At 34.7% G+C, this 106,070-nt stretch carries 90 protein-coding genes (1 of these 90 only partly in view); 44 read left to right on the top strand and 46 right to left on the bottom strand.

Going from position 1 to position 106,070, the window contains the following annotated elements; genetic code table 11:
- From BLP44_RS22910 to BLP44_RS03930, 3 genes are all read right to left on the bottom strand, one after another.
- Positions 1–1,700 (bottom strand): glycine-rich domain-containing protein (locus BLP44_RS22910; RefSeq protein ID WP_091129533.1); only part of this gene is annotated, 1,700 nt, incomplete at its 3' end.
- Positions 1,701–2,082: 382 nt separating this feature from the next.
- Complete coding sequence (locus BLP44_RS03935; protein ID WP_091129530.1) at positions 2,083–5,937, bottom strand: T9SS sorting signal type C domain-containing protein; 3,855 nt, start codon at positions 5,935–5,937, stop codon at positions 2,083–2,085.
- A 151-nt stretch (positions 5,938–6,088) separates the two neighbouring features.
- Positions 6,089–10,864, bottom strand: a complete 4,776-nt coding sequence (locus BLP44_RS03930; RefSeq protein ID WP_139159167.1) for a T9SS sorting signal type C domain-containing protein — start codon at positions 10,862–10,864, stop codon at positions 6,089–6,091.
- Positions 10,865–11,143: 279 nt separating this feature from the next.
- On the opposite strand from BLP44_RS03930, the gene BLP44_RS03925 reads away from it, so the two are divergent.
- Together BLP44_RS03925 and BLP44_RS03920 are read left to right on the top strand one after the other, a co-directional pair.
- Positions 11,144–11,626 carry a regulatory protein RecX gene (locus BLP44_RS03925; protein ID WP_236940434.1) on the top strand — a complete coding sequence of 161 codons (483 nt, stop codon included), beginning with the start codon at positions 11,144–11,146 and terminating at the stop codon, positions 11,624–11,626.
- A 407-nt stretch (positions 11,627–12,033) separates the two neighbouring features.
- Positions 12,034–16,302, top strand: a complete 4,269-nt coding sequence (locus tag BLP44_RS03920; protein ID WP_091129524.1) for an Ig-like domain-containing protein — start codon at positions 12,034–12,036, stop codon at positions 16,300–16,302.
- A 73-nt stretch (positions 16,303–16,375) separates the two neighbouring features.
- Here BLP44_RS03920 and BLP44_RS03915 read toward each other — a convergent pair whose 3' ends face one another.
- The 10 genes from BLP44_RS03915 to BLP44_RS03870 form a co-directional block, all read right to left on the bottom strand.
- Positions 16,376–17,512: an aminotransferase class I/II-fold pyridoxal phosphate-dependent enzyme gene (locus tag BLP44_RS03915; protein ID WP_091129520.1), complete on the bottom strand. Its 1,137-nt coding sequence runs from the start codon at positions 17,510–17,512 to the stop codon at positions 16,376–16,378.
- A 74-nt stretch (positions 17,513–17,586) separates the two neighbouring features.
- A complete protein-coding gene (locus BLP44_RS03910; protein WP_091129516.1) occupies positions 17,587–18,225 on the bottom strand; it encodes an NAD(P)-dependent oxidoreductase in 639 nt (212 codons plus the stop codon).
- A 186-nt stretch (positions 18,226–18,411) separates the two neighbouring features.
- Positions 18,412–18,681, bottom strand: coding sequence for a hypothetical protein (locus BLP44_RS03905; RefSeq protein WP_091129511.1), 270 nt, complete (start codon positions 18,679–18,681; stop codon positions 18,412–18,414).
- Between the two features lie 184 nt (positions 18,682–18,865).
- Positions 18,866–19,147, bottom strand: a complete 282-nt coding sequence (locus BLP44_RS03900) for a FoF1 ATP synthase subunit delta/epsilon (protein ID WP_008465464.1) — start codon at positions 19,145–19,147, stop codon at positions 18,866–18,868.
- 82 nt (positions 19,148–19,229) lie between these two features.
- On the bottom strand, positions 19,230–20,741 hold the full coding sequence (gene atpD, locus BLP44_RS03895; RefSeq protein WP_008465465.1) for a F0F1 ATP synthase subunit beta: 1,512 nt from the start codon (positions 20,739–20,741) through the stop codon (positions 19,230–19,232).
- 238 nt (positions 20,742–20,979) lie between these two features.
- Positions 20,980–22,551: an SGNH/GDSL hydrolase family protein gene (locus BLP44_RS03890; RefSeq protein ID WP_091129508.1), complete on the bottom strand. Its 1,572-nt coding sequence runs from the start codon at positions 22,549–22,551 to the stop codon at positions 20,980–20,982.
- A gap of 85 nt (positions 22,552–22,636) precedes the next feature.
- Entirely contained in the window at positions 22,637–25,426 is a 2,790-nt protein-coding gene (locus BLP44_RS03885; RefSeq protein ID WP_066033299.1) for a TonB-dependent receptor, read from the bottom strand.
- A gap of 311 nt (positions 25,427–25,737) precedes the next feature.
- Positions 25,738–27,588 (bottom strand): glutamine--fructose-6-phosphate transaminase (isomerizing), encoded by a 1,851-nt coding sequence (glmS, locus tag BLP44_RS03880; protein WP_066033298.1) that lies wholly within the window; start codon positions 27,586–27,588, stop codon positions 25,738–25,740.
- 9 nt (positions 27,589–27,597) lie between these two features.
- Positions 27,598–29,229, bottom strand: coding sequence for a BamH family beta-barrel-assembly machinery protein (locus BLP44_RS03875; protein WP_091129504.1), 1,632 nt, complete (start codon positions 29,227–29,229; stop codon positions 27,598–27,600).
- A gap of 21 nt (positions 29,230–29,250) precedes the next feature.
- Entirely contained in the window at positions 29,251–30,057 is an 807-nt protein-coding gene (locus BLP44_RS03870; protein ID WP_008465476.1) for a glycogen/starch synthase, read from the bottom strand.
- Between the two features lie 77 nt (positions 30,058–30,134).
- On the opposite strand from BLP44_RS03870, the gene panC reads away from it, so the two are divergent.
- The 5 genes from panC (at position 30,135) to BLP44_RS03845 (ending at position 36,084) form a co-directional block, all read left to right on the top strand.
- Positions 30,135–31,013, top strand: coding sequence for a pantoate--beta-alanine ligase (gene panC / locus BLP44_RS03865; protein ID WP_066033296.1), 879 nt, complete (start codon positions 30,135–30,137; stop codon positions 31,011–31,013).
- A 14-nt stretch (positions 31,014–31,027) separates the two neighbouring features.
- Positions 31,028–31,378, top strand: coding sequence for an aspartate 1-decarboxylase (gene panD / locus BLP44_RS03860; RefSeq protein WP_008465481.1), 351 nt, complete (start codon positions 31,028–31,030; stop codon positions 31,376–31,378).
- Positions 31,379–31,583: 205 nt separating this feature from the next.
- Positions 31,584–32,738, top strand: a complete 1,155-nt coding sequence (locus tag BLP44_RS03855) for an alpha/beta hydrolase (protein ID WP_091129805.1) — start codon at positions 31,584–31,586, stop codon at positions 32,736–32,738.
- Positions 32,738–34,099, top strand: a complete 1,362-nt coding sequence (gene radA, locus BLP44_RS03850) for a DNA repair protein RadA (protein WP_091129500.1) — start codon at positions 32,738–32,740, stop codon at positions 34,097–34,099. Before BLP44_RS03855 ends, radA begins: the two co-directional genes overlap by 1 nt.
- Positions 34,100–34,119: 20 nt before the next feature.
- Positions 34,120–36,084, top strand: a complete 1,965-nt coding sequence (locus BLP44_RS03845; RefSeq protein ID WP_091129498.1) for a transglycosylase domain-containing protein — start codon at positions 34,120–34,122, stop codon at positions 36,082–36,084.
- A 35-nt stretch (positions 36,085–36,119) separates the two neighbouring features.
- On the opposite strand, the gene BLP44_RS22905 is transcribed toward BLP44_RS03845, so the two are convergent.
- The 4 genes from BLP44_RS22905 to BLP44_RS03830 all read right to left on the bottom strand — a co-directional run bounded on the left by BLP44_RS22905 (position 36,120) and on the right by BLP44_RS03830 (position 39,504).
- Positions 36,120–36,278, bottom strand: coding sequence for a hypothetical protein (locus BLP44_RS22905; RefSeq protein WP_170830209.1), 159 nt, complete (start codon positions 36,276–36,278; stop codon positions 36,120–36,122).
- Positions 36,279–36,398: 120 nt separating this feature from the next.
- Complete coding sequence (locus BLP44_RS03840; protein WP_091129495.1) at positions 36,399–37,436, bottom strand: aldo/keto reductase; 1,038 nt, start codon at positions 37,434–37,436, stop codon at positions 36,399–36,401.
- A 253-nt stretch (positions 37,437–37,689) separates the two neighbouring features.
- Entirely contained in the window at positions 37,690–38,634 is a 945-nt protein-coding gene (locus BLP44_RS03835) for an OmpA/MotB family protein (protein ID WP_008465496.1), read from the bottom strand.
- A 108-nt stretch (positions 38,635–38,742) separates the two neighbouring features.
- Positions 38,743–39,504 carry an exodeoxyribonuclease III gene (locus BLP44_RS03830; protein ID WP_066033292.1) on the bottom strand — a complete coding sequence of 254 codons (762 nt, stop codon included), beginning with the start codon at positions 39,502–39,504 and terminating at the stop codon, positions 38,743–38,745.
- Positions 39,505–39,622: 118 nt separating this feature from the next.
- Between BLP44_RS03830 and BLP44_RS03825 the strand changes: the two genes are divergently transcribed.
- Positions 39,623–41,425, top strand: a complete 1,803-nt coding sequence (locus tag BLP44_RS03825; RefSeq protein ID WP_008465499.1) for a GNAT family N-acyltransferase — start codon at positions 39,623–39,625, stop codon at positions 41,423–41,425.
- A gap of 60 nt (positions 41,426–41,485) precedes the next feature.
- Here the strand turns inward: BLP44_RS03825 and BLP44_RS03820 are convergent, their stop codons facing one another.
- From BLP44_RS03820 to BLP44_RS03805, 4 genes are all read right to left on the bottom strand, one after another.
- Positions 41,486–41,866 (bottom strand): DUF805 domain-containing protein, encoded by a 381-nt coding sequence (locus tag BLP44_RS03820; RefSeq protein WP_091129492.1) that lies wholly within the window; start codon positions 41,864–41,866, stop codon positions 41,486–41,488.
- A gap of 196 nt (positions 41,867–42,062) precedes the next feature.
- Positions 42,063–42,341: a TM2 domain-containing protein gene (locus BLP44_RS03815; RefSeq protein ID WP_091129489.1), complete on the bottom strand. Its 279-nt coding sequence runs from the start codon at positions 42,339–42,341 to the stop codon at positions 42,063–42,065.
- Positions 42,342–42,355: 14 nt separating this feature from the next.
- Complete coding sequence (locus BLP44_RS03810; protein WP_091129801.1) at positions 42,356–42,772, bottom strand: DUF805 domain-containing protein; 417 nt, start codon at positions 42,770–42,772, stop codon at positions 42,356–42,358.
- Positions 42,773–42,961: 189 nt separating this feature from the next.
- Complete coding sequence (locus BLP44_RS03805; RefSeq protein ID WP_091129486.1) at positions 42,962–43,912, bottom strand: 2-hydroxyacid dehydrogenase; 951 nt, start codon at positions 43,910–43,912, stop codon at positions 42,962–42,964.
- A gap of 210 nt (positions 43,913–44,122) precedes the next feature.
- On the opposite strand from BLP44_RS03805, the gene nhaA reads away from it, so the two are divergent.
- Both nhaA and BLP44_RS03795 read left to right on the top strand, forming a co-directional pair.
- Positions 44,123–45,271, top strand: coding sequence for a Na+/H+ antiporter NhaA (gene nhaA, locus BLP44_RS03800; protein ID WP_091129482.1), 1,149 nt, complete (start codon positions 44,123–44,125; stop codon positions 45,269–45,271).
- On the top strand, positions 45,268–45,810 hold the full coding sequence (locus tag BLP44_RS03795) for a hypothetical protein (RefSeq protein WP_091129479.1): 543 nt from the start codon (positions 45,268–45,270) through the stop codon (positions 45,808–45,810). The genes nhaA and BLP44_RS03795 overlap by 4 nt, the downstream gene beginning before the upstream one ends.
- A 165-nt stretch (positions 45,811–45,975) precedes the next feature.
- Here the strand turns inward: BLP44_RS03795 and proC are convergent, their stop codons facing one another.
- The 10 genes from proC to BLP44_RS03740 form a co-directional block, all read right to left on the bottom strand.
- Complete coding sequence (gene proC / locus BLP44_RS03790) at positions 45,976–46,752, bottom strand: pyrroline-5-carboxylate reductase (protein ID WP_008465511.1); 777 nt, start codon at positions 46,750–46,752, stop codon at positions 45,976–45,978.
- Between the two features lie 111 nt (positions 46,753–46,863).
- Complete coding sequence (gene mgtE, locus BLP44_RS03785; RefSeq protein ID WP_008465512.1) at positions 46,864–48,213, bottom strand: magnesium transporter; 1,350 nt, start codon at positions 48,211–48,213, stop codon at positions 46,864–46,866.
- A complete protein-coding gene (gene rsmA, locus BLP44_RS03780; protein ID WP_066035122.1) occupies positions 48,197–48,982 on the bottom strand; it encodes a 16S rRNA (adenine(1518)-N(6)/adenine(1519)-N(6))-dimethyltransferase RsmA in 786 nt (261 codons plus the stop codon). Before rsmA ends, mgtE begins: the two co-directional genes overlap by 17 nt.
- Before the next feature lie 115 nt (positions 48,983–49,097).
- The gene (locus BLP44_RS03775; RefSeq protein ID WP_091129475.1) at positions 49,098–49,574 is read right to left on the bottom strand and encodes a nucleotidyl transferase AbiEii/AbiGii toxin family protein; all 477 of its coding nucleotides are present in this window, start codon (positions 49,572–49,574) and stop codon (positions 49,098–49,100) included.
- Positions 49,575–49,797: 223 nt separating this feature from the next.
- Positions 49,798–50,109, bottom strand: a complete 312-nt coding sequence (locus BLP44_RS03765) for a DUF4286 family protein (RefSeq protein ID WP_008465514.1) — start codon at positions 50,107–50,109, stop codon at positions 49,798–49,800.
- Positions 50,110–50,211: 102 nt separating this feature from the next.
- Positions 50,212–51,993, bottom strand: a complete 1,782-nt coding sequence (locus tag BLP44_RS03760) for a tetratricopeptide repeat protein (protein WP_091129472.1) — start codon at positions 51,991–51,993, stop codon at positions 50,212–50,214.
- 47 nt (positions 51,994–52,040) lie between these two features.
- Positions 52,041–52,886, bottom strand: a complete 846-nt coding sequence (gene lgt / locus BLP44_RS03755) for a prolipoprotein diacylglyceryl transferase (RefSeq protein ID WP_091129468.1) — start codon at positions 52,884–52,886, stop codon at positions 52,041–52,043.
- A gap of 79 nt (positions 52,887–52,965) precedes the next feature.
- Complete coding sequence (serS, locus tag BLP44_RS03750; RefSeq protein ID WP_008465517.1) at positions 52,966–54,237, bottom strand: serine--tRNA ligase; 1,272 nt, start codon at positions 54,235–54,237, stop codon at positions 52,966–52,968.
- Between the two features lie 159 nt (positions 54,238–54,396).
- A complete protein-coding gene (locus tag BLP44_RS03745) occupies positions 54,397–55,320 on the bottom strand; it encodes a hypothetical protein (protein WP_091129464.1) in 924 nt (307 codons plus the stop codon).
- Positions 55,321–55,395: 75 nt separating this feature from the next.
- On the bottom strand, positions 55,396–55,935 hold the full coding sequence (locus BLP44_RS03740; RefSeq protein ID WP_091129461.1) for a DMP19 family protein: 540 nt from the start codon (positions 55,933–55,935) through the stop codon (positions 55,396–55,398).
- 308 nt (positions 55,936–56,243) lie between these two features.
- Between BLP44_RS03740 and BLP44_RS03735 the strand changes: the two genes are divergently transcribed.
- Together BLP44_RS03735 and BLP44_RS03730 are read left to right on the top strand one after the other, a co-directional pair.
- Complete coding sequence (locus BLP44_RS03735; RefSeq protein WP_066033280.1) at positions 56,244–56,693, top strand: protease complex subunit PrcB family protein; 450 nt, start codon at positions 56,244–56,246, stop codon at positions 56,691–56,693.
- A gap of 127 nt (positions 56,694–56,820) precedes the next feature.
- On the top strand, positions 56,821–57,723 hold the full coding sequence (locus BLP44_RS03730) for a PhzF family phenazine biosynthesis protein (RefSeq protein WP_008465522.1): 903 nt from the start codon (positions 56,821–56,823) through the stop codon (positions 57,721–57,723).
- A gap of 56 nt (positions 57,724–57,779) precedes the next feature.
- Here the strand turns inward: BLP44_RS03730 and BLP44_RS03725 are convergent, their stop codons facing one another.
- Positions 57,780–58,007, bottom strand: coding sequence for a CDGSH iron-sulfur domain-containing protein (locus BLP44_RS03725; RefSeq protein WP_008465523.1), 228 nt, complete (start codon positions 58,005–58,007; stop codon positions 57,780–57,782).
- 445 nt (positions 58,008–58,452) lie between these two features.
- On the opposite strand from BLP44_RS03725, the gene metG reads away from it, so the two are divergent.
- The 12 genes from metG (at position 58,453) to BLP44_RS03665 (ending at position 71,464) form a co-directional block, all read left to right on the top strand.
- Positions 58,453–60,588, top strand: a complete 2,136-nt coding sequence (gene metG / locus BLP44_RS03720; protein WP_091129457.1) for a methionine--tRNA ligase — start codon at positions 58,453–58,455, stop codon at positions 60,586–60,588.
- A 354-nt stretch (positions 60,589–60,942) separates the two neighbouring features.
- Positions 60,943–61,218, top strand: a complete 276-nt coding sequence (locus BLP44_RS03715) for a hypothetical protein (protein WP_008465525.1) — start codon at positions 60,943–60,945, stop codon at positions 61,216–61,218.
- A gap of 125 nt (positions 61,219–61,343) precedes the next feature.
- A complete protein-coding gene (locus tag BLP44_RS03710) occupies positions 61,344–62,798 on the top strand; it encodes a hypothetical protein (protein ID WP_139159166.1) in 1,455 nt (484 codons plus the stop codon).
- 128 nt (positions 62,799–62,926) lie between these two features.
- On the top strand, positions 62,927–63,814 hold the full coding sequence (locus BLP44_RS03705; protein WP_091129449.1) for a DMT family transporter: 888 nt from the start codon (positions 62,927–62,929) through the stop codon (positions 63,812–63,814).
- A gap of 356 nt (positions 63,815–64,170) precedes the next feature.
- Positions 64,171–64,878 (top strand): HAD family hydrolase, encoded by a 708-nt coding sequence (locus tag BLP44_RS03700; RefSeq protein WP_008465528.1) that lies wholly within the window; start codon positions 64,171–64,173, stop codon positions 64,876–64,878.
- Positions 64,878–65,507: a chloramphenicol acetyltransferase gene (locus BLP44_RS03695; protein ID WP_091129447.1), complete on the top strand. Its 630-nt coding sequence runs from the start codon at positions 64,878–64,880 to the stop codon at positions 65,505–65,507. The genes BLP44_RS03700 and BLP44_RS03695 overlap by 1 nt, the downstream gene beginning before the upstream one ends.
- A gap of 32 nt (positions 65,508–65,539) precedes the next feature.
- A complete protein-coding gene (locus tag BLP44_RS03690) occupies positions 65,540–66,934 on the top strand; it encodes a hypothetical protein (RefSeq protein WP_091129444.1) in 1,395 nt (464 codons plus the stop codon).
- A 164-nt stretch (positions 66,935–67,098) separates the two neighbouring features.
- Positions 67,099–68,229, top strand: coding sequence for an OmpA family protein (locus tag BLP44_RS03685; protein ID WP_008465533.1), 1,131 nt, complete (start codon positions 67,099–67,101; stop codon positions 68,227–68,229).
- 125 nt (positions 68,230–68,354) lie between these two features.
- Positions 68,355–69,806: a hypothetical protein gene (locus tag BLP44_RS03680; RefSeq protein WP_091129442.1), complete on the top strand. Its 1,452-nt coding sequence runs from the start codon at positions 68,355–68,357 to the stop codon at positions 69,804–69,806.
- Positions 69,807–69,901: 95 nt separating this feature from the next.
- A complete protein-coding gene (locus BLP44_RS03675) occupies positions 69,902–70,420 on the top strand; it encodes a ferritin (protein WP_008465537.1) in 519 nt (172 codons plus the stop codon).
- Between the two features lie 81 nt (positions 70,421–70,501).
- Positions 70,502–70,687 (top strand): hypothetical protein, encoded by a 186-nt coding sequence (locus tag BLP44_RS03670; RefSeq protein ID WP_029271150.1) that lies wholly within the window; start codon positions 70,502–70,504, stop codon positions 70,685–70,687.
- A gap of 84 nt (positions 70,688–70,771) precedes the next feature.
- A complete protein-coding gene (locus tag BLP44_RS03665; protein ID WP_091129439.1) occupies positions 70,772–71,464 on the top strand; it encodes a DUF2461 domain-containing protein in 693 nt (230 codons plus the stop codon).
- 78 nt (positions 71,465–71,542) lie between these two features.
- Here the strand turns inward: BLP44_RS03665 and BLP44_RS03660 are convergent, their stop codons facing one another.
- Positions 71,543–71,866, bottom strand: a complete 324-nt coding sequence (locus tag BLP44_RS03660) for a single-stranded DNA-binding protein (RefSeq protein WP_008465543.1) — start codon at positions 71,864–71,866, stop codon at positions 71,543–71,545.
- A gap of 177 nt (positions 71,867–72,043) precedes the next feature.
- Between BLP44_RS03660 and BLP44_RS03655 the strand changes: the two genes are divergently transcribed.
- Genes BLP44_RS03655 through BLP44_RS03645 form a run of 3 tightly spaced genes read left to right on the top strand, consistent with a single transcriptional unit; the run spans position 72,044 to position 76,324 of the window.
- A complete protein-coding gene (locus BLP44_RS03655; protein WP_008465544.1) occupies positions 72,044–73,573 on the top strand; it encodes a bifunctional GNAT family N-acetyltransferase/carbon-nitrogen hydrolase family protein in 1,530 nt (509 codons plus the stop codon).
- On the top strand, positions 73,570–73,917 hold the full coding sequence (locus BLP44_RS03650; RefSeq protein WP_008465546.1) for a hypothetical protein: 348 nt from the start codon (positions 73,570–73,572) through the stop codon (positions 73,915–73,917). The genes BLP44_RS03655 and BLP44_RS03650 overlap by 4 nt, the downstream gene beginning before the upstream one ends.
- Positions 73,918–73,933: 16 nt before the next feature.
- A complete protein-coding gene (locus BLP44_RS03645; RefSeq protein WP_162927268.1) occupies positions 73,934–76,324 on the top strand; it encodes a M28 family peptidase in 2,391 nt (796 codons plus the stop codon).
- Between the two features lie 62 nt (positions 76,325–76,386).
- On the opposite strand, the gene BLP44_RS03640 is transcribed toward BLP44_RS03645, so the two are convergent.
- Positions 76,387–76,782 carry a rhodanese-like domain-containing protein gene (locus BLP44_RS03640; protein ID WP_091129435.1) on the bottom strand — a complete coding sequence of 132 codons (396 nt, stop codon included), beginning with the start codon at positions 76,780–76,782 and terminating at the stop codon, positions 76,387–76,389.
- Positions 76,783–76,929: 147 nt separating this feature from the next.
- Between BLP44_RS03640 and BLP44_RS03635 the strand changes: the two genes are divergently transcribed.
- The 10 genes from BLP44_RS03635 (at position 76,930) to BLP44_RS03590 (ending at position 86,848) form a co-directional block, all read left to right on the top strand.
- Positions 76,930–77,832 carry a LysR family transcriptional regulator gene (locus BLP44_RS03635; protein ID WP_091129433.1) on the top strand — a complete coding sequence of 301 codons (903 nt, stop codon included), beginning with the start codon at positions 76,930–76,932 and terminating at the stop codon, positions 77,830–77,832.
- On the top strand, positions 77,817–78,266 hold the full coding sequence (locus BLP44_RS03630; RefSeq protein WP_091129428.1) for a GNAT family N-acetyltransferase: 450 nt from the start codon (positions 77,817–77,819) through the stop codon (positions 78,264–78,266). Before BLP44_RS03635 ends, BLP44_RS03630 begins: the two co-directional genes overlap by 16 nt.
- A gap of 148 nt (positions 78,267–78,414) precedes the next feature.
- Entirely contained in the window at positions 78,415–79,230 is an 816-nt protein-coding gene (locus tag BLP44_RS03625; RefSeq protein WP_091129424.1) for an SDR family oxidoreductase, read from the top strand.
- Between the two features lie 52 nt (positions 79,231–79,282).
- Positions 79,283–79,759 (top strand): methylated-DNA--[protein]-cysteine S-methyltransferase, encoded by a 477-nt coding sequence (locus BLP44_RS03620; protein WP_091129420.1) that lies wholly within the window; start codon positions 79,283–79,285, stop codon positions 79,757–79,759.
- Positions 79,760–79,919: 160 nt separating this feature from the next.
- Positions 79,920–80,633, top strand: a complete 714-nt coding sequence (locus tag BLP44_RS03615; protein WP_008465557.1) for a 3'-5' exonuclease — start codon at positions 79,920–79,922, stop codon at positions 80,631–80,633.
- 90 nt (positions 80,634–80,723) lie between these two features.
- Positions 80,724–81,797 (top strand): winged helix DNA-binding domain-containing protein, encoded by a 1,074-nt coding sequence (locus tag BLP44_RS03610; RefSeq protein ID WP_091129416.1) that lies wholly within the window; start codon positions 80,724–80,726, stop codon positions 81,795–81,797.
- A 286-nt stretch (positions 81,798–82,083) separates the two neighbouring features.
- Positions 82,084–83,523, top strand: a complete 1,440-nt coding sequence (locus BLP44_RS03605) for a nucleoside recognition domain-containing protein (protein ID WP_008465559.1) — start codon at positions 82,084–82,086, stop codon at positions 83,521–83,523.
- Positions 83,524–83,737: 214 nt separating this feature from the next.
- Positions 83,738–84,397 (top strand): hypothetical protein, encoded by a 660-nt coding sequence (locus BLP44_RS03600; protein ID WP_091129411.1) that lies wholly within the window; start codon positions 83,738–83,740, stop codon positions 84,395–84,397.
- A gap of 21 nt (positions 84,398–84,418) precedes the next feature.
- A complete protein-coding gene (locus BLP44_RS03595; RefSeq protein ID WP_008465561.1) occupies positions 84,419–85,162 on the top strand; it encodes a hypothetical protein in 744 nt (247 codons plus the stop codon).
- Between the two features lie 81 nt (positions 85,163–85,243).
- A complete protein-coding gene (locus BLP44_RS03590) occupies positions 85,244–86,848 on the top strand; it encodes a fumarate hydratase (protein WP_091129407.1) in 1,605 nt (534 codons plus the stop codon).
- A gap of 121 nt (positions 86,849–86,969) precedes the next feature.
- Here the strand turns inward: BLP44_RS03590 and BLP44_RS03585 are convergent, their stop codons facing one another.
- Both BLP44_RS03585 and dinB read right to left on the bottom strand, forming a co-directional pair.
- Positions 86,970–87,470 carry a PAS domain-containing protein gene (locus BLP44_RS03585; protein ID WP_066033263.1) on the bottom strand — a complete coding sequence of 167 codons (501 nt, stop codon included), beginning with the start codon at positions 87,468–87,470 and terminating at the stop codon, positions 86,970–86,972.
- A 102-nt stretch (positions 87,471–87,572) separates the two neighbouring features.
- Positions 87,573–88,655: a DNA polymerase IV gene (gene dinB, locus BLP44_RS03580; protein WP_008465565.1), complete on the bottom strand. Its 1,083-nt coding sequence runs from the start codon at positions 88,653–88,655 to the stop codon at positions 87,573–87,575.
- Positions 88,656–88,795: 140 nt separating this feature from the next.
- Here dinB and BLP44_RS03575 point away from each other — a divergent pair, with 140 nt between their 5' ends.
- Both BLP44_RS03575 and BLP44_RS03570 read left to right on the top strand, forming a co-directional pair.
- Positions 88,796–89,530, top strand: coding sequence for a metallophosphoesterase family protein (locus BLP44_RS03575; protein ID WP_008465568.1), 735 nt, complete (start codon positions 88,796–88,798; stop codon positions 89,528–89,530).
- A 49-nt stretch (positions 89,531–89,579) separates the two neighbouring features.
- A complete protein-coding gene (locus tag BLP44_RS03570) occupies positions 89,580–90,107 on the top strand; it encodes a DUF6646 family protein (protein ID WP_008465570.1) in 528 nt (175 codons plus the stop codon).
- 127 nt (positions 90,108–90,234) lie between these two features.
- On the opposite strand, the gene BLP44_RS03565 is transcribed toward BLP44_RS03570, so the two are convergent.
- The 5 genes from BLP44_RS03565 to BLP44_RS03545 form a co-directional block, all read right to left on the bottom strand.
- Complete coding sequence (locus tag BLP44_RS03565; protein ID WP_091129403.1) at positions 90,235–90,891, bottom strand: CoA transferase subunit B; 657 nt, start codon at positions 90,889–90,891, stop codon at positions 90,235–90,237.
- An 86-nt stretch (positions 90,892–90,977) separates the two neighbouring features.
- Positions 90,978–91,679: a CoA transferase subunit A gene (locus tag BLP44_RS03560; RefSeq protein ID WP_066033261.1), complete on the bottom strand. Its 702-nt coding sequence runs from the start codon at positions 91,677–91,679 to the stop codon at positions 90,978–90,980.
- Positions 91,680–91,844: 165 nt separating this feature from the next.
- Complete coding sequence (locus BLP44_RS03555; protein ID WP_066033260.1) at positions 91,845–94,145, bottom strand: penicillin-binding protein 1A; 2,301 nt, start codon at positions 94,143–94,145, stop codon at positions 91,845–91,847.
- A gap of 9 nt (positions 94,146–94,154) precedes the next feature.
- Positions 94,155–94,634, bottom strand: a complete 480-nt coding sequence (locus BLP44_RS03550; protein WP_008465585.1) for a gliding motility lipoprotein GldH — start codon at positions 94,632–94,634, stop codon at positions 94,155–94,157.
- Complete coding sequence (locus tag BLP44_RS03545) at positions 94,618–96,003, bottom strand: PSP1 domain-containing protein (RefSeq protein WP_091129400.1); 1,386 nt, start codon at positions 96,001–96,003, stop codon at positions 94,618–94,620. Before BLP44_RS03545 ends, BLP44_RS03550 begins: the two co-directional genes overlap by 17 nt.
- Before the next feature lie 352 nt (positions 96,004–96,355).
- Here BLP44_RS03545 and BLP44_RS03540 point away from each other — a divergent pair, with 352 nt between their 5' ends.
- The 4 genes from BLP44_RS03540 to BLP44_RS03525 all read left to right on the top strand — a co-directional run bounded on the left by BLP44_RS03540 (position 96,356) and on the right by BLP44_RS03525 (position 100,333).
- Complete coding sequence (locus BLP44_RS03540) at positions 96,356–97,537, top strand: ankyrin repeat domain-containing protein (protein WP_091129397.1); 1,182 nt, start codon at positions 96,356–96,358, stop codon at positions 97,535–97,537.
- Positions 97,538–97,566: 29 nt separating this feature from the next.
- Positions 97,567–98,919, top strand: coding sequence for an ankyrin repeat domain-containing protein (locus BLP44_RS03535; RefSeq protein WP_091129393.1), 1,353 nt, complete (start codon positions 97,567–97,569; stop codon positions 98,917–98,919).
- Between the two features lie 17 nt (positions 98,920–98,936).
- Positions 98,937–99,479, top strand: a complete 543-nt coding sequence (locus BLP44_RS03530) for a hypothetical protein (RefSeq protein WP_091129390.1) — start codon at positions 98,937–98,939, stop codon at positions 99,477–99,479.
- Positions 99,480–99,580: 101 nt separating this feature from the next.
- Positions 99,581–100,333: a hypothetical protein gene (locus BLP44_RS03525; RefSeq protein WP_091129386.1), complete on the top strand. Its 753-nt coding sequence runs from the start codon at positions 99,581–99,583 to the stop codon at positions 100,331–100,333.
- Between the two features lie 52 nt (positions 100,334–100,385).
- On the opposite strand, the gene BLP44_RS03520 is transcribed toward BLP44_RS03525, so the two are convergent.
- From BLP44_RS03520 to BLP44_RS03500, 5 genes are all read right to left on the bottom strand, one after another.
- Positions 100,386–100,616: a ferredoxin gene (locus tag BLP44_RS03520; RefSeq protein ID WP_008465601.1), complete on the bottom strand. Its 231-nt coding sequence runs from the start codon at positions 100,614–100,616 to the stop codon at positions 100,386–100,388.
- The gene (locus BLP44_RS03515) at positions 100,616–101,857 is read right to left on the bottom strand and encodes a peptidase U32 family protein (RefSeq protein ID WP_091129381.1); all 1,242 of its coding nucleotides are present in this window, start codon (positions 101,855–101,857) and stop codon (positions 100,616–100,618) included. Before BLP44_RS03515 ends, BLP44_RS03520 begins: the two co-directional genes overlap by 1 nt.
- A 301-nt stretch (positions 101,858–102,158) precedes the next feature.
- Entirely contained in the window at positions 102,159–102,590 is a 432-nt protein-coding gene (gene tnpA / locus BLP44_RS03510; protein ID WP_091129377.1) for an IS200/IS605 family transposase, read from the bottom strand.
- Between the two features lie 23 nt (positions 102,591–102,613).
- Positions 102,614–103,972 carry an oxygen-dependent tRNA uridine(34) hydroxylase TrhO gene (gene trhO / locus BLP44_RS03505; RefSeq protein WP_091129374.1) on the bottom strand — a complete coding sequence of 453 codons (1,359 nt, stop codon included), beginning with the start codon at positions 103,970–103,972 and terminating at the stop codon, positions 102,614–102,616.
- Between the two features lie 251 nt (positions 103,973–104,223).
- Positions 104,224–105,186, bottom strand: coding sequence for a polyphosphate kinase 2 family protein (locus tag BLP44_RS03500; RefSeq protein WP_170830208.1), 963 nt, complete (start codon positions 105,184–105,186; stop codon positions 104,224–104,226).
- A 259-nt stretch (positions 105,187–105,445) separates the two neighbouring features.
- Here BLP44_RS03500 and BLP44_RS03495 point away from each other — a divergent pair, with 259 nt between their 5' ends.
- A protein-coding gene (locus BLP44_RS03495; RefSeq protein ID WP_091129370.1) for an efflux RND transporter periplasmic adaptor subunit crosses the window boundary here: on the top strand, positions 105,446–106,070 show its 5' portion. Its footprint extends 521 nt past the window's final position; the window shows 625 of its 1,146 coding nt (coding positions 1–625); the start codon lies at positions 105,446–105,448; its stop codon lies off the right edge, out of view.

Below are 106,070 nucleotides of genomic sequence, written 5' to 3'. Positions count from 1 at the left end.
GTTGTCCCGGTTAATGTAATAGTTGGAGGTCCGCTTACTGTAACCGTAAAATTACTTGCTGTCGAGGTACATCCTGCAACATTTCTTACCGTTAATGTCCCCGTATATGTTCCAGCAGCTGTATTAGCTGGTATTGCAATACTAATCGGGCTTGCAGGCAGAGATGCATTTGTAACTGCTGCAAAAGTATTCGTTGGACTGGCATTCCAAGTAATACTGTATGTAGTTGGCGAATTTGTTGTCGCAGTATAAGGCAATGGAGTATTCTGTGCGCTTGAACTTGTACATACCGCTGTGGTCGCTCCTAATGTAATCGTTGGTATTGCATTTACCGTTACTGTAAAATTAGTTGCGGTTGATACGCAAGTTCCATTATTAACTATTAATGATCCTGTATATGTTCCCGCAGCAGTTCCTGCAGGAACAGCAATAGTTATTGGACTTGCTGGTAAAGTCGCATTCGTAACTGGCAAGAAACTATTTGTAGGGCTTGCGTTCCAAGTAATACTATAATTTGTTGGTGAGTTAGTAGTTGCTGTATAGGGTAATGTTGTATTTTGCGCACTGGCACTGGCACATACTGCAACAGCTGATCCTAAGGTTATTGTTGGTGGAGCGCTAACTATTATAGTCACAGCATTACTTCCACTTATAGATGATGTACAGTCTGCTGAAGCTAAAGAAGTAACTGTAATAGTACTATTTCCTGTACCAATCAGCCCTGCCGCAGTAAAACTTCCAGATCCTGCAGTTGTCACAGTCATCGTTGCTGTTTGTCCTACATTATTTGGTCGGCTTACATTATAAGTTACGGTATAAGTACCCGTTGGCAGACTTGCTGCTGTACCTGTTAGCAGTACATCTGTAGTGGTTCCTGTGCAAATATTTGGAGCCGATATTCCAGTGAAACTATATGTTTTACAAGTATAAGTAATGGTAGCCTGCCCTCCTGCACCACTTCCTCCATTAGCTGGGTTATTAGAACTCATTGCCCCCCCACCTCCGCCTCCATTGGTCGTCCCATTATTTCCAACACGATCTGTCAATATCACAGAATTAAAAGCCGCTCCTCCAGCACCAGCTCCAGTGACTGTACCATAACCACCAGCATTTCCACCACCACCAGAAGAAAGAAGTGCGCTTAATGCTGCACTAGATCCTGCTGTCCCATTTGTTCCAACTGCTGTTGCTAGATTTCCAATGGCTCCAACACCACCATTTCCACCAGTTGGAGTAGAAGTCGTAGTCGTATTCCCATTTCCTCCCTGCCCTCCAGGAGCATTTAAAAAAGCTGTAAATCCATTTATATAGGTTGACCCTCCAGCAGCACCATTACCAGCCCCTCCTGTAGCAGTTGCTCCAACGACAACATTTAAACTTGATACCGTTGTTGTATTGAGAGTTCCTCTTGCGTATGCACCACCGCCACCACCACCGCCACTTCGTCCTACTAGCGGTGTAACCTGTGCGCCACCTCCAGCACCTCCGGCACCCCATGCTTCAACGGTAACAACATCCATACCCGCAGGAAGAAGTAAAGTACCGCTTGCGGTAAATGTATGGGTTCTGGTTTGTGCTTCTAAAAAAGAGCTATAAAAAATTCCTAGAATTAAAATTGGAAGAAACTTTAATTTTTTGTGAAGATAATCTAATGTAAAAAAACTGAAAGAACTCAGCGTAGAAAGTAAATCTTTTTTCATCTTGTGGTATTTTAGTAATTGAAAAATAAATTCAAACTCAAAACAAGATTAATTGTAAAATCAAGTAGTAAAGTAATACTCTTTTACAATAAACTTAAGGCAGATAAAAGAAAGTCGTTGAAGCTGTATTTTGAACAAGCAAATTTAATGGCAAGGCTTATAAAAAGTATTTTATCGATTTAATATGCATTTAATCGACAAAACCCTATTACAAGGTACGATTTTGTTTACATAAAAATTAATCTGATAATATTAAACTCAAATTTTAACACTCAGAAATAAAAAAAGATATAAAACAATAAAAAATTGTTAAATCAACAAATAAATCACTAACAATCAATAACTTAATCTCAATTCAAGAAAAAAACCTTTTTTCTAATTTTTAAAAAATAACTTTTTTTGAAGTTGATTTGCCATTTTGGAAATTAACTTTTACTAATAAAATTTGATGAGGGGAAAGCAAATTTTGAACAGATACCTTTTTAGTTTCAAGCTTATCTTTTTTGTACAATTCATTTCCAGAAATGTCGAATATTGTGATCTTTTTAATGTTTTCATTAAATGACTCAATATTTATGATTTGGTTTTTGACATATATGAAAGTACTTTTAGAATCGTCCTTGAAAGTTCCATTTCCTAAAGCTTTGTTAGAATAAACTATTGAAAATCGATTGTTAAAAGTTCCTGCTTCCGAATCAAATTGATATGGTCCTTCAGAAAGATTATGAAATTTATTTAAGCTTTTATCTACTAATAAAATATCAATTTCATTAAATAATGCATCCTGATGATCAATCTCCAATTTTAGCGTAGTTTTAACGGTTGTTTTATATCCCAAATTAAAAGAGTCACTCTCTATCCATGGCATTGCTTTTCCTTGAATTACTAGTTTTTTATCTTCTAAAGTGCTATAAAAGTCAATTTCTTGATTTGAACCGAAAGATACGGCATCATAATAATCTATCGCATTCGAAGCTTCTCGAGCGTAACCCAATAAAATTTGTTTTAAGGCATTTTTTTCATTATAAAGATTCAGCCAAAATCGAAGCTTTTCATTTTCTGCTTCTGCTTTAGAACTAATACTAGGTCTAAAAAATGAACTGTTACGAGCTTTAATCCGCATACTATTATTAAATTCAATAAAACCTTCTTCTTTACTTTGCACAAAAAAGCCCTGTCCTGAAGCTATTGTTCCGTCTGGAGTTGTGGTATAGTTTTCCGAATTTAAAGAAGAACTTATTCCAACGCCACCTAAAAGATTATACACAACGCAATCATCTGCCGAATACTTACCGTCAGAAGGAGGTGTACTATGTGTCCAAAAATAAAGGGCTCCATATATTTTTGAAGCATTTGCTTTTATAAAAAGATCTGCGCTTATTGCAGAAGGATACGGGTTTCCGATTAGATAAAAACCATCTACTACTTTAAATCCCGCGTCTATTTTGCCATTATTTGGAATACCTTTAAAAGTTCCTTCAAATACCTGCCGCTCCGTAATAGAATAATTTTGTGGAGCTCTGATACAATAACCTTGCCCAGGGACCATGGTCATTGTTCCGTTGTAATTTATAATCCAACGAGAAATTGGATCATGCCAGTAATATTTATCTGCAAGAGTATTGGGCGAAAAATCTTTCATTGTCTGCCTATCAACGGGTGAAGACCAATACGTCATATCATAGCGAATTACTGGTTTTGTTTTTCTTATTAAATGAATAATCCCAGTATTTACTATATCGTCATCTGATTGGTATAAACTTGCTGCATCTTTTAAGACCAAAGTTCCAGAACCAGTATACGCAAAATCTATTGTAAGAGTATTATTTGCCAACAAGGTGACAGTCTTACCTTGATCGATATTGCAACCACAAATTGTAGTGGTGCTTAATTGTGGAAAATTTTCTTTAAAAAACACATCTTTTCCCGCTGAAGGAGGACCATTTGACCATGATATTCCATTCCAAACTGTGGTATTTGCGCAAAGTTTTAAACGTGCAATTCTATGCTTAGAAATACCAGAAACAGAATTAAAATTACCTCCAGCAAGCAATTTATAATCCTCAGTAAATTTCATATCAAAAAGAGTATTATTTAGAGTCGCAGTAAAGGAATTATCGATAACGCCTGATGGCATTAATCTAATAAGTCTGGAAGATACCACATTTTTATATGTTCCTGAAAAAGCACCTCCAATCAAAATCCGGTCATCTGGTTGCACTAAAATAGAACGAATATCTCCTTTACTAAAACCTGTTCCAGATTCAAACGTCACATCAAGACTCCCATCGGTATTTAACCTAACTATTCTCTTTTGAGAAATCCCATCAAAGGTTAAAAAAGAACCGCCAACAATAATCTTTTGATCTGATTGGAGTGCCATTGCATAGACATATTTATCAAATCCGTTTCGAATATTAAAACTGGAGTCAATACTTCCGTCAGGATTTAAACGAACTATACCGGAAAAAGGCTGGGCATTAAATGTCTTAAAGTGCCCGCCTAAAAGAATTTTTCCATCGGATTGTACTACTATTGCTTCAATAGTGCCATCGGCTCCCAAGCCAATATTAAAATTATTATCTTTTGTTCCATCTGGAAGAAGTCTCACAACACGACTATTGTTTAAAGTCGATCCATTGTATTTAGTAAATGCTCCTGCAACGATAATTTTTTGGTCAGTCTGAACAGCAAGTGCGTATACCTGTGCATTAAAACCTTCTCCAATGTTAAATGAATTATCAGTTTCTCCATCTGATAAAATTCTAATAATCCTATTACTGAGTATATCGTTGTATTTGGTGAAATTACCACCAATCACTATTTTCCCATCAGCTTGCAACACTGTTGTTTTTACCAAGTAGTTTGCTCCAGTTTTTCCTGTATTAAAAGAGGTATCGATAGAACCATCTTCTAAAAGGCAAGTTATCTTTGAAACCGCTGTTCCGTTAAATTTATTAAAATTACCCCCAACGATTATTTTCTGATTTGGAAGTGGCAAAATGCTCAAGACAGAATTATCGAAGCCAATACCTGAAGACAAATATGCAATATCGTGTTCTTCATCACTATTAATTTTAGCTAACCTACCTTGATTTTGTCCGTTAAAAACAGAAAAAGAGCCTCCTATAAACCAAGAACCTTCTTCATCGCACTCTAAGCTTAAAACAGAAGCGGAGGCTGGTCCTGAACCAATATCAAAATTAGTTTTTAAGGTTCCGTCTGAATTAAGAAAAACTACTCTATTAACTTCGGAGCCATTATAAAAGCCAGTAAAAGAGCCTCCTATCATTAAATCTCCATTCGAATCAATTTTAATTGTCTGAACTCCTTCTTTGCTGAAACCTAAGCCAACTTGAAAACTTTCATCTTTTGTTCCGTCAGCATTCAAACGAATAAAACGATTGGCCACAATATCGTTAAAAACGGTAAAATTGCCTCCTATAACCATTTTACCATCCGTTTGCAGTGCAATCGCATTAACATCATCGTTGAAGCCAGTCCCGCAATTAAAAGTGGAATCGAAACTTCCGTTACTATTTAAACGTACAATTCTGTTTGCTGGAGTTCCATTAAATGTGATAAAATTTCCAGTAAGAATTATTCTTTCATCAGTTGTAATCTTAACATGAGTTATATTTAATGTTGAGCCAGAGCCAGTCAAAAGAGAAGAATCAAGTGTTCCGTTGGGAAACAAACGAGCCACTCGATTTACTGTACTATTTGCATATTTTGTAAAACTTCCAACAATTATTATTTTCCCATCGGACTGCATCGCTATATCATAAACAATTCCTGTTGTCGCTCCTATCGAAGTATTAAAAGTGGGATCATAAGATCCGTCAGAGTTTAAGCGAATCAGTCTTCCAGCACTAATTCCGTTGTAGGCTGTGAAACTTCCTCCCAAAATAATTTTACCATCTGACTGCAAATAGGAAGCATAGATTTTGCCATTAAAACCCGTTCCTGTATTAAAACTTTCGTCGATTGAACCGTTGGGATTTAAACGAGTAAGATAAGAAATGGGAGATCCATTCAAACTCAGGTAATCTCCGCCAACAATTAAATTGCCATCCCTTTGTAAAAGAAGAGCTCGGACAGTCCCATCGAAACCATCTCCATACTGTCCGTCATCAAATACATTAAATGAATGGTCAACTTTTCCCTGCTGTGCGAGAATGCCTGAAAAGGGTAATAATAAAAAGAAGATTAGGCAATAGAATAAAGTTCTAATCAAAACTATGCAATTAAAGTTAATATTGTAAGAATTAGGCTAAAATTACAAGACTATCATAAGATGTACAATACCAAGATTTAGGGATATTTTTGCACATAAAAAAGCCCATTCCTTTTAAGGAATGGGCTTCTAATTATTTTGGTTTTATTATTTACAGATTAGAAAAAATAACTTTCTTAGTAAAAGTGTGTCCGTTTTCTAGAGTTATTTTTACCAATAGCACTTGATCACTAGAATGCAAGTTTTTAATTTGTAATTGTGAAGCATTCACCTTGCTATTACTATATAATAACTCCGCACCAATGTTGTAAACATTTACTTCCTTTATTGTTTCTTTAGATGAATTAATACTTACAGTTTTGTCTTTAACTGAAACTAAAACTGTATTCTCAAGATTTTCAAATTCACCTGTTCCTAAAGTTTTATTGGTATAACGTAGAGAAAAACGTGTTGTGTTTGTTTCTGCTGCACTAAAGAAAGTATAATTTTCTTTTCTTAAATCTATTACTTTACCCGTTACTTTATCTTCTAAGTATACAGGTTGAGTAGTAAAGAATCCGTCTGCATGATCAATAGAAATTGTGAAGTTACGATCTCCCTTATCATCAACACCGCTCTTGTATCCTAAAGGAATTATCTCTGTATTATCAAAAGGCAGTCCACGGCCTTGAACGGTTAGTTTTTTGCTTTCGTTAAGCGTGTAAAAATCAATATAAGAGTTGCTTCCCATTGTAACAGCATCATAATCCACATCTATAGCGTTTGTCGCACCCTCAATGTAACCAATTAATATCTGTTTGAAAGCGCCTTGAGAATTAGCAATATTCAGCCAAAGACGATTCTTTTCAATTTTACTAGTTTTAGCTGTCTTATAAAACTGTGTATTCTCTGAACTTCCCTTACGGAACTCGTTTTTAAATTTTACTGCTGTTCCTGGTGGTATTGCAAAAAAAGCTTGACCTGCGCCAATATAACCTTTAAATTCATCTGCACCAGTAACAATCTCATTGTTTACTCTTACCGAACCTGTTCCGTTATAAACAACAAAATCTGAACTTAGATACTTAAATGTGTTAGTTCCCGGAGCAAGTTGTGGGGGCTGATTATGAGTCCAAAAATATAACGAACCTAATTTATCTTTATTCTCTAGCATTAACTCATCTGCATCTACTGGAGAAGGATAAGGATTACCAATCAAATTCAATTTATTTGCCACCACAGGGAATGAAACATCACCATTATTTGGAACCCCAACAAAAACACCTTCAAATATTTGAGGAGTTACCAGATCAAAATATTGTGGTCCTCTGATACTATAACCTTGTCCCATTTCCATCACTTTTCCACCATAGTTACTAAGAACCCATTTTGTCGTAGTTGCATTCCAATAATGATATTTATCAAATAAGGTATTTGGAGAAAATTTATACATAGTAAGACTTGCATCTGTTACCGGAGTTGCCCAATAAACAACATCATAGCGGCGCATACTGACTTTTCTTTTATACGAAATAGTACCGGTATTTACAGCACTTGCTCCTTGCAATAAACTTGAACCGCTTTCAAACACCAATTTACCATTACTTGTTATTGCGTTTGTAATATTCAATGTCATTTGAGACGGAATAATGACATCTGGATCTGTTGCCCCATTTGGAACATTAATAGTTAAAGAACATGCCGTTATGTTTGGTTTAGCTGCAGAAAAAGGCTGACTTGGTACAACAGAAGTAATTAAAACACTTTTACTTCCATCTGGCTCACCATTAGACCATACTGAACCATTCCATGTTGTATTTGAACTAATGTCATTTATGGTAACAGTAGCCGAACTTGATGTACAATTTAAATCATTTGTTATAGTAAAATAATATGTACCTACTATTAAATCTTGGATCGCATGAGTAGCAACTGTACCAGAATATGTTTTTGGCGGAGTAGTTGTTCCTGTTTGGTTAATTGTCCAATTTCCTGATAAACCTGTTAGTGTAATACTTCCAAAACTGCCACAAGATACATCGTTGTTTTTCGTGATTGTTGGAGCTGCGTGCACTTGTTTTACAGTTATGGTTCCTGTAGCTGAAATATTTCCACAACCATTAGTCAAAGTTACTATATAATTAAATGGACTTCCAACTTCCGTTGTAGGCGTTCCGCTAATCGTTACAACATTTCCTGCCCAAGCCCCTGTAACTCCAGCAGGCAGACCTGAAAAAGTTGCACCTGTCGCCCCAGTTGTAGCATAGGTAATGTTGGAAATTGCAGTATTAGCGCAGACTGTTTGCGAATCTGTTCCTGCAGCCGAACTTAATGCTATAGTATTATTTGGATTTACTGTTATTGTTTTAGTAACGGATGTAGTACCGCATGATCCGCCTGAAGTAGTCAGAGTTAAAGTGATTGTTCCCAATTCCGATGATCCAGCAGTGTATGTAGCCGTTGAAGGGTTATTTGCATTGGTCCAAGTTCCCATTCCGCCTGTCCATATTCCGCCTGTAGCTCCGCCTCCGATTGTTCCCCCCATACCTGCTGAAGTTCCGCCTTGGCAGATTGCCGATAAAGCTCCTCCTGCATTTGCTGTCGGGTTTGGATTCACTGTAATTGTTTTCGTAGCCGTTGCTGTCCCGCATGAACCGCCTGAAGTTGTCAATGTCAAAGTGATACTTCCTGATTCTGATGCTCCGGCAATGTATCTAGCTGTTGAAGGATTGTTTGCATTTGTCCATGTCCCAGATCCTCCAGTCCACGTTCCGCCCGTAGCTCCACCTCCTACTGATCCACCCATAGCTGCAGATGTCGCTCCTTGGCAGATTGCAGATAAAGTTGCTCCAGCATTTGCTGTCGGGTTTGAATTGACTGTAATTATTGCTGTGCCACTATTAGCAGAAGCACATGTCCCGCTTGTTACTACTGCTCTATAATAAGTAGTAGCAGTCAAATTGTTAACCACTAAAGACGTAGTCGTATTTGCAATATTAGTAATTGATGACGCAAATGTGCTCGAAGGTGAAGATTCCCATCTTGTAACCGATCCCGTATGCCCACTTAATGTTAAAGTTGTACTATTGCTTCCTGAACAGACTGTCGTACTACCTGCAATACTTCCTCCAACAGAAGTTGGATCTATTGTAATGACTGCATTTCCATTCATGTTTAAAGAGCAATTATTTGTAGAAGTATTTGTCGCCACGACCGTGTAAGTACCTGCAGCAGTTTTAAGTCCAAAAGTAATTGCCGATCCTGTTCCTGCAACTACACCTCCATTATTAATACCATTTAATTGTAATTGATAGTTAACCCCTGAAGTTGAATTAGCAAGACCAACAGCAACTCCACTTCCGCCAGAACAATATGATCCACCTCCAGTAACAGCATAAACTGTCGGAGAAGCTTGCACATTAAAATATGTAGTTGAAGGAGTTCCAGAACAACCACTAGAGTTAGTTACAACTACTGTTGCCTTCTGCTCATTTCCAGCGCTTGAAAACGTTATCGTCGGATTTTTAATTGTGGTAGAAGAAAATACCGCTCCTGGAGAGGTACTTGACCAAGAATAAGTTACACCAGATGAAGGAACATTATCTACATCTAGCTGAACAGGTACACCTACACAAACTTTTGTGGTTTTATAATCTCCTTTTGGTGTTGTAGTCGCCATGGGAGTCACCTGAGATGTTGGAATTAAAACTATATTATCTATAATAGCACCAAGCGTTGTGGTTCCTAAAGAATTATAAAATTCAATACCTAAAGATGAGCTTGTTGGCGTAAACGTTAAAGTACCTATCAAGGGAGTGTTGGTAGTATTATTAGTCGTATAATTTATTGATGCTGTCGAACCTCCAAATAATTTGACATCAACCGCAACTGAAGCAGGTGACCCTGGTCTTCGAGCATAAAGGAAACTTAAAGTATAAGAAATATTAGGAATAACCGTTACATCTTGTCTTAATGATGCTTCTGAGTCTAATTCCGCTGTATTGTCAGTATTACCATTATTAAAATATACGTTTTCATTTAAAACTTCAACATATGCTCCTTTTGTTGTTGCTTTAGCCCAACCTGTTGCGCCATTACTAAAATCACCATTGGTTATTAAATTGCTGACACAATTTGCAATGAGAACAACATCATCTGTAGATGTATTACAGCCATTGCTTATTGTCCATCTTAAGGTGTAAGTTCCCGTTCCTATTGGAGTAAATGTAGCTGTTGGACTAGATGTGTTACTAAACTGACTTAATGAAGTACTTGGACCACTAACTATTGTCCATGTTCCCGTTCCAACTGATGGTGTATTGGCCGCCAATGTAAATGCAGTATTACCAGCATTTTGATCAGCACCAGCATTTGATGTACTCACTGTCTGACAAGTCACTGTACCGTTAAACTGAAAATTATCTATACTAAAGACACTCGTAGTAGCACTACCTGACCTATATGCATATAATCTAAAAGTTATACTTGTTGTTATTCCTTCCAATAGATTTCCAAAATCAAAAGTATTTGATGTTGTACCACTTTTAATTCCGTCAATTTCTACTCCATAACTATCAATACTTGACCTCAATACAAATCTGGTTGGTCCTGTTCCATTTATTGTTCCATTATATTGAAAACTTGTGTAGTTTATTTGATATCCTGAATTTGGCGTGATTGTAAATTCGAAATAATCTGAAGTATCAACACTTGTTGAATTAGTCCACCTTGAAGCACTATATAAACCATTAGCATTTGCGCCATTAATACCCGCACCTCTACCTATGCCCGATACAGTAATATTTGCATTTCTTACGTCCCCAGTAGTGTATGGATTTGACGTATTTGGATTATTGGTTGTTATAGGATTATTCCAAATGGATTGCCCAAAGCCGGTATAATGTAAAAAAATAAAAAATAAAAACGAGCAAAGTAATTTTCTCATCATATGTTAGTAGGTATTTGTTTTAAATTTGTTTTTGGTTGCTTAAAAGCAAAAAAGGCAATTCCTTTCAAAAAATGAATGGTCTTTTGGTATTATATTGGAATTCAAAATGTTAAATATTGGCTCTTTAGCCGATATCCAAAAATGTTAAAATTCCGTACAAAAATATTTAAATTAGCCTAATACACAAGGTTATAATTTATTTCTTTTTGTAAAATATTAACAAATTTCAGAATTAATTTATAACTATTTGACCAATATTTGATTTAAACGTTAAAATGCATGAAAAAGCCGATGAATAACACTTTTACTATCAAAGAAGCTTTACAAAAGTTAGAGCATTTTTGTGCTTATCAAGAACGTTGTCATGACGAAGTGGTTGATAAGTTATACAGCCTAAAAATGACTCGTGATGAGATTGACAGTATTGTCGTACAGCTGATTGAGGGAAATTTTCTAAACGAAACCCGTTTTGCCTGCAGCTTTGCTAGAGGCAAACATCGAATTAAGCATTGGGGAAAAATCAGGATTACCAACGAACTTAAAGCAAGAAATATTTCTTCAACAAATATTACTTTGGCTTTGAAAGAAATTTCGACCGAAGAATATTTTGAGACTTTTGAAAATCTAGCAGAAAGATGCTGGAATAATATCTTAGAAACCAATCTTCTTAAAAAACGTAAAAAGTTCTGCGACTATATGTTACGAAGAGGTTACGAAAGTAATCTAGTGTATGAAAAAGTTAAGGAACTGGAAGAAAACTAAATTCCCTTTTATCTTAAAAAAGTGCCTTTTTATCCTTTTCCAAGCTATTTTGTTTTTTGTCAAAAAGTCATTAAAAAATCACCCTTTCAAACCAAACAACTTTTGGTTATAAAATATTCCATTTTTGCAGAATTTATAGCAAACTAGACGTTTTTCAGTCTAAAACTTCAAAAAACTGTTTAAAAAAAATAAAGTTAACACAATTATTCCTTCAATAATATTGGGAATTTTATAAGAATAATTGTCTAACATTAAAATTTTTAATGTGCTTCATCGAGTATTTTTTTAGTTCATCGATTATATCGGGGTTCTTAAAACCACGCCAATATTCAGCTCGTAAATGTACATACCTTTGTTTGGTTCGGAAGTCCTATGCCAGCATAACAAATTGATAAAAAACATTTAGCATGAAAAAAACTCTACTTTTATTCTTATTATTGCCTTTTTTTGGATTTGCTCAAACTGCTTTAGTAAAATGGGACGCAGCAAATTCTAGCAATAGATATGCTCCTGTTCCAATAGGAACAATTAACGGTTCTGATTTATCAGCAACTGTAACCAATACATATACATCTAACAATGCCGCAAACACTTTTTTTGCCAGTAGTGGCTGGCCAACGCCTCTAAACAAAGGTGGCCAATATGATCCGACAAAATATGTACAATTTGCTTTGGGGCCTAAAACAGGAAACAAGGTAAACTTAAGCACATTCATTTTTGAATGTAAATCTCCAGGTTCTCAAAAATATACAATTAAATATTCCAAACAATCTGATTTCTCATCTGGTGTTTTTAATCTTCTTACAGCAACATCAATTACGAGTGATTGGACACAATACACATTGAATTTTTCTGAAGAAATAAATCCTGTCTTACCTACTGAAAAAGTTTATGTTAGAATTTATGCTTATTACACTAATAACGACTTCCAAATCAGAACTGGAAGCGGAAATACTGTACCTACCATCAATGGTGAAGTATTAAGCTTTGATGCTAGTAAAATATTAGCTATCAACGATTACGTTACCACTACAAAAGATGTAGCAGTTAATATAAATCCGCTAAGCAATGACGTAAACAAAGCCAACGTAACCACTTTGGTTATTTCTACACCTCCGTCAGCAGCTGAAGGAACTGCGATAATTAATCCTGATAAAACTATAACTTTTAATCCTGCTGCTGGATTTCTTGGCACTTCTGTTTTCAACTACACCATCTCAAATGCAACAGAAACATCTACAGGAACCATAAAAGTAACCGTAAATCAAGACACAACAGACTTTCTATCACTTTGGGATGGAGCCGATGACACTTTTAATCCCGTAACCAAACAATATGTGGACCCAAACTCTCCAATTACAAAGGCGGGCACTAACATAAGTTTAGATTATATATTTCAAAACCCAAATAATGCATTTTTTCAAACTAACGGCTGGCCTACTCCTTCTTATAACCCTAATATTGTAGATAAGGCAGATGAAACTAAATACATTCAATTTAAAATCGCACCCGATTCTAAACACAAATTAAATCTTAAACAATTTAATTTTACTTACCGAGGAAAGAATCAAAAGTTTCTTGTAAAATATTCTAAGAATCCAGATTTTACGAATGGTGCTCAGACATTAATACCAGAAAGTAATGCTGCCTCATCATGGACGTCGTTAACTAATAATATCGCATCAGGTCTAAACACCTTATCGCCTGGAGAAACCCTGTACATTAGATTTTATGTTTATGCTAGTAACAATACTTTTGAAATTAAAAATGGTAATGGAAGTCCAGAAGGTCCAGTAATCACAGGAACAATCGAAGATGTTTTTACCTTAACAGCAAAGAATGATATTGTTTCAACTCCATCAAATCAAGCTGTAACAATCCCTATTTTAGATAATGATGTTATTGGCGGCTATCCTTTAGAAGCCATAACGGTAACACAACCAACTAATGGCACTGTAACTGTAAACGGCCTTAACAATATCACCTTTACACCTGCAGCAAATTTTACTGGATCTGCAACATTTACATACACTCTTAAAAATACTAATTCTAATTATTCTTCTGCTACTGTAACTGTTAATGCTACTGCACCTGTTTGCAATGTTGTTGGAGATCAAATTAAATATGGAGACAATAAATGGATAGGTTATGTTTACAAAACTACAAACCTCCCATCAACAGGTGATCCTGTAGATCCGAATCCTGAAACACCTACAACTCTTCCAATTTCAAACATGACCTATATAGGGCAGGTTGAAGAAAATAAACTATTTAACCGTGATGTTGTACAAGGAGCGGTTACGGGATTAAATCCGCAGTTATGCGAATCGCCAACAAATTACTTCTTTGTCCGTTATAAAATGAAGACCAAAGTTGATGTAACAGGCACTTACAATATTACCGTTGGAGGCGATGATTACTATCGTTTATATTTAACTACAGCTTCTGGTACTACCAAAATAATTAATCAATGGTCTGGTGTAAATTATTCACAAAAGGCAGTAAATATGCAATTGACTGCTGGCGTTGAGTATACTTTTGACTTGGAATATTATGAAAAAACAACCGATTCTAGAATACAGTATTCAATGGGCTTAATAGCAGGAAATAATACTGCACCTTATGCTTTTGGAGATAATTTGTGGAAAGTTTACGGATTTACTACCGCAGATAGTGGAAATAATTTTACAATTCCACAAAACAGCTATGCTGGATATTATAGTGTTAATCCAGTAAACATTAATACTACAGACTCATTTGCTCTTGCAGAATCACCTTCCTTTAATCCTGCTATATCTGGCTGGCAAGGAGCACCTGTTCCTCAAGATTACTTTACTTTGGTTTATAAAAGACAAGGATTCCCTTGTGGAACCTATCAAATACAAATTACAAACTGCGATGATCAAGTGCAAATTTTCATTGATGATGAAAACGCTACCACTCCAGTTTACACTTCGCCAGGAAACATTAATGATAATGCGCCTGTAAACAACGTATTATCTAGTCCAAGAGTTTTAGGCAAAAATTCTAAAGTTGAAATTCGTCTAAAAGATTACAAACAAAGTGCAAGACTGAATTTGAATTTTATTAAAATTGAAACAAATTACAACGGTGCGGCTACCCCAAATGGAAGCTCTTTAGTAATCAATTCAAATACACAATTAACATCTGATCTTACAGTATGCTCTTGTAAAATAAACGATAAAGTTACATTAACAGTTCCAAAAGATATAACCTTAACCGTTGATGAGGACATAAATATTCTTGGAGAAGGAAAACTACTGATTTTAGATGGAGGATCATTGCTTCAAACTTCAACAGCCAAAAATATGCTTACGGGAAGTGCAAAAGCTTTTGAAATACAAAGAACAACCAATGTAGTACGTTACGATGTAACATATTGGTCATCACCCGTAATCGGTTTGTCTATGCATGATTTGTCTCCAGAAACTTTGTATGACAAATATCATTATTGGAATGCAACTACCACAAAATGGGTTCCTAGCTACTATGGTCAAAAAGTTATGGAAGCGGGATACGGATACAGTATTAGAGCGCCACAAACATATGATTTGGCAACTCCAAGCAATTTTACTGCGAAATTCACAGGAGTTCCAAACAATGGAAACATCCAAATCCAAATTGTAAGCGGAAAATTAAATTTATTAGGTAACCCTTACCCATCTTCTATTGATGCTGAAAAGTTCATTCTAGACAATGGAGATGTTGGACCTTTATATTTTTGGTCACATAATACTCCCCCGAAAAAAATCGAGGGAACAAACACATTCACTTATGATAGCGCCGATTTTGCTGTTTTCACATTAATGGGACAAACACAACCATCGCCAAAAGGACAGGTTCCTAACGGTTATATTGCTACTGGACAAGGATTTTTTACTCAGCCAAATGTAAGCTCTATTTTATTTACAAACGAACAAAGAGTTAAAGCCAAAAACACTACATTCTTTAAGACCACTGAAAAAACAGGCCAAATCGAAAAAAATCGTTTATGGCTAAACTTAACGAATTCTCAAGGCGCGTTTAAGCAAATGCTTATTGGATATGCAACTGGAGCAACCAATAATTTAGATTATAATTATGACGCCACAACAATGGGAAGCAACTCCTATATTGATTTTTATAGTATCAGCGAAGCTAAAAAATTAACCGTTCAAGGCCGTGCCTTGCCCTTTGATAATTCTGACCTTGTCCCTATTGGTTATAAAAGTACTGTTGAAGGCGATCTTACAATTTCAATTGATCACGCTGACGGATTCTTTAATACTCAGGCGGTTTATCTAGAAGACAAAACAACAGGTATTATAACTGACTTGCGCACTTCTAATTATACTTTTAAAACAGCTATTGGAACCTTTACAGATCGTTTTGTCCTTCGCTATACGAAGAAAACATTAGGCACTGATGATTTTGAGAATTTAAAAGATGGAGTTTTAGTTTCTGTAAAATCAAAAGCAGTAAATGTAACTAGCGGAACTGAAAACATTAAAGAAGTACAAATCTATACCATTGGAGGTCAAATGCTTTATAATAAAACTAAAGTTGACACAAAAGAATTAGAGATTAAAAACTTATATTCTGGCAATCAAGTTTTATTAGTAAAAGTGATTCTAGAAAATAACAGTGTAGTCACAAAGAAAATCATATATAACTAAAAACAAGAAACCCATCGTAAAGATGGGTTTCTTGTTTTATTCTATTTAAACGAACTTAAATCCTTGCACTCAATCAAAAAACAAAATCTCTAACCAATTCCAAAACTTGGTTAATTTCTTCTTGCGAATTATAACTGTGAATACAAAAACGAAGACGTTCTTGTCCTTCTGGAACAATCGGAGAAAGAATAGAATGAACATCAAATCCTCTATCTTGAAGTTGCTGTGATAACTCGTTCACATTATTATTTCCTGGAATAATAGCAGAATGTATTGAAGATTTACTGTGAACAAACATTGGCTTTAGTCCTAACAAATTTTTCTGCTGATTGAAAAATATAATATTCTGACGAAGCTTTTCAATAGCAGCTTTTTCTATTTCCAATTGCTGGTATGCAGTAAAAATTGTCGCAACAGTATGAGGAGACAAAGCAGTTGAATATATAAAACTTCGAGCAAAATTGACCAGATAATCTCTTAGCTCTATACTTCCTAAAATTGCCGCACCTTGACATCCCAGAGCTTTTCCAAAAGTTACAATTCTAGCAAAAATTTTATGATGCAACTTTAGATACTGACTTAAACCTTCCCCTTTTTCTCCAAAAACTCCCAAAGCATGAGCTTCATCAACAACCAAATAACAATTGTATTTTTCCGAAAGCTGTACTAATTCTTCTAAATTTGGGCTATCACCATCCATAGAAAAGACCGTTTCAGTTACAATGTAAATTATTCTATCTGGAAGTTTAAGAATATACTTTTCTAAATCTTCAAAATCATTGTGAACAAAGGAATATGATTTTGCTTTAGACATTGCAATTCCATCTTTTATAGAAACATGACACAATTCATCATACAAAACAACATCGTTTTCTTGCGGTACAGCGCTAAAAAATCCCAAATTGGCATCATAACCCGAATTGAAAATTAAAGCTGATTCTACCTCATGAAATTGCACCATAAAACTCTCTGCAATTTGATATAACGAATGGTTTCCTGTGGTCAATCTTGAGCCTGTAGCTCCGTTTTGAAAAATCTCATTTTCTAATAAATAAGCATGAGTATGCTTGTAAATAATTTCTGATTTAGAAAATCTTATATAATCATTAGAAGAGAAATCAATCAGATTATTAAATACAGGCAATTTTCTAAACAGATTTTCTTGTTTACATCTTTCTATTTTACGTTTAAGATTTTCATGCAATTCCATAAAAACAAAGTTAGGCAATTCCTATTAGAATAAAATAAACGGCAGATTATAAGGAATCCGCCGTTTTTCTAAATTTAAATAGCACTTATAAAAGGCGATTGTCTAATGTAATTTGACTCGACCATTTCTTTTACCAAAAACTTCGAAATGTCCAACTCTGTAATTTTATCTCCCAAACAATCTTCGAGATTTACAGAGATTTCATTACTCTCATCAGAAAAAACAATTAGCGGAACACGAACTTGTGTCCAATCAATCTTACTGCTGCTTAAAAGATCATAAGTGAATTGTCGGTCTTTCTGGATTTCAGGAAAATTAGTTTTCATCCAGTCCGTCGCCATAATTGTTTTGGGGCTCTTTTTATCAAATGGGGTATCGATATTTAGCCCTGCTAAAAGCAAATATCTTTGAATTCCATATGCATCCATAGCATTCAAAACATTTTTTGTCGCCCGACTTGCCACCATCGGTTCTCCCATTCTCTGACCGATAGTATTTATTACAGCTTGACAATCTCCGAGTAATAAACTTACAGATTCCTCACTAAGAGCATCTCCCTTAATGATTTCTATTTTTGAATTTTGAATGGTAAAATTGTCCGGATTTCTTAATAGAAGTTTTACACTAAATCCGTTTTTCAATAACTGTTTTACAAGGTATTTTCCTGTTCTTCCACCGCCGCCAAGAACAGCAACTTTTGATATATTTTTCATATATATTCTTTATAAAATTTGACATAAAAAGTTATGTTTCATCATGAATGATGAAACAAAGTGCAAAAGCTTACTGAGCTTTTACAATTGATCAAATATTTTATAAAGAGATTTTGATACTTCAAAAGTAAGAAAATAAAAAAGCCAGACTATAAAATCTGGCTTAAATATATTTGCTGTAAGCATTTAATAAATCGTGTACGTGACCGTATTACTTGTTGTACTATTAATCGTGTATTGCGTAGTCGCAGGATACCCACGTTTTACGATATCACGTTCCGCAGCAGTGAGCGGCGATTCACAACAGATTCCCAACCAAGGAGCCGTATAGGTTGGACCAACTACGACTTTTGAAGCTTCTACAGAAACTTTAGTAACATTATCAGAACTTGTAGTTAGAGACATTGTCCCAAAACCTAATGCGATTAGCAGCATTCCTAAAAAAACTTTTTTCATAATATTTTTTTAAATGTTAATACTATTTACAAACGTAGCATATATACAGTAAAATATTACATTTTTTTATGTGCTTTTTTATCTATTTTGTTAATTTTCTGACGAATACATTAAGACCAATAAATAGCAAAATAAAAAAAGCCAGACAATACTGTCTGGCTTTTCAGCTTATTTTGAAATTGTATTAATCAACTAATACAATTATCTTATTGTTTTTCATTTCGATTGTTCCTGACTTAATTCCTAAAGTATAAGTTTGGTCATTGACTCTCGTAAACTTATCAGCAGCCTCTTTAGAAAAACTGAAGCTTGGAGCTGCAATTTTAATTGTTCCCTCTTCTAAGATTGAAACAATTGGGGCGTGATGATTTAAAATCTGAAAGCTTCCATTAACTCCCGGTAAGCTAACTGATGTTACCTCTCCTGAAAATAATTTCGCTTCTGGTGATACTATTTCTAAAATCATGTCTTTTTTTAGTTAATAGTTGATGGTGATGGTTGATGGTTGCTTTCTAACAACTTACAACTCACAACTGACAACCAAATTATTATGCTTCAGCTAACATTTTCTCTCCAGCTTCGATTGCGTCTTGAATAGAACCTTTCAAGTTGAAAGCTGCTTCTGGAAGGTGATCTAACTCACCGTCGATGATCATGTTAAATCCTTTGATAGTATCTTTAATATCAACCAATACACCTGGGATACCTGTAAATTGTTCTGCTACGTGGAATGGCTGAGACAAGAAACGTTGTACACGACGTGCTCTTGCTACTGCAAGTTTATCTTCTTCAGATAACTCTTCCATACCAAGGATCGCGATGATATCTTGCAATTGTTTGTATTTTTGAAGAATTTCTTTTACTCTTTGTGCGCAGTTGTAGTGCTCATCTCCTAAGATATGTGGAGTTAAAATTCTTGAAGTAGAATCTAACGGGTCAACCGCTGGATAGATACCTAACTCAGCAATTTTACGAGACAATACAGTTGTTGCATCTAAGTGCGCGAAAGTTGTAGCTGGCGCAGGGTCAGTTAAGTCATCCGCAGGAACGTAAACCGCTTGTACAGATGTAATAGATCCTTTGTTTGTAGATGTAATACGTTCTTGCATTGCACCCATCTCAGTTGCTAATGTTGGTTGGTAACCTACCGCAGATGGCATACGTCCTAAAAGTGCCGATACCTCAGAACCTGCTTGTGTAAAACGGAAGATATTATCAACGAAGAATAATACATCTTTTCCTTGGTCTGATCCAGCTCCATCACGGAAATACTCAGCGATAGATAATCCTGAAAGTGCCACACGTGCACGAGCTCCAGGTGGCTCATTCATTTGTCCGAAAACGAAAGTAGCTTTAGACTCTCTCATTCCTGGCATATCTACTTTAGATAAATCCCATCCTCCATTTTCCATAGAGTGCATGAAATCTTCACCGTATTTAATAATTCCTGACTCTAACATCTCACGAAGCAAGTCATTTCCTTCACGTGTTCTTTCACCTACTCCAGCGAATACTGAAAGTCCACCGTGACCTTTTGCGATATTGTTGATCAACTCCTGAATCAATACTGTTTTACCTACTCCAGCACCACCGAACAATCCAATTTTACCTCCTTTTGCGTAAGGCTCGATCAAATCGATTACTTTGATACCTGTAAATAAAACTTCAGACGAAGTTGATAAATCTTCAAATTTTGGTGCTGGTCTGTGGATTGGTAAACCATTCTCTCCAGATTTTGGCAAATCACCTAAACCGTCAATTGCATCTCCAACAACATTAAATAATCTTCCATATACGTCTGGACCGATTGGCATTTGGATTGGACTTCCTGTTCCAACTACCTCATATCCTCTAGACAAACCGTCTGTAGAGTCCATAGAGATTGTACGAACAGTGTTTTCTCCAATGTGAGATTGTACTTCTAGAACTAAGATAGTTCCGTCTTTTTTAGTGACTTCTAGTGAATCATAAATTTTTGGAAGTTCAACATCTTTACCGTTGAAAACTACGTCAACTACTGGTCCAATGATTTGAGCAACTTTTCCTATTACTTTTGACATTACTTATGTATTTATTAAATAGCTATTTAGGTTTATCGAAAATACCTCTTTTTTCAGAGCGCAAAGATAATTTTTTAAAATATAAAATCAATTTTTTTTTCATAAAAAATAGCATGATTTTGTTTGATTCATAAAACTTGCTTAAAAAATAACTAAAACGGCATTTTTTTTAATAAAAGAAAAAACCGCTGCATTCTTAAAAATGAGCGGTTTTTAAAACTAAAAAAATGTTTTTTTTTTATGGAAGCGTTGCTGGATATTGAATTGGGTATTGTGCCAAATCAACATGACGAAGCGTTGAACCATACTTTTCATTTATTGCATCAATAAAGATATTTGCAATTAACCCATAACCTCTTGCGCTTGGATGAACACCATCTAGAGAAAAAGCTCCACCAGTTGCAAAAGAAGAACTCATTGTGAAATTTCCAAATCTAATTCCTCCATTAGCCAATTGTGACATAGTTGCTCTTGTATCTACAAATGCAAGACCTTTTTCTTTCGCAACAGTTTCAATTGTCACATTATATGCATCTGTCGCTTTTTTAATCTCTGCAATTTCCATTGGAATTAACACATGCTTATCCTGCAAAGGATAAGATATTCCAAATGCATTTAACGGAGCTGGAGGTGCAATACCAATTCCAGAATTGGCGGCTGTCGGCGCAGTACCAATATCTGCTCTTGTAGTCAACACCACCAAATCAGTTGCTTTAGCTTGTCTAGCTTGCCCAAAAACAGCTCCATAAAAAGCTGCATTCTGCGCTCCTAGTGTTGGAGTAAATGCCGCAGTTAATTGCGCAGACAAATTTGTCAGGGTTTCATCTTTTATCAATAAAGGGCTTGCGCCAGTTTCAGAAAGCAAATTAATTCTATCTCCAGCATTAAAAGCCGTCAACGCTTGTTTTAATGGCCCATACAATTGTGCATTAAGAGCTTTTATTGTAGCCACACCCACAGCTTCATTATTTTTCCCTATCACTTTGGCTGTAAGCGGATTGTAAGGAACTGTCGTAAAGTGAGGCAAAGTAGTAATATATGGCAGATTTGCAACAACACCTTTTGCTCCTTTTGCTGTTAAAGCAGTTGCCAAATTAGTATATACATTAGCAAAAACTGCTGGATCTGTAATATCACTTGCCCCATAAGTGGCAGGATTCGGATTTCCTGTCTGATCTTTTCCAGTTCCACCAGACGTTGCATATCCCAAAACATCATTACCACCAATAAATAAAGAAAAGAAAGTTGGATCTTGTGCGACAGCATCACCTAAAACTGTAGCAGTACCTGTACTCGAAAACCTTGCATAATATGGATTTGCCAAACCTGCTGCTACACCAGCAACGTTACCGTAGCCTGCCGCTAACAAATGATAACTTTTGGCACCAGGAACACCTAAATTATTAAATGCTCCTGTAAGATGAGCCGTAACTTCTGTAGTTGGCTTCCCTACTACATTTACAGGAGTTTGGGTTGGCCCATCAAAGTACAAACGAGTTCCCGCTATTACATTTCCCCCCAAAAGTAAGCCTCCAATATTATCATTCATTAGCGGCTGCGTAAAAGCTCCGCCGCCTGTAGCTACAAATTGCTGCGCCAAAATATTCGGATATGAATTCTCCTGCCCTTTCTTAAACAAAGCATTATCGCTATAACCTGCCGCAAAAGAATCTCCAAGCGCTACATACTTTGTAAAAACCGCAGATCCAGGAGTTACAGGAACTTCTTCTGGAGCATTATTATCATCATTGTTACAAGCTGCCATAAAGGTTAATGAAACCAGCAACAGCATTTTTATATTTTTTTTCATGTTAGTACTTTTTAAATTATTACCTCTTCATTTTTCAAATAGTTCCAAAGAAGAAACTATTCCAAATTCACATAAATAATTACTATTACGGATTAATTGTCCATGAAGCAAACCACATTTGACCAATCATACCTGCTCCAATAACCTGAAGATAATCTGACCCGAAAAGATTTGTTGCTCCAACCTTAATAACTGATTTCCATTTTGGAATAGCATAATTCACTTGAGCATCCAAAACTGTATTTTCAGGAATCATACCATCTCCAAAAGAAGACTCCCATAAGTACTCAGAATTCCATCTCACATTAACATTGAAACCTAAATTTTTAATCACTTTTGCATTTCCTAAAGAAGCTTTGATTCTATGTTTTGGAGTATTGAACCCAGCAACGAAATCTGGATCATCTGCCTGATTGAAGTCAAACTGAGCATAATTATAATTCACACCTACTTCAAAATCTTTATACACTTTTTTAGACAATCCAGCACCAAAACCAAAAGAAGAAATTCGAGCAGTTGTATTGGTATAAACCTGATACACTCTTCTATCACCAAAAGCAAGTGCTTGATAAGTTTGCTGTACAGCAGGATTTGCTGGATCTGTCCCTACGGTTCCATAATAAGGAGAAATAACTCTAGCCGTATTCATGAAATCATTATAAATATTATAGTAAGCATTCAAATCTACAGACAAGTCATTCTGAACCACTGTACGATATCCAGCTTCAAAAGCTTGAACTTGTTCTGGCTTTACCAAACCAATATCTGCTACTTGAAGATCTCCAGGATTAGCAGATGCTGCAAAAGCTTGAACAGAAGCTACTGTATAAGCATTATGATAAGCATTTTGCCCTGACATTCCAATCGTTGCTGGCTGTCCTGCCGCTTGTCCTGCCGCACTTACATTTACTGTTTCCTGAAAACGGTCTAAGTTCTCTGGAGCCGAACCGATTAACGCAAATGGCCCTAAATCTAAACCAATATATTGATCTTGTGTAGTTGGGTTACGAAAACCTGTTTGATAAGACAATCTGAAGTTATGATTTTTTGATGCTCCAGCAGAATACACAAATGAAATTCTTGGCGAAATATTTCCATCAAAATTCTGACTCTTATCATAACGTAAAGATCCTGTAAACTTCAATCTGTCATCTAAGAATTTTTTCTGCAATTGAGCATAAGCTCCATATTCTTTATATTCGATCGGACCATCATAATCTGTAAAAATAGTCCCTTCAGAATCCATTACATATTTTCTCCACGAACCTCCGACTTGAACTTCAGCCCATTTAATGATATCTCTAAAATTATAATTCACATCTGAGTGATATAATTTTGAATGATCAATAAACTTAGCTCCCTGTGTTAAATCTGGATTTTGTATTACAGTTGACAAAGCACTATTAAACTGCGCACTGCCTGGCTCGAATCTTGGAGAACCTGTTGGCTTTGGAATAAATGATATTTGCGCAGGCAAAACATTATAATCAGCAAAGTTTCTTGCAATCTGAGCAGACTCGTTTGCATTGGTTCCCATAACTGCACCTGCATACTGATACGCTGTAGCATAATTTGTAAACCATTCTTGATCTGATTTTGCTGCACGGTTAACATTCCAAGCCGCAAATCTCATATCATAAGAATTTCCAGCATCTTCGCTTGTAAAATATATTCTACCAAAAAAGTTTTTTCCTTTTACTTCAAACTTTCCTTGCTGCATTAAGAAATCTTTCAAAGCATATCTATTTGCTCCTTGATAAATTGTACTTCCAGTACCAATTTTATATTGAAGTATAAATTCTGTATCATCTGCCCAAGGCTTAATATGAGCGCTAAAATCAGCTTTCATACTTTGAACCTTATTGTCGGTTAAGTCTTGCTCACGATATCCTGTCCTACTAACCTGGCCTACATTTGGAATAAAAGTAGTCACCTCGTCACCATAAATATTCAAACCGTCATAATTCTGATTCATTGCATGTCCAACAGAACCTCCTGTCATACTTCTAGTGTCATTTGCAATCCACTCAGAAGCTTCCATGTAAGTGAAATTAGCTTTCATTGCAAAATGTTTCGTAAAAGCTTTTGCCGCTCTAATTCCAAAATCATTATAATCATTTGTTCCTGCAGCATCTTGGCTTGTTTGTCCATATTTGTAGTAAACACTTATTCCTTCATTTGTAAAAGGGCTTTTACTTGTCATAAACATGATTCCATTGAAAGCATTTGCACCATAAAGGGCTGAAGACGCACCAGGTAAAAGCTCCACACTAGCAACGTCAATATCTGACACTCCAATAAGATTTCCTAAAACGAAGTTCAATGCCGGAGACGAGTTATCCATTCCATCTACCAACTGCATGAAACGGGTATTGGCCACTGTAGCAAAACCACGAGTATTTATAGATTTAAAAGAAATACTACTTGTATTAAAGTTTACCTCTTTCAAATTCTCTAAACCATCATAAAAAGTTGGAGCTGTTGTATTTTTTATTTCCTGAAGTCCCATACGCTCAATTGTAACAGGAGATTCAATTACCCTTTCTGGCGTCCTTGAAGCAGAAACCACGATTTCATCCAATTTCGTTTCTTCATCTTTAAGCACCACAATCAATTTTTGATTTGCCGCTGTCACATTAATCGTTTTTGACTCAAACCCGATAGCTGAAACTTTAACAGAAAAAGGGAGTTTGGTATTTGTTGTCAATTTAAATGTCCCGTCGAAATCAGTGGACGCGCCACTATTATCACCGACCACAACAACATTGGCACCAGGAATAGATTGCTTGTTACTATCAGTAACCGAACCTGTGATTGTATTCTGCGCAAAAGATACTCCGCTGAATAACAACATAATTAGCAAATAGACTCTCATTAGGGTTAGTTTTATTGTTAGTATATATAGCCAAAATACATAAATATTTTAATATATATAAAAATATGTTAAATAAAATTGATATTTATCACACTTTTGCATAATATTTTAACTATTCACTAATTCATTTTATTAAAATAAAAACAAATAAAACCTACAGAAAAATCAGTTTACTATGCATACATATAAATTTTTATCAAAAAAACTGAAAAATTCACAAAAATACATGTCTTCAAAAAAATTTTTGACAATAAAAAAAAGCGAGACTTAAATCTCGCTTTTTTAACATATTTAATATTTTAAAATAGAATCTATTCTACTGTAACCGACTTCGCTAAGTTACGAGGCTGGTCAACATTACAACCTCTCATAACAGCTATGTAATAAGAAAGTAGTTGCAACGGAATTGTTGTAACCAATGGCGATAATGCATCTGAAGTTTCTGGAATTTCAATTACATAATCTGCCAATTCGCGAACTTGAATATCTCCTTTTGTAACTACAGCAATAATTTTACCGCTTCTTGATTTGATCTCCTGAATATTACTTACAATTTTATCGTAATGCCCTTGCTTTGGAGCAATAACAATAACAGGCATAAACTCATCAATTAAAGCAATCGGACCGTGTTTCATTTCGGCAGCCGGATAACCTTCTGCATGAATATATGAAATCTCTTTTAATTTCAAGGCACCTTCTAAAGCTACAGGAAAATTATATCCCCTACCTAAATAAAGGCAGTTTGGCGAATCTTTAAAGGCAGCAGCAATTTCTTTCGCCTTATCATTTGTTTCTAGCGCTTCAGAAACTTTATCTGGAATGATTTCCAATTCTTGAAGATACGTATGGAAATCAGTATTTGACAACGTTCCTTTTGCTTTTCCTAAACGTAAAGCAATCATCGTTAGAACTGTAATCTGAGTAGTAAATGCTTTTGTAGAAGCCACTCCAATTTCTGGTCCTGCGTGTGTATAAGCACCAGCATGACTTTCTCTAGAAATAGAAGAACCCACTACGTTGCAAACTCCAAACACAAAAGCTCCGTTTTCTTTAGCTAATTTAATAGCAGCCATAGTATCTGCAGTTTCACCAGATTGTGAAATTGCAATAACTACGTCATCTTTATTGATAATTGGATTTCTGTATCTAAACTCAGAAGCATATTCAACCTCTACAGGAATACGTGTAAATTCCTCAAAGATATATTCTGCCACTAAACCTGCATGCCATGAAGTTCCGCACGCTACGATTAGAATACGTTTTGCATTTAAGAATTTCTCCAGATTATCTTCAACCCCAGCCATCTGAACAATTCCCTCATTTGCATGCAGTCTTCCTCTGTAAGTATCTTTAATTACACTTGGCTGCTCGTAGATTTCTTTAAGCATGAAATGATCATATCCGCCTTTTTCAATCTGCTCCAAGTTCATTTGAAGTTCTTGAATATACGGATCTACTAAAGAGTCATCTTGGATTTTTCTGATTTTAATTGGCTTATGCAATCTGATATTAGCCATTTCGCCATCTTCTAAATAAACTGCATTAGAAGTATATTCAATAAATGGTGAAGCATCAGAAGCAACAAAATATTCTCCTTCTCCAACTCCAATTGCCAACGGACTTCCTAATCTTGCCGCTACAAGTTCGTTTGGATTCTTTTTATCAAAAACAGCAATTGCATACGCACCAACAACTTGGTTTAATGCAATCTGAACCGCTTTACCTAATTTAATATTTTCTTTCTTTTGAACCTCTTCTATTAAATTAACTAAAACTTCAGTATCCGTATCCGATTTAAAAGTATAACCTCTTTTGATAAGCTCCTCTTTCAAAGGTGCATAATTCTCAATAATTCCATTATGGATGATTGCCAAATCTCCAGAATTAGAAAGATGGGGATGAGAATTCACATCATTAGGAACCCCGTGAGTTGCCCAACGCGTGTGTCCAATTCCAATAGTTCCGTTTGTTGTAAAACCTTCATTGGCTTTAGCTTCAAGATCGGAAACCTTTCCTTTTGTTTTGCAAACTTTAATGCCCGACTCTTCGTCATATAGCATAACACCGGCACTGTCATATCCTCTGTACTCAAGACGCTTCAAGCCCTTAATTACAATTGGATATGCGTCTCTATGACCGATATATCCAACAATTCCACACATATATATTTATTAATTTGGTTTCGTATAGTATACTTCAAGTTTCAATCTTTTATCTTCTGGAATAGATGCTTTTCCTCCATATAAAATTGTACCCAAAGGATTTAGAAGTGATGTTCTTGGCACTGCCGCCATGATATCATTTTTATTCTTCAACGCATTAAACGCAATTGTTGTCGGGCTTTGGGAAACCACCAGTCCTAAATCAACATTTTTAGCCGTCGCATCTTTAATCAAGTTACGAATATGGCTTGTAATTCTAATTTTATAACTTTTACCTCTTTTATCAGAACCTAGACTAATTAGCCCTCCATATGCAGATACTGCATCTGTAGAATAGTCTGCCAAAATAGCATTATTTGTCAAATCATACAGATACACTCTATTTGGCTCCTCTGTACCGGCCATTTTATCAGCATCAATATAAAAAACCAAATTAGCCTCATTAACCTTCCAATACTTAACAGCAGAGTTGCTTCTAAGCTCATCTAATTGATCAGGAACTCCATTTGCCCCACTTACTGGCTCACCTTTAGAATTATAACTCAATACATCCGTCGGATTAAAAAGCCTTACAACAGCCAAAGATCCTTGACCTCCTTTTAAATAAAGCTTTTCATCCCCTTCTGTTTTGTTTACATTTGTAGTTATAGCGCTCGCAAAATCTGGATTTCGGACATCTTCAAGAAAATTGGCCGTACTACTGGTCGCTGACGAAAGGCCCTTTAAATTCAAAACAATTGTCTTTTCTTCTGTAGCATTGGCATCGTCTGTTGTAGACTCTGTTTTTGCTTTGTATTTAATTGTAACTTTACCTTCGCTAAAATTCATCAAGGCCATATTAGCAGGATTTGATCCAGATCTTTCAACATTAAAATACAAACCTCTAAAATACTCCTGAAAAACATCCTCTGCAGAAAGTTTCGTGGTAGCCGCGTTTAATATCTTACTTTGGAAAAAATCCTTATTAAGCTGTAGCGTCATTTGAGGTTTTTTCCTTTCAGTTGTTTCTTTTTTAGTATCAGGATCAATTGTTTTTATAACAATTTCTTTTGCATCAAAAAAGAACTCATCATTTTGCAAGATATCTCCATCGTTTAATCTTGCTCCTACTTTTTTATTATTAAATTCAGCATTTTGATCTGTATAATAAAACTGCGGCAATTGACTGCCTCCACTGAAGTAACTAGTTCTCATCTGGATTCCAGACTCGTAAACGCTTAACTTCAACTTTCCATTTTTATCTCCATAAATAGAATCTAGTTCATATGTACTATTCCCTTCGTTATCTGTAGCCGTTACATGACTGTAATACGGAATTTCAAGTACAGCACTTTCAATTACAGGAGACTCTCCAATTGTTGGAGAATAAGAAACAAGACCAACCTGGGTTACGAAATTAGCAGTTGTAGTTCCAAAAAGTGGATTATCAAAAATACCAAGAGCATTTGGCGTCATACTATTCGACTGAATAGGAGTAACTTCTTGATTAAAAGCTAAAACATCATATTTTTCGGATTCAAGTCCAAAGTGATCATCTCCAACCAAACCATCACCAATCGCATTAAAATCTTTGTCGCAAGAATATAGAAAAACAGCCATTACAGCCAAAAGAGATTTCTTAAAAAAAGAAGTTTTATACATGTCTAATAATAAAATTAAAATTTAAAGTCCAAATGTTCTGTAGAAATTTGTATAAGCGTCAGCAAATCCATCTTTCCCGGCGAAAGGTAAAAAAGGTTTTCCTGAAGATTCTATAAATTTTGTTAAACTTGGAGAAACATTTTCTGATGCAATAATTACACCGTCAGAATGTAAGATGCTAGCTTTTAAAACATTCTCGTAATTTGGAGTTTCTAAATCTGATACAGCTTCATGAGGAACACCGTCAAATTTAACTTTATTGATCATTTCTAAATCTAAATTTTCATCAAACGATTGTCCGTAAACAGAAGTGATGATTTTAGTTTCAGAAAACAATGCTTCATGTTTATAATAATGCTTCATATAAATTGGCAGCATTGCTGCTAGCCAGCCATGAACATGTATAATATCTGGAACCCAGTTCAATTTTTTAACCGTCTCTACAACACCTTTTGCAAAGAAAATAGCTCTTTCGTCATTATCAGGGTACAAAGCACCTTCTTCGTCAGTAAAAGTAGCTTTGCGTTTGAAATATTCATCATTATCAATAAAATAGACCTGGATTCTTTCTTTTGGAATCGATGCTACTTTAATAATCAATGGCATGTCTAAGTCATTCACTACCAAATTCATCCCTGAAAGTCTAATCACTTCATGCAATTGGTGTCTTCTCTCATTGATATTCCCATATCTTGGCATGAAAATTCTTATCTGACCGCCTTGGTCATTAATCATTTTCGGAACGTCATAAGACATTAAAGAAACCTCATTTTCAGCCAAATAAGGCACGACTTCAGATGATACGTATAATATCCTCTTATCTTTCATAATAGTATTTTACTTAATTTTGGTAATAAAAACGTCGCAAAATTACAAAATTTTATGCAGTTTATAACTAATATATTATGTTTGCACTAAATTTTAATAATACCTCAATGCATATTTTCTACAGTAAAGCAGCGTTGATAGCCTATCTTAAAACTATCAAAACCGCAAATTCAACTATCGGATTTGTACCAACAATGGGCGCTTTACACCAAGGACATTTGGCTTTAATGCAACGTTCGCTAAAAGAAAACGACGACACAGTAGTGAGCATTTTTGTCAATCCAACACAGTTTAACAACCCGGAAGATTTAGCAAAATATCCTAGGACACTAGAAGAAGATGTTAAGAAAATGCGTACATTAAGTGACAAAATCATTTTATACGCTCCTTCTGTTGATGATATTTATGAAGGAAATACCGTTTCGCAGACTTTCGATTTTGACGGATTAGAAAACCAGATGGAAGGAAAATTCAGACCTGGTCATTTTAATGGGGTTGGAACAATCGTGAAAAGACTTTTTGAAATTGTAACCCCAACAAATGCTTATTTTGGAGAAAAAGATTTTCAGCAACTTCAAATTGTTAAAAAATTAGTCGAAAAAACAGGATTACCGGTAAACATTGTGGGATGTCCTATTTTTAGAGAAGAAAATGAGCTAGCAATGAGTTCACGTAATGAACGTTTAACATCTCAGGAAAGAAAAGACGCTTCAATTATCTACAAAACCTTGACTGAAGCAAAAGAGATTTTTCAAAATAATAGCCCGCAAGAAACAATCGAATTTGTGGAAAATTCTTTCAAAGGCAACAAAGAGTTTGAACTGGAATATTTTGTTATTGCTGACGAATCTACACTTTTACCTATCAATCAAAAAGAGAATGACAAAAAATATCGCGCATTTATAGCGGTATTTGTTAATTCTATAAGACTGATAGACACCATTTCATTAAATTAATCTAACTTTGCATCATGCAAATTCAAGTTATAAAATCAAAAATTCATCGTGTTAAAGTAACTGGAGCCGATTTAAATTATATTGGCAGCATTACTATTGATGAAACATTACTAGAAGCTTCAAATATTATTGAAGGCGAAAAAGTATCTATTGTTAACATTAATAATGGCGAACGTTTTGAAACTTACGCTATTAAGGGTGAGAAAAATTCAGGCGAAATCACTTTGAATGGTCCAGCTGCAAGAAAAGTTCAGAAAGATGACATCATCATTATCATTTCTTACGCAACATTGGACTTTGAAGAAGCGAAAACCTTCAAACCGTGGATTATTTTCCCTAATGAAAATGACAATTCTTTAACCTAAACCAATTCTTTCTTTTTAAGAATTTACTTTCTTTGTCAAAAGCTATTTTTGCACAAAGTATTCTTCTTTTGTCTCAATCCAAAAAAGATTCTGACGCTAAAACACTGTGCTTCAATTTTTACCCCATTTAAGAAAGAAGCAAATAAAATAGTATATTGCTACACTATTTTCCAATACTTTTTAATTTACTGAAATGCCACAAATCATGAAAAAAGTTTACCTACTGACACTTTTGATTTCGTTCTCGTCGTTTGCCCAAAAAACGTTCGATAATATTAAATCAGAAAAACTGGGAGAAGAACGTAGAATTACGATTGGACTTCCTGCTTCTTATGAAGCAAACAAAGACAAAAAATATCCTGTTCTTTATTTATTGGATGGAGATTACTTATTTGATCCATTTTCTGGAGCCGTAAGTTATGGAACTTATTGGGATGATATTCCAGAAATGATTATCATCGGAATTCATCAAAACAAAGATGAAGAACGCTACGATGACACAACAATTGATCAAAATGAAGGTCTTCCTTTTGAAAAAGGAGCAAAATTTTTCGAATTCATTGGAGCAGAATTAATTCCATACATTGAAAAAAAATACCGCACCTCACCTTTCAGACTAATTGCTGGTCATGATGTAACGGCAAGTTTTGCTAATTTTTATTTGTACAAAGAAATTCCGCTTTTTAATGCCTACATCTGTCTAAGCCCAGAACTTGCCCCAAAAATGGAAGTGCGTATTGCTGAGAAGTTTGCTAAAATAAAAAGCCCAATTTTCTATTACCTTTCTGCTGGAGAAGGTGATATTAAGAAAATTAAAGAACCGATAGATAAATTAAACAGCAATATTAAAATTGCCAATAATCCGTTAGTGAATTATAAATACGATGTATTCAAAGGTGCAACACATTATACAGAAGTTTTGCATTCTATACCAAGTGCATTGTACCAGATTTTTGAAGTATACAGACCTATAAATTCTGCCGAATACAACGACAAAATTGCAGTTCTTCAAACAGGTTATGCAGAATATTTAGAAAAAAAATATGCAACAATGTCTGAAGTTTTAGGAGTTCAAATTCCAGTTCGAATGAGCGATTTCAAAGTAATGGAAAATCTTATTTTAAAGAGAAACGCTTATGATGAATTGGGAAAAATGGCTGAAATTGGAAATGTAAATTATCCAAAAGCCATGTTGGGAGAATATGAATTAGGTTTGATGTACGAAAAAATGGGTGATCCTAAACATGCTTCAAAAAAATACCAAAACGCTTCGCAAATGGAGCCAATTGGTGATTTGAACAAAGACTTGATGTATGAGAAAATTGACGAAATGAATACACTTGCTAAAAAAAGTAAATAATGTCAAAAGTTAAAACTTCCTTTTTCTGCCAAAACTGCGGAACCCAATATGCCAAATGGCAAGGGCAATGCAACGCGTGCAAAGAATGGAATACGATTGCCGAAGAAATTATCCAGAAACAGGATAAAGTAGCTTGGAAAAGCGAGCCTACTCCAACAAGCAAAGCACCAAAGCCTTTAAAAATTAACGAAATTGATTCCACACAGGAAGTCCGCATGGACACAACCGACAGCGAATTGAATCGTGTTTTGGGTGGCGGACTTGTTCCTGGATCTTTAACACTTTTAGGTGGTGAACCCGGCATCGGAAAAAGTACACTTTTGCTTCAAGTTTCGTTAAAACTACCTTATAAGACATTATACGTTTCTGGAGAAGAAAGCCAGAAACAGATAAAAATGCGTGCAGAAAGAATTACGCCAAACAGCGACAACTGCTATATTCTTACTGAAACCAAAACGCAAAACATCTTCAAACAGATTGAAACCATTGAGCCTGAAGTAGTCATTATCGACTCGATTCAGACCTTACATACCGATTATATCGAATCTACAGCGGGAAGCATTTCCCAGATTCGCGAAACCACGGCAGAGTTGATCAAATTTGCTAAAGAAAGCAACATTCCAGTAATTTTAATTGGCCATATTACCAAAGACGGAAATATCGCAGGGCCAAAAATTTTAGAACATATGGTTGACACCGTTCTTCAATTTGAAGGAGATAGAAATCATATCTATAGAATTTTGCGTTCGCTTAAAAACCGTTTTGGTTCAACTTCCGAACTTGGTATTTATGAAATGCTGGGAAGCGGTTTACGCGAAGTAAGCAATCCTTCTGAAATTCTGATTTCCCATAAAGACGAAGAACTTTCGGGAACTGCAATTGCAACAACTCTAGAAGGCATGCGGCCGTTGATGATTGAAATACAATCTTTGGTTAGCACCGCAGTTTACGGAACTCCTCAGCGAAGCACAACAGGTTACAATGCCAAAAGGCTAAACATGATTTTGGCTGTTTTAGAAAAAAGAGCTGGATTCCGTTTAGGCGCAAAAGATGTTTTCCTGAATGTTACCGGAGGAATTTCTGTTGATGATCCTGCAATTGACTTGGCCGTTGTTGCCGCAATTTTATCTTCTAACGAAGACATTCCGGTTGGAAAAGGTTTCTGCTTTGCTGGCGAAGTTGGTTTATCCGGTGAAATCCGTCCTGTAAATCGTGTGGATCAGCGTATTCAGGAAGCTGAAAAATTAGGTTTCGATACTATCTTTGTTTCTAAATATAATAAAATAGCTTTAAAGAATACGGGAATTAAAATTGAACTTGTTGCAAAAATTGAAGATGTTGCCAGCATTCTTTTTGGCTGATTTCAAATACCTTTCCTTCTATGAATTTTCCAAAACAAAAAATATACAAGGCATTAAAAATACTAGGAATAGTAATTTTAGTGCTTTGCATTGGACTGTATTATTTTCGTAATTCACTTTTAAAACAGGCCATTGCAAAAGTTACCCACAAAATGGCTGTTCAATACAACAGTAATTTTTCTGTAGAATCAGCTTCTTTTGATGGTTTATCGACCATAAAATTGACAGATGTTGTTCTGGCTCCAATAAATGCTGATACTCTTGTCAAAATAAAAAATGTCGAAACCAGCATCAGTTTAAGCAATTTATTAATTGGAGATGTTCAGGTTGGGACTTTAAAAGTCGACAATGGCTATATTCAATTAGTAAAAAAAGGCAAAAAAAGAAACTTTGATGCTTTCTTAAAAAGAGACCGCGAAGAAACAGAATCTAACGAAAAACGCAAATATGCTTCGTTTGCTTATAGAATCATTTCTAAAGTCTTAAACTTGGTTCCAACTGATATGGATTTGAAAAACTTCAAATTCAAAATCGATGACAACGGAAAACAAACCAATATTGATGTAGATAAACTAGTTTTAAGCAATAAACAACTCGAAACCAATCTTCATGTTCAAGCAAAAGATTTTGACCAGCGCTGGAACATTAAAGGATTTGCCGATCCAAGAAATAAAAAAGCCGATATTCGATTTTTCAATTTAGATACTGGAGCCATCCGGGTTCCATATCTTGATGAAAGATACAATCTTAAAGCAAGTTTTGATTCTATTCGATTGAATGTTCAAAATATTGATAAAAGCGGCAGCGAACTCCATATTGACGGCTATACTTCGATTACCAATCTTAAAATCAATCATCCGAAAATTGCGAGCAAAGATGTGGTGATAAAAAATGCCCGTTTTGATTATCGATTCTTATTGGGCGATAGCTTCATTTCTATTGACAGCAGTTCGACAATGCAACTGAATAAGATCAAAGTTCGTCCTTACGTTTCGTATGATACTGAAAAAGACACCATTTATACTTTGAAAGTAAACATTCCGAAAATGAAAGCGCAAGATTTCATCGTTTCCCTTCCTGACGGATTATTTACTCATTTTCAGGGAATGCAGGCAACTGGAAATTTTGATTACAAATTGGATTTCAAATTCAACAAAAACAAACCAAACACACTTGTTTTTGACAGTAAGCTAAACAAAGAAGATTTACGAATCACGAAATATGGCGAAGCCGATTTAAATAAACTAAACGGTGAATTTGTATATCGTGCGATTATTCAGAATGTATTACAAAGACCTGTTTTGGTCGGAAATGCGAATCCGAATTACACGCCTTTGGATCAGATTTCTCCTTATTTGAGAAAATGTGTTTTGACAACGGAAGATCCTTCTTTCTTCTCACATCGCGGATTCATTAACGAAGCTTTCAAACAGTCGATTCTAAAAAACATTAGAACGAAGAAATTCTCTCGTGGAGCCAGCACGATTAGTATGCAGTTGATTAAAAATGTTTTCTTGACTAGAGAAAAAACGCTTTCGCGAAAGCTTGAAGAAATTCTTTTGGTTTATATTTTGGAAAACAACCGAATTGTAAGCAAGGAAAGAATGCTGGAAGTATATTTCAATATTATTGAATGGGGACCAAATGTGTACGGAATTGGAGAAGCGAGTCATTTCTATTTCCAAAAAAGCCCAGCTGACTTAAATGTGGATGAATGTTTGTATTTGGCAACGATTATTCCGAAACCAAGAAAATTCATGTATCAATTTAATGATGAAGGAAACTTAAAAGATTACGCCATTAAAAACCAGAAATTCTTGAAGAATTTGATGTTTAGAAGGGGACTTTTAGTTCCTGAAGATACCATTGGGATTTTACCTGTTTACATTTCTGGAAATGCTCGTTCGTTAATCAAAATAAAAGTTCCAGATTCGACAGCAATCAAAGCAGATTCTTTGGCTGTCGATGATGAATTTGATTTGTAATTTTCTGCCACTAAGGCACTAAGGCGCAAAGTTTTTTAAGCCTGTGAAATTTGCTCGCAAAGCCGCAGAGTCGCTAAGTTTAATCTATTAAATTCAATAGCGTACAGCTTTAGCTGGATGAAAATATAACGCAAATCAAAGGGCTTTAGCCAAACTTTATCAGTTTGGCTAAAGCCCTTTTCTATTTCAATCATATTCCCCTGCTTAAGCTAGGGGCTATTCAAAAAACTTTGGGACTCTGCGACTTTGCGAGATTAAAAAACCTTAGCGCCTTAGCGCCTTCGTGGCAAAAAATCACCTTTGCACAAAAAACTTTAAGGCGCAGGATCAGGAATTATAGCCTGAACCGCATCAATTTCTGCTAAGATTTGCTTAGAAAGCGTAACATCAATTGTATCGATATTTTCTTTTAATTGTTCTAAAGTTGTAGCTCCGATAATAGCGCTTGTCAAAAATGGCTGTTGCAATACAAAGCCCATTGCCAATTGCGTTAACGTTAAACCATGTTTTTTCGCGATTTCCTGATACAATTTAGTCGCTTCAGTACATTGGTCGCTATTGTAACGTTTGTATTGCGGAAAGAGGTTAATTCTCGCTTTCGGGTGACTTTCTCCAGTCAAGAATTTTCCAGTCAAAACTCCAAAAGCTAGAGGCGAATATCCTAACAATCCAACATTTTCATATTTTGAAACTTCTGCCGAATTCACTTCAAATAAACGATTCAATAAAGAATATGGATTCTGAACGGTTTTAATTCTTGGCAAATTGTTGTATTTGCTTTCTTCTAGAAGACGCATCATTCCCCAAGCATTTTCATTAGAAACTCCAATGTGTTTGATTTTACCTTCTTTGATTAATACGTCAAAAGTTTCCAAAATTCCTCTGAAATTATCTTCCCAAACATCATCGTGTCCGTGAAAAGCGCGTGTTCCAAAATTATTCGTTTTTCTTTCTGGCCAGTGCATTTGGTACAAATCGATGTAATCCGTTTGAAGTCTTTTTAAACTGTTTTCAACCGCATATTTAATGCTTGCTGGCGAAAAATCCAGTTTCTCGCGCATATATCCAAAATTCGGATTTGGTCCAGCAATTTTAGAAGCCAAAATCACTTTATCGCGATTTCCAGATTTTTTAAACCAAGTTCCAATAATTTTTTCAGTGCTTCCGTAAGTTGCTTCACTCGCTGGAACCGAATACATTTCGGCTGTGTCAAAGAAATTAACCCCTCTTTCAAGAGCATAATCCATTTGTTCGTGTCCTTCAGCTTCTGTGTTTTGCTGCCCGAAAGTCATCGTTCCAAGGCATATTTTACTAACTTTTATATCGGTGTTGGTTAATGTAGTGTATTTCATTTTTTTTTTAAAGATACTGAGTTGCTAAGATTCTAAGTTTTTTTCTTTATAATTATTAGCTTCAAAGATACAACAGGATTTTTCAAATGAGAATTTCACAATAGTTAAAAAAAGAATAAGAATCTTTTTAAAGATACTAGTGTAATAAGTTGCTAAGATTCTAAGTTTTCTTATTACCAATAAAAAAGGATTCAAGTAAAACTTGAATCCTTTTTTGAATCTTAGGCCCTTAGTATCTCAGAACCTTAGCAACTTAATTAATACTATTAAGCATCTCCGCAATCTCATCTAATCTTGGAGTCAAGATAATTTCGATTCTTCGGTTTTTAGCTTTTCCTTCTGGAGTTGCGTTGCTTGCTAGTGGAGAAAACTCGCTACGTCCTGCTGCAGTTAATTTTTGTTTATTGATTTTAGGATTCTCGCTTAAAATCGCAACGATTGCAGTTGCTCTTTTTGTCGATAAATCCCAGTTATTTGCAATTGGTCCAGAACCAGCGTACGGATCATCGTCTGTATGTCCTTCAATCAAAACAGAAAGATCTGGATTATCACCTAAAACTTTTCCAAGTTCTACAACTGCTTTTCTACCTTCGGCGCCAACAGCCCAGCTTCCTGAATTGAAAAGCAATTTGTTTTCCATAGAAACATATACTTTTCCATTTTTATGTTCCACTGTCAAACCTTTACCTTCAAAACCAGTTAAAGCTTTAGATAAAGTTTCTTTCAGTTTACGCATTGCTTCTTCTTTTGCTGCAATCATATCTTCAAGTTCTTTCAAACGATTAGCCGTTTTATCCAAACGAGCTTGCTCATCTGCAAGAGCTTTTCCTTTTGCTTCCAACTGCGCTAATAATTCACGGTTTTTAGCCATGTTTTTCTCTAATGCATCATTGCTGTTTTTTTCCAATGCATTATAAGAATCCTGAAGCACTTTATATTTCTTTTGCTCGGCAGCAAGATCAGCTTTTTGTTTTGCCAAATCATCATTAGCATTTGCTAAATCTTTAGTCAATTTATCACGATCGGTTTCTAACTGATTCTTTGCTTTCTTTAAACTTTCGTTTTCATCAGCAATAGAACGGTTTTCTTTTTTCAAATCAGAATATTTGGTTTCAAGATCATTGTAAATTTTCTTAGAAACACATGAAGTTGTGGACAAGGCTAATGCTAGTAATCCGATGGAGGCTTTTTTAATCATCTCTTTAATTGGTTTTTATTTTGGGCGTTTAATAATTTTTAAATTTCAAAATTCAATGCCAATTGCAATTTTAAAACTTAAACTTTTCAGCAAGAACAATACCAAAAATTAATCTATCTCAACTAAAATCGGGCAATGATCTGAATGCATAGCATCTGGAAGTATAACAGCTCTTTTTAACCTGTGCTCTAAAACATTGCTTACCAAATTATAATCAATACGCCAACCTTTGTTATTTCCTCTTGCTCCAGCACGGTAACTCCACCAAGAATAATGATGCGGTTCTTTGTTGAAATGACGGAAACTATCTATAAAGCCAGACTTCATGAAGGCATCCAACCAAGCGCGTTCTGCAGGAAGAAATCCTGAAACCGTTTTATTGCGAACCGGATCATGAATGTCTATCGCTTCGTGACAGATGTTATAATCTCCGCAGATAATCAGATTGGGAACCGTAAGTTTTAATTCATTAATATAATTTTGAAAATCATCCATAAACATAAATTTATGATCTAGCCTTTCAATGTTTGTTCCAGACGGAAGATATAAACTCATTACCGAAACATCATCAAAATCTGCACGAAGATTTCTTCCCTCAAAATCCATGTGATGAATTCCTGTTCCGTAAACAATATTATTCGGTTTTGTTTTAGAAAGAATTGCTACTCCGCTGTACCCTTTTTTGGTTGCAGGATAGTAATATTGAAACGGATAACCTGCTGCAGTAATATCATCTACCGGAATTTGATCCTGTGTAGCTTTTATTTCCTGAAGACATATTACGTCAGGATTTGCTTGTTGTAGCCATTCGATAAAGCCTTTGTTTATTGCCGCTCTAATTCCGTTTACATTATAAGAAATAATTTTCATCAGTGATTTTTTTAGGATTCCAAATGTAATAAAAAAGTGCAAAGTTTATCTTGGAAACAATGAAAAGTAGACTTTTTTGTTATCTTTGTTCGCTGTTCTAATAAATTAAAAGTAGTACATGGGTTTAGTTACCGCGAAAGAAGTTGCAAAGGCAATAAATGTTGAAAAGTACGGAGTTTTCGGTACCTTTTCTGGCTGGATTCTTATGAAGGTTCTTAAGATCTCGACCCTTAATAAAATTTACGATCGTAATAAACATTTGGAAGACCTTGACTTTTTGAATGGAATTTTGGACGAAATGGAAATTAAGTTCGAAATCCCTGAAGAAGATTTAAAACGTCTGCCAAAAGATGGTGCGTATATAACCATTTCAAATCATCCGCTTGGAGGAATTGATGGAATTTTGCTTTTGAAATTAATGCTTGAAAGAGAGCCAAATTTCAAAATCATTGCCAATTTCTTATTACATAGAATTGTTCCGATGAAAAAATACATTATGCCGGTTAATCCTTTTGAAAATCATAAGGATGCAAAATCGAGTGTAATTGGTATCAAAGAAACATTACGTCATTTGAGCGACGGAAAACCTTTAGGAATTTTTCCTGCGGGTGAAGTTTCAACTTACAAAGATGGCAAATTAGTAGTGGACAAACCTTGGGAAGAAGGTGCTATTAAACTAATCAGAAAAGCCAAAGTTCCGGTCGTTCCTATTTACTTTCATGCCAAAAACAGTAAATTATTCTACTGGCTTTCCAAAATTGATGATACTTTACGTACTGCAAAATTACCTTCTGAACTTTTAACACAAAAAGACCGCGTTATTAAAGTGCGTATTGGAAAACCGATTTCTGTAAGTGAGCAAAATGAAATTGAATCTTTTGAAGAATACTCAGAATTCTTAAGAAAGAAAACCTATATGCTGGCTAATCCGTTTGAGAAAGACACTAAACTGATTGACACCGCGAGCCTTAAAATACCTAAAGCGCCTAAAAAAATTGTTACGCCTGCAAGCGAATCAAAATTGATTGATGAAGTTCAGGCATTACGTGATAGTGACAGCAGGTTTTTACAAAGCAAAAATTATGAAGTTTTCTTTGCAAGCGCAAAGGAAATTCCGAATATTTTACACGAAATTGGACGTTTACGCGAAATTACTTTCCGTGAAGTTGGTGAAGGAACAAACGAATCTATTGACATAGACGAATACGACCAATATTATCACCATATGTTTTTATGGGATGATGAAACCAAAAAAATCGCTGGCGCCTATCGTATGGGATTAGGTTCTGAAATCTATCCAAAATACGGAATTGAAGGTTTTTATCTGACAGACCTTTTCAGATTTGAACCAGAATTGCATGATATGATGCACAAATCGATCGAAATGGGTCGTGCGTTTATCGTAAAAGAATATCAGCAAAAACCAATGCCTTTATTCTTGCTATGGAAAGGTATTATCCATACTACTTTGCGTCATCCTGAACACAAATATTTGGTTGGCGGAGTAAGTATCAGTAATCAGTTTTCAGATTTCTCTAAATCATTGATGATTGAGTTTATGAAATCAAATTATTACGATCCGTATATTGCGCAATACATTCACCCTAAAAAAGCGTACAAAGTAAAACTGAAAGACGCTGACAAAGATTTTATCTTCGATGAAGCAGAATCCGACTTGAATAAGTTTGATAAAATCATTGATGAATTGGAACCAGGAAACTTACGTCTGCCTGTTTTAATTAAGAAATACATCAAACAAAATGCACGTGTGGTAGCTTTCAACGTTGATCCATTATTCAATAATGCAATTGATGGTTTAATGTACATTAGGATTGCAGATATTCCAGAAAGCACAATGAAACCTGTAATTGAAGAGTTTCAAATCGAATTAGAAAAGAAATTATCTGAAAAAGAAGATTAATAAAACTTAAAAAGCCGTTTCAAAAAATTGAAACGGCTTTTTTTATTCAAACGAGAAAAATTATTCTTTCCCCATTTCATTGATTTCTTCTAATTGATTCTTAGGGTCTGCACCGTATTGATTTGGGCCTTTTTCACCTTCTGTGCAAGCTAAAATTAAGTTGTAAATTGGAATAAGTATATACCATCCGCTTTTTGCGACATCATGCATTCTTCTAACGGCAACAGCTAATGATGGAATTAAAACTAACAAATTATATACTAAACTTAATATACCAGTCTTTCCTGGACCAAAAGTTAAACCAGCAACACCATCAATCACACCTAAAGCTATATATATAATAGCGTTCACTAGGGTAAACATCCAATATTCTTGTCTTCTAGCTCTTCCGCTAAAATTTGCGTAGTTCTCAAAAACTACCTTTTTGTACATTTCTAACATAACAAATCTTTTAAAATTTCCCTACTCTTAAGGATTTTCGGTTCCTCCATTACTTTTTAACTAAGCGCAAGGTTACCTACTATTGATTTAATTTTCAGGATATAAAAGCCATAATTATATTACAAAAAGACATTTTTAAGCATAAAAAAATCCCATTCATTTCTGAATAGGATTTTGAGACAAGTATATTTTTCTTTTAAAACCAGCCTTTTTTGCCAACTTGATACGTTTGATAAAATTCTTCATCTGATTTTGTCAAGTATATAATTCCTTCGATGAATCCGATTATACTTCCAATTCCACAAGTAACTATACTAATAACTATTTGTATAATTCCTTCTTGAGTATATCCTAAGACAAATTTATGAATCCCTAAAGATCCGAAAAGAATACCCATAAGCCCTGCCAATACTTTTTTATTCTCTTGTCTTGGCTGAGATGGTGTATTCCAGCTTTCTGGTTTTGTAGTTTCCATTTTATATTATTTAGTTAATTATTAATTCCTATTTCATCAATTTCTTCAATGGTATTTTTAGGATCTGGACCGTAATAATTTTCTCCATACTCGCCTTCTGTTATTAACAAAACCAACATCCAAATTGGTCCTGCTAGCGGAATTAACGAAACCAAAATAGTCCAACCACTTTTCCCAATATCATGCATTCTTCTAACCGTAACCGCCAAAGACGGAATTATAGACGCTAATGCATAAAGAAAAAATAATCCTACTGCAAGCGAAAGACCTACTGTTGCCCCCAAAACTGCCGTTAAAAGTAGTCCTAAAAAAGCAAATGCAAAAAATAGAAGTGTTGTCGCAAGACGAAAATACCAATATTCACTTCGTCTAGCTCTACCGCTAAAGTTTGCATAGTTCTGAAACATGGCAGTTTTATACCATTCAATCATAATTTTAATTGTTTGTTTTAGCCTACTCTTGGGATTTTCGGCTTTCTCCAAACTTTAAAATACAAACCTATTTAGACTCATTCTTTTAAAATTCGGAAACAATATTATTAAAAATTAACAAATAAAACTAATCTCACTAAATAAAATTTACAAGAAAAAACTCGTTATTAAATTCTAAAGGGCCACAGCCTAGTTTTTGCCATACACAGCTTTAATTTTGTCAACAATTACCTGTGCTAGACGTTCATGGCTTTCAAAAGTCCAACCCGCAATATGAGGCGTCAGCAAGACATTTTTAGCTTCCATAAGATATTGAAGCGCTTCCGGCGTATTGTTTTCTTGAAATAAAGTTTCAAAAGAAAGTTTTTCATATTCCAAAACATCCAAACCAGCTCCTAATACTTTTTTCTCTTTCATTGCTTCAACTAAATCGGCTGTAACGATGTTTTTACCACGCGAAGTATTGATTATCCAAAACGGCTTTTTAAACGCATTTATAAAGGCGCTATTGACCATTTTATCCGTTTCTGGTGTCCAAGGAAGGTGAAGACTTAAAACATCTGCTTTTTCGCGTAATTCTTCCAAAGAAACTTGTTTGGCATTTTCGTCGCCAACATTATCCAAAATATCATAGCATAAAACCTCTGTATCAAAACCTCGTAATTTTTTGGCAAAAGCTTTTCCCATATTTCCATACCCGATAATGCCAACTGTTTTTAAATCCAATTCATGACCACGATTGCTTTCACGATTCCATTGTCCCGCTTTTACTTCTGCATCGGCTTGATTTAAATTATTAAACAATGATAAAATCATTCCTAACGAATGTTCTGCAACAGCATTGCGATTTCCCTCAGGAGCAGCAATCAGATGAATTCCTTTTGCAGAAGCATATTCACAATCAATACTTTCCAGACCTGCGCCAACTCTTGCAATAAATTGCAACTTTGTTGCAGCATCCAAAAAAGTCTTGTCAATCTTGAATCGGCTTCGAATTACGATTCCGTTGTAATCTTGAATTTTTGCTTCGATTTCTTCTTTTGAAGATTTAAAATCGGCATGATTTTCAAAACCAGCTTCTTCCAATTGATTCCAAAGAATTGGATTATTACTGTCGATATGAAGAATTTTTACGCTCATTTTTAATTGAATTTTTATGCAAACAAAAATACGGTTAATTTAATCTCGCAGAGACACAAAGCCACAAAGTTTTTCCAATGTTAATAAACTTTGAACCTCTGAATCTTTGTGCCTTTGCTCCTAAACTTTTTATTGCTCGGATTTTTTTTTAACTTTGAAAGAATAAGGATTTCGCAATCCATCATATAAATCTTCAGAAAATCTTCCCTAATGAAACTTACCAAGACTTTTAAAGCCTTTTTTGAAAACGAAAAATCGGGAGGAATTATCTTGCTCTTTGTCACGATTTTATCTCTTTATCTTGCTAACTCTTCTATTCAAGTTCCATACGTTGCTTTTTGGGAAAAAGAAATTGCAGGCCATTCTATAACCCATTGGATCAATGACGGACTGATGACTATTTTCTTCCTTTTAATCGGATTGGAGTTGGAACGAGAGATTTATCATGGCGAATTATCCAATATTAAAAATGCTTCTCTTCCAATTATGGCCGCTTTTGGAGGAATGTTAGTTCCCGCTGCTATCTTTCTAGCTTTAAATTACGGTACAACCACACAAAACGGAGCTGGAATTCCAATGGCTACCGATATTGCTTTTGCCATCGGAATTTTGTCGCTTCTTGGAAACAAAGTGCCTGCTTCCTTAAAAGTCTTTTTAACCGCTTTGGCTGTTATTGACGATTTAGGAGCCATAATAGTTATTGCTGTTTTTTACACCACATCAATTTCTTTTTTAAATCTTGGAATTGCTCTCGGAATCTGGGGCTTGCTATTTATCTTAAACCGAATGAAGGTTCATAATCTGATTCCGTATTTAATTGGTGGAGCAATAATGTGGTATTTTATGCTTAATTCTGGTGTTCACGCAACTATTACGGGAGTTATTTTAGCATTTGTAATTCCGTTTGGCGATGGAGGAGAAAAAACCTCATCGTATCGATTACAGCACTTTTTACATCAGCCCGTTGCTTTTTTTATCCTTCCATTGTTTGCAGTAGCCAATACGGCCTTAACAATCACTGAAAACTGGCATGAAGGCCTTAATCACGTTAACACATACGGAATCATTCTCGGACTTGTAGTGGGCAAACCGCTAGGAATTTTGCTTTTCTCGTCTGTTGGCGTAACATCCGGTTTGTGCATGTTGCCTAAAAACTTAAAATGGGCACATATTTTAGGCGCAGGAATGCTAGGCGGAATTGGTTTCACCATGTCAATATTTATTACGGTTCTTGCTTTCAAAAATCCTGAAATCATTGTTTTTTCTAAAATAGCGATTCTTATTGCTTCATTTTTAGCAGGTTTAACAGGTTTTTTATATTTAAAATATATTCTCAACAAAAAGACCAACAAAGGATGATCAATAATTACAAATCGAAATATCTTCTATATCTTTCTATTTTTGGATCGATTATCGTATCGTGCAATAAGAAAACCGAAACTATATCAGATAAAAAACCCGAAAGAATAATTTCCTTTAGCAATAAAAAACCAGTCGTATCTGCGAAAGATTCTATTTCTGGAACTTATATTTCTAAAGCTGAAGATTGCAATATCTCATTGACTATCTCGAAAGATAAAAAAGACTATAAATATACTTTTACGACTCAAAACAGAAGTTTAAAAGGAAAAGCTATTTTTTCTAAAAGTAGTTCTGGCGAAAAATATATTTCTTTAGAAGGAATTCAATGGGACGAATACGATAGCGATATTAGCAATGAAGATGATACTGATTCTGATAATTCTAAAGATTTAGAAATCCCCGTTGGAATAGATGCTTTGTATGTAAAAGACACTTTGACAATTCAGAATTACGGAAATGCGATGAATTCGTATACGAAGATTTCTGAGTGTGGATTGAAGTATATTCAGCTTATTAAAGCAAATTCCAAAAAGTAAAAATTTCAAATTCCAAGATATTCGATAATATTTGTCATTCTTAGGAACTAAGAATAACAAAACTGTGGTTAGATTTATAAAACAAAAAAATTCCAAACACCAGCTTTAAAATTGGAATTTGGAATTTAAATATTGAAATTTAAAATATTAGAATTTCTTTAAAACCTAACCTTTGATTTGTTTCAGAGAAGTTTTGATCCCTTTGATTAATGACGAACTGAAACCATTGTGCTCCATTTCATTCAAACCAACAATTGTACAGCCTTGCGGTGTTGTTACACGGTCGATTAATTGTTCTGGGTGCACTCGTTCTTCTAAAAGCATTTTAGCCGCTCCTTTTACCGTTTGAGCCGCAATTGCTAAAGCGGTATTAGAATCAAAACCAATTTCGATTCCTGCCTGCATAGATGCACGAATATAACGCAATGCATATGCCGTTCCGCACGCACCTAAAACAGTTGCTGCATCCATTAGTTTTTCATCAATTACAGGAGCCGTTCCTAAATCTTGAAATAAATCAACAACTGGCGAAGCATTTGCTGCGTATTTTTCTGGAAAAGAAATACAAGTTGCAGATTCTCCAAACTGCGCTGCAATATTTGGCATAATACGCACTACTGGATACTCAAAATTTGTTTTGGTTTGAAGCATATCCAAAGACAATCCGCTAACTGCAGAAGCAATGGTTTTGTTTTGGATAACTGGCAGAATTTCGGCTAAAACAGTATCTACCTGATACGGCTTTATAGTTAAGATTACAACATCGGCTTCCTGAATGTTGTGTTTATTATCGTTAGAAACTGTAATCCCATATTCTGATAAATATTGAATACTTGCAGTGTTTCTTCTAGTGACAGTAACTTGGTTGTTTTTCGAGAATTTGGCAATTCCCAAGGCAATAGAAACCCCAAGGTTTCCTCCTCCAATAATGTGTACTTTCATTTTGGTTTGGCTTTAATTTATTTCTGGTTGGTAAACAGCATTTTCCGCCTGCAAATTACGCAGATTTTAGAGATTTTAAATCACTGCAAACGGCTAATTTGTGGCAAAAATCTAGAATCCAAGAATCAGATTTGCGACTCCAAAGTATAACATGATTCCGAATACGTCGTTGGTCGTTGTGATAAACGGACCAGTTGCAATCGCGGGATCAATTTTGTTTTTGTTAAGAAAAAGTGGCACTAAAGTTCCTAAAGTTGCGGCAAAAAGAATTACCACAATCATAGAAATAGAAATGGCAAATCCTACTAAATACTGCTGATACATGATAGAATGATAGCCCAATAAAAGCAATGAAATAATACTTCCCGAAATCATCGAAACGGTAATTTCTTTAGTGAAATAACCTCGGCTGAAATCTTTTAAAGTTCCATTGGCCAAACCTTGCACCACGATTGCTGAAGCTTGAACACCAATATTACCTGCAGTCGCAGAAAGTAAAGGCACAAATATGATTAAGGTAGAATATTTTTGAAAAGTTCCTTCATTTCCTTTCAATACAAAAGAAGCCACAATTTCGATTACCATTCCGATCAAAAGCCAAGGCAAACGCGCTTTGGTTAATTCGTAAACACTGTCATTCGATTCAACGTCTTGCGTAATACCCGCCGCTAACTGGTAATCTTTATCAGCTTCTTCCTTGATTACGTCTACGATGTCGTCGATGGTAATTCTTCCGACCAATCGGCCCAACTCGTCAACAACCGGAATAGCCTCTAAGTCGTACTTCTGCATGATACGAGCTACCTCAACATCTTCAGTATCAACTTTTACAAAATTTAATTTTCGGATATAAACGTCACCAATTTGAGTTTTGGTCGAAGAAGTCAATAAATCTTTTAGTGATAATCTTCCTTTTAATCGGTTTTCATCGTCAACTACGTAGATGGAATGCACTCTAGAAACATTCTCTGCCTGAATACGCATTTCTTTCACACAGGTTAAGACAGTCCAGTTTTCATTCACTTTTACAAGCTCCTTTCCCATCAAACCACCAGCCGTGTTTTCGTCGTAGCGCAAAAGATCAACAATGTCTTTAGCGTGTTCGACGTCGACAAGCTCAGAGATTACTTCTGCTTTTATTTCCTGCGAAAGTTCGGCGATAATGTCGGCAGCGTCATTGGTTTCAAGCTCATCAAGCTCTTCCGCAATTTCCTTTGGCGAAAGTCTGCTTAAGATGTTTTCGCGCAAATCTTCTTCTAGTTCCAGAAGAATTTCGGCTGTTTTATCACTATCTAAAACCTTGAAGATATAAGTTGCCTCATCGAAATCTAATTCGTCTAAAATTTCGGCAATATCGGCATGGTGTAAATCATTAAGCAAAACTTCCAGTTCACTGTCGTTTTTCTTATTGATCAGCTCCTCTAACTGATGTATAAATTCTTTACTAACTTTGAACTCCATTGGCTTCTATTTTTAGAGTTAGTTCAATAAATTCATCTACGCTTAACTGCTCCGGACGTTTATCAAAGATAGTGTCTTCTCGCAAATTGTCTGATAAATTTAATGTTTTCAAACTGTTACGTAATGTTTTTCGTCTCTGCTGAAAAGCAGTTTTTACAACTGTAAAAAATAACTTTTCGCTGCAAGGAAGACTGTAATCTTCCTTTCGGGTCATTCTCATCACACCCGATTTCACCTTGGGCGGAGGAATAAAAACGTTTTCATTAACCGTAAACAGGTACTCTGTATCATAGAAAGCCTGAGCTAAAACTGATAGTATTCCGTAGGTTTTTGAGCCTTTCTTTTCGCAGATGCGCTCGGCTACTTCTTTTTGGAACATTCCAGAAAACTCTGGAATCTGATCTCTAAGTTCTAATGTTCTAAAAACAATCTGAGAAGAAATATTGTACGGAAAGTTGCCTATTATGGCAAACTGTTTATTTTGGTAAACTTCATTAATATTATATTTCAGGAAATCCTGAGAAATAATCTTGTCTTTTAATTTTGGATAATTGGCATCCAAATATGCTACAGACTCGGTATCGATTTCTATAACATGTGTATTAATTGGCTTTTCAAGTAAATACTTAGTAAGCACGCCCATCCCTGGTCCTATTTCTAAAACCTCATCGTATCCTTTAAGAGTCAAAGTATCAGCAATTGCTTTTGCGATACTTTCGTCTTTAAGGAAGTGCTGTCCTAAATGTTTTTTGGCTTTTACTTTTTCCATTTCATTTCTTGTTTGCCACGAGGCTGCAAAAGTATTCTTTTTGTTGCAAAGGCACTAAGCTTCTTTATTTTTTTTTGCCACATCCCGATAACTATCGGAACAAAGACACAAAGTATTATTTTTTGTTTATTTCACGTAGTTGTTGAACATCGAATAAATCTTTTGCTCGATTTGCTTTAATTTTACTTGTAATCAAATCTTCCAAGGACAAAACATTCCATTTTAAAAATGTTTTTCCATTTACAGTAACTTCCTCACTATCATTATAAGCTTCATCAAAGCTTTTATTCACTGAAAACTTTGTTATAAGCTCTAAATCTAAATCAACAGGAGAAAATTTGATTGATATATTTTGTTGTTGCTGCTTTACATTTTCAGGAAAATCATCAATTTCGTACCCCATTTCGTTAAAGACAAACAATAATTTTTTAAAATTTTCCTCAGTAGTTTCTATCCAAAAATCAACATCTGCAGAGTGTCTCTGATACCCATGAAAATTCACAGCGCCACCTCCAACCATAAGCATTCGAACATTATGCTTAGCAGCTAATGATATAAACTCATCAATATTCTGATCCCAAAGCTTTGACATTTATTGTGATTTTATAACAATTACGAAATTATCCTTGTTTTTATCTACTTTACTTTTCACCGGAAATCTGCTTATTCGTTCGCTCAAGCGTAAAAAGCTATAAAATCTTTCAGTTTTTGATAGCTTCAGAAAATCTTCTTGCTGCTGTTTATTACTTTCTTCTTTTGTTTGAAATCGAATCTCCATAATATTTCTTTTAATGAAAACTAAAAAACAAAAATTATTAATGTTCAGAAATAACTTCCAATTCTGTTCTGAAAGAAAGCATTTTATCGGCAAATAAACCTAAAGCTTCTCTGTGGAATTCAGGTTCATCTTCGATATAAAACTTCTCTAAAGTTTCTTTACTATCTGTTATATATTGTACAGAATAAGTAATTCCTCCCATTTCTTCTTCAACCAAAACTTTTACAATCCGTGCTGAAGAAAATTTATTAGTCGCCAGAATTTCTGGTATATGTTTTTCCTGCATCCATTTCAACCATTGGTCGTGAACGCTTTCGTGTATATTTGTGGTAACGTTGTAAATAATCATTTTTCTTTTAGACTTTCTTAGACTTCTTAGACTTCTTAGATTTTTAGACTTTCCGATTTTTCATCTAAGAAGTCTAAAGATCTAATAATCTAAAAATCTTATTTATAAATTCTTATCCCCTCTCAACTCGCGGTATTTTTTTCTGGCATCGACAAAGTAAATACTATCTTGATGGTTAAAAATTACCTTTTCATATAAAGGCTTTGCTTTTTCTACATCTTTAAGCTCATCATTATAGATTTCGGCTGAGAAAAATAGCGCTTCATCCACATAAATTCCGTCGCTGTGATTATCAATGATCTGCTGATATTGGCTTAAAGCCGAAGCAAAATCCTTCTGGCTTTCGTAAACTTTTCCTAAACGCAATAACGTTACCGCTTCAATTTCTTGACCTTTATAGGTTTTCAGGATATTCTGAAACTGCGCAATTGCTTCCTGTTTTTTATTCTGATAGATTAAAAAATCTCCTTTTGCAAATGCTTTCAAAGCGACTTGAGTCGAATCAGCTGCTGTATTATCATTAATTAAAAGAAAATATTCTAAAGCATCATTGGCAATCAATTGCGTGTTTGCCGCTTTTAATTCTTTAAATTGTTTATTCGCCCATTCAAAATCGCCTTTGTAATAACTTGTTTTTGCGGCTTTCAAACTCGCTTCATGCGCCATGACATCATTCTTTAAATCCAATTGAATTTGCGAATAATAAATCAGCGCCTGATTGTATTTTTCTTCCAAAAGCAGAATATCGGCCAGCTCCATTTTAGCATCGGCTTTTTGATATTCGTTTAGATTCAGTTCTAAAGCTTTTTTGATTACTGCCTTTCCTTCTTCTGTTTTTTTCAAATTAAAAGCCAAAAAATGTGCTTGAATAATTTGCAAAGATAAGGTAAAAGGACTGATTTCATAAGTTGCCAGCAATTGCTTTAATTCCTGGTCGATAACTGGATAATCTTTTTCTTGAGCTTTGTCGATCTTAATTTGCATCAAATAGGCATTTGACTGAATCAGCAAACCCAAATCTTTTGTGTTTTGGAGAATGAAGTTCAGAATTTCTTCTGCTGTATCGTTGTCTCCTTCGTTCATGGCAAACTGACTCAAATTGACAATGCTCATCAATGATTCTGGTTCTCGCTTGTAAATGGCTTTTTCCTGAATAAACGCTTTTCCAAATTCTTTCTGCTGTACATAAAACCAGCTTAAATAATGATTCCAGAAAACGTCCTGATCTTTTTGAGTTTTAAGAATTAATGCTTTTCGCATGGCATCCTTAAAAGCCGTATTATCGGTTTCACCGTTCATGAATCGAGACAATTGTGTCTGAATTAGATTGGTGTTCTGCGGGTTTGTAAAAGATTCCGTCAATAATAAATCGATCATCAAATCGGTTTTTCCCAACTGACCGTAAAGCATTCCGATTTGAAAATTGAAATTAAAATTGGGCTGCACCTGCATTGCCGTCTGATACGATTTTAAAGCATATTCCAACAATACTTTTTTCTCAAACGAACTTGCAATTCCGTAAACATCATTCGGATTTACTTTTATTTTCTCGATTGCCTGTTCGTAGTAATTTTTAGCTTTCGAATCGTTTTTCTGCAACTGGAAATTATATCCCAATTCAACCAAGAAAACGCCTTGTTTATATCGGTTGTAACGATCTTGAATAGCTTTTTCTGCATTGGCGAACTGTTGCAACTGCTGATAGCAATCGACTGTTCTTAAAAAATACTGGGTATTCGATGGCGCACTTCTCAAAAGCTCTTCATAACTAATTTTTGCTTTATCAAAATCTCCTTTGTCGTAGTAATATTGAGCCAATTGCTCGTTTTGGCCAAACGCAAAACCAGAACACAACAAAACGATATACATCAATATGTTTTTCATACTTTTTAAGTTTTCAGTCGCAGTCGCAGTCGCGGTTTTCAGTCTTGTTAAAACTGTAAACTGTCACTGTCCACTGAGACTTTCTTGGTTTTCCAGAAAATCAAACCTAAGCCAATTAAAATAAACGGAACACTCAAAATCTGTCCCATATTAATCAGCATACTATTCTCGAAAGCTTCTTGATTTTCTTTGAAAAATTCAATTATAAAACGAGCTGTAAATAATAAAGTTAAGAAAGTTCCAAAGATTAATCCCTGTGCGTTTCTGATTTTTTCTGATTTGTACATATAAAACAGAATCACGAAAATCAATATATAAGCAAATGCCTCATACAATTGCGTTGGATGTCTCGGAATCAAATCGTCTCTTTGGAAAACAACTCCCCAATTTCCGTTGGTTGGTTTTCCATAGATTTCAGAATTCATAAAATTCCCCATTCTAATAAAGGCACCTGTTACAGGAACTGCAACTGCCATTTTATCTAAAAGTCCCAAGAATTGCACTTTGTACTTACGGCAGTACAGAATCATAGCCGTTATAACTCCAATCGATCCTCCGTGGCTTGCCAAACCTTGATAACCCACAAACTGATAAACGCCTTTAATCTTCTGGATTGGTAAAAGAATTTCTATAGGATGTTTTAAGAAATAATCAGGTTCGTAAAAGAAACAATGTCCAAGTCTGGCACCTAAAACGGTTCCAACAATAACATAAATCAATAAGGAATCAAGATTGTCTAGAGAAAGGTTTTCTTTTTTGTAGATATTTCTAACAATATAAAAACCTAAAAGAAGCCCGCAGGCAAAAAGAGCTCCGTAATATTTTAACGGAAAACTATCTGTGATCCAAAAAATAACAGGATCTACGTTCCAATTTAATATTCCGTTTTTCATAAGTGGTAATTTTTAGTCGCAGTTTTCAGTCACAGTTCACAGTCGAAACTGAAAACTGAGACTGAGACTGTCAACTAAATTAATTTATAATATCAAATCCGCAGTATGGACGTAAAACTTCTGGTATTACGATTCCTTCTGGAGTTTGGTAATTTTCAATAATTCCAGCTAAAACACGCGGAAGCGCCAATGAACTTCCGTTAAGTGTATGTGCCAATTGATTTTTTCCGTCTTTGTCTTTGAAACGTAATTTCAAACGGTTTGCTTGGAAAGTTTCAAAGTTAGAAACAGAACTGATTTCTAACCAGCGGTCTTGTGCGGTAGAAAACACTTCAAAATCATAAGTCAAAGCAGATGTGAATCCCATATCTCCTCCGCAAAGACGTAAAACTCTATAAGGCAATTTCAATTCTTTCAAAATACCTTTTACATGTTCTACCATTCCGTCAAGAGCTGCATAAGAATTATCAGGATGTTCGATACGAACAATTTCTACTTTATCAAATTGGTGCAAACGGTTTAATCCGCGAACGTGTGCTCCGTAAGAACCTGCTTCTCGACGGAAACATGGCGTATAAGCTGTTTGTAAAACAGGCAATTCGCTTTCGTTTAAGATTACATCGCGGAACAAGTTGGTTACCGGAACCTCAGCAGTTGGAATCAAATACAAATCGTCGATTCCAGCGTGATACATTTGTCCTTCCTTGTCAGGCAATTGCCCCGTTCCATATCCTGAAGCTTCGTTTACCAAATGCGGCACCTGAACTTCGTTGTATCCTGCAGCTGTATTTTTGTCTAAGAAATAATTGATCAAAGCGCGTTGAAGCTTTGCTCCTTTGCCTTTATAAACAGGAAAACCAGCTCCTGTGATTTTTACACCTAATTCGAAATCGATAATATCATATTTCTTCACCAATTCCCAGTGAGGCTGTGCACCTTCGTGCAAAGCCGGAATATCACCTTCTTGGAAAACATTCAAATTATCATCCGGAGTTTTTCCTTCAGGAACAATATCTGCCGGAAGGTTTGGTAAAGTATATAATTTATTGGTTAACTCAACAGCCAAAGCTTCTGCTTTTTCGCTAAGTTCTTTGCTTTTTTCTTTTAGTGAAACTGTTTTTTCTTTTAAGATTGCCGCTTTAGCTTTCTCTCCAGCTTTCATCAATTCACCAATATCTTTGGACAATTTATTAGATTCTGATAAAGTATTGTCTAATTCCACCTGTGCAGCACGACGATTTTCGTCTAATTGAACCACCTCTTCAACAACGCTTTTAGCATCGATGTTTCGCTTTGCTAAAGCTTTGATTACTTTCTCTTGATTTTCTCTAATAAATGCAATTTGTAACATAGCTTGATTTTTATAACTATTGTATTTTTTATAACGGAAGCAAATTTAAGGAAATGTTTGTTAACAATAGGTCAAAGTTTTGCAGTAAAACCGAAATCTCCTATAAACAGCAAAAGCACTATAAAAGTGCCTTTGAATGTTATTTAGAAATTGAAGATTTTACTCTAAAAAACGATGTCTATCATCTCTGTGAAAAGCGTACTCTCTTCCGTTATATTTGATTTTTTCTAATTCTTTTTTAATTTTCAAGTCACTTTTTTCTTCAATACCATTTTCCAAATCATTTTCTACAGCTTCTTCATAATAAAAGTTTTTAGATATGATCAAGTCAAAATAACCATTGGTCTTATGATCCGAAAGACTCATTCCGGTTTCTAATGTTTCTATTTGAAAAGTTCCACTTCCGTTAGAATCACCATTGGTCAATCGAATTGGATATTCGTATAAAAACCTTTTTATCTCCTTATCAGCCAAAGTTATTAATGTAAATTTCTTCTCCGAATACAAAACAATTCGGCTGCTCGCATTGGCTTCTGTATAAAAAGCAATTGCTGGAGTAGTTTCGTTTAAAAAAACCAAATCTTTCAGAATATGCGATTTTGAAAACTGAATGGCTTCATTATCATAATAACCTAAATTATCATCAAACTCTTCAGCAATTATACTTCCGTCCTCTCGATTTACAAATAAGTATTTACGCTGAAAATAATTTCCCAGCTCTTCATCATCATCGCTGGTTTTAAATGCTTTTTTTTCGTGCGAAACGGTTGTCAGGACAAAAAAAGCAGTTTGATCGTCATAATTGATAGAACTTGTCTCACTAATTTTAATATCCGAATATTTGATTTTTAAATTTGATGCCACTTTTGAGAGCAGATTCAGATTCATTTCTTTTGAATCTTCGATCTCATCCAGATTTTTAAAAATGAGTTTTCTTAGCGGCTTTTTATTGTGGCCAAGATGTGCTTGCGTCTCCGAAAGTAGTTCCTGATACTGAGTTTCAGCATCGTTTTTAACTTTTTCATCTTTCCCGCAGGAAAATAAAAACATCAAAACGGTACTCAAAAGAATCGTTTTTTTCATAGGCTTTGATTTGTTAGAAATTAGGGCATTCCAAATATATAATTTTCTTACAAACCTTAGCAGAAAAATTAAAATTTAATCTCTCTTAATTTCGTGACCTACAAATTCTTCCAGTGTTTTAAACATTTCTTCTACCGAAAGCACTTCTGTATCGGGATGCGATTTTAAAAACGCCGCATTCAGTTCAGCAAGGTTTTCATCCAGTTCAAAATAAGCGTTGTTATTCAGCAAATCTTTGAAAGCGTTTGGGACATCATATTTTTCTTTTAGAAATTTACCTAATTTAATATTGCTTTGTAAACGCAGTTTTCGGCATTGTTCTTTAAACAATTCCAAATGCTTTTCTGCACCAATCAAAGCTAAGCCTTCTTCAATTAATTCATTCAACTCTTTATTCCAACCCGAATCATAAACGAACTTCGAAAAATTTCCTTCTGCATATTTCGAAGCGTAAAAATCTAGGTAGTAACTCATCAATGCATCTTCGTGAATTAAATCATCGTCAATTTTTTCTTCGCGCATTAAATTGATTACCGAAATATTAGAATTGACAACATCTTGAGGATTTTCGCTATTTGCCGCCGTTTCTGAAATAATGATTTTACCGAATTCCATTTGAATTTTTATTTAAAAGATTGTTTTGCAAAGTTGGGAGAAATAATTGAATGTTTCTTTTCAAACGTATTTATTTTGACTTGTTTAATTTCCAAAACACCTATAAAACGATTTTTTTCACATGAAATACAATTTTTCCAATTTTTCTTCGTTTGTCCTTACAATCTTTAATGCAAACTGACGTTATTAATATAAATTAATTAAAGTTTGTCAAAAATTGACTACCTTTAAGCAACCATTTATAAAAAAGAACATCTGTTTAAGAAATAAGACTTTACACCAAAGTTCTCCGAGCTAAAACCAAAACCATGAAACAGATTTTACTAATACTTAGCATCCTGCTTTTGCTGGTCAGCTGTGATAATGATGAATTGCCACAGTCTGATGTTCCATTTGCATTAGTAGGCAAAGGAGATTCTTTTTCTAATAGTCAAAGCATTGCGCAAAGACATTTGGTTATTAAAGATGCTAAAACCTGGAATAATTTCAAGAAAGAAATGAATATTACTAGCGATGTAGCAAAAGGTTTTAAAGAAACAAATATTGATTTTAGCCAGTATCAAGTTATCGCTGTAATTGATAAAACGCAACCCAACGACGGACATTCGATCGATATTGTAGAAATGACCGAAAACCGCAATACCATAATTGTAAAAGTCGAAAAGCTCAAAAATGGAAATCTTACTAAGAAATCATCCAGACCTTATGACATTGTGAAAACAGCTAAAACAGACAAAAAAGTGGTTTTTGAGCAATAATCTCCGATATTTTATAATCATCGCATTTTCCATTAATTTTATAATGGTTAGAAAAGCTGTTGTTTTGAATTTTTATAAACCGTAATTTTATGGCATTCAGAATCGACTAAGTTTCAAACCAGAAAATATGATCCAAAGAAAAGTATTAGAATATTACGTTTTAGATGTATTCTCAAATGAGAGCTACAAAGGAAATCCGCTTTCTGTCGTTTTTACAGATGGAAATCTAAAACTAGAAACGTATCAGAATATTTCTCGGGAGTTTCGCTATTCTGAAACCTCATTTGTCTATTATTCTACAAGAGAAAAAGCGCTCGTGGTTCGTTCGTTTACACCAACCGGAATCGAAATCGATGGTGCGGGCCATAATTTATTGGGCGCAGTCTGTGGAGCACTTTTAAAAGGAATTCCAATTTTTGACGAACAAAATGAAAGTGAGCCTTTTGTAATTATGAACCATTCGGCAATTCCGCTAACAGTCAGTTTTGATCCTGAAACTCTTTCTCCAATTGTGCAAATGCATCAAAAATCGGCAGTTATCAAACAAGAAATTCCAACCTATCGAATTGCGGTAGCACTAGGTTTAAAAATTGAAGATCTCGACGTAAATGCTTTTGTGCCAACAATAGTTAAAACAGAAGTCGCTCACGCCATGGTTCCTATAAAAAACAGTGAAATATTAAATAGTTTTGTTCCTGACAATAAGCTTTTAATCGAAATCTCAAAAGAATATGATTTTGAAGGTTTTTATTGTTTCACCCCAGCCGAAGAAGGTCTAGATCAGATAGTCGAAACAAGATTTTTCAATCCGATCATTGGTATAAATGAAGATCCAGCAACAGGAACGGCGGCCGGACCACTAATTGGTTTTTTAACACAAAAGAAATTCACTAAATCGGATAAGGAGTATAAAATTCTTCAAGGCGTAAAATTAAAACAGCCATCAATAATTGAAGTTATGAATCGCGAAGAAGATATTTTAGTCGGCGGTTCTTCGATAATAACGATGAAGGGAGAACTTTACCTATAAAAAAAGCTGCATTTTGAAAATGCAGCTTTTTTTATATTCAAAACTAAATTAAAGAATTAGTTCGTTTTCATTGGAGGTAAATCAAACGCTTTTGAATCGTGTTCAAAGCTATTACGGTGCGCTCCATCGCAAAATGGTTTATTTGCAGAATGTCCGCAACGGCAAAGTCCAAGTGCAGTTCTTCCTTGTAAACCGTAAAGTGCTCCTTCTGGATCCATGATTTCAAAATCTCCTTCAATTTTGATTGATCCGTTTTTATTGATGATTAATTTAGTCTTGCTCATAAAATTTGTTTTTTTCGGATGCAAAGATTGCGAAATATATTTTGAAGATTTTGCTTGCAATGCTAGTTTAAACTGGTTCTATTTTATATGAGTTTTGCCACGAAGGCACGAAGACGCAAAGCTTTTTGTTCTAGTTTGTCATTCCGAGGAACGAGGAATCACACACGGGGTTCGACAAAGATTGACGCTTTATATTGCGAAGTTTCTAGTGCGATTCCTCGTTCCTCGGAATGACAAACTGCATGGTTAATCCTCAACTTAAAGCAAAAAAACTTTGCGTCTCTCCTCCCGATAGCTATCGGGATCGCGAGAACCAAATTCAAAAAAATCTTAGCGAATCTCGGCGTTTTTTCTTCGTGCAACTCTGTGAAAATAAAAGCGAATCTCGGCGTAATATTAAAATCTCAATTCTATTGCTTATTTTTGCACTCAATAAAATTGAATTATGATACAAGATCCAAAGAGATATACAATCACGGCGGCATTACCTTACACCAACGGACCTATTCATATTGGTCACTTGGCTGGGGTTTACGTGCCTGCAGATATATATTCGAGATATTTAAGATTGCAAGGAAAAGATGTGGCATTTATCTGCGGAAGCGATGAACATGGAGTTGCAATTTCGATGAAAGCCAAAAAAGAGGGAATTACACCGCAGGAAGTTATTGATAAATATGACGGAATCATCCGTAAATCGTTTGCAGATTTCGGAATTTCATTCAACAATTATTCTAGAACTTCGGCAAAAATTCATCATGATACAGCTTCTGAATTCTTTAGAACTTTGTATGATAAAGGCGATTTTATTGAAGAAGTTACCGAGCAATTGTACGATGCAAAAGCAAATCAGTTTCTAGCAGACCGTTTTGTGGTTGGAACTTGCCCAAAATGTGGTAATGACGGAGCTTACGGAGATCAATGTGAAAATTGCGGTTCGACTTTGAACGCAACTGATTTGATTAACCCGAAATCGACAATTACAGGTGAGACTCCGGTTTTAAAATCAACTAAGCACTGGTTTTTACCTTTGGATCGTTATGATGCTTTTTTACGCGAATGGATTTTGGAAGGTCATAAAAACGATTGGAAAACCAATGTTTACGGACAAGTAAAATCTTGGATCGACGCAGGATTAGAGCCTCGTGCTGTAACTCGTGACTTGGATTGGGGAATTGACGTTCCTGTTGAAGGTGCCGAAGGCAAAAAGTTATACGTTTGGTTTGATGCACCTATCGGTTACATTTCTTCTACCAAAGAATGGGCTGCACGCGAAGGAAAAGATTGGGAACCGTATTGGAAAGATCAAGACACCAAATTGGTTCACTTTATCGGAAAAGACAATATTGTTTTTCACTGTATTATTTTCCCAGCGATGCTTAAAGCAGAAGGAAGCTATATTTTACCAGACAACGTTCCCGCAAATGAGTTCTTGAACTTGGAAGGAAACAAACTTTCGACTTCTAAAAACTGGGCAGTTTGGCTGCATGAATATTTAGAAGAATTTCCAGATAAGCAGGATGTTTTACGTTACGCTTTAACATCAAACGCTCCTGAAACAAAAGATAATGACTTTACTTGGAAAGATTTCCAAGCTAGAAATAACAACGAGTTGGTTGCCGTTTTCGGAAACTTTGTAAACCGTGTTGTAGTTTTAACCAACAAATATTACGATGGAGTTATCCCAACGCCAAACGAATTTACAGAAGTTGACGAACAAACTTTAGCAGAATTAAAAGCGTATCCAGCTGTGATTTCAAGTTCGGTTGAGCGTTACAGATTCCGTGAAGCTTTGGGCGAATTGATGAATGTGGCTCGTTTAGGAAATAAATATTTAGCAGACGAAGAGCCTTGGAAAGTTATGAAAGACAATCCAGAACGTGTAAAAACTCAAATGTATGTGGCATTGCAAATTGCTGCTGCGTTGAGTGTTTTGGCTGAACCGTTTTTACCTTTCACAGCGGCTAAACTTTCCAAAATATTGAATTTAGGAGATCTTAAAGAACACTTTGAAGGTTTCAGCAAATTCTTGAAAGAGAAAGATCGCGATGCAAAAGACATCATTATCGACAAAACATTAGGTTGGAATGACATTTCTGAAAACCCAGATTTATTGCCTGCAGGACACAAAATTGGCGAAGCCGAATTGCTTTTCGCTAAAATTGAAGACGAAGAAATACAAAAACAAATAGACAAATTGGAAGCGACAAAAACCGCAAATATTGCTGAAAACAAACAAGCAGAACCACAAAAAGATTTAATTCAGTTTGAGGATTTTGCGAAAATGGATATTCGTATCGGAACTATTTTAGAAGCTGAAAAAATGCCAAAAGCAAATAAACTTTTGGTTCTTAAAGTGGATACAGGAATCGATGTTCGTACGATTGTTTCGGGAATTGCTGAAAGTTTTTCTCCGGAAGAAATTATCGGAAAACGTGTTTCTGTATTAGCAAACCTTGCTCCAAGAGCTTTACGCGGTGTTGAAAGCCAAGGAATGATCTTAATGACAACAAACGCAGAAGGAAAACTGGTTTTTGTAAATCCAGATGCTGATGCGCCAAATGGCGCTACGGTAAACTAAACTGATTTTACACACTAAACATATCGTTTGTCATTTCGAGGAACGAGAAATCTTCGCAAGTAACTCCGCAATGAGAATCCAATCTTTGTCGAGCTTCTCGCGAAGATTTCTCGTTCCTCGAAATGACAAGATTGCAAAATTAAAGGAATAAAATTCTTACTTTTTATTGTTTCTTTCAAATTTATATTTGTACGTTTGTACTGACTAAATATTTGAAGGCTTTCAATAAAACTTATTAAAGTTAACAATAAGCGAACCCTTGCCATGGTGAAGGAACAGGAAACTGTCCTAAATCTATCTTCGGATATTTAGTCACACCTAAAGCGAGGGTTTCGTGCGTTTAATATTTTCGAGATGACTAAAGAAAATCAAAAACCGACACATCAAGATGTAATGCCATCAATGGCAAAATTTCTATCAGACCTTTGGTTTGAAGGAGATTTTAGAGAACAGCCCCATTATCTGTCTGAAATTTTCAAGCGAATTCTTGAAACAGATTTGGGAGATGACAAAGAGCTAAGATCAAAAATGATGGAATGCATCAAAACCAGTGAAATGCTTGCCGAAACACTCGAACCCTTTTCGGATAAACAAATTCAGAAAGCTTGCAGTAAAATTTTAGCTGCTTAAAACAACAAAAAAGCGCGAACCGATTATAGAATTTAATCGATTCACGCTTTTTGCTTTTAGGAAAACCAAAAATTTCTAGATTTGCACAAAAAATCTTTAATACATTACATCACAAATAATTGCGAATGCCCAAAAAACTACTCCTTACTACGACGCTATTACTTTTTAGTTTGATTTCATTTTCACAGGAACTAGTATATTACACTCCACTTGAATTAAAAAAGCATCGCGATGTTCTTCCAATCGTAAACAATGACAAAGAAGTGACTTTATTTGTTAGCGATAAGATCAAAGTAAAAGCCATACGCTTAAATGAAAAAATGCAGATTATTGATAGTATTTCTAGCGAAAGACCTGATAAGAAAAAATTTGCTGAAATGATTGGATATAATTCAACTAATTCTAATGCAAGGTTATTTTGGGCATCTAAAGACCGCAGCTTAATCCTTTCTCAATTTTATGATTTTAAAACCCGAAAGATCTCAACACAAGAATTGACTTTATTTATTCAGAACGAGCAGGTCTTGCAAGGTTTTAGTTCCAATGATAATTTTTTTATCTTAACAATAGTAAAAGAAACCAGTATCTTAAAGCTTCATGTTTTTGATCAAGATGGAGATCATAAAACACAAACAATTGACTTAAGCAATTTTCGTTTTTATAAAAAAGACTACACAAAAACGAGTCTTTACGGTATCTTTGAAGAAAGCCTTTTGGCATTCGAAGCTCCGTTTTCACTACAAAACATTAATTCAGAAACCCCAACCTCTATTACAGACGGAGCCAAAAAAAGAAAATGTTATATTGACAATAACGAACTGATTATAACACTTGACTCTAATGTTGATTACACTCAAATTTTTATAATAGATTTAAAGAACTACACGGCGAAAGAAAAAATCATAAACAAAACCATTATTATGAATGAAAGCCGTGCAACTTTAAATTCAAATTCATTTTATTTTGATAAAAAATTATATCAGATGAAAAGCTCCCCTAATTCTTTTTTCTTTACGATAAAAGATTTTGACGGAAATGTTCTGAAAGAGTATAATGTAACACCAGACACTCCTATTAATTTCAAAAATTCAGAAATCTATCAAGAAGGCGGTGATTTTGGAGGAAAAAGAATTTTAGAAACCAGTTCGCAGTTTATTAGAAAAGTAAACAAACTAAATTCTGGAATTTCATGTTATAATATTCGTGATAATACATTAATCACACTTGGAAGTGTTTCTGAATTAAAACAAGGGAGTTCTCAAATATTTATTGGTGGCGGATTGATAGGAATTGCCGCTTCGGCTGTTGCAGGAGCAACAATGGCATATTACAATTCGACTATGAATAATTTTAATTCTTATTCAAATAGAAAAGTAGTAAAAATAGAATGCTTGTTTGATAAAGATAATAATCATATAAAAACGGAATTGCAACCATTAGCTTTCGATAAAATCAGAACTTTCTTTGATGACACTACAGACGTTTCTTCTCAAACATTATTCAGAGTGCAATCATCATACTATTTAGGTTATTATGACAATAAAACAAAAGAATATATCATTAGAAAATTTATAGATTAATCTGCATCAAAAAAATAAAAAAAAAGCGCGAACCAATTACTATTTTTAATTGATTCGCGCTTTTTCCTTTCAAAATACTCGATTTCTAAGTTATCTTTGAAAAACAATACACGATTAAAATTCATTCAATGAAACTCACCAAACCAAGATTAGCCCTAATCTGCGGTATACTTTGCATATCGATTTTCCCAATATTGGTAAAATTACGTTTAACACCAGGATTGATTTCGGCTTTTTACCGAATGTTTTTTGCTGTGGTGTTGCTTTTACCTTATGTCATTTTCAGCGGAAACTTTAAACTTCCAAAATTAAAGTTTGCTCTTTTGGCAATACTTTGCGGTGTTTTATTCTCATCTGATGTTGCGGTTTGGAATATCGCCATTCAGGAATCAAGTGCGACTCAAGCTTCGTTGCTTACCAATTTATCTCCAGTTTGGGTTGGAGTTGGTTCTTTCTTTTTTCTGAAAGCGAAACCTGCAACGAATTTCTGGATCGGAACATTAGTCGCTTTATTTGGAATGGTAACTTTGGTTGGTTTTGAGTTTTTTATCGATTTAAACTTCGATAAAGCATTTCTATTTGCCGTTTTATCTGGCATTCTATATTCCATTTATCTTTTGGTCAGCAAAAATGTACTTTCAGAGGTTGATGTTTTGTCGTTTATGACCATTAGTTTATTTGCTTCAAGCATCTATTTAGGAATTTTATGTTATGCAATAGGCGAACCTTTCACCGGATTTTCAAACGCTGGCTGGTTTGTTTTGGTTCTACAAGCAGTCATTTGCCAATTGTGCGCTTGGCTTTCGATAAGTTATGCCACTCAACACATGCGCGCAACGAGAGTTTCACTAAGTTTATTGAGTCAAGCTGTAATTACCTCAATTTTAGCTTGGTTGTTTTTGGAAGAACAAATAACTTTACAGATGGTTTTGGGAGGAATCATTCTGCTTTTCGGAATCCGAATTACTTTTTACGATAAAACAATTTCTTTGAAAGGGCTTTTTTCTAAAGATTAAATAAAAGGTTTCACGCAGATTACACAGATTTAAGCAGATTCTAAAAAATCATTTTAATTCTTAATAATCTATGGCAAAAAACTCTCGCAGATTCAGCAGATTGAGCAGATTTATTTTTTTAAACATGAATAATCATTTAATCTGTGGCTAAAAAATTTGTGCAATTTGCGTAATTTGTGGTTAAAAAAGTCTCGCGCAGATTGAGTAGATAATTTTTTAAATCCCAATATTCCGAAAGCTATCGGGAGTGGCAAAAAAATTAGTGTAATTCGTGAATTGCTTCGCCTGTTCGCTATCGCTCGGGTCGTGGCAAAAAACAAACCTGAAACAAAAAAACACTTGAAACAAAAAACACCATGTTACATAAAACTAAAATACCAAACCTAAAAGTAATCGCATTTGATGCCGATGACACTTTGTTTGTAAACGAACCTTATTTCCAGGAAACCGAACATAAATTTTGTGCTTTGATGGAAGATTACCTTTCGCATCAGGGCATTTCGCAAGAATTATTTAAAATAGAAATTGCCAATCTACCTTTGTACGGTTACGGAATCAAAGGCTATATTCTTTCGATGATTGAAGCCGCAATGAACATTTCGAACAATACCATTCCGATTGAAGTCATTGAAAAAATAATTCAATACGGAAAAGAATTATTGGAAAAACCAATCGAATTGCTAGACGGGATTGAAGAAACACTTCAGGCCCTAAAAGGCAAATACAAATTGGTGGTAGCAACAAAAGGCGATTTAAAAGACCAGCACAGCAAACTGCACCGTTCTGGTTTGGGACATTATTTCCACCACATCGAAGTAATGTCAGACAAACAAGAAATTGATTACCAGAAACTTTTAGGCCGTTTAGATATTGAGCCGCACGAATTTTTGATGATTGGAAATTCATTAAAATCAGATGTTCTGCCTGTTTTAGGAATTGGCGGTTATGCCGTTCACATTCCGTTTCACACTACTTGGGAACACGAAAAAATTAATCACACTATAGAACACGAGCATTTTAGTTCATTTGAAACTATTGCAGAAGTGGTTCCGAATTTATTATAATGAAAACACTTTTTGACCTAGAAAATTGGAATAGAAAAGAGCATTTTGCCCATTTTAAACAAATGGATGAACCTTTTTTTGGCGCAACGGTAGAAATTGATTGTACAAAAGCGTATCAAACCGCAAAAAGCAGCAATGCTTCTTTTTTTATTTTCTATTTGCATAAAACTTTGGCTGCAGTAAATGCCATTGAAAATTTTAGATACCGAATTTCTGGAGATCAGATTTACATCAACGACCGAGTAGATGCCTCTGCAACTATTGGTCGGGAAGATGGTACTTTTGGGTTTTCTTTAATTGAATATCACCCAGATTTTAAAACATTCGAGCAAATCGCATTAACCGAAATCGAGCGCATTCAAAATACAACCGGACTTTTCACTAGATCTTTTGATGATGATAATCTGATTCATTTCTCAGCAATTCCGTGGCTGAATTTCAGTTCGATCACCCATGCTCGCAGTTTTACATATCCAGACAGCTGTCCTAAAATTTCGTTTGGAAAAATGATGATTTCTGAGACGGGAAAAAGAACGATGTCAATGGCGGTGTATGTTCATCATGGTTTAATGGATGGAATGCACGTTGGTCAATTTGTAGATCTTTTTCAAGAGCTTATGAATCAATAATAAGCGGAATAATTTTTGTGCTTAAAAAACATATGAAACGAATTTTTCTTTTTTTGTTTTTAATATCCACTACTGTTGTGTTAAGTCAGACAGTGCTAACTTCTTATGCAATAGATTTAAAAAACAAAGTGGGACAATCCGAAGTCATGACTGGCGAAAATACGGCTTCTCACGATGTATTTGTTTTTGCAGCAAGCGCAGACAGCCTTTCTATTTTAAAATATAATAGCGCTTTATTCTTACGAGATAAATTCGTTACCTCTCGCCAGTATACTGAAAACAGATCTTTGATGGGCTACAGCTTTAGCGAAGACGGAAATCCGACTTTGTATTGGTTTTCGGGAGAAGAAAAAACAATCATTTTGATTAAATATTATCTGGAAAACAAAACTTCTAGAGCATTAAAATTTCAAATTCCGCTTGAAGAGAATTATCTCTTAACGCAATATCAAAAAGACAACAATTTCTATTTATTGATGCAAAGCAAAACAAAACAGGCCTTGACTGCTTTTGTTTTTAAAAACGGAATGGCAGAGGAACGGTTTTTAGATTTTAGCTCTTTCAAATTCATAGACAGAAAAACTCTTCCTAGAACATTTAACCAGATTCTGAATGAAAATCCGATCGAGAAAATGGATTCTGGCGAGTACAATCCGTTATATAAAGTAAGTGCCAAAAGCAAACTTTACACGCTTCCGAACCGTTTGATTCTAACTTTAGACCAAAGTTTTAGAAAAACACAATTGTTTGACATTAATTTAGAAAATCAGGAAATAATAGAGAAGACGTTTATGAAACCTGTTGGAGAGAAAAATCCAAAGACGTCTAACTCTTATTACCATGAAAACAAATTATACCAGATCAATGTTAACGCTGACGAACTTTTGTTTGACATAAAAGATTATGAATCTGGTGAATCTTTAAAATCATTTGCAGTTACAAAGAAAGATACGATTCGTTTTGGCAATTCTCCTTTGCTCATGCAGATTGAGGATCGTCAACCGAAGCAATTAAAAAATACAGCAAAGTTTTTAAAGGCATTATCTTCTCTTGATGCCGGACTTTCGGTTTATAAAAATCAAAAAAATCTATTCATCACATTAGGAGGTTCGGGAAGCAATTTAAAATCGATTTCTATGAACGGTTTTAACTTTAATGACCCTTTTGGCGATTTTCCTTCAAACAGTTATTACAATATTGAGACAAACTATTCTGTTTTTTTAGAAAGTATTTGGACCAAAAAGTTAGAATTAACTCAAGCAACACATGAGCCTTTTGCCGCTGATAAAGTCTACTATTTTTTAGATTCCCATAAAGAAGCTGTACTTTCAAGTACACTTAAGTTAAATAATTACACCCTTTTAAGTTACTACGACGTTGTTGCCAAACAAATAGTTCTTCGCAAATTTATTGACGGACTTGACTAAAAAATTCGTTATCAACAACTTATCTAAAACCCAGCATTTATGGGTCATTCCTTATTCTTTAATTTTCTGCTAATAGTCTTATTTTAATACTTTTTTGGCTTCTAAAGAAAGTTTTTACCTACAATTTATTGTTGTTTTGGGCAAAAATTTAAAATTAAAAAATAATGAAAAAAGTTGTAATGACTCTTGCATTTGCCCTAGCGTTAACTGGAGTACATGCGCAAACAGAAAACAATAACGGTTATAATAAATGGTCTATAGATTTAGGCGCAGGTTTTAATAAACCGCAACGACCATTTAGCGATGGATATTCTACAAATACTGTAAGTCCATGGACTGGAGATTTAGGGGTTCGCTACATGTTAAACAACAAGTTTGGTTTGAAAGCTGATTTTGGATACAACAGTTTTACTGCAAAAGGCAGCTCTATCGATTTTGATTCAAAATATTACAGAGTAGATTTACAAGCTGTAGCCAACTTAGGCCGCATCATGAATTTTGAAACTTGGACAAACACTATTGGTTTATTAGGACATGCTGGTTTTGGTTATTCTCAATTAAGAAGCGATAACTTTAGAGGAGCAGATGAAATGGGCAACTTTATTGCTGGTGTAACTGGACAAATAAGGTTATCAAACAGAGTGGCTTTAACGGGTGACTTCTCAACTATTTTAAACGCATCACAAGACCGTACTTTTGACGGATCATATGTTGGAGGCAACAGAGGCTTTTCTGGATTGATTTTTAACGGAACTGTTGGTCTAAATGTTTACTTAGGTAAAAATACAAAACATGCTGACTGGACGGTAATTTCTAATGAAGACAGTGACATTTCTGCTTTAGAAAGCAAAGTTGCAGACCTTGAATCACAAATCAAAAACAGACCCGCTCAAAAAGAAGTTATTGTAGAAAAACAAGTAAGTGCTCCACAACCTGCTGATAATGATTTAATCAAAAGAATGATTAATGATAAATATTACAGTGTGTATTTTGATTTCAATAAAACAACTCCAATTGAAAACTCAACTGCTGCGATCGATGTGGTTTTAAATTACTTAAGAAAAAATCCTTCTGCTTCTCTTGATCTTGTTGGTTATGCTGATCAGGTTGGAAAAGCTGAGTACAACGAAAAACTATCTAATGCTAGAGCAACAAACGTAAAAACTATTTTTGAAAAAGCTGGAATTGCTTCTTCTCGTTTAAATGTTATTGCAAATGGTGCGGATACATCAATCCAAAAAGATTCTGATGAAGCTAGAAGATTAGCAAGAAGAGTTACTTTTATTGTAAAATAATTTCTTTTTAATAGACTTGATTAAAAAGTCCTTAAGAAAAAATCTTAAGGACTTTTTTTATATCCAATTTTAAAAAAGAAGAAATATCTCATAAAATTTGGAATAAAATTTGATTAAATCTATTTATGAAAAAACTACTACTCATTTCTCTATTATTTTCTAAAAGTGTTCTGTTTAGTCAAACAGTATTAAATTCGTTGCCACTATCTCTAAATAATCTAGAAAAAACTCAAATTCTAAATATTGAGGACAAAGAAACCAAAGACATTTACGCTTTTGCTTGGGACAATCAGAACATAAATATTTTGAAATACAATAAGTCTTTGTTTCTAACCAATCAATTTACAGATTTAATAAAAAAAGAAGCCAATAGAAATTTAATGGGCGCTACAATCAGTGCGGGACAAAAACCTACACTATATTGGATTTCGGGAAATAATAAAAACATTCTAATTACTACTTACAATTTAGATTGTAAAACATCTGAATCCTTAAATTTTGATTTTCCTAAAAATCATAATTACATTATAAGCTCTTTTCAAGAGAATAATGCCTTATACATTCTTGCCAAAGAAAAAGAATACGAACATCTTCTGCTTTACAAATTTGAAAATCAGAAGTGTGAAATTAAAATGCTTGATTTCTCTCCTTTCACTTTTAAAAATAAAGAAAACGTAAATATTTCTTTCAATGCACTTATTCAGTATTTTCCAATTAAGAAAATAGAATCTGATATTCTTAATTCTCTTGATCTTACATCATCAATATGCAAGATGTATGTGCTTGAAAATCGTATTATTTTGACATTTGATGATCGCGTACAACGAACGCAAGTTTTTGAAGTTAATTTAAACACTGGCATTATGAAAGAAAGAACTTTTGATAGTCCTGCTTCGAAAAATCCACTGGCAACAGCAAATTCATTTTATAATAATAAAAAGCTATTTCAAATCGCAGCCAATGAAGATGAATTATTGTTTGAAGTAAAAGATTTTGACTCTAAAAACATCATAAAGAAATATTCTTTTTCAAAAAATGATAGTATTCCGTTTAAAAATTCTCCTTTCTTTGTTCAAATCAACAACAAAAAACCGAAGCAGCTAAAAAACACTGCAAAATTTCTTAAAGATTTAGAAGGACTTACTGCTGGTATTTCTATAATTAAAAATAAACAAAACACTTTTGTTACTTTTAGCGGTTTTGGAGAATCTCAAGATTACTATTTCAAAGCTGATTCTCCCGATCAATTTGGGCTTCGCGAATATTATTCATTAACAAAAATGGTCTATTTTGATGCCACATTAAATGAAAATTTAGATTTTATAAGCGACAAACAATCACAACCTTTGGCAAGCGAGAATTTGTTTTATTATTTAAATTTCAATAAAACTATAAACTTATATGATGCATTAGAATTAAAGAATTATTACATTTTAAGTTACTATGATGATGCCTCTAAGCAATTTATTATGCGAAAATTTACGGATGGTTTTATGATGGGAGACAATAGAAATTCAATTATAAATAAATCGATTTTTTCCAATCCTGCTACTTTCGGCAAAATCAATTCGCACTAATTTTACATAGAATTAGCCAAAAAGCCTAATGTTTTCGAGGATTCTAAAAAGTGTAATGAATAATTTTTCTTAATTTTACAAAAAAGACACTTATTATGTTAGCAAAAAATATTGAATCGGCTTTAAACAAGCAAATCCGCATAGAAGCAGAATCTTCACAAACCTATCTTTCTATGGCTTGTTGGGCTGAAGTGCAAGGATTAGAGGGAATTTCTCAATTTATGTACACACAGTCAGACGAAGAGCGTGCGCACATGCTTAAGTTGGTTAAGTACGTAAACGAACGCGGAGGACATGCTCAGGTAACAGATCTTAAAGCGCCAAAAACAACTTATACTACTTTTAAAGAAATGTTTGAAGAGCTTTATAATCATGAACTTTTTGTTTCTAAATCTATCAACGAATTGGTTCATATTACTTTTGAAGAAAGAGATTATGCAACGCACAATTTCTTGCAATGGTACGTTTCTGAACAAATTGAAGAAGAAGCTACAGCTAAATCTATTTTAGATAAAATCAACTTAATTGGTGACGATAAAGGCGGACTGTATTTGTTTGATCGTGATATCCAGCAATTAACAGTTACGAGTTCAATCGCTATCAATCCTAAATAAAAAAGTTAAAGTTTATTTAGAATATTTAAAAATAACTTTTTTGGTTTATATTTGTCTCTGTTTTTAAAATTCAGAGGAAAAGTGAGCAAGAAAGAAAAAGACAAGGACAAAAAAAAGGATAAAAAGAAAAAGAAAAACAAAGATATCCTTGATAAAATTAAGAAGATTGAGAATTGTAAATCTTCTTGCTGTGAGAAATATAAAAAGAGCGAAAAGAAACGCTGCTCACGCTGTCCTATGTTCGATTTATTCAAAAAAACTGCTTAACGCGATATAGAAAAACCCATCAGATTTCTCTGGTGGGTTTTTTAGTTTTAAATTGCAGTCTATTTTTGATTTTTAAGATCCATTATGAAAAACGGCGTAACAATTCCCAAATCTAGTCTTGACTTTTTGGTTCAGCTAAAAGAAAACAATAATAAACCATGGTTTGAAGAGCATAAACAGCAATATTTGATAGAACTTAATCATATTGAGAATTTTGCAGGCGCTTTACTAAAAGAACTTTCCAAAACTGATGTTTTAGAAAATACTTCTGGTAAAAAAAGTGTTTACAGAATCTATCGAGATATTCGTTTTTCTAAAGATAAAACTCCTTTTAAGACATTTTGGGGCGGAAGTTATACGCGGGCAACTGCTGCAAGACGCGGCGGTTATTATTTTCATCTGGAAAAAGGAAATAGTTTTTTTGCGGGCGGATTTTGGGGACCAAATGCTGCTGACTTAAAACGAATAAGAACTGAATTTGCTCAAGATCCCGAAACCTTTCAGGAAATTCTGAATTCTCAATCTTTCAAAAGCAATTTTGGCACTTTGCAAGGTGAACAACTTAAAACAAAACCAAAAGGTTTTGATGTGGATCATCCGGCTATTGATTTGCTTCGTTTCAAACAATTTTTGGTCATAAGACGTTTTACTGACGAAGAAGTATTAAGTCCGCAATTTTTAGAACTTGCTTTAGATGCTTTCAAAAATATGAGACCCTTTTTCGATTACATGAGCGAAGTTCTTACAACTGATGCAAATGGCGTTTCTATTTTATAAAAACAATTTACTATAAATTATAAACCCGACAGGTTTTTCATACCAATCGGGTTTAACCAACGATATTCTCTTAAAACGCTATTTACTCAGCAATAAAATTTCATTTACAACCACTTCGGTTATATAACGTTTTTCTCCGTTTTTATCATCGTAGCTTCTGTGTGTCAATTTTCCTTCGACAGCAACTTCTTTCCCTTTCACAACAAACTTTTCGATAATTTCTGCTGTTTTTCCCCAAGCTGTTATTCTATGCCATTCAGTTTGTTCTACTTTTTCTCCTTTTTCATTTTTGTAATAATCCTTTGTTGCAATCGTGATGTGTGCAAGCTTTCTTCCGTTTTCTAAGGTTTTAACTTCTGGATCGTTTCCTACATTCCCAATTAATTGTACTCTGTTTTTCATGGCGTATATTATTTAAGTGTTTTTATTAATGTGAACTGTTTTTCAAATTCAACATGGCAAAGATGCAAACTCTCAGCAGTGACAGTCGGTTATTAACTATTTACTATCGAGTGTAACTATTTGTAAGCGTTTGTAAATGGAATTTGTTTTTTGTATATTTGAGATAAATCTTACGATATGCAGGCAAAAATTAAAAAAGTAGAGTTAAGAAACCTTGAAATTGAGGACTATAGACAGTTAAAGAAATCAATGATTGAATCGTATCCAGAAATGGCCGATTCGTATTGGGGATCTGACGACATAGAAAGACTTCTTTCTATTTTTCCGGAAGGACAGCTGGTGATTTTGGTTGACGGAAAAGTGGTCGGCTCTGCCCTATCTCTTATTGTTGATGAAAAGTTGGTAGAAAAAAGACATAATTATCAACAGATTAGTGGAAACTATACCTTCTCTACTCACAATCCGAATGCGGAAATTTTATACGGAATAGATGTTTTTATTCACCCAAATTATAGAGGCTTGCGTTTGGGGCGCCGATTATACGATGCCAGAAAAGAACTTTGCGAACAGCTGAATTTAAAAGCGATTGTTTTTGCGGGAAGAATCCCGAACTATAGAGAACACGCCAAAAAACTCTCTCCCAAAGCGTATATAGAAAAAGTACGCACCAAAGAACTGTACGATCCGGTTCTTTCTTTTCAGCTGAGCAATGATTTCCACGTTTTAAGAATCCTTAAAAATTATTTGGAAGGAGATGAAGAATCGAAAGAGTTTGCTGTTTTGCTGGAATGGAACAATATTTACTATGATGACAGTCCAAAACTGATTAACGTTAAGAAGGAAATTATCCGTTTAGGATTGATTCAGTGGCAGATGCGCCCATTGAATAATGTCGAAGCGCTTTTTGAGCAAGCAGAATTTTTCATTGATGCCGTTTCGGGTTATGGTTCTGATTTTGCTTTGTTTCCAGAATTGTTTACCGCGCCTTTAATGGCCGATTATAATCATTTATCTGAAGCCGAAGCTATTCGCGAATTGGCACGCCACACCGATCCAATTCGCAAGCGTTTCCAAGAATTTGCCATTTCATACAACATCAACATTATTACGGGAAGCATGCCTTATGTTGAAGGCGGAAATCTCTACAATGTTGGTTTCTTATGCAAAAGAGATGGAACTTCAGAAATGTATACCAAAATCCATATTACGCCTAATGAAGTTATTCATTGGGGAATGAAAGGCGGATCTCAATTTAAAACCTTTGATACCGATTGCGGTAAGATCGGAATTCTAATCTGTTATGATGTTGAGTTTCCAGAACTTTCTAGACTTTTGGCAGATGAAGGAATGGATATTTTGTTTGTGCCGTTTTTAACCGATACCCAAAATGGTTATACTCGTGTAAAACATTGTTCGCAAGCGCGCGCCATCGAAAATGAGTGTTATGTAGCCATAGCAGGTTGTGTTGGAAATCTTCCGAAAGTAAACAATATGGATATTCAATATGCACAATCATCTGTATTTACGCCATCCGATTTTGCTTTTCCAAGTAACGGAATCAAAGCAGAAGCAACACCAAATACAGAAATGACACTTATTGTTGATGTTGATTTAACATTGCTAAAGGAGCTTCATGAACATGGAAGTGTAAAAACATTAAAAGACAGAAGATCTGACCTTTACGAAATTAAAAAATTGAATTCATGAAAACATGCCTCGAATGCTCAGCCAAAATTTTCGGCCGAGAAGACAAAAAATTCTGTTCTGACAGTTGTCGCAATGCCTACAATAACAAAATAAATAAAGATAGTACGAATTTCATGCGAAATATAAACAACAAGTTACGCAAAAATTACCGTATTTTGGCAGAGTTAAATGTGGATGGAAAATCTAAAGCTTCTCGAGACAAATTACTAACAAAAGGATTTGATTTTGAGTTCTTTACAAACATTTTACAGACCAAGACAGGAAATACATATTATTTCTTGTACGATCAAGGCTATCGTTCCTTGGACAACGATTATTTTATGCTTGTTAAAAAAGAAATATAGTTAGTATTAATTTACCATGAGAAAAAACCCCACCTCAATTCTAGCCATAGTCTGCGTTTTAGCTTTACTTGGCATTATATACGCCACGATGATGCCGCAAGGAATCTCTAAGGACGACGAAGCGCTTGCTGAATTTTCGACCGAAAGAGCCTTAAATCAAGTTGAGATTATAGCACAGAAACCACATTATGTCGGATCTACGAATCACGAACTTGTTGCAAATTATCTTAAACTAGAATTAAACAGAATCGGATTAGAAACGAGTGTTCAGGAAGGTTTTACTCTAAACGATAAAGGTCTTTTGGTGAAGTCAAAAAATATTTTGGCTCGCATTAAAGGAACAAACAATACAAAAGCACTTTTACTTCTTTCTCATTATGACAGTGCACCACATTCTTTCTCAAAAGGTGCAAGCGACGATGCTTCTGGTGTCGCAACAATTTTAGAAGGTGTTCGCGCCTTTTTATACTCCAAACATCCTCAAAAAAACGATATTATCATACTATTTTCTGATGCAGAAGAATTAGGATTAAACGGTGCTGCTTTATTTGTAAACAAACATCCTTGGGCAAAAGACGTTGGTTTGGTTTTAAACTTTGAAGCAAGAGGAACTTCTGGTCCAAGCTATATGCTGATGGAAACCAATAAAGGAAATCAGGCTTTGGTTCAGGAATTTACTAAAGCTAAGCCTTCTCATCCTGTTTCAAATTCTTTGATGTACAGCATTTATAAAATGCTTCCAAATGATACAGATTTGACTGTTTTTAGAGAACAAGGAAACATTCAAGGATTCAATTTTGCTTTTATTGACGGGCATTTTAATTATCACACCCAGCAAGATGATGTTCAGCATTTAAACAAAACTACATTGGCGCATCAAGGCACTTACATCATGCCTTTGCTGAAATACTTTACCAACATTGATTTAAACCAGACAGAATCTACAGAAGATGATGTTTATTTCAGTGCTCCTTTTACTTTCATCAGTTATCCGTTTACTTGGGTAATGCCAATGACACTGATTGCTTTTGGATTATTGGTCCTATTCATTTTTGTTGGAAAAGTAAAAAGAATTATCACTTTCACAGAAATATTCAAAGGTTTTGTTCCGCTTTTAGGATCCATTATAATTGCTGGATTGGTCACATTTTTAGGATGGAAACTTATTCTCGAAATTTATCCGCAGTACTCTGATCTTTTAAATGGATTTACTTATAACGGACACGCTTATATTGGTGCTTTTGTTACTTTGAGCATAGCTATTTGCTTTGCTTTCTACCATCATTTCTCTGAAGCAAAAACTACGATGAACCATTTTGTGGCTCCGTTGCTGCTTTGGATTATCATTAATGCATTTTTAGCGAACAGCTTAACGGGAGCTGGCTTCTTAATTATTCCTGTCTATTTCGGAATATTGCTATTCGGAATATTTGTGTTTACACAACATTATAGTCTGGGAATGAATCTACTTTTCAGTATTCCTGCCTTAGCAATTGTTGCGCCTTTTATTGTAATGTTCCCAATTGGCCTTGGACTTAAAATATTATACGGAAGTGCTGTTTTGACTGTTCTATTATTCGGATTGCTGTTGCCAATATTTGGAGCATTTGCTAAAAAAGGAGCTTGGATTGTGGTTTTCTTTATCACTTCAATTGCATTTTTCATTTATGCAGGATATCATTCAGGCTATGAATATGGAAAAGCTAAATCAAATAGCTTACTATATGTCTATAACGCCGATAACAATTCTGCTGCCTGGACAACTTATGATACGAACTTGGATGAATGGACTAAATCGTATTTAGGCGAGAAAAACCAAAAAGCAGTTGGATTGAATACGCTTCCGCTGACCAGCAAATACAATACAACATTTACTTACAGCGCAATAGCACCTGTAGTTGACGTTCCAAAACCTACAATTCAGTTTTTAAGAGACAGCGTGATTGGAAATAATAGATACTTGAAAATTAAGATTACTCCAAACAGAAAAGTAAATCGTTATGACATTTTTGCCAATCCAAAAATGACTTTTTACAACTTTAAGGCAAATGGAGTTGCCACTTCGGGAGAAAAAACTAATCGTCTTGAACGTGAAGGTTCAAAAATATTATGTTACTATGTTGTGGGCAATGAACCACTCGAGATGGAATTCTACATCAATAAATCTTCTGTTTTTGATATGGATTTAATTGAAAGTTCTTTCGATTTAATGAGCAATCCGCTATTAAATGTTAAACCAAGAGAAAATTGGATGATGCCAACACCGTTTGTATTGAATGATGCTGTTATGATTCAGCAGAAAATTAAACGATATACACCACCAGTAAAACCAATTGAAACTGCTCCTGTTGTAGACAGTTTAGCGATTTCAAAAGACAGCATAAAACCAGCTGTAACACCAGAATAGAACAATCCCTATAAATAGCAAAAAAGCAGACTTTAATTTTGATAAAGTCTGCTTTTTTATTTTTAGCATGCGCATTCAATTTTCAAAGCTTGTTTTTCGCCTTTTGTTCCTTCTGTTGCATACCCATCAATCTTCCACCATTCTAGTCCGCCAATTAATTCTTTTACTTTAAATCCGAGTTTGGTCAAATTTAGTGCGCCTTTTGTAGAAGCATTGCATCCAATTCCTGTACAATAAGTAACGTAAAGCACTTCTTTATCCAAATGTTTTGTGGTTTCTGCATTCATTTCGCGATGCGGAATATTAATCGCATTCGGAATATGTTCTTCATCGTAACCAAAAGCTCTTCTAGCATCAATTACAATAATTTTTTCACCATCGTTTAATGCTTCGAATAAATCTGAAGGATCCATTTCATAAGCTAACTTGTTTTCGTAATGTTTAATTTGTGCTTCCATTTTAATTGTGTTTTTAATGATTTTATTTTTCAAAAGTAGAAGATGATTTCATGCCATAAAAACGAAAAGATTTCATCAACAGCATTACTTTTTTTCATACAAAAGCCAGTTTAAAATTTTGTTTCTTTGTGTATTAATTCTTCAAAAATGGAAATACGCCACTTAAAATTGATAAAAGCAATCGTAGAAGAAGGAAGCATTACGAAAGCGATCGATAAACTTCATTTGACACAATCGGCTTTAAGCCATCAGCTCAAAGAAGCCGAATATCAATTGGGTACTGCTATTTTTTTGAGAGTCAACAAAAAATTAGTTCTCACAAAAGCAGGCGAAAAAGTCTATGATGTGGCCAATGAAATCCTTACTAAACTTGCTGAAACTGAAACTCAGATCAAACAAATGGTTTTTGGCGAATCTGGCGAAATCAGGATTAGTACCGAATGTTTTTCGAGTTATCACTGGCTCCCATCGGTTTTAAAGCAGTTCCATCTTTTATATCCCAATGTCGAATTAAAAATTGTGGCCGAAGCAACACACATTCCGTTGCAGAAATTATTGGAAAATACCATTGACATTGCCATAGTAAGCGACACCATTAAAGACAGTCATATAAAATACACCGAGCTTTTTCAAGACGAAATGGTAATGGTCGTTTCCGAAAATCATGCTTGGGCAGATAAAAAATATGTAGTTGCAGAAGATTTCATCAACGAACATCTGATTATTCATTCGCTTCCGCTTGAAACCGTTACCATTCATCAGTTTCTTTTGGCTCCAGCCAAAGTAAATCCGAAGAAAATAACTCCGATGCCATTAACAGAAGCTTCTCTGGAAATGGTAAAAGCCGACATGGGCGTTATGTCTATGGCAAAATGGGCACTGCAGCCACATTTAAAAAACAATCCTATTAAAGCTGTAAAAATTGGAAAGAGTGGTTTGAAACGAAAACACTTTATTGCCACGCGAGCCAAAGAGAATTATCCTGATTATTTTCATCATTTTATCAGCTTTTTACAAAACGAAATCAATTTACAATGGAATATTCAATAAGAAACTGTGAAATAACAGATTTACCCAAATTGCTCATTTTACTTCAAAAACATGCAGAATTTGAAAAGGCCGAATTCTCCCCAGAAGGAAAAGGACAAGGTTTGAAGAATGCTTTATTTGGCGAGAATCCTAAATTATTCTGCTTGGTCGTTGCCGCAAATGAAACTATTGTTGGTTATACATCCTATACTTTTGATTTTTCTACTTGGAACGCACAAACATTTCTATACATGGACTGTTTATTTTTGGAAGAAGAAACAAGAGGTTTTGGGATTGGTGAAATTTTAATCGAAAAATTAAAAGAGATCGGAAAACAAAACAATTGTGTAAATATACAATGGCAAACACCTGAATTTAATACAAGAGCCATTAAATTCTATAACCGAATGGGTGCAAAAGGAAAAGACAAAGTCAGATTTACGTTAACTTTGTAAATCTTTTTTATTTCAGGTAGATTTGGCAGATTGAACAGATTCAATTTGAAATGATTATCTGCAAGATCTTCTTAAATCATTTTTAAATCTGCGTGAAAAAAACTTTGCAACTCTGCAACTTTGTAACTTTGCATCTTAAAAAGAAAAAATGACAAAAATAAGTATACTTGGCTGCGGCTGGCTTGGACTTCCTTTAGCAAAAGCATTAATTGCAAAAGGTAATTCAGTAAACGGATCAACAACTTCACAAGACAAACTTTCTATTTTGAAAGATGCGAGAATAAATCCGTTTTTAGTGACTGTTGAAAGCGAAAGTGTTTCTGAAAACATAACCGTTTTTTTAGCTGAAAGCGAAATCTTAATTATAGATATTCCGCCAAAACTAAGAACAGTTGACCCAAGTTCTGAGAAGAAAGTTTTTGTCGAAAAAATCAAAAACCTAATTCCGTTTATAGAAAAATCAACGATTCAGAAAGTTCTTTTTGTAAGTTCTACTTCTGTTTATGGCGATGATAATGGACTTGTAACAGAAGAAACCATTCCGAATCCAGACACCGAAAGTGGCAAACAATTGGTTTTAGCTGAAAAATTGCTGCAAGAAAATCAAAACTTTAAAACTACCATTCTTCGTTTCGCTGGATTAATTGGTGAAGATCGCCATCCTGTCAAGTTTTTAGCTGGAAAAGAAAATATTGAAAATCCAGATGCTCCTGTTAATCTAATTCATCAGAATGATTGCATCGGCATTATTGAAGCCATCATAAATCAATCCAAATGGAATGAGGTTTTTAACGCTGCTGCGCCTTTTCATCCAATAAGAGAGGAATATTATACTCAAAAAGCTGCCCAAATGAATTTGCCTTTACCAAATTTTAGCTCTGAAAAATCGAATATTAAAAAGGCCATTTCAAGTAAAAAGATTGAAAACAGTCTAAACTATCAATTCAAGCTGGAGAATTATTAAAAAAACTTTGCGAACTTCGCGATAAACTTTTGCGCCTTTGCGGTTAAAAATTATGGAAACAGTTTACATCAGTTCGCCTCTAGGAATCACCAAAATTATTGGAGATGAGAACGGCATTTCTGTAATTTCTGTTTCTGATGTTGGAACAAATGAAGTTTCTAAGGAAATTCCAAAGGTTTTACAAGATGCCGTTTTGCAGTTAAATGAATATTTTGAAGGCAAAAGAACCAATTTTGATTTAAAACTGAATCCGCAAGGAACCGAATTTCAGCAGAAAGTATGGAAATCACTTCTAGAAATTCCATACGGCAAAACGGTAAGCTACATGGATCAGACCAAAAAATTGGGCGATGTAAAAGCAATTCGTGCCGTCGCCTCAGCAAATGGCAAAAATCCACTTTGGATTGTTGTGCCTTGTCATCGCGTCATTGGAACAAATGGATCTTTGACCGGTTACGCTGGCGGATTGTCACGTAAAAAATGGCTTTTAGAACATGAAAGCCCGTCTGCACAGCAAAGTCTGTTTTAAATCCTACTAAAAAGAAGGATAATTCATTCATTTATTATTTTGCAACAGATTAAAAATTTAAATTTGTGTACATTTATACAGAATAAAAATTAGTTCAATTCGTGAATTGCTTCGCCTGTTCGCTATCGCTCGGGTCGTGGCAAAACCACTATAAATGATTATGATTGAAAAAATTAATCTCAACAATATTCTCTTTCTCGATATAGAAACCGTTCCTGAAGAAGAAAACTTTAGTTCGCTTGACGCGGAAATGCAGTCGCTTTGGGATTTGAAAACGCAATATCAGCGAAAAGATGAGTTTACACCAGAAGAATTTTACGAACGCGCCGGAATCTGGGCCGAGTTCGGAAAGATAATCTGCATTTCGGTTGGTTTCTTTACCATCAAAGGAGACGTTCGAAATTTTAGAGTAACTTCATTTTTTGGTGAAGAGAAGAAAATCCTAAAGGACTTTTCCAATCTGATTAACAATCATTTTAATCAGCCTCAGCATTTGTTGTGCGGACATAATTCTAAAGAATTTGATATTCCTTTTATTGCCCGAAGAATGATCATCAACCAAATGCCTATTCCAGACAAACTGAATTTATTCGGCAAAAAACCTTGGGAAATTCCGCATTTAGATACTTTAGAGTTATGGAAGTTTGGCGATTACAAGCATTTTACTTCTTTAAAATTGCTAACGAAGATTCTTGGTGTTCCTTCGCCAAAAGGCGATATTGACGGAAGTCAAGTTGCTCATGTCTATTACGTCGAAAAAGATATTGACAGAATTATTACGTATTGCGAAAAAGACACGATTGCTGTAGCTCAGATTTTCTTGCGTTTACGTCGAGAAGATTTACTGATTGAAGATGAGATTATTCATGTGTAACTTTAAAGTTGCTAAGATTCTAAGGTTCTGAGATGCTAAGTTTTTTAGCTACGCTGTTTAAATGAACTCAAATAACTTATATGTTTTAAAATGATTCATTCCGAAATTTCACATCATCGCATGGCTTCTCAGAAGCTTTATCAGGAAAATCAATGTTCTCCTCAGGAAATAGTATATCATTTTGGCGCTATGCAGGCTCAGGATTATGCCATGGCAAAATGGGCAATTGGTTCACGTTGCAATGCCTCTGAAAAAGAAATTGAGGAAGCCGTTAATTCGGGAAAAATTATTCGAACGCACATTCTTCGTCCTACCTGGCATTTTGTTTCTGCAGATGATATTTATTGGATGCTTGATCTTTCTGCTCCGCAAATAAAAAAGCTGGCCATTTCAGGTGCTAAAAAATTTGGAGTGGATGAAAAAAAGCTCATTCAGATCAATAATACTATTGAAAAACTACTGGCGGGAAACAATCATTTGACTCGCGATGAAATTATGCAGGAGCTTAATATCAAAAAAACATCCAAAGAAGATTTTTTAGGTGCAGCCATTATGATGAATGCAGAATTGGATGGTTTGGTTTGTAATGGCAGAATGAAAGGCAAACAAATTACGTATGCTTTGCTCGAAGAAAGAGTTGATCGGCCAAAAACCAAATTGACTAAAGAAGAAGGATTAGCAAAACTTGCTCAGAGATATTTTGAAAGTCATGGTCCGGCAACTTTACTTGATTTTTCGTGGTGGTCTGGTTTTGCACCAACAATTTGCCAAAAAGCAATTAACGCAATTGAGTTGCAATTAAACTCTATTACTATTGATAATCAGACTTTTTGGTTTTCTAAGAATCGTTCTTTAGAGGATAATTTTCGCGAAAGTGTACATTTTCTGCCAGCATTTGACGAAATTTTGATTTCATACAAAACACGCGAAGCTTCATTTTCTGGAGATCATCAATCCAAAACTTTTACCAATAATGGCATTTTTAAACCCATCATTTTAGAAAACGGAAAAGTAATTGGAATTTGGAAACGAACCATTAAAAAAGATCATGTAAAAATTGAAACAGAGTTTTTTAATGAAACTGAAAATTCAAAAAAGGCAATTCTGTTTGAAGGAATTAAAGCTTTTGAAACTTATTTGGAAACCAAAGTTGTGATTGGATAATTAATTTTTCAAAATAGGTAATTAGATTTCGCCCCGCTGAGGCTTTTCAATTTATAGCCTGAATGATTTCTATAAATATTTTGCTCTTCAAGAGCTTTTTCATTTGCACATAATTTTGTTTGTAACGTTTAATAGCTCTGGAAGAGCGAAATATCTATAGCGAATGAAATTTTCCTATTTCAAAAAGCCCCATCGGGGCGACATATCAACTCAAATTCCTACCTCATTACACAAAATATTTATGCATTTTATTGCTAAATAATTACATTTACAAAAAAATGTAATTATGGTATTGAGCAGATTTTGGTTAGTTATTTTTATTTCTTCGATTCTTTTTATTGTAGTCAGTTTATTTACTGCCAATACTTATACCATTGATTCTGTTTTGAATGGAAAAAAAGATGATCCTATTTTAGTGTCTGAAAAATACATCGAAGAGCTTCCAGCTTTCTTAAAAGACAGTATTCAAAAAGCTCCAGATCAGACTATGATCATCAATCGTGATACGCTAAATGCTGACACAACGTATGTTTACAAAAACAAAACCGTAAAAATTTACAGCGGTCTTCAAAAATCTGACGGATTGCTGCCAACTTGCAAAAGCACTTTAGTCGATTTAATTTTGCCTCTTATTGCCTACTTGGCTTTTTTCTGCGGATTAATGGAACTTTTAATCGTTTCTGGAGCTTCTGGAAACTTGGCAAAAGCCTTGAGTCCTGTATTTGTAAAAGTTTTTCCAAGCATTCCTAAAAACCATCCTTCGATATCTTACATGACCTTAAACTTTGCTGCCAATTTCTTGGGATTGGATTCGGCCGCAACACCTTTTGGATTAAAAGCAATGGAAAGTTTACAGGAAATAAACCCTGAAAAAGATAAAGCCAGCGACGCACAAATCATGTTTATGTGTCTTCACGCTTCTGGATTAACCTTAATCGCAACTTCAATTATCGGTTATCGCGCTGCCGCAAATGCCAGTAATCCTGCTGATGTGATGCTGCCGTGTATCATTACGTCGTTTATCGGAACCATTGCAGCTTTTTTAATTGTCGGAGTCAAACAGAAAATCAATTTCAAAAGTGCTTCACTTTTAATTGGTTTAATGGGATTAATTGCTGCAATTGTTGGTTTATTGATGTATGTGAATCATTTAGATTTAATTGGAAAAAACTATTTTACCTCTAACCTTTCTGGATTAATTTTATTGGCGATTATAGTGTTTACGCTAATTTTTTCTTTCAAACATGAGAAAAAATTCAGAGAAGCAGACACTACTGTGTTCGATACTTTTGTTGTTGGAGCCAATAACGGAGTTAAAACTGGAGTTACAATTTTTCCATATGTTTTAGGAATGTTAGTTGCAATTTCGCTTTTTAGAAACAGCGGTTTATTTGAAATCATCAGTGATGCGATCGGATTTATCTTTTCGAATCTTGGCGTAAGCAAAGAAATTACAAATGCGCTTCCTGTTGCCATGTTGCGTCCGTTTAGCTCCGCAGGTTCGAGAGGTTTCTTAATCGATTCGATGAATACATTCGGAGCCGATTCTTTGACCGCTAGATTGAGCAGTATCTTCCAATGCAGCGCCGAAAGTACATTTTATGTTATTGCGGTTTACTTTGGTTCTGTAAACATCAAAAACACTCGTTATGCATTAGGCACAATGCTATTGGTGGATTTAATCTGTGTTATTACGGCGATTTTTGTAGCAACTTGGTTTTTCTAAGACAAGCAAAAGCATCAAAATAAACGCTTCTTATTTTTCTTAAAGATCTTTAAAACAACAAATAAAGATTGTTGTTTTAAAGTTTTGATATAAGTCAACCCCATGAATCAGACGCATTATCCTACATTATTTTTTGATTTTTTATAAAAAACCTCTTATAATTTTATACTTTAGCCTTCTAACATAAATAAAACAATTAAATATTCCCCCAAATATGTTTAAATGGTTTTTAAGTAAAAAAAAGGAATCTAAGAGTTCCGAAAAATTCGAATGCGCTGAAGAGCCAAAACCTACAGAAAAGACTGTATCAGCACAAAACAAATTCGACACAAACAAAATGGACTGGCTCATTAATGACTCGCTTCTTGCGTTTATGCCTCGCGAATTATTTATGCACTATTCTGATGCTAACACCGCACCAGATCCTCAAGACCCTTCCTGGCAAAATCAAGGGCTTTATTTTTGGAAAGAAAAGGAAGCTTTTGAAAACAAATCTCTCCCAGAGTTTTTTGAAACTATGGACCAGAAATTATTTATCATCAATGAAGTTCCGGATTATATTTCGCTGGTTTCAGGAAAAGCGATGCCTTGGTTTGGAATGCCTGGAGGTGGAGAAAAATTCTTTTTCAGATATGATGAGACTACGCCCGTAACTTTAGAAGAAGCCCACAAACTCAATATTATCAATTATGTTGAAATTGTGGAATTAAATCAGGACAACTTGAGTGTTTTAAACGACAGGGACAATTATTGCTTTTTAATTGATCCTTACGAAGTGAAATACGAAGACCAGCTTTTTTATCTTAATGGCGAAAAAATATCGCTAGCAGAACTTTATCAAAAAAAGAAACTTTTAGTTCTATCTGTTGAATAAAATCACTTTTGAATTATAATTATGAAAATCCACACTCTTTTCTTCCTGCTCGTTTTAATAGGATGCCAAAAAACAAAACCAACAGATGCTGCTGCCCCAATTGCAGAAATCATGGAACCGCAAGAAACATTGGAAGTTACAAATGATGAAAAAATCATTAAAACTGACACGATTTCTATTTATTCTGACGGGACAGAATCGTCTACAGATTACATTCTGGCTCATTTAGTAGATCAGCAGGCAGATAAGGACAGTATTGTTACTGTAAAATACCGATTGGATTTTTATCAGAATAAAACCAAAACCGCATCTTCAAAAATTGCTATCAAAGGTTTTGAAAAAGGTTCTGAATGGATGGCGTCTTATGGATTGACATCTGAAACTTCTAAAAATTCTCCTTTTATACAACTTACCGTTGGCTATCCCGCTTGTGGCTATTCCCATGACAACTATCTGTATTATCTTAAAAACAAAGGTCTACAGCTAGTTCACCAATGGAGTACAATGTCTGATAGTGGCTGGGGAAGCTGGGTCGAAATAGAAAATCCGTCAGCAAACTCTGACCCAAAATCTTTTTATTGCAAAACTGTTGCATTTGTACCTGCAGATGAAGATGAAAACCTAGACATGGGAATCCTTTCGCACTCTGACTCAATATCTTTCGAATTAAAGGACAACAAATGGAAGAAGATTCTGTTATCTGCAAAAGACAAACCATACTTCGAAAAAAAGATGACTTTTGATCAATTTAATAGCACCGAATAAAAATCATAAAACTGCTCAAGAGTTCTTATTCAAATTCTTTCTTAGGTAAATAATTTCTAAATTTGTAAAAAAACAAAACTAATGATTGATTTTATATACCAAGATCCTTATCCGATCTTAAAAGATGATACGCAGTACCGCAAAATCACTTCTGATTATGTAAAAGTTGAAAAATTTGGAGAACGTGAAGTTTTAACCGTTGACCCAAAAGGTTTAGAGTTATTGGCAGAAGAAGCTTTGACAGATGTTTCATTTATGTTGAGAACTTCTCATTTGCAAAAACTAAGAAAAATTCTTGATGATCCAGAAGCTACTGACAACGATCGATTTGTAGCTTACAATTTACTTCAAAATGCATCTGTTGCGGCTGAAGGTCAGTTACCAAGCTGTCAAGATACAGGAACTGCAATCGTTATGGCGAAAAAAGGAGAAAGCATCTTTACAGGTGTTGACGATGCAGAATGGTTAAGCCGCGGTATTTTCAATACGTATCAAAAAAGAAATTTACGTTATTCTCAGATTGTTCCGATTTCGATGTTTGAAGAAAAGAATTCAGGATCAAATCTTCCTGCACAAATTGATATTTATGCTAAAAAAGGAGCTTCTTACGAATTTTTGTTTATGGCAAAAGGTGGAGGATCTGCAAACAAAACGTATTTATATCAGCAGACAAAATCTTTATTGAATGAAAAATCACTTGACGAATTCATTCGCACTAAAATCAAAGATTTAGGAACTTCTGCTTGTCCTCCATACCACTTGGCTTTAGTTATTGGCGGAACTTCTGCTGAAGCCAACTTAAGCGCCGCTAAAAAGGCTTCTGCTGGATATTACGACAATCTTCCAACATCTGGAAATATGGCTGGTCAGGCTTTTCGTGATCACGAATGGGAAGAAAGAGTTCAAAAAATCTGCCAAGAAAGTGCCATCGGTGCTCAGTTTGGAGGAAAATATTTCACACATGACGTTCGTGTAATCCGTTTGCCTCGTCACGCCGCTTCTTGTCCGGTTGGACTTGGAGTTTCTTGCTCTGCAGATAGAAACATCAAAGGGAAAATCACTAAAGACGGAATCTTTGTTGAACAGTTAGAAACAAATCCAAAACAATTTTTGCCAGAAACAGCTCCTCATTTAGAAGCTCCTGTAGAAATTGATTTAGATCAGCCAATGGCAGATATTTTAGCAAAACTATCTAAATATCCTGTTAAAACGCGCTTAAAATTAAACGGAACTGTAATTGTTGCTAGAGATATTGCTCACGCAAAAATCAAAGAATTACTAGATGCTGGAAAACCAATGCCTGATTATTTCAAGAATCACCCAGTATATTATGCTGGTCCAGCAAAAACCCCAGAAGGAATGGCTTCAGGAAGCTTCGGACCAACAACTGCGGGTCGTATGGACGTTTATGTGGATGAATTCCAGAAAAATGGCGGAAGTATGATTATGCTTGCAAAAGGAAACCGAACTAAACAAGTTACTGACGCCTGCAATAAATACGGCGGATTCTACTTAGGTTCTATTGGAGGTCCTGCTGCTATTTTGGCTCAAGATAACATCTTAAAAGTTGAAGTTGTTGACTTTGAAGAGTTAGGAATGGAAGCTGTACGTAAAATCACGGTTAAAGATTTTCCTGCATTCATCATTACAGACGATAAAGGAAATGATTTCTTTGCAAACTTGTAAAAGTGTTCTGCCACAAAGACACTAAGACACAAAGTTTTTTTATAATAAAAGCCACCTATTGGTGGCTTTATTTTTTCTTCTTTTTCAAAACATCTTTGCGTCTTTGAGCCTTCGTGGCCAATTAAGCGCTTAAATCTTGTTTTTCAAAAGCTATAAAATGTGATATTTCTCCTTTCAAGTTATAAACTGGCGAAGCATCAATTTTACATTTATAAGTTTGTCCATTTTTTCTATAATTTTCAAGCGTTTTTGCAAAAGGAATCTGTTTTTTAACCGCTTCCCTGATCTCCTTTAAATCTTTTTGGGAAGTTGCTGGACCTTGAAACATCTTCGGCGTCTTTCCTAAAACTTCTTCCTCTTTGTAACCTGTCATTCTTTTTAGGCCGCTAGAAGCGAAAACTATTTTCAGATTTAGATCAGTCACCAAAACAACTTCTTGTTTAATTCTCTCTTGAATATTGAGCTTTTTCTCATCCCAGACAAATTCATCTGAAATCTTACTGACTCTCTCCAAATCACTGCTTAACGCTTTTAGCTCATTTAAATATTCATAATGAAAATCCCAAGATAAGATTGGAACTGAATTTCGCTGCACTAGATCATCAGAATTTTTATTTTTCATATTAAAACAATTCAGAAGATGAATAGATCTTTTTCCTCAAAGATACAAGAAAAATCCTGTTATAAAAAGACATGAATCTTAATATACGATTAAAAATCATTATCAAAATGTAAATTTTAATTGAACCGCAACTGCTTTTTTTACTTCGGTATTCAAATTACTTAATGAAATTCCAAGCAATCTAACAGAATCCTTCATTTTTTCCTGGTACAATAGTTCTTCGACATTTTCCATAATCAAACTTTTATCAGAAATAAAATAAGGCAAAGTCTTGCTTCTTGTCTGTTGCGAGAAATCGCTGTATTTAATTTTGAGCGTAATGGTTTTCCCTGAAACATTATACCTCTTTAGACGCTTTTCTAACGAACTTGCAATTCGTTCCAATTGTTCCATCATGAAAATTTCAGAAGACAAATTCACATCAAAAGTATGCTCTGCCGCAACAGATTTAGCAATTCGAGAAGATTTTACTTCACTGTTATGAATTCCTCGAACAACATGGTAATAAAAAGCTCCAGATTTACCGAAGTGTTTCTCTAAAAACTCCAAAGACTTGCTTTTCAAATCGGTTCCCGTAAAAATTCCGAGTTGATACATTTTTTCCGTAGTAACTTTTCCAACTCCATAAAATTTACGGATCGGAAGATCTTCCAGAAAAGCTTCCACTTCATCAGGGTTTACGGTTTTTTGTCCGTTTGGTTTGTTATAATCGCTGGCAATTTTGGCCACAAATTTATTGACTGAAATACCTGCTGATGCCGTTAGTCCGACTTCATTAAAAATTCTGGTTCTAATTTCCTGTGCTAGAAGACTTGCGCTCGGATTTCCTTTTTTGTTTTTAGTAACATCTAAATAAGCTTCGTCAAGCGAAAGAGGTTCTACTAGGTCAGTGTATTCATGAAAAATTTTATGAATTTTGGATGAAATCTCTTTATAGCGGTCAAATCTTGGTCTGACGAAGATAATTTCTGGACAATATTTTTTGGCTAAAACTCCACTGATAGCACTCCGAACTCCAAATTTTCTAGCTTCGTAACTAGCTGCAGAAACCACACCGCGATTCTCTGAACCGCCAACCGCAACGGGTTTTCCTCTTAACTCTGGATTGTCCATCTGCTCTACCGATGCATAAAAGGCATCCATATCAATGTGAATTATTTTACGATATGTTGGTGTTTCAGACATATTGCAAATTTAAAAAGGAAAAACAATAAAAAAACGCTGTAAGTAGTTATAAATCATATCAATTTTTAAAGAATGCGAATTCGATGAGCCCAAACCAATTATTCTTTCTATTTTTGTTCTTTTACTCGAAAAATTAAATAATGCGAACATTTGTTATAGGTGACATTCATGGCGGATTACTTGCACTTGAACAAGTACTCGAGAGAGCCAAAGTTACTACTGAAGATACTCTCATTTTTTTGGGCGATTATGTTGACGGCTGGAGTCAGTCTGTTGAAGTAATTGACTATTTAATTGATTTAAAAAGCAAACAAAATATCATCTGCATAAGAGGAAACCATGACCAGCTTGCTTTAGACTGGTTAGAAGAAAGACACGATGATTTTGATGAAGAAATGTGGTACAAACATGGCGGAAAAGCTACTGTTGAAGGCTACGCAAAAATTTCTGAAGAGAAAAAAAGAGCTCATATCGAATTTCTAGAAAATCTGCAGGATTATTATCTTGATGATCAGAATCGTTTGTTTGTTCATGCTGGCTTTACCAATTTGAATGGTGTAAAATGGGAATATTTTTCAAAACTATTTTATTGGGATAGAACACTTTGGGAAACAGCTCTTTCATTAGACCCTAAATTAAAAGAAGACGACCTACACTATCCCAAAAGATTTACCGTTTATAAGGAAGTTTATATTGGCCACACACCTGTTACCCGAATCGGCGAAACGGTTCCTGTAAATAAAGCGTGTGTCTGGAACGTAGATACAGGCGCTGCATTTAGAGGTCCGCTTACAATTTTAGATGTCGACACCAAGGAGTACTGGCAAAGTGAGCCATTAAACGAACTCTATTTTAACGAAAAAGGTAGGAATTAATTTGTTTAAAAGTTACATTTGCTGCCCAAATAATTAATATTAAATTTTTATGAAAAAGGTTATTACACTTTTGTTTTTAGTGACATTCGGATTTGTTAATGCTCAAGAAGCTTTCAAAGGAAAGGGAGATATTAAAGTAAACGTAGGAGCTAATTTACAAGATGGTGGTTCTGGAATTCAAGGTTCTGTTGATTTTGGTTTAGGAGAAAATTTCTCTTTTGGTTTTGTTGCTAACTATATCCTAGGATTTGACAACTTCAATGGTTACTACCACGGCAACACAAATGCTTATTATGATGCTGAACCAGATTTTTCAGATCGTTTTGATGCAAAAGCAAGAATCAATGCTAACTTATCTAGTGTAATTGGCGTAAAAGAATTGGACGTTTACCCTGGATTAAGCTTAGGCTTACATAATTTCGGCGGACACGTTGGCGGTCGTTATTTCTTTACTGACGGATTTGGTGTTTTCACAGAAATCGGATTCCCAATTGCAAAATACGGTTCAAACAATGATCCTTTTTATCATTTGAATAATCAAGCTACTTTTAGTTTAGGGGCTTCTTTTAACTTATAATATTTTTTGCCACAAAGGCACTAAGTCACAAAGTTTTTTTAAGATAAAAACCGCCTTATTGGGCGGTTTTTTTGTTTTTCTCTTTTACAAAATACTTCGAGTCTTTGTGCCTTTGCGGCAATTTCTCCTAAATTAACATTTCAGGAATTTCCCCTTCAATAATCAAATCGGCTTCGGTTGAGGCGATGATGTGTTCGACTGACACGCCTGGCGCTCGTTCTAAGAGCTTAAAACCTTTTTCGGTTACTTCCAGAACTGCAAGCTCAGTAACAACCTTTTTAACGCATCCTACGCCCGTTAATGGCAAAGTACATCTTTTTAAGATTTTTGACTCTCCTGCTTTGTTTACATGCATCATGGCTACAATGATATTTTCGGCGGAAGCCACCAAATCCATTGCGCCTCCCATTCCTTTAACCATTTTGCCTGGAATTTTCCAGTTTGCGATGTCTCCGTTTTCAGAAACCTCCATTGCTCCCAAAATAGTTAAATCTACTTTTTGGCTTCGAATCATTCCAAAACTAAACGCCGAATCAAAGAAACTTGCACCCGGAAGCGTTGTAATGGTTTGTTTTCCCGCATTGATAATATCGGCATCTTCTTCTCCTTCAAAAGGGAAAGGTCCCATTCCGAGAACGCCATTTTCACTTTGAAATTCTACCGCTATATCTTCTCGAACATAATTCGCTACCAAAGTCGGAATTCCAATTCCAAGATTCACGAAATAACGGTCTTTTACCTCTTTTGCAATTCGTTTTGCTATCTCTTCTTTACTAAGTGCCATAATAATGTGTCAATTAGAGAATTTGATAATTAGATAATTCTTTACACGATGTATTAAATTATCTAATTATCACATTTTCTCATTATCTAATTTCTAGTTCTTACTGTACGTTGTTCAATTCTCTTTTCAAACTTTTCTCCTTGAAAGATACGCTGCACCATAATTCCCGGAATATGAATCTGATTTGGATCTAAAGAACCAACCGGAACCAATTCTTCCACTTCAGCAATTGTTATTTTTCCTGCGCCCGCCATACAAGCATTAAAGTTTCTTGCTGTTCCTTTAAAAATAAGGTTTCCAGCTTCGTCGCCTTTCCAAGCTTTTACAATGGCAAAATCGGCTTTGAAAGCTTCTTCCATGATGTGCATTTTTCCGTTGAATTCACGTGCTTCCTTTCCCTCTGCTACTTCCGTTCCGTAACCAGCTGGTGTAAAGAATGCCGGAATTCCTGCCTGAGCTGCACGACAGCGTTCTGCAAGAGTTCCTTGTGGAGTTAATTCAACTTCTAATTCTCCAGAAAGCATCTGACGTTCGAACTCGGCATTTTCTCCCACATAAGAAGAAATCATTTTTTTGATCTGCTTTTTTTGCAATAGTAATCCCAAACCAAAGTCATCAACTCCAGCATTATTAGAAATACAAGTTAAATCTGAAATTGATGTATTGACTAATGCTGCAATTGTATTTTCAGGAATACCGCACAATCCGAAACCACCAAACATGATGGTCATGCCGTCTTTAATTCCTTCAATAGCTTCCTGAACGCTATTTACTTTTTTTGTTATCATAACAAACTATCTTTATTGCTGAATATTTTTGATAAAAATAAGATTTTTAGATTAAATTATAACGATTTCGTAAAAATAAAACCGAAATAAAAATCCCTTTACTAATCTTCTAAAAGAATCGTAAAGGGATTGAAATATAATTAGATGCATTTTATTGCAACAATGTTACAATTCAAATTCATCAGTATTTTGTTCCGTTTGTGTAGTATCTTTTACTACAGCTGGTCTTTGATAGCAATCTACTTTGATAGAGAGGTTTGCTGGACGCTCAAATTCAGATTTTGAAATCTGAAGATTTTTATCGGCATAACACTTTTTCATGAAATAACCCCAAACTGGTAAAGCTGCTGTAGCTCCTTGTCCGTAAGTCAAACTTTTGAAACGCGCTGAACGATCTTCACATCCAACCCAAACTCCAGTTACTAAGTTAGGGACCATTCCCATAAACCATCCATCAGATTGATTTTGCGTTGTCCCTGTTTTACCTGCAATAGGGTTTGTAAACATATATGGGTAACCTGTCCAACGGTTATCTCCGCTTCCTCCGCCTTGTGTACGCAAACGTACACCAGAACCACTTTCTGTTACCCCTTGAAGCAATTTAATTACTGCAAAAGCAATATCTTTATTTAAAACGTCATGAGACTCTGGAATTGGCTCGTAGATAACCTCACCACTTTTGTTCTCAATTCTGCTTAAAAACTGTGGTTTTACATACACTCCTTGGTTAGCAAATGTGCTATACGCTGCAACCATATCTTCAACTGTAATATCAACTGCACCTAGTGCAATTGAAGGCTGAACTGGAATTTCTGTTTTAACTCCTAATTTTTTAGTCAATTCTACAACAGCTTCTGGGCTTGTTCTGTCAATTAATTTAGCTGAAACTGTATTGATAGAAGCTGCCAAAGCTTGTTTTAAAGTTACCATTCCTCTGTATCTGTAATCAGAGTTTCTTGGCTCCCAATCTTCTGTTACGTGGTGACGTCCTTTATGAATCATAAATGGTCCGTCAAGAATTGAATCGCAAGGAGACATATTCAGTTCTTCGATTGCCGTTGCATAAACGAAAGGCTTGAAAGTAGAACCTACTTGTCTTGCCCCCTGTCCTACGTGATCGTATTGGAAATATTTGTAGTTAATTCCACCAACCCAAGCTTTAATTGCTCCAGTTTGAGGTTCCATTGACATTAAACCAGATTGCAGAAAGTGCTTGTAGTAACGGATAGAATCTAATGGAGTCATTACAGTATCTCTTTCTCCTTTCCAAGTAAAGACACGCATTTTTGTTTTTACTTTGAATGAAGCAATGATATCATCTTCGCTTTTGTCCATTTCTTTCATCTGAGCCCAGCGAACAGAATTCTTCATCGCCTGCATCATGATTCTGTCTGTTTCAGCTTGTGTAATATTTACGAAAGGAGCGTTTTTATTGTTTTTTTGATCAATAAAAAACTGTTGTTGAAGGTTTTGCATGTGAGCAGCAACCGCTTCTTCAGCATAAGTTTGCATTCTAGAATCTATCGTCGTGTAAATTTTAAGACCATCTTTGTAAATGTCGTAATCAGATCCGTCTGGCTTTTTATTTTCTGCAACCCATTTCTTCATGTAATCACGAAGATATTCTCTAAAATAAGTCGCTATACCTTCACGGTGGCTTTCCAATTTAAATTTCAACGTAATTGGCAATGCTTGAAGTCTTTCTTTTTCAGCTTCTGAAATCATTTTTGCTTTTGCCATTTGAGATAAAACCACATTACGACGGTTTTTTACTCCTTGTGGATTACGAACTGGATTATAAAGACCTGAGTTTTTGAACATTCCAACCAAAATAGCCGATTCGTCTATGGTCAAATCTTTTGGATCTTTAGAAAAATAAGTTTGCGCTGCAGAACTTACTCCAACAGAATAATTTCCGAAGTCATAAACGTTGCAGTACATTGCCAGAATTTCATTCTTTGTATATTGTCTTTCTAGACGAATAGCGATAATCCATTCCTTTATTTTTTGTACAATCCTGAAAGGCAAAAACTTAGAACCTTCACCATGAAATAATTGTTTTGCAAGCTGTTGTGTTAAGGTACTCGCTCCTCCGTTTGTTCCTAAACTAAAAACGGCTCTCAAAGTTCCACGTCCGTCAATTCCTGAATGCTCGTAGAAACGTGCATCTTCGGTAGCAACAAGCGCTTCAACTAAATTTTTAGGCAAATCAGAATATTTAAGCTGAGATCTATTGGTTTTAAAATATTTACCTAACACTACGCCGTCAGAAGAGATAATTTCAGTAGCAAGGTTTGAATCTGGATTTTCTAAATCTTCAAACGAAGGCATAGATCCAAATAAACCCCAAGAGGCAAATAAAAAGAAGGCCAAAACTCCTAAAAGGGAGTATGCAAAAACCCTCCAGAATTTCTTTTTGTAATAATTAATATCCTTGTTAGATTGATTGTTTTTTTTAGCAGCCATAACTATTTTCTAATCTTTTTGTTCTATTCTAAAACCAACGTCTGTAATTCCTTGTAAAGCTTCAACACCAGGAATTTTACCTGATTGTCTAACGGCTTGTTTGATGTGAACTTTGTATTTTCCTCTAAACTTTACATCTTCTTTGTAATACAGTTTACTTTCTTTTATATCTGAAAATCCGTTTCCTAATAATGTTCCGTCCGGCTCAGCCATTTGGTATTCCAAAGTATCCACTTTTGTAAATCCGTTTGGCATTTCCATCGAAACAATCAAAAACAAATTATTAAACGGATAATTGTTGTTATCTCGTATGTTTACAAAAGCATTGTATCTTTTTGTAGAATCTAAAACCGGCAGATCAAAGGTTATAATACTGTCTTTATGCCAAGCACTTCCAACAGATTTATACTCATCGAATACTCTTTTTTTGTCGCAAGAAAAAAGAAGTATCGCTGCCAACAGAAGAATTCCGCTATTTTTTATTCTCATTTTTAGTATTCGTTATTGGTTTTCTAGGTTCAGCAGGTTTATTTTCATTAGAATTCTGCTTATTCGGATTGTTTTTATTCGAATTATGCTTCTTCTTATTCTTGTTTGGATTGTTTGGCTTATTTCCATTGCCATTAGCGCTTCCATTATTCGGATTATTATTTCCTGCTGGCTTAGCGTTATTCGCATTTTTTTCCTGCTGTGGTTTTGCTGGAGCTGCAACACCAGCCGCCTCTGCATTTTGTTTACGCTTGCGATTTGGTTTTTTCTTTCTTTTTGGCTGGTCAAAACGAGTCAAGCTCTCTTGTCCCATTGCGTTATTGAAGTCTTTTTCTGGTTCTGAAGTAACCTCAATAGCAAAATCTTCTAAAGAAGAAACTTTATTCTTCAGCTTGTTTTCAGCAATAATTTCTTTAACCTGATCAATTTTCAAAACGTGCCAGTTTGCAAAGTTGTTGGTATAAGCAAACCACATTAATCCTTTAAAAATATCCTGTTTTTGACAAACTGCATCACCTTTTTCGGTAATCAATTTGGTATCGTAATCAGGAAAATCTTTTAAAGCGTCCATATAAGTGTCTAACTCATAGTTTAGACAGCATTTCAGCTTTCCGCATTGTCCCGCTAATTTCTGCGGATTCAATGATAACTGCTGATAACGCGCTGCAGAAGTATTCACGCTTCTGAAATCTGTTAACCAAGTCGAACAGCAAAGCTCACGTCCGCAAGAACCAACTCCGCCTAAACGCGCCGCTTCCTGACGAAAACCCACTTGTTTCATTTCTACTCTGGTGCTGAATTCTTTAGCAAAATCTTTAATCAGCATTCTAAAATCGACACGATCATTTGCTGTATAGTAAAAAGTCGCTTTTGATCCGTCTCCTTGAAATTCGATATCCGAAATTTTCATTTCCAATTTATGCTGAATCGCCAATTCACGCGCACGAACTTTCATTGGTTCTTCGCGATCTCGGGCAACAGACCAGATATCGATATCTTTTTGAGATGCTTTTCTGTAAATTTTCGGAACGTCGTTACTTTCGTAATTCACCCCTTTTTTCTTCATTTGAATCTTTACCAATTCTCCTGTAAGAGTCACAATTCCAATATCATGTCCTGGCGAAGCAACAGTTGCTACAATATCGCCAATACTTAAAGTTAATTTCTCTGAATTTCTAAAAAATTCCTTGCGTCCGTTCTTAAAACGAACCTCAACACAATCAAAAATCGCCTCTCCATTAGACGGACTCATGTTAGAAAGCCAGTCAAAAACCGTCAATTTGTTGCAGCTATCGGTGCCGCAAGTCCCATTATTTTTACAACCTTTTGGTGCGCCACCGTCTGAGGTTGAACAACTTGTACATGCCATAATTATATATGTAGTGCTGCCAAAATGCAGCTTAAGTTCATAAACGTTTGATCGGTAAAGATAGTATTTTTTTTATTTTGCTTTTTATGGATAAAAACTAAAGCGCTGTTAAATAAAAAAACGTGTTTTTTTGTACGCAAAATATTCCCAAATTAGCTTTTCTACTTTCTATTTTTTAAAAATATTTTTCTCAAAAACCCTTTTCTGTCCGTTTTATGACTTAAAACAAATTTTTAACTTTTTATCCTGAAATATATTTCCCATTTTTATGTTTTATCTTACAGCATGATTTGAGAAAGCCCTATTTTCGGCAGATTCAAATCTTAATTTTCATTTTTAAAAATCGATCAGAATGCAAACACAAAACCAGATTGAAAATTTCCTTTTTCAGGGAAAATTTGACGAGGCCAGAGAATGTCTAAATAACGGAGAAAAATTTAACGAACAATATCTGAAAAACAATTTTTCTCAGATTGTAGCCAAAATTATAGATGCCAAAGAAATTGACTTCATTGAAAAACTAATAAAAGCCGGATTTATTGAAACCGATATTTACGAATTAGACAGTTTTGATCAATCTATTTTCAAACCATTGACTTTGTATTTAAAAGACGATGACGCTTCGATTGCTTTTTTTAAGGAATTGATGTCGAAAATGGATAATATTAACGACGAAATAAGCGACAAAACTCTTCTAGGCTACTTTCTTGAAAAAGGAGCTTCACCCAAAATAGTTAAAGTTTTAGTTGATGATTTTGGAGCTAACACTCAGTATAAGAACAATGCAGGAGAAAATTTTATCTACACGATTTTGAATACTTATGGTCTAGATCCTGAAAAAGTAAAAGAATATATATCTATACTTTTAGAAAATGGCATTGACATTAACGAAAAAAATATTGTGGGCACAACGCCGTTAATCTGCGCCGTTAAAAGAAACAGAAAAGAACTTCTTCCATTTTTATTAGAAAATGGAGCAGATCCTACTGAGACTGACAATCAGGAAAATAGTGCTTTTTATTATGCTGCAGCTGAACAGTTTTCTTTTCCGATGTACGAACTTTTGGCAGAATCATCATCAGCCAATTTTAATAGCATCAATAAAAATGGAAAAACTTTACTCACAGAGTTTATTCGGATGATGTCTGATTCTGAATACGATCTGAATTCATTACAAAGATTACTATCAGATGGAGCAGATTTAAATCACTGCGCTGAATATTACGGAAATCCAAAATCGGGTATAGATTATATTGTTGAGAAAAAATCGGGTATTTTAAAATCAATACTCGACAGCGGATCTGTTGACGTTAACGAACAAGACAATCAAGGAAACACCATTTTGCATAAAGTTTGCGCCTTTAATGTTAATTACGATGCAGAAATGGCAAAAGAAACTTATAGAAAAGTAAAACTTTTATTAGATCAAGGAGCTGACATTTCGATTACAAACGATAAAGACGAAACTGCCTTGATGCTAGCTTCTGAAGACAACCTGAAGATTAAAACAGTTGAACTTTTAATGAAACAATAAAACGATCATTTACTTAAAATTACCCAAACATGTCAATGTCATTTATAGTTGCCTGCGAAAACGGTAACCGAAAAATAGCCGAATTATTGCTTCAAAATAAAGAAGTAGATGTAAAATATACCGACGAACAAGGTAGAACAGCTCTTCATTATGCCGCACACCGCGGTTATCTCGACATCGTGAAAATTCTAATCGAGGAAGGTGCCGATATTAACTACGAAGATCATCAGGGAGAAACGCCTTTGTATTTTGCCTGTCTTCAAAAACAAAAACAAACGGCGCTGCATCTTTTAGAAAACGGAGCAGAAATCACGAAGAATGATAAATACGGAAATAGTCTGCTACATTTAGTGGTTCAGACGGCTCAAATTGAAATTGCAACAAAGTTGCTTCAAGCAGGAGTCGATGTTAATTTATTGAATAACAATGGAGAAACTCCGCTATTATTGGCTTCGGCAAAATTAAATAGAGAAATTATTCAATTGCTTTTAGACAATGGTGCAGATATTAACGCTACGGATAAACAGGGAAATACGCCTCTTATTTATGCTTGTTATACTAAATCGATTCCGATGGTGACTTTGCTTCTGGATAATGGCGCTGATATCAACCACGCCAATCATTCTGGTGAAAATGCACTTTTAATTGCTTGTTATGAAACAAACAGAATGCTAGCTAAATTATTGATTGAAAGAGGTGCAGATGTATTTACTTCAAGCAATACTGGACATTCTCCTATTTGGTACGCTTGCGCAAATAATCAAAAGGAAATCGTGGCTTTGTTTCTAGAAAACGGAGTTGATGTGAATTACAGTAAACCAGTCGCTAGCGACACTTCTTCAATGAATGATTATTTGGATTGGATTGTAAGTGCCACAAATATTTCAAACGAATCGAGTTTTACTTTAACCAGTTCATACAATTATGGTGGAGAAAGTCTGCTGCATGTAGCAACCAAAAAAGGAAACTTAAGCATGGTTAAATTGCTTATCGAAGCTGGAGCAAACATCAATATTCAAGATGAATCTAGAAATACGCCACTTCATTATAGCGCTGCAAACGGAAAGAAAGATGTTGTAAAATATTTATTAGATAACAAAGCCGATGCGTCAATCGTAAATGTAAAAGAACAAAAAGCGATAGATTATTCGAATGTAAAAGGCTTTAATGAAATTACAGAACTGATTTTGAAATATGCTCCGTCAGAAACTGTTGTAAATCCAATCAATACCCCACAACAACCCGAAGCGCCAAAAGCCGAAGCTTCAAATTCGATGGAAGCTAAGAAAAAAGCATTATTAGATTTGAAAGAACTTCTAGACGCCGGAATTTTAACATCAGAAGAATTTGATGCTGAGAAAAGTAAAATTTTAAAAGGATAAATATAAATAAACACAAAATGAAAAAAATCTTAAATGCCACAACCCTATTTTTAGTATTAATTGCCGGAAGCTTAGTTTCTACCTCATGCACCAACCTTTCACCAGAAAAAACATTTGAAATTGCTGCTTTAAATTCGAACTTATTGTCTCGTTTTGGAAGCAAAGAAATCAGTGAAAAACTGCAATCTGAAGCACAAGTTTATGATGAAAATCAAAAAAAGATGGTTCCTTCAACTTATTACGATTCTTTTAAATATGATATAACAAATTTAGAAACTCGATTAAAAAATATTCAGGACATACCAGAAGATGAAGACAATAAAGAACTTCTTCAAGCATCAAAAGATTTATTTATTTATGCAATTGCGAAACAAAAAGAAGGCTATTTGCCAATTGCCAAACTGAAAGATGAAAAAGCTTCTCCCCAACAAATTGAAAAAGCAATTGCAGATTTTGATGCTTCAACTCAAAAAGATATAGATACGAAGTTTACTAAATTGATGAATGTGGCGCAAGCGTATGTCGACAAGCATAATATAAATGCTAAAATTGGAATTTAATATTTTCAGGTAAAACTTAAACTCATCAAGAAATAATAACAAGAAAACATTAGATATTATTTCTTGATGAATTATAAAGCTAAAATCCCAAACAACAAAAGATGATAAAAAATTACTTATACATTACGGCAACAGTTTTTCTGTTGTTTACAATCATCAGCTGTAAAGATTCTAAAACTGTAGTCAAAGAATCAAATACAGAAGTCACTGAATTAAAAGAAATTCCAGAAGTGGAAGAATCTGCCATCGATATCAAAAAAGATATTTCAGATTTTATACCTAAAAACTATGTTCCTTTTGATACAATTAAAGGCGATTTTAATAAAGATGGACTGGAAGATTGCATCTTGATTATTAAAGGGACAGATAAAAGCAAAATAGTTACAGACGAATATCGCGGTGAATTAGACCGAAATCGCAGAGGAATTATAGCATTATTAAACAAAAATGGCGGTTATGAATTAGCCGTTAAAAACTACGACTGTTTTTCTTCCGAAAATGAGGATGGCGGTGTTTATTACGCACCCGAACTTTATATTGAAGTAAAAAATGACAAATTATATGTGGACTATGCTCATGGAAGATATGGTTATTGGAAATATACTTTCAGGTATCAAAACTCAGATTTCGAACTTATAGGTTATGATGCCAGCAGCAATCATGGACCAGTTATTCTTACCGAAACTAGTATCAATTTCCTGACCAGAAAAAAGATTGTAAACCAGAACGTCAACGAAAACACATATGATGGTGACGAAATTTTTGAAAAAACGGAAACTAAAATTGCCCGAACCAAACTCCTAAAACTATCTGAAATCAAAGATTTTGATGAACTGCATCTTTACGATGAATAATAAAACCCTTTTGTATTACTACAAATAGAGGGTATGCTTTAAAACATATTTCTCAAGTCTCTTTAACCGTAATAATCTTCACCGGACAAGCTTTTGCCGCCAATTCACAGCTTTCTACAATGGCATGATTAGGAGATTTTAAAGTAAAAAATCCTTTTGCATTTTGCGAATGGATGAGAACCGATTTCCCGTCTTTTTTTGACATTTGAAAATGAACTGGATCCATTTCAACGCAATAGTTACAGCCAATGCATTTATCTCTTTGTAAAGTTACAATAACCATTACGCCTCAACAATTTTATATAATTTGTCCGACATTCTGATTCTAAACGGAAGTTTGAAACTGCAGTAATCTCCTTTTGTGGCTTTTTCTCCCGGAGCATCATTTACAAACATTTCATTAATAATCATTTCCTGAGCTCCTGTGCTTGGCCCTGTGACTAAGATTTTATCTCCGATTTTAATATCATACGCTTCAATCTTAAATTGACCGATTTCAGCTTTCGGAAAATAATGCAATCCCCTACCCACATAAACCTTCTTTTGTGTTGCTGCCGATCCTGGAATATCGCTCCATTCGCCTAATTCCTGACCTAAATAATAACCTGACCAAAATCCACGGTTGTAAACTGTTTCTAAAGCTTTTATCCATTCAGTGGTTTTTTCTTTTGAGAAAGTTCCATTGTAATACGCATCAATTGCTTCACGATACGTTTTGGTTACTGTTGCCACATACTCTGGCGCACGGCCTCGTCCTTCTATTTTTAAAACCTTCACTCCAGAATCGATCACCTGATCTAAGAAATCAATCGTACACAAATCTTTTGGCGACATCATATATTCGTTATCCAATTCGATTTCGAAACCTGTTTCCTGATCAATAACCGTATATTTTTTTCGGCAGTTTTGTTTGCACGCGCCACGATTTGCAGAGGAATTATGCGAGTGCAAACTCAAATAACATTTTCCCGAAACGGCCATACACAAAGCTCCGTGACCAAAAATTTCGATTTCTACTAAATTTCCGTTCGGGCCCTTTATCTGCTCTTTCTCTATTTGATCTGTGATATTCTTTACTTGACGCAAACTCAATTCACGACTTAAAACCATTGTATCGGCAAACAAACTGTAGAATTTTATGGTTTCAATATTCGTTATATTCAATTGTGTTGAAATATGAACTTCCATTCCAATCGATCTTGCCATCGCAATTACAGCTTGATCTGATGCAATGACCGCTGTAATATTGGCTTCTTTGGCTTTTGTCAATAATGTTTTTACGACTGATAAATCGTGATCGTAAATAATAGTGTTTAAAGTAAGGTAGCTTCGGACGCTTTTGGCTTCACATCGATTGGCAATTTCTTTTAAATCATCAATCGTAAAATTAACTGTTGATCTTGCACGCATATTAAGCTGTTCAACTCCAAAATATACGGAATCACAGCCATTATCTAAAGCAGCCTGAAGCGATTCAAAATCTCCTGCCGGAGACATGAGTTCGATTTTATTATTTGTTGTCATTTTATTACTATGATATGTTTCTAGAATCTAGTTATCTAAAAATTGACAAAAATAATGTGGGTATAAATTGATTTCTATGATTTATATCATAGTCTATATTTTAAAAATTTATTTGCAGTAGCCCAATGATAAATCATTTGCCATGTCCATAATTGTAACTCAATCTTTATCAAATATAGCCCACGGTTTCAACCGTGGGAACACAATGGGCATCCTTAACGTTACGCAACAATACGTTTCCCACGGTTGAAACCGTGGGCTATATTCTATATTGTGATATCTTTTATGTCTTGAAATCGATTTAATTTTCAAACCCATGCAGTTTTACAAATTCATCAAATTCCTGCTGTCCATCCTTATTGAGGTGATACTGCTTTTGTTTTTTAATGTAATTAAAAACAAGATCAAGCTGAGACTCGCTTACAGCAAAAGCCGCATAGCCCTTTTGCCATGCGAATTTTTCAAGAATTAAATTTTCTCCATTTATACAATGAGATGAAACTCCTTTCGCTTGACGAATTACATCCGAAATAGATTTTTGGGGATTCAATAAAAATAAAATATGTACATGATCAGGCATTCCGTTTATGATTCTAACAGGACAACCCAATTCAATTAACTCATTGTGAATATAATCGTATACCTTTTTTTCAATTGAAAAGTCAATTAATTCCTTACGGTTTTTGGTAGACCAAATGGCATGAATCCATAATTTAGCAAAAGAATGTGACATTGTAAAGTAGCATTAAAAAACCGCTAATTTACAATTTTATACAATTTATCTGACAAACGGATACGAAATGGAACCTCAAAAGTAACCTTATCACCAATTTTAGCAGATTGAGTTTCTGCACCGTTTACGATGATTTTATCTAAAACCAATTCCTGATCGCCTGTAGTCGGACCTGAAATAAGGATTTTGTCACCGCTATTTAATTCGTGATTTTCTACTGTAAATTGCCCAACTTGAGCTTTTACATAATAATGTTCTGCTTTTCCAAGAAGTACTTTCTTCACTTTTATTTTCTGACGAATATCGGCCTGCTTTTGCGCTGTCGCCAAAGCTGTTTCTGGCAAGTCACCCGAATGTTTGAATTTCAGATTTTCAGATTTTCCTTTTCTGAACACTTTATTTCCAACTTGTTTTCCAGTTCTCAAACGAACTTGGTCAACTAAAGGCATGTGAATAATCTCTAAACATTCTGTAGAGCAGCAGTTTTCCATTGCGGCTTTACATTCGTCACATTGAATAAACAATAAATGACATCCGTCGTTTTCACAGTTGGTGTGATTATCGCAAGGTTTTCCGCATTGGTGGCATTGCGAAATAATATCATCAGTAATTCTTTCGCCCAGACGATTATCAAATACGAAGTTTTTACCTATGAATTTGCTTTCTAAACCTTCTTCTTTCAATTGTTTAGCGTAATTAATAATACCGCCTTCTAACTGATAAACGTTTTTGAAGCCTTGGCGTTTGAAATAAGCACTCGCTTTTTCACAACGAATACCACCTGTGCAGTACATTACAAGATTTTTATCTTCTTTGTAATCTTTAAGCTGTTCGTTGATAATAGGTAAACTCTCTCTGAAAGTTTCCACATCTGGCGTAATAGCACCTTTAAAATGTCCCACTTCACTTTCGTAGTGATTTCTAAAATCAACCACAATTGTGTTTGGATCATCAAGGATTTCGTTAAATTCTTTGGCTTTTAAGTGAACACCAATATTAGTAACATCAAAAGTATCATCATTTAAACCGTCAGCAACGATTTTATGACGCACTTTTATGGTCAATTTTAAAAAGGAGTGATCGTCTTGTTCTACGGCAACATTCAATCGTATGCCTTTCATGAAATCGTAAGCTTCAAGCGTTTCTCTAAAAGCTTCAAAATTTTCTGCAGGAACACTCATCTGAGCATTAATTCCTTCATGGGCAACGTAAATTCTCCCCAATGCATCTAGTGCGTTCCAGGCAATGAATAAATCGTTACGAAATTTTTGTGGATCTTGAATTTTGGCATACGCATAGAAAGACAACGTAAGACGTTGTTTACCCGCATCATCGATCATGATGGCTCTCTCTTCTGCGCTTAAAGTGTTATACAGTTGCATGCTATAAACAGTTTTAAGTTAAGAATATATTTTTTTTTAGATTTTCCTTAAAATCTGCGGCAAATTTAGAGTTTATTTTGAGATTAAAAATGTTCTTGCACCAATTATCTGATTTTTTTAACATCTTTTGGCTCCTTATAAATTGATTTTACAACCTATATCAATCCGATTGGTGTTCTTTGCAGAACGTTGTACCAAATATTATTTACTTAAACAAAAACGCCGAAATCAATCTTTATAGCTGTAAAAGGTTACTCTTTTTCTTCTAACAATGCTTTTTTTACCTCATTCAATTCTGCTATTTTTTCGGGACTTACTTTAGGATATTCTAAATCCATTTCGTCTAAAGCATGAATAATTGCAGAAGCAATTGCAATTCGGGCATACGCTTTATTGTCCGCGGGAATAACATACCAAGGTGATTTCTTGGTTGATGTATTTCTGATTAATTCTTCATAAGCATGCATATATTCGTCCCAATAACCGCGCTCTTTGGCATCAGCTGCACTAAATTTCCAATTTTTATCAGGATTGTCAACCCTTTCTATAAATCTTCTTTTTTGTTCTTCTTTAGAAACATTTAGAAAAAATTTAATGACAATGGTTCCGTTCCTAGTAAGATATTTTTCGAAATTTCGAATATCCTCAAAACGGTTTTCCCAAATATCTTTGGTAATCAGTTTTTCAGGGATTTTTTGCCCTCTTAATATCTGTTCATGAACGCGAACTACAAGAACTTCTTCATAATAAGAGCGGTTAAAGATTCCTATTCGGCCTCTTTCTGGCAAATGTTTTTGACAGCGCCATAAATAATCATGATCTAATTCTTCTGAACTTGGTCCTTTAAAAGAAGAAACTTGACAGCCCTGCGGATTTATGCCCGACATCACATGTTTGATTGCACCATCTTTCCCAGCGGCGTCCATAGCTTGAAAGATGATAAGAACCGACCATTTATCCTGCGCATACAAAATATCTTGCATGGCGGCGAGAGCCTTAACTCCCATTTTTAGTGTTTTCTGAATCAATGCTTTGTCTTCATCTCCAGAATAAGATGTCGGTTTATCTTTTAATGTAAAATCTTTATCGTCGCCAACACAATATTGGTCAGAAAATTTTTTAGCTCGATGCAATAATTCCTTTTTTGTTATTTTTTTTAAATCATTGTCATCTCCATCGGTTTTTTTATGTTTTTTCTTGTTATTTTTTGACATAATTACAAAAGTTTTTGAATTATTTTTACTAATACATAAAATAAATTATTCCTACAAAAATGCAGTTTATCGATATTATGTTGCATTTTATCCGTTTGAACATTATTAACTGAAAATCAGATAAATAAAATTTTAACTAAAATTAACAAAATTCACACAATATTTATCCATTTAACCAAAAAAACACTAACTTAGCTAATGCAGTTTACTGGTTTTTAATTAGTTGTGTTTAATGAATTTTATCTAAAAGAATTTAACAATGAACAAAATCTACTCCTCAGCAATTTTACTTAGTCTTTTTATTTTTTCTTGCAAAAAAGAGACACCCCCAAGTCCAAAACCATTAGAAATTTCAGTCACTTCTGTTTTACAGCAAGATGTAAAATTAGAATCTGAATATACGGGGCAGACTTTTGGTCAATCAGATATACAAATTAACCCGCGAGTTGATGGTATTATCGAAAGTATGAACTTCAAAGAAGGAAGTTTTGTTAAAAAAGGACAAGTGCTTTACACAATTGACCCTTTACCTTACAAAGCTAAATTGAACGAAGCTCAGGGAGTTGCAGCAGAATCACAGGCGCGTTTATCTAAAACAAAATCAGATTTAGATATGATAACGCCTTTAGCAAAGATGAATGCTGTCAGCCAACGCGAACTGGTCTCGGCAAAAGCGGCGTATAATGCTTCATTAGCTCAAATAAAAGCTTCAGACGCTTCGGTACAAAATGCTAAGATCGAATTAGGCTATTGTCAAATTTTAGCTCCAATTTCAGGATTAATTGGCATTTCCAAAGTTCGCGTAGGCGATTATGTAAGACCTGGTGCAATGTCTATTCTAAATACTATTTCAGACTTAGGAGATGTAAGGGTACGATTTACTA

The sequence above is a fragment of the Flavobacterium anhuiense genome, from assembly GCF_900101855.1.
In the GTDB taxonomy this organism is placed as follows: Bacteria; Bacteroidota; Bacteroidia; order Flavobacteriales; family Flavobacteriaceae; genus Flavobacterium; species Flavobacterium anhuiense.
Note: the sequence above shows the minus strand (reverse complement) of the source record. Positions and strands in the feature narration are given on the sequence as shown.

Excerpts from the sequence above, each read along its gene's own strand:
- BLP44_RS03855 (WP_091129805.1), top strand. The coding sequence starts at position 31,584 with ATGAAAAAAGTTTACCTACTGACACTTTTGATTTCGTTCTCGTCGTTT.
- BLP44_RS03730 (WP_008465522.1), top strand. The coding sequence starts at position 56,821 with ATGATCCAAAGAAAAGTATTAGAATATTACGTTTTAGATGTATTCTCA.
- BLP44_RS03835 (WP_008465496.1), bottom strand. The coding sequence starts at position 38,634 with ATGATTAAAAAAGCCTCCATCGGATTACTAGCATTAGCCTTGTCCACA.
- nhaA (WP_091129482.1), top strand. The coding sequence starts at position 44,123 with ATGAAACTTACCAAGACTTTTAAAGCCTTTTTTGAAAACGAAAAATCG.
- atpD (WP_008465465.1), bottom strand. The coding sequence starts at position 20,741 with ATGTCAAAAGTAATAGGAAAAGTTGCTCAAATCATTGGACCAGTAGTT.
- panD (WP_008465481.1), top strand. The coding sequence starts at position 31,028 with ATGCAAATTCAAGTTATAAAATCAAAAATTCATCGTGTTAAAGTAACT.
- BLP44_RS03810 (WP_091129801.1), bottom strand. The coding sequence starts at position 42,772 with ATGATTGAATGGTATAAAACTGCCATGTTTCAGAACTATGCAAACTTT.
- BLP44_RS03735 (WP_066033280.1), top strand. The coding sequence starts at position 56,244 with ATGAAACAGATTTTACTAATACTTAGCATCCTGCTTTTGCTGGTCAGC.
- BLP44_RS03695 (WP_091129447.1), top strand. The coding sequence starts at position 64,878 with ATGAAAACACTTTTTGACCTAGAAAATTGGAATAGAAAAGAGCATTTT.
- BLP44_RS03700 (WP_008465528.1), top strand. The coding sequence starts at position 64,171 with ATGTTACATAAAACTAAAATACCAAACCTAAAAGTAATCGCATTTGAT.
- BLP44_RS03795 (WP_091129479.1), top strand. The coding sequence starts at position 45,268 with ATGATCAATAATTACAAATCGAAATATCTTCTATATCTTTCTATTTTT.
- BLP44_RS03905 (WP_091129511.1), bottom strand. The coding sequence starts at position 18,681 with ATGAAAAAAGTTTTTTTAGGAATGCTGCTAATCGCATTAGGTTTTGGG.
- BLP44_RS03820 (WP_091129492.1), bottom strand. The coding sequence starts at position 41,866 with ATGTTAGAAATGTACAAAAAGGTAGTTTTTGAGAACTACGCAAATTTT.
- BLP44_RS03920 (WP_091129524.1), top strand. The coding sequence starts at position 12,034 with ATGAAAAAAACTCTACTTTTATTCTTATTATTGCCTTTTTTTGGATTT.
- BLP44_RS03570 (WP_008465570.1), top strand. The coding sequence starts at position 89,580 with ATGAAAAAGGTTATTACACTTTTGTTTTTAGTGACATTCGGATTTGTT.
- BLP44_RS03625 (WP_091129424.1), top strand. The coding sequence starts at position 78,415 with ATGACAAAAATAAGTATACTTGGCTGCGGCTGGCTTGGACTTCCTTTA.
- BLP44_RS03760 (WP_091129472.1), bottom strand. The coding sequence starts at position 51,993 with ATGAAAAACATATTGATGTATATCGTTTTGTTGTGTTCTGGTTTTGCG.
- BLP44_RS03885 (WP_066033299.1), bottom strand. The coding sequence starts at position 25,426 with ATGAGAGTCTATTTGCTAATTATGTTGTTATTCAGCGGAGTATCTTTT.
- BLP44_RS03845 (WP_091129498.1), top strand. The coding sequence starts at position 34,120 with ATGAATTTTCCAAAACAAAAAATATACAAGGCATTAAAAATACTAGGA.
- BLP44_RS03805 (WP_091129486.1), bottom strand. The coding sequence starts at position 43,912 with ATGAGCGTAAAAATTCTTCATATCGACAGTAATAATCCAATTCTTTGG.
- BLP44_RS03650 (WP_008465546.1), top strand. The coding sequence starts at position 73,570 with ATGAAAACATGCCTCGAATGCTCAGCCAAAATTTTCGGCCGAGAAGAC.
- BLP44_RS03840 (WP_091129495.1), bottom strand. The coding sequence starts at position 37,436 with ATGAAATACACTACATTAACCAACACCGATATAAAAGTTAGTAAAATA.
- BLP44_RS03605 (WP_008465559.1), top strand. The coding sequence starts at position 82,084 with ATGGTATTGAGCAGATTTTGGTTAGTTATTTTTATTTCTTCGATTCTT.
- BLP44_RS03565 (WP_091129403.1), bottom strand. The coding sequence starts at position 90,891 with ATGGCACTTAGTAAAGAAGAGATAGCAAAACGAATTGCAAAAGAGGTA.
- BLP44_RS03635 (WP_091129433.1), top strand. The coding sequence starts at position 76,930 with ATGGAAATACGCCACTTAAAATTGATAAAAGCAATCGTAGAAGAAGGA.
- panC (WP_066033296.1), top strand. The coding sequence starts at position 30,135 with ATGTTTGCACTAAATTTTAATAATACCTCAATGCATATTTTCTACAGT.
- BLP44_RS03540 (WP_091129397.1), top strand. The coding sequence starts at position 96,356 with ATGCAAACACAAAACCAGATTGAAAATTTCCTTTTTCAGGGAAAATTT.
- BLP44_RS03515 (WP_091129381.1), bottom strand. The coding sequence starts at position 101,857 with ATGACAACAAATAATAAAATCGAACTCATGTCTCCGGCAGGAGATTTT.
- BLP44_RS03915 (WP_091129520.1), bottom strand. The coding sequence starts at position 17,512 with ATGGAATTGCATGAAAATCTTAAACGTAAAATAGAAAGATGTAAACAA.
- BLP44_RS03900 (WP_008465464.1), bottom strand. The coding sequence starts at position 19,147 with ATGATTTTAGAAATAGTATCACCAGAAGCGAAATTATTTTCAGGAGAG.
- BLP44_RS03830 (WP_066033292.1), bottom strand. The coding sequence starts at position 39,504 with ATGAAAATTATTTCTTATAATGTAAACGGAATTAGAGCGGCAATAAAC.
- BLP44_RS03930 (WP_139159167.1), bottom strand. The coding sequence starts at position 10,864 with ATGATGAGAAAATTACTTTGCTCGTTTTTATTTTTTATTTTTTTACAT.
- BLP44_RS03925 (WP_236940434.1), top strand. The coding sequence starts at position 11,144 with ATGAAAAAGCCGATGAATAACACTTTTACTATCAAAGAAGCTTTACAA.
- BLP44_RS03705 (WP_091129449.1), top strand. The coding sequence starts at position 62,927 with ATGAAACTCACCAAACCAAGATTAGCCCTAATCTGCGGTATACTTTGC.
- BLP44_RS03535 (WP_091129393.1), top strand. The coding sequence starts at position 97,567 with ATGTCAATGTCATTTATAGTTGCCTGCGAAAACGGTAACCGAAAAATA.
- BLP44_RS03560 (WP_066033261.1), bottom strand. The coding sequence starts at position 91,679 with ATGATAACAAAAAAAGTAAATAGCGTTCAGGAAGCTATTGAAGGAATT.
- BLP44_RS03630 (WP_091129428.1), top strand. The coding sequence starts at position 77,817 with ATGGAATATTCAATAAGAAACTGTGAAATAACAGATTTACCCAAATTG.
- BLP44_RS03575 (WP_008465568.1), top strand. The coding sequence starts at position 88,796 with ATGCGAACATTTGTTATAGGTGACATTCATGGCGGATTACTTGCACTT.
- BLP44_RS03870 (WP_008465476.1), bottom strand. The coding sequence starts at position 30,057 with ATGAAAGATAAGAGGATATTATACGTATCATCTGAAGTCGTGCCTTAT.
- BLP44_RS03555 (WP_066033260.1), bottom strand. The coding sequence starts at position 94,145 with ATGGCTGCTAAAAAAAACAATCAATCTAACAAGGATATTAATTATTAC.
- BLP44_RS03645 (WP_162927268.1), top strand. The coding sequence starts at position 73,934 with ATGAGAAAAAACCCCACCTCAATTCTAGCCATAGTCTGCGTTTTAGCT.
- BLP44_RS03690 (WP_091129444.1), top strand. The coding sequence starts at position 65,540 with ATGAAACGAATTTTTCTTTTTTTGTTTTTAATATCCACTACTGTTGTG.
- BLP44_RS03545 (WP_091129400.1), bottom strand. The coding sequence starts at position 96,003 with ATGGCATGTACAAGTTGTTCAACCTCAGACGGTGGCGCACCAAAAGGT.
- BLP44_RS03590 (WP_091129407.1), top strand. The coding sequence starts at position 85,244 with ATGATTGATTTTATATACCAAGATCCTTATCCGATCTTAAAAGATGAT.
- BLP44_RS03725 (WP_008465523.1), bottom strand. The coding sequence starts at position 58,007 with ATGAGCAAGACTAAATTAATCATCAATAAAAACGGATCAATCAAAATT.
- BLP44_RS03610 (WP_091129416.1), top strand. The coding sequence starts at position 80,724 with ATGATTCATTCCGAAATTTCACATCATCGCATGGCTTCTCAGAAGCTT.
- BLP44_RS03620 (WP_091129420.1), top strand. The coding sequence starts at position 79,283 with ATGGAAACAGTTTACATCAGTTCGCCTCTAGGAATCACCAAAATTATT.
- BLP44_RS03600 (WP_091129411.1), top strand. The coding sequence starts at position 83,738 with ATGTTTAAATGGTTTTTAAGTAAAAAAAAGGAATCTAAGAGTTCCGAA.
- metG (WP_091129457.1), top strand. The coding sequence starts at position 58,453 with ATGATACAAGATCCAAAGAGATATACAATCACGGCGGCATTACCTTAC.
- BLP44_RS03595 (WP_008465561.1), top strand. The coding sequence starts at position 84,419 with ATGAAAATCCACACTCTTTTCTTCCTGCTCGTTTTAATAGGATGCCAA.
- BLP44_RS03585 (WP_066033263.1), bottom strand. The coding sequence starts at position 87,470 with ATGAAAAATAAAAATTCTGATGATCTAGTGCAGCGAAATTCAGTTCCA.
- BLP44_RS03740 (WP_091129461.1), bottom strand. The coding sequence starts at position 55,935 with ATGGAATTCGGTAAAATCATTATTTCAGAAACGGCGGCAAATAGCGAA.
- BLP44_RS03765 (WP_008465514.1), bottom strand. The coding sequence starts at position 50,109 with ATGATTATTTACAACGTTACCACAAATATACACGAAAGCGTTCACGAC.
- BLP44_RS03890 (WP_091129508.1), bottom strand. The coding sequence starts at position 22,551 with ATGAAAAAAAATATAAAAATGCTGTTGCTGGTTTCATTAACCTTTATG.
- BLP44_RS03745 (WP_091129464.1), bottom strand. The coding sequence starts at position 55,320 with ATGAAAAAAACGATTCTTTTGAGTACCGTTTTGATGTTTTTATTTTCC.
- BLP44_RS03910 (WP_091129516.1), bottom strand. The coding sequence starts at position 18,225 with ATGAAAAATATATCAAAAGTTGCTGTTCTTGGCGGCGGTGGAAGAACA.
- BLP44_RS03825 (WP_008465499.1), top strand. The coding sequence starts at position 39,623 with ATGGGTTTAGTTACCGCGAAAGAAGTTGCAAAGGCAATAAATGTTGAA.
- BLP44_RS03775 (WP_091129475.1), bottom strand. The coding sequence starts at position 49,574 with ATGTCAAAGCTTTGGGATCAGAATATTGATGAGTTTATATCATTAGCT.
- BLP44_RS03710 (WP_139159166.1), top strand. The coding sequence starts at position 61,344 with ATGCCCAAAAAACTACTCCTTACTACGACGCTATTACTTTTTAGTTTG.
- BLP44_RS03675 (WP_008465537.1), top strand. The coding sequence starts at position 69,902 with ATGTTAGCAAAAAATATTGAATCGGCTTTAAACAAGCAAATCCGCATA.
- BLP44_RS03815 (WP_091129489.1), bottom strand. The coding sequence starts at position 42,341 with ATGGAAACTACAAAACCAGAAAGCTGGAATACACCATCTCAGCCAAGA.
- BLP44_RS03640 (WP_091129435.1), bottom strand. The coding sequence starts at position 76,782 with ATGGAAGCACAAATTAAACATTACGAAAACAAGTTAGCTTATGAAATG.
- BLP44_RS22905 (WP_170830209.1), bottom strand. The coding sequence starts at position 36,278 with ATGATTGAAATAGAAAAGGGCTTTAGCCAAACTGATAAAGTTTGGCTA.
- proC (WP_008465511.1), bottom strand. The coding sequence starts at position 46,752 with ATGAAAGTACACATTATTGGAGGAGGAAACCTTGGGGTTTCTATTGCC.
- BLP44_RS03680 (WP_091129442.1), top strand. The coding sequence starts at position 68,355 with ATGAAAAAACTACTACTCATTTCTCTATTATTTTCTAAAAGTGTTCTG.
- glmS (WP_066033298.1), bottom strand. The coding sequence starts at position 27,588 with ATGTGTGGAATTGTTGGATATATCGGTCATAGAGACGCATATCCAATT.
- BLP44_RS03660 (WP_008465543.1), bottom strand. The coding sequence starts at position 71,866 with ATGAAAAACAGAGTACAATTAATTGGGAATGTAGGAAACGATCCAGAA.
- BLP44_RS03525 (WP_091129386.1), top strand. The coding sequence starts at position 99,581 with ATGATAAAAAATTACTTATACATTACGGCAACAGTTTTTCTGTTGTTT.
- lgt (WP_091129468.1), bottom strand. The coding sequence starts at position 52,886 with ATGAAAAACGGAATATTAAATTGGAACGTAGATCCTGTTATTTTTTGG.
- tnpA (WP_091129377.1), bottom strand. The coding sequence starts at position 102,590 with ATGTCACATTCTTTTGCTAAATTATGGATTCATGCCATTTGGTCTACC.
- BLP44_RS03520 (WP_008465601.1), bottom strand. The coding sequence starts at position 100,616 with ATGGTTATTGTAACTTTACAAAGAGATAAATGCATTGGCTGTAACTAT.
- BLP44_RS03615 (WP_008465557.1), top strand. The coding sequence starts at position 79,920 with ATGATTGAAAAAATTAATCTCAACAATATTCTCTTTCTCGATATAGAA.
- BLP44_RS03665 (WP_091129439.1), top strand. The coding sequence starts at position 70,772 with ATGAAAAACGGCGTAACAATTCCCAAATCTAGTCTTGACTTTTTGGTT.
- BLP44_RS03875 (WP_091129504.1), bottom strand. The coding sequence starts at position 29,229 with ATGTATAAAACTTCTTTTTTTAAGAAATCTCTTTTGGCTGTAATGGCT.
- BLP44_RS03500 (WP_170830208.1), bottom strand. The coding sequence starts at position 105,186 with ATGTCAAAAAATAACAAGAAAAAACATAAAAAAACCGATGGAGATGAC.
- serS (WP_008465517.1), bottom strand. The coding sequence starts at position 54,237 with ATGTTACAAATTGCATTTATTAGAGAAAATCAAGAGAAAGTAATCAAA.
- rsmA (WP_066035122.1), bottom strand. The coding sequence starts at position 48,982 with ATGGAAAAAGTAAAAGCCAAAAAACATTTAGGACAGCACTTCCTTAAA.
- mgtE (WP_008465512.1), bottom strand. The coding sequence starts at position 48,213 with ATGGAGTTCAAAGTTAGTAAAGAATTTATACATCAGTTAGAGGAGCTG.
- radA (WP_091129500.1), top strand. The coding sequence starts at position 32,738 with ATGTCAAAAGTTAAAACTTCCTTTTTCTGCCAAAACTGCGGAACCCAA.
- BLP44_RS03685 (WP_008465533.1), top strand. The coding sequence starts at position 67,099 with ATGAAAAAAGTTGTAATGACTCTTGCATTTGCCCTAGCGTTAACTGGA.
- BLP44_RS03530 (WP_091129390.1), top strand. The coding sequence starts at position 98,937 with ATGAAAAAAATCTTAAATGCCACAACCCTATTTTTAGTATTAATTGCC.
- dinB (WP_008465565.1), bottom strand. The coding sequence starts at position 88,655 with ATGTCTGAAACACCAACATATCGTAAAATAATTCACATTGATATGGAT.
- BLP44_RS03715 (WP_008465525.1), top strand. The coding sequence starts at position 60,943 with ATGACTAAAGAAAATCAAAAACCGACACATCAAGATGTAATGCCATCA.
- trhO (WP_091129374.1), bottom strand. The coding sequence starts at position 103,972 with ATGCAACTGTATAACACTTTAAGCGCAGAAGAGAGAGCCATCATGATC.
- BLP44_RS03550 (WP_008465585.1), bottom strand. The coding sequence starts at position 94,634 with ATGAGAATAAAAAATAGCGGAATTCTTCTGTTGGCAGCGATACTTCTT.
- BLP44_RS03655 (WP_008465544.1), top strand. The coding sequence starts at position 72,044 with ATGCAGGCAAAAATTAAAAAAGTAGAGTTAAGAAACCTTGAAATTGAG.